114 protein-coding genes, 11 tRNA genes, 6 rRNA genes, 3 pseudogenes and 2 other annotated features (2 of these 136 cut by a window edge) are annotated in these 115,343 nt (G+C 45.3%); of the genes and pseudogenes, 123 read left to right on the top strand and 11 right to left on the bottom strand.

Features of this window, described 5'->3' with window-relative positions:
- The 95 genes from pabC to rpsI form a co-directional block, all read left to right on the top strand.
- Window positions 1–79: the 3' end of an aminodeoxychorismate lyase gene (pabC, locus tag FED51_RS00525; protein WP_053432319.1), read on the top strand. The gene continues 809 nt to the left of window position 1, outside the view; 79 of the gene's 888 nt are visible here — the last part of the coding sequence; its start codon lies off the left edge, out of view; the stop codon is at window positions 77–79.
- The gene (gene folP / locus FED51_RS00530) at window positions 57–899 is read left to right on the top strand and encodes a dihydropteroate synthase (RefSeq protein ID WP_053432318.1); all 843 of its coding nucleotides are present in this window, start codon (window positions 57–59) and stop codon (window positions 897–899) included. Before pabC ends, folP begins: the two co-directional genes overlap by 23 nt.
- Before the next feature lie 7 nt (window positions 900–906).
- Window positions 907–1,251 (top strand): dihydroneopterin aldolase, encoded by a 345-nt coding sequence (gene folB, locus FED51_RS00535; protein ID WP_407901393.1) that lies wholly within the window; start codon window positions 907–909, stop codon window positions 1,249–1,251.
- Complete coding sequence (folK, locus tag FED51_RS00540; RefSeq protein WP_010896279.1) at window positions 1,252–1,776, top strand: 2-amino-4-hydroxy-6-hydroxymethyldihydropteridine diphosphokinase; 525 nt, start codon at window positions 1,252–1,254, stop codon at window positions 1,774–1,776.
- Window positions 1,728–1,949 (top strand): helix-turn-helix domain-containing protein, encoded by a 222-nt coding sequence (locus FED51_RS00545; protein WP_010896280.1) that lies wholly within the window; start codon window positions 1,728–1,730, stop codon window positions 1,947–1,949. The genes folK and FED51_RS00545 overlap by 49 nt, the downstream gene beginning before the upstream one ends.
- A gap of 13 nt (window positions 1,950–1,962) precedes the next feature.
- A complete protein-coding gene (gene dusB, locus FED51_RS00550) occupies window positions 1,963–2,967 on the top strand; it encodes a tRNA dihydrouridine synthase DusB (RefSeq protein ID WP_053432316.1) in 1,005 nt (334 codons plus the stop codon).
- A gap of 111 nt (window positions 2,968–3,078) precedes the next feature.
- Entirely contained in the window at window positions 3,079–4,584 is a 1,506-nt protein-coding gene (gene lysS, locus FED51_RS00555; RefSeq protein WP_053432343.1) for a lysine--tRNA ligase, read from the top strand.
- Window positions 4,585–5,165: 581 nt separating this feature from the next.
- Window positions 5,166–6,422, top strand: coding sequence for a group II intron reverse transcriptase/maturase (gene ltrA / locus FED51_RS00565; protein ID WP_010896223.1), 1,257 nt, complete (start codon window positions 5,166–5,168; stop codon window positions 6,420–6,422).
- A gap of 412 nt (window positions 6,423–6,834) precedes the next feature.
- A 16S ribosomal RNA gene (locus tag FED51_RS00570) occupies window positions 6,835–8,384 on the top strand.
- Between the two features lie 299 nt (window positions 8,385–8,683).
- A tRNA-Ile gene (locus FED51_RS00575) sits at window positions 8,684–8,760 on the top strand.
- Window positions 8,761–8,771: 11 nt separating this feature from the next.
- A tRNA-Ala gene (locus tag FED51_RS00580) sits at window positions 8,772–8,847 on the top strand.
- A 380-nt stretch (window positions 8,848–9,227) separates the two neighbouring features.
- A 23S ribosomal RNA gene (locus FED51_RS00585) occupies window positions 9,228–12,166 on the top strand.
- A gap of 257 nt (window positions 12,167–12,423) precedes the next feature.
- Window positions 12,424–12,539, top strand: a 5S ribosomal RNA gene (gene rrf, locus FED51_RS00590).
- A 9-nt stretch (window positions 12,540–12,548) separates the two neighbouring features.
- Window positions 12,549–12,624 (top strand) — tRNA-Val (locus FED51_RS00595).
- A 41-nt stretch (window positions 12,625–12,665) separates the two neighbouring features.
- Window positions 12,666–12,738: transfer RNA gene (locus tag FED51_RS00600), tRNA-Thr, on the top strand.
- A gap of 7 nt (window positions 12,739–12,745) precedes the next feature.
- Window positions 12,746–12,821 (top strand) — tRNA-Lys (locus tag FED51_RS00605).
- An 8-nt stretch (window positions 12,822–12,829) separates the two neighbouring features.
- Window positions 12,830–12,915, top strand: a tRNA-Leu gene (locus FED51_RS00610).
- 6 nt (window positions 12,916–12,921) lie between these two features.
- A tRNA-Gly gene (locus tag FED51_RS00615) sits at window positions 12,922–12,996 on the top strand.
- A gap of 23 nt (window positions 12,997–13,019) precedes the next feature.
- A tRNA-Leu gene (locus FED51_RS00620) sits at window positions 13,020–13,108 on the top strand.
- 15 nt (window positions 13,109–13,123) lie between these two features.
- Window positions 13,124–13,200, top strand: a tRNA-Arg gene (locus FED51_RS00625).
- Between the two features lie 5 nt (window positions 13,201–13,205).
- A tRNA-Pro gene (locus tag FED51_RS00630) sits at window positions 13,206–13,282 on the top strand.
- Between the two features lie 3 nt (window positions 13,283–13,285).
- A tRNA-Ala gene (locus FED51_RS00635) sits at window positions 13,286–13,361 on the top strand.
- Window positions 13,362–13,547: 186 nt separating this feature from the next.
- Window positions 13,548–15,097 (top strand): 16S ribosomal RNA (locus FED51_RS00640).
- 573 nt (window positions 15,098–15,670) lie between these two features.
- Window positions 15,671–18,609, top strand: a 23S ribosomal RNA gene (locus tag FED51_RS00645).
- A 204-nt stretch (window positions 18,610–18,813) separates the two neighbouring features.
- Window positions 18,814–18,929: ribosomal RNA gene (gene rrf, locus FED51_RS00650) — 5S ribosomal RNA — on the top strand.
- Together the 16S, 23S and 5S rRNA genes with 11 tRNA genes alongside form the textbook arrangement of a ribosomal RNA operon.
- Before the next feature lie 587 nt (window positions 18,930–19,516).
- The gene (ltrA, locus tag FED51_RS00660) at window positions 19,517–20,773 is read left to right on the top strand and encodes a group II intron reverse transcriptase/maturase (RefSeq protein ID WP_010896223.1); all 1,257 of its coding nucleotides are present in this window, start codon (window positions 19,517–19,519) and stop codon (window positions 20,771–20,773) included.
- 257 nt (window positions 20,774–21,030) lie between these two features.
- The gene (locus tag FED51_RS00665) at window positions 21,031–22,248 is read left to right on the top strand and encodes an ISL3-like element IS651 family transposase (protein WP_138090128.1); all 1,218 of its coding nucleotides are present in this window, start codon (window positions 21,031–21,033) and stop codon (window positions 22,246–22,248) included.
- Between the two features lie 803 nt (window positions 22,249–23,051).
- Window positions 23,052–23,522 carry a CtsR family transcriptional regulator gene (locus FED51_RS00670; RefSeq protein WP_053432297.1) on the top strand — a complete coding sequence of 157 codons (471 nt, stop codon included), beginning with the start codon at window positions 23,052–23,054 and terminating at the stop codon, window positions 23,520–23,522.
- A 25-nt stretch (window positions 23,523–23,547) separates the two neighbouring features.
- A complete protein-coding gene (locus tag FED51_RS00675) occupies window positions 23,548–24,081 on the top strand; it encodes a protein-arginine kinase activator protein McsA (RefSeq protein WP_053432298.1) in 534 nt (177 codons plus the stop codon).
- Between the two features lie 2 nt (window positions 24,082–24,083).
- Window positions 24,084–25,154: a protein-arginine kinase McsB gene (locus FED51_RS00680; protein ID WP_053432299.1), complete on the top strand. Its 1,071-nt coding sequence runs from the start codon at window positions 24,084–24,086 to the stop codon at window positions 25,152–25,154.
- Window positions 25,155–25,172: 18 nt separating this feature from the next.
- Window positions 25,173–27,614, top strand: a complete 2,442-nt coding sequence (clpC, locus tag FED51_RS00685; RefSeq protein WP_010896286.1) for an ATP-dependent protease ATP-binding subunit ClpC — start codon at window positions 25,173–25,175, stop codon at window positions 27,612–27,614.
- Window positions 27,615–27,781: 167 nt separating this feature from the next.
- Entirely contained in the window at window positions 27,782–29,155 is a 1,374-nt protein-coding gene (gene radA / locus FED51_RS00690; RefSeq protein ID WP_053432300.1) for a DNA repair protein RadA, read from the top strand.
- 8 nt (window positions 29,156–29,163) lie between these two features.
- Window positions 29,164–30,237, top strand: coding sequence for a DNA integrity scanning diadenylate cyclase DisA (gene disA, locus FED51_RS00695; RefSeq protein WP_053432301.1), 1,074 nt, complete (start codon window positions 29,164–29,166; stop codon window positions 30,235–30,237).
- Between the two features lie 158 nt (window positions 30,238–30,395).
- Window positions 30,396–31,484 (top strand): PIN/TRAM domain-containing protein, encoded by a 1,089-nt coding sequence (locus FED51_RS00700; RefSeq protein WP_010896289.1) that lies wholly within the window; start codon window positions 30,396–30,398, stop codon window positions 31,482–31,484.
- A 239-nt stretch (window positions 31,485–31,723) separates the two neighbouring features.
- Window positions 31,724–32,410 carry a 2-C-methyl-D-erythritol 4-phosphate cytidylyltransferase gene (gene ispD, locus FED51_RS00705; RefSeq protein WP_010896290.1) on the top strand — a complete coding sequence of 229 codons (687 nt, stop codon included), beginning with the start codon at window positions 31,724–31,726 and terminating at the stop codon, window positions 32,408–32,410.
- On the top strand, window positions 32,411–32,884 hold the full coding sequence (gene ispF / locus FED51_RS00710; RefSeq protein WP_053432302.1) for a 2-C-methyl-D-erythritol 2,4-cyclodiphosphate synthase: 474 nt from the start codon (window positions 32,411–32,413) through the stop codon (window positions 32,882–32,884).
- An 82-nt stretch (window positions 32,885–32,966) separates the two neighbouring features.
- Window positions 32,967–34,424, top strand: a complete 1,458-nt coding sequence (gene gltX / locus FED51_RS00715; RefSeq protein ID WP_053432313.1) for a glutamate--tRNA ligase — start codon at window positions 32,967–32,969, stop codon at window positions 34,422–34,424.
- 2 nt (window positions 34,425–34,426) lie between these two features.
- Window positions 34,427–34,664: a binding site (T-box leader), on the top strand.
- An 84-nt stretch (window positions 34,665–34,748) separates the two neighbouring features.
- On the top strand, window positions 34,749–35,429 hold the full coding sequence (cysE, locus tag FED51_RS00720; protein WP_050769003.1) for a serine O-acetyltransferase: 681 nt from the start codon (window positions 34,749–34,751) through the stop codon (window positions 35,427–35,429).
- 37 nt (window positions 35,430–35,466) lie between these two features.
- Complete coding sequence (gene cysS / locus FED51_RS00725) at window positions 35,467–36,867, top strand: cysteine--tRNA ligase (protein WP_010896294.1); 1,401 nt, start codon at window positions 35,467–35,469, stop codon at window positions 36,865–36,867.
- Entirely contained in the window at window positions 36,867–37,286 is a 420-nt protein-coding gene (locus FED51_RS00730; RefSeq protein WP_010896295.1) for a Mini-ribonuclease 3, read from the top strand. The genes cysS and FED51_RS00730 overlap by 1 nt, the downstream gene beginning before the upstream one ends.
- A gap of 2 nt (window positions 37,287–37,288) precedes the next feature.
- On the top strand, window positions 37,289–38,038 hold the full coding sequence (gene rlmB / locus FED51_RS00735; RefSeq protein WP_083445658.1) for a 23S rRNA (guanosine(2251)-2'-O)-methyltransferase RlmB: 750 nt from the start codon (window positions 37,289–37,291) through the stop codon (window positions 38,036–38,038).
- Between the two features lies 1 nt (window position 38,039).
- Window positions 38,040–38,552: an NYN domain-containing protein gene (locus FED51_RS00740; RefSeq protein ID WP_010896297.1), complete on the top strand. Its 513-nt coding sequence runs from the start codon at window positions 38,040–38,042 to the stop codon at window positions 38,550–38,552.
- A gap of 75 nt (window positions 38,553–38,627) precedes the next feature.
- Complete coding sequence (sigH, locus tag FED51_RS00745) at window positions 38,628–39,281, top strand: RNA polymerase sporulation sigma factor SigH (protein WP_053432303.1); 654 nt, start codon at window positions 38,628–38,630, stop codon at window positions 39,279–39,281.
- 150 nt (window positions 39,282–39,431) lie between these two features.
- The gene (rpmG, locus tag FED51_RS00750; protein ID WP_010896299.1) at window positions 39,432–39,581 is read left to right on the top strand and encodes a 50S ribosomal protein L33; all 150 of its coding nucleotides are present in this window, start codon (window positions 39,432–39,434) and stop codon (window positions 39,579–39,581) included.
- A 239-nt stretch (window positions 39,582–39,820) separates the two neighbouring features.
- Entirely contained in the window at window positions 39,821–40,015 is a 195-nt protein-coding gene (secE, locus tag FED51_RS00755; protein ID WP_010896300.1) for a preprotein translocase subunit SecE, read from the top strand.
- Window positions 40,016–40,140: 125 nt separating this feature from the next.
- Window positions 40,141–40,677 (top strand): transcription termination/antitermination protein NusG, encoded by a 537-nt coding sequence (nusG, locus tag FED51_RS00760; protein WP_010896301.1) that lies wholly within the window; start codon window positions 40,141–40,143, stop codon window positions 40,675–40,677.
- A 154-nt stretch (window positions 40,678–40,831) separates the two neighbouring features.
- Entirely contained in the window at window positions 40,832–41,257 is a 426-nt protein-coding gene (rplK, locus tag FED51_RS00765) for a 50S ribosomal protein L11 (protein WP_010896302.1), read from the top strand.
- Window positions 41,258–41,377: 120 nt separating this feature from the next.
- The gene (gene rplA, locus FED51_RS00770) at window positions 41,378–42,073 is read left to right on the top strand and encodes a 50S ribosomal protein L1 (RefSeq protein WP_053432304.1); all 696 of its coding nucleotides are present in this window, start codon (window positions 41,378–41,380) and stop codon (window positions 42,071–42,073) included.
- Window positions 42,074–42,162: 89 nt separating this feature from the next.
- Window positions 42,163–42,298, top strand: a sequence feature (ribosomal protein L10 leader region).
- Window positions 42,299–42,341: 43 nt separating this feature from the next.
- Window positions 42,342–42,839, top strand: a complete 498-nt coding sequence (rplJ, locus tag FED51_RS00775; RefSeq protein ID WP_010896304.1) for a 50S ribosomal protein L10 — start codon at window positions 42,342–42,344, stop codon at window positions 42,837–42,839.
- A 58-nt stretch (window positions 42,840–42,897) separates the two neighbouring features.
- The gene (gene rplL, locus FED51_RS00780; RefSeq protein ID WP_010896305.1) at window positions 42,898–43,263 is read left to right on the top strand and encodes a 50S ribosomal protein L7/L12; all 366 of its coding nucleotides are present in this window, start codon (window positions 42,898–42,900) and stop codon (window positions 43,261–43,263) included.
- A 231-nt stretch (window positions 43,264–43,494) separates the two neighbouring features.
- Window positions 43,495–44,100 carry a class I SAM-dependent methyltransferase gene (locus FED51_RS00785; RefSeq protein ID WP_010896307.1) on the top strand — a complete coding sequence of 202 codons (606 nt, stop codon included), beginning with the start codon at window positions 43,495–43,497 and terminating at the stop codon, window positions 44,098–44,100.
- Window positions 44,101–44,527: 427 nt separating this feature from the next.
- Entirely contained in the window at window positions 44,528–48,070 is a 3,543-nt protein-coding gene (gene rpoB, locus FED51_RS00790) for a DNA-directed RNA polymerase subunit beta (RefSeq protein ID WP_053432305.1), read from the top strand.
- An 89-nt stretch (window positions 48,071–48,159) separates the two neighbouring features.
- A complete protein-coding gene (gene rpoC / locus FED51_RS00795) occupies window positions 48,160–51,780 on the top strand; it encodes a DNA-directed RNA polymerase subunit beta' (RefSeq protein ID WP_053432306.1) in 3,621 nt (1,206 codons plus the stop codon).
- Between the two features lie 106 nt (window positions 51,781–51,886).
- The gene (locus tag FED51_RS00800) at window positions 51,887–52,135 is read left to right on the top strand and encodes a 50S ribosomal protein L7ae-like protein (protein ID WP_010896311.1); all 249 of its coding nucleotides are present in this window, start codon (window positions 51,887–51,889) and stop codon (window positions 52,133–52,135) included.
- A 116-nt stretch (window positions 52,136–52,251) separates the two neighbouring features.
- Window positions 52,252–52,671, top strand: coding sequence for a 30S ribosomal protein S12 (gene rpsL / locus FED51_RS00805; RefSeq protein ID WP_010896312.1), 420 nt, complete (start codon window positions 52,252–52,254; stop codon window positions 52,669–52,671).
- A gap of 46 nt (window positions 52,672–52,717) precedes the next feature.
- The gene (rpsG, locus tag FED51_RS00810; RefSeq protein WP_010896313.1) at window positions 52,718–53,188 is read left to right on the top strand and encodes a 30S ribosomal protein S7; all 471 of its coding nucleotides are present in this window, start codon (window positions 52,718–52,720) and stop codon (window positions 53,186–53,188) included.
- A gap of 109 nt (window positions 53,189–53,297) precedes the next feature.
- Window positions 53,298–55,376 (top strand): elongation factor G, encoded by a 2,079-nt coding sequence (fusA, locus tag FED51_RS00815; protein WP_053432307.1) that lies wholly within the window; start codon window positions 53,298–53,300, stop codon window positions 55,374–55,376.
- Between the two features lie 124 nt (window positions 55,377–55,500).
- Window positions 55,501–56,691: an elongation factor Tu gene (gene tuf, locus FED51_RS00820; protein ID WP_010896315.1), complete on the top strand. Its 1,191-nt coding sequence runs from the start codon at window positions 55,501–55,503 to the stop codon at window positions 56,689–56,691.
- 922 nt (window positions 56,692–57,613) lie between these two features.
- Window positions 57,614–57,922, top strand: a complete 309-nt coding sequence (gene rpsJ, locus FED51_RS00825) for a 30S ribosomal protein S10 (protein WP_010896316.1) — start codon at window positions 57,614–57,616, stop codon at window positions 57,920–57,922.
- Window positions 57,923–57,990: 68 nt separating this feature from the next.
- Window positions 57,991–58,620 (top strand): 50S ribosomal protein L3, encoded by a 630-nt coding sequence (gene rplC, locus FED51_RS00830; protein WP_010896317.1) that lies wholly within the window; start codon window positions 57,991–57,993, stop codon window positions 58,618–58,620.
- Window positions 58,621–58,642: 22 nt separating this feature from the next.
- Window positions 58,643–59,266: a 50S ribosomal protein L4 gene (gene rplD / locus FED51_RS00835; protein WP_010896318.1), complete on the top strand. Its 624-nt coding sequence runs from the start codon at window positions 58,643–58,645 to the stop codon at window positions 59,264–59,266.
- Window positions 59,266–59,556, top strand: a complete 291-nt coding sequence (gene rplW, locus FED51_RS00840) for a 50S ribosomal protein L23 (protein WP_010896319.1) — start codon at window positions 59,266–59,268, stop codon at window positions 59,554–59,556. The genes rplD and rplW overlap by 1 nt, the downstream gene beginning before the upstream one ends.
- A 28-nt stretch (window positions 59,557–59,584) precedes the next feature.
- Window positions 59,585–60,415, top strand: a complete 831-nt coding sequence (gene rplB / locus FED51_RS00845; RefSeq protein ID WP_010896320.1) for a 50S ribosomal protein L2 — start codon at window positions 59,585–59,587, stop codon at window positions 60,413–60,415.
- A 60-nt stretch (window positions 60,416–60,475) separates the two neighbouring features.
- On the top strand, window positions 60,476–60,754 hold the full coding sequence (gene rpsS / locus FED51_RS00850; protein ID WP_010896321.1) for a 30S ribosomal protein S19: 279 nt from the start codon (window positions 60,476–60,478) through the stop codon (window positions 60,752–60,754).
- 32 nt (window positions 60,755–60,786) lie between these two features.
- Window positions 60,787–61,128, top strand: a complete 342-nt coding sequence (gene rplV / locus FED51_RS00855) for a 50S ribosomal protein L22 (protein WP_010896322.1) — start codon at window positions 60,787–60,789, stop codon at window positions 61,126–61,128.
- A 3-nt stretch (window positions 61,129–61,131) separates the two neighbouring features.
- Window positions 61,132–61,791 carry a 30S ribosomal protein S3 gene (rpsC, locus tag FED51_RS00860; protein WP_010896323.1) on the top strand — a complete coding sequence of 220 codons (660 nt, stop codon included), beginning with the start codon at window positions 61,132–61,134 and terminating at the stop codon, window positions 61,789–61,791.
- A 2-nt stretch (window positions 61,792–61,793) separates the two neighbouring features.
- Complete coding sequence (rplP, locus tag FED51_RS00865; RefSeq protein WP_010896324.1) at window positions 61,794–62,228, top strand: 50S ribosomal protein L16; 435 nt, start codon at window positions 61,794–61,796, stop codon at window positions 62,226–62,228.
- On the top strand, window positions 62,218–62,421 hold the full coding sequence (gene rpmC, locus FED51_RS00870; protein WP_010896325.1) for a 50S ribosomal protein L29: 204 nt from the start codon (window positions 62,218–62,220) through the stop codon (window positions 62,419–62,421). Before rplP ends, rpmC begins: the two co-directional genes overlap by 11 nt.
- Before the next feature lie 23 nt (window positions 62,422–62,444).
- Window positions 62,445–62,705 (top strand): 30S ribosomal protein S17, encoded by a 261-nt coding sequence (rpsQ, locus tag FED51_RS00875; protein WP_053432308.1) that lies wholly within the window; start codon window positions 62,445–62,447, stop codon window positions 62,703–62,705.
- 36 nt (window positions 62,706–62,741) lie between these two features.
- Window positions 62,742–63,110, top strand: coding sequence for a 50S ribosomal protein L14 (gene rplN / locus FED51_RS00880; protein ID WP_138090130.1), 369 nt, complete (start codon window positions 62,742–62,744; stop codon window positions 63,108–63,110).
- A gap of 46 nt (window positions 63,111–63,156) precedes the next feature.
- Window positions 63,157–63,468, top strand: coding sequence for a 50S ribosomal protein L24 (gene rplX / locus FED51_RS00885; protein WP_010896328.1), 312 nt, complete (start codon window positions 63,157–63,159; stop codon window positions 63,466–63,468).
- Window positions 63,469–63,494: 26 nt separating this feature from the next.
- Entirely contained in the window at window positions 63,495–64,034 is a 540-nt protein-coding gene (rplE, locus tag FED51_RS00890; protein WP_010896329.1) for a 50S ribosomal protein L5, read from the top strand.
- A 28-nt stretch (window positions 64,035–64,062) separates the two neighbouring features.
- Window positions 64,063–64,248: a type Z 30S ribosomal protein S14 gene (locus FED51_RS00895; protein ID WP_010896330.1), complete on the top strand. Its 186-nt coding sequence runs from the start codon at window positions 64,063–64,065 to the stop codon at window positions 64,246–64,248.
- Window positions 64,249–64,277: 29 nt separating this feature from the next.
- A complete protein-coding gene (gene rpsH / locus FED51_RS00900) occupies window positions 64,278–64,676 on the top strand; it encodes a 30S ribosomal protein S8 (protein ID WP_010896331.1) in 399 nt (132 codons plus the stop codon).
- Window positions 64,677–64,707: 31 nt separating this feature from the next.
- Window positions 64,708–65,244 (top strand): 50S ribosomal protein L6, encoded by a 537-nt coding sequence (gene rplF, locus FED51_RS00905; protein WP_010896332.1) that lies wholly within the window; start codon window positions 64,708–64,710, stop codon window positions 65,242–65,244.
- 31 nt (window positions 65,245–65,275) lie between these two features.
- Window positions 65,276–65,638, top strand: a complete 363-nt coding sequence (gene rplR / locus FED51_RS00910) for a 50S ribosomal protein L18 (protein WP_010896333.1) — start codon at window positions 65,276–65,278, stop codon at window positions 65,636–65,638.
- 19 nt (window positions 65,639–65,657) lie between these two features.
- Window positions 65,658–66,158 carry a 30S ribosomal protein S5 gene (rpsE, locus tag FED51_RS00915; protein ID WP_010896334.1) on the top strand — a complete coding sequence of 167 codons (501 nt, stop codon included), beginning with the start codon at window positions 65,658–65,660 and terminating at the stop codon, window positions 66,156–66,158.
- Between the two features lie 13 nt (window positions 66,159–66,171).
- Window positions 66,172–66,360, top strand: coding sequence for a 50S ribosomal protein L30 (gene rpmD / locus FED51_RS00920; RefSeq protein WP_010896335.1), 189 nt, complete (start codon window positions 66,172–66,174; stop codon window positions 66,358–66,360).
- Between the two features lie 31 nt (window positions 66,361–66,391).
- Window positions 66,392–66,832 carry a 50S ribosomal protein L15 gene (rplO, locus tag FED51_RS00925; protein WP_010896336.1) on the top strand — a complete coding sequence of 147 codons (441 nt, stop codon included), beginning with the start codon at window positions 66,392–66,394 and terminating at the stop codon, window positions 66,830–66,832.
- A complete protein-coding gene (gene secY / locus FED51_RS00930; RefSeq protein ID WP_053432309.1) occupies window positions 66,832–68,124 on the top strand; it encodes a preprotein translocase subunit SecY in 1,293 nt (430 codons plus the stop codon). The genes rplO and secY overlap by 1 nt, the downstream gene beginning before the upstream one ends.
- 71 nt (window positions 68,125–68,195) lie before the next feature.
- Window positions 68,196–68,849, top strand: a complete 654-nt coding sequence (locus FED51_RS00935; RefSeq protein ID WP_010896338.1) for an adenylate kinase — start codon at window positions 68,196–68,198, stop codon at window positions 68,847–68,849.
- Window positions 68,846–69,592, top strand: coding sequence for a type I methionyl aminopeptidase (gene map / locus FED51_RS00940; protein ID WP_010896339.1), 747 nt, complete (start codon window positions 68,846–68,848; stop codon window positions 69,590–69,592). Before FED51_RS00935 ends, map begins: the two co-directional genes overlap by 4 nt.
- Window positions 69,593–69,610: 18 nt before the next feature.
- A complete protein-coding gene (locus tag FED51_RS00945; protein ID WP_053432310.1) occupies window positions 69,611–69,919 on the top strand; it encodes a hypothetical protein in 309 nt (102 codons plus the stop codon).
- 4 nt (window positions 69,920–69,923) lie between these two features.
- Complete coding sequence (gene infA / locus FED51_RS00950) at window positions 69,924–70,142, top strand: translation initiation factor IF-1 (RefSeq protein WP_010896341.1); 219 nt, start codon at window positions 69,924–69,926, stop codon at window positions 70,140–70,142.
- A 67-nt stretch (window positions 70,143–70,209) separates the two neighbouring features.
- Window positions 70,210–70,323 (top strand): 50S ribosomal protein L36, encoded by a 114-nt coding sequence (gene rpmJ / locus FED51_RS00955; protein ID WP_003322638.1) that lies wholly within the window; start codon window positions 70,210–70,212, stop codon window positions 70,321–70,323.
- Window positions 70,324–70,345: 22 nt separating this feature from the next.
- On the top strand, window positions 70,346–70,711 hold the full coding sequence (gene rpsM / locus FED51_RS00960; RefSeq protein WP_010896342.1) for a 30S ribosomal protein S13: 366 nt from the start codon (window positions 70,346–70,348) through the stop codon (window positions 70,709–70,711).
- Between the two features lie 18 nt (window positions 70,712–70,729).
- Window positions 70,730–71,119, top strand: coding sequence for a 30S ribosomal protein S11 (rpsK, locus tag FED51_RS00965; RefSeq protein ID WP_010896343.1), 390 nt, complete (start codon window positions 70,730–70,732; stop codon window positions 71,117–71,119).
- 165 nt (window positions 71,120–71,284) lie between these two features.
- A complete protein-coding gene (locus tag FED51_RS00970; protein ID WP_010896344.1) occupies window positions 71,285–72,229 on the top strand; it encodes a DNA-directed RNA polymerase subunit alpha in 945 nt (314 codons plus the stop codon).
- A 109-nt stretch (window positions 72,230–72,338) separates the two neighbouring features.
- The gene (gene rplQ, locus FED51_RS00975; RefSeq protein ID WP_010896345.1) at window positions 72,339–72,701 is read left to right on the top strand and encodes a 50S ribosomal protein L17; all 363 of its coding nucleotides are present in this window, start codon (window positions 72,339–72,341) and stop codon (window positions 72,699–72,701) included.
- A 242-nt stretch (window positions 72,702–72,943) separates the two neighbouring features.
- Window positions 72,944–73,780, top strand: a complete 837-nt coding sequence (locus FED51_RS00980; RefSeq protein ID WP_053432311.1) for an energy-coupling factor transporter ATPase — start codon at window positions 72,944–72,946, stop codon at window positions 73,778–73,780.
- Window positions 73,756–74,640, top strand: a complete 885-nt coding sequence (locus FED51_RS00985) for an energy-coupling factor ABC transporter ATP-binding protein (protein WP_041820068.1) — start codon at window positions 73,756–73,758, stop codon at window positions 74,638–74,640. The genes FED51_RS00980 and FED51_RS00985 overlap by 25 nt, the downstream gene beginning before the upstream one ends.
- Complete coding sequence (locus FED51_RS00990) at window positions 74,625–75,422, top strand: energy-coupling factor transporter transmembrane component T family protein (RefSeq protein ID WP_010896348.1); 798 nt, start codon at window positions 74,625–74,627, stop codon at window positions 75,420–75,422. Before FED51_RS00985 ends, FED51_RS00990 begins: the two co-directional genes overlap by 16 nt.
- A gap of 17 nt (window positions 75,423–75,439) precedes the next feature.
- On the top strand, window positions 75,440–76,198 hold the full coding sequence (gene truA, locus FED51_RS00995; RefSeq protein ID WP_083445660.1) for a tRNA pseudouridine(38-40) synthase TruA: 759 nt from the start codon (window positions 75,440–75,442) through the stop codon (window positions 76,196–76,198).
- Window positions 76,199–76,380: 182 nt separating this feature from the next.
- Complete coding sequence (gene rplM / locus FED51_RS01000; protein WP_010896350.1) at window positions 76,381–76,818, top strand: 50S ribosomal protein L13; 438 nt, start codon at window positions 76,381–76,383, stop codon at window positions 76,816–76,818.
- A 15-nt stretch (window positions 76,819–76,833) separates the two neighbouring features.
- Window positions 76,834–77,226 (top strand): 30S ribosomal protein S9, encoded by a 393-nt coding sequence (gene rpsI / locus FED51_RS01005; RefSeq protein ID WP_010896351.1) that lies wholly within the window; start codon window positions 76,834–76,836, stop codon window positions 77,224–77,226.
- A 93-nt stretch (window positions 77,227–77,319) separates the two neighbouring features.
- On the opposite strand, the pseudogene FED51_RS01010 reads toward rpsI, so the two are convergent.
- Window positions 77,320–77,495 (bottom strand): annotated as a pseudogene (locus FED51_RS01010) (tyrosine-type recombinase/integrase); the annotation flags it as partial.
- 255 nt (window positions 77,496–77,750) lie between these two features.
- On the opposite strand from FED51_RS01010, the gene FED51_RS01015 reads away from it, so the two are divergent.
- The 4 genes from FED51_RS01015 (at window position 77,751) to istB (ending at window position 81,997) form a co-directional block, all read left to right on the top strand.
- Entirely contained in the window at window positions 77,751–78,011 is a 261-nt protein-coding gene (locus FED51_RS01015; RefSeq protein WP_053432312.1) for a hypothetical protein, read from the top strand.
- Window positions 78,012–78,094: 83 nt separating this feature from the next.
- Window positions 78,095–79,450: an IS1182-like element IS656 family transposase gene (locus tag FED51_RS01020; RefSeq protein ID WP_010896456.1), complete on the top strand. Its 1,356-nt coding sequence runs from the start codon at window positions 78,095–78,097 to the stop codon at window positions 79,448–79,450.
- A gap of 313 nt (window positions 79,451–79,763) precedes the next feature.
- A complete protein-coding gene (istA, locus tag FED51_RS01025; RefSeq protein ID WP_134230280.1) occupies window positions 79,764–81,272 on the top strand; it encodes an IS21 family transposase in 1,509 nt (502 codons plus the stop codon).
- Window positions 81,272–81,997, top strand: coding sequence for an IS21-like element helper ATPase IstB (gene istB / locus FED51_RS01030; RefSeq protein WP_134229558.1), 726 nt, complete (start codon window positions 81,272–81,274; stop codon window positions 81,995–81,997). The genes istA and istB overlap by 1 nt, the downstream gene beginning before the upstream one ends.
- Window positions 81,998–82,879: 882 nt before the next feature.
- Here istB and FED51_RS01035 read toward each other — a convergent pair.
- Window positions 82,880–83,065 (bottom strand): annotated as a pseudogene (locus tag FED51_RS01035) (T7SS effector LXG polymorphic toxin); the annotation flags it as partial.
- 358 nt (window positions 83,066–83,423) lie between these two features.
- Here FED51_RS01035 and FED51_RS01040 point away from each other — a divergent pair.
- Window positions 83,424–83,987 carry a hypothetical protein gene (locus tag FED51_RS01040; RefSeq protein ID WP_053432033.1) on the top strand — a complete coding sequence of 188 codons (564 nt, stop codon included), beginning with the start codon at window positions 83,424–83,426 and terminating at the stop codon, window positions 83,985–83,987.
- A gap of 542 nt (window positions 83,988–84,529) precedes the next feature.
- Here the strand turns inward: FED51_RS01040 and FED51_RS01045 are convergent.
- Window positions 84,530–84,823 carry a hypothetical protein gene (locus FED51_RS01045; protein ID WP_053432035.1) on the bottom strand — a complete coding sequence of 98 codons (294 nt, stop codon included), beginning with the start codon at window positions 84,821–84,823 and terminating at the stop codon, window positions 84,530–84,532.
- A gap of 478 nt (window positions 84,824–85,301) precedes the next feature.
- Here FED51_RS01045 and FED51_RS01050 point away from each other — a divergent pair, with 478 nt between their 5' ends.
- The 10 genes from FED51_RS01050 (at window position 85,302) to FED51_RS01095 (ending at window position 94,258) form a co-directional block, all read left to right on the top strand.
- Complete coding sequence (locus tag FED51_RS01050; RefSeq protein ID WP_053432036.1) at window positions 85,302–85,652, top strand: PDDEXK family nuclease; 351 nt, start codon at window positions 85,302–85,304, stop codon at window positions 85,650–85,652.
- Window positions 85,653–86,352: 700 nt separating this feature from the next.
- Window positions 86,353–87,684, top strand: a complete 1,332-nt coding sequence (locus FED51_RS01055; RefSeq protein WP_053432037.1) for an ABC transporter substrate-binding protein — start codon at window positions 86,353–86,355, stop codon at window positions 87,682–87,684.
- Window positions 87,685–87,749: 65 nt separating this feature from the next.
- A complete protein-coding gene (locus FED51_RS01060) occupies window positions 87,750–88,688 on the top strand; it encodes a carbohydrate ABC transporter permease (protein WP_053432038.1) in 939 nt (312 codons plus the stop codon).
- A gap of 1 nt (window position 88,689) precedes the next feature.
- Window positions 88,690–89,538, top strand: a complete 849-nt coding sequence (locus tag FED51_RS01065; protein ID WP_053432039.1) for a carbohydrate ABC transporter permease — start codon at window positions 88,690–88,692, stop codon at window positions 89,536–89,538.
- A gap of 39 nt (window positions 89,539–89,577) precedes the next feature.
- Complete coding sequence (locus FED51_RS01070; protein ID WP_053432040.1) at window positions 89,578–90,219, top strand: YesL family protein; 642 nt, start codon at window positions 89,578–89,580, stop codon at window positions 90,217–90,219.
- Window positions 90,220–90,319: 100 nt separating this feature from the next.
- Window positions 90,320–91,366, top strand: coding sequence for an arabinan endo-1,5-alpha-L-arabinosidase (locus FED51_RS01075; protein ID WP_233443898.1), 1,047 nt, complete (start codon window positions 90,320–90,322; stop codon window positions 91,364–91,366).
- A 260-nt stretch (window positions 91,367–91,626) separates the two neighbouring features.
- Window positions 91,627–92,454 carry an amino acid ABC transporter substrate-binding protein gene (locus tag FED51_RS01080; RefSeq protein ID WP_053432042.1) on the top strand — a complete coding sequence of 276 codons (828 nt, stop codon included), beginning with the start codon at window positions 91,627–91,629 and terminating at the stop codon, window positions 92,452–92,454.
- On the top strand, window positions 92,441–93,142 hold the full coding sequence (locus FED51_RS01085) for an amino acid ABC transporter permease (protein ID WP_010896353.1): 702 nt from the start codon (window positions 92,441–92,443) through the stop codon (window positions 93,140–93,142). Before FED51_RS01080 ends, FED51_RS01085 begins: the two co-directional genes overlap by 14 nt.
- Before the next feature lie 15 nt (window positions 93,143–93,157).
- The gene (locus FED51_RS01090; protein WP_053432043.1) at window positions 93,158–93,901 is read left to right on the top strand and encodes an amino acid ABC transporter ATP-binding protein; all 744 of its coding nucleotides are present in this window, start codon (window positions 93,158–93,160) and stop codon (window positions 93,899–93,901) included.
- Window positions 93,902–94,018: 117 nt separating this feature from the next.
- Window positions 94,019–94,258 (top strand): hypothetical protein, encoded by a 240-nt coding sequence (locus tag FED51_RS01095; RefSeq protein WP_053432044.1) that lies wholly within the window; start codon window positions 94,019–94,021, stop codon window positions 94,256–94,258.
- Between the two features lie 60 nt (window positions 94,259–94,318).
- Here the strand turns inward: FED51_RS01095 and FED51_RS21495 are convergent, their stop codons facing one another.
- Window positions 94,319–94,558: a peptidase G2 autoproteolytic cleavage domain-containing protein gene (locus tag FED51_RS21495; RefSeq protein WP_083445653.1), complete on the bottom strand. Its 240-nt coding sequence runs from the start codon at window positions 94,556–94,558 to the stop codon at window positions 94,319–94,321.
- Window positions 94,555–96,381: a YadA family autotransporter adhesin gene (locus FED51_RS21500; RefSeq protein ID WP_053432045.1), complete on the bottom strand. Its 1,827-nt coding sequence runs from the start codon at window positions 96,379–96,381 to the stop codon at window positions 94,555–94,557. Before FED51_RS21500 ends, FED51_RS21495 begins: the two co-directional genes overlap by 4 nt.
- Window positions 96,382–96,595: 214 nt before the next feature.
- Here FED51_RS21500 and FED51_RS01110 point away from each other — a divergent pair.
- Together FED51_RS01110 and FED51_RS01115 are read left to right on the top strand one after the other, a co-directional pair.
- Window positions 96,596–97,129: pseudogene (locus FED51_RS01110) on the top strand (ATP-binding cassette domain-containing protein); the annotation flags it as partial.
- Window positions 97,130–97,565: 436 nt separating this feature from the next.
- Entirely contained in the window at window positions 97,566–97,745 is a 180-nt protein-coding gene (locus tag FED51_RS01115) for an SE1832 family protein (RefSeq protein ID WP_010896362.1), read from the top strand.
- Between the two features lie 95 nt (window positions 97,746–97,840).
- On the opposite strand, the gene FED51_RS01120 is transcribed toward FED51_RS01115, so the two are convergent.
- On the bottom strand, window positions 97,841–98,566 hold the full coding sequence (locus tag FED51_RS01120; RefSeq protein ID WP_053432046.1) for a MurR/RpiR family transcriptional regulator: 726 nt from the start codon (window positions 98,564–98,566) through the stop codon (window positions 97,841–97,843).
- Window positions 98,567–98,935: 369 nt separating this feature from the next.
- Here FED51_RS01120 and FED51_RS01125 point away from each other — a divergent pair, with 369 nt between their 5' ends.
- Window positions 98,936–100,369: a glycoside hydrolase family 1 protein gene (locus FED51_RS01125; RefSeq protein WP_053432047.1), complete on the top strand. Its 1,434-nt coding sequence runs from the start codon at window positions 98,936–98,938 to the stop codon at window positions 100,367–100,369.
- 38 nt (window positions 100,370–100,407) lie between these two features.
- Window positions 100,408–101,736 (top strand): 6-phospho-beta-glucosidase, encoded by a 1,329-nt coding sequence (locus FED51_RS01130; RefSeq protein ID WP_053432048.1) that lies wholly within the window; start codon window positions 100,408–100,410, stop codon window positions 101,734–101,736.
- A 107-nt stretch (window positions 101,737–101,843) separates the two neighbouring features.
- Here the strand turns inward: FED51_RS01130 and FED51_RS01135 are convergent, their stop codons facing one another.
- The 5 genes from FED51_RS01135 to paaK all read right to left on the bottom strand — a co-directional run bounded on the left by FED51_RS01135 (window position 101,844) and on the right by paaK (window position 108,282).
- Window positions 101,844–103,031 (bottom strand): hypothetical protein, encoded by a 1,188-nt coding sequence (locus FED51_RS01135; protein ID WP_053432049.1) that lies wholly within the window; start codon window positions 103,029–103,031, stop codon window positions 101,844–101,846.
- 582 nt (window positions 103,032–103,613) lie between these two features.
- Entirely contained in the window at window positions 103,614–104,960 is a 1,347-nt protein-coding gene (locus FED51_RS01140; RefSeq protein WP_010896367.1) for an amidohydrolase family protein, read from the bottom strand.
- Window positions 104,961–105,174: 214 nt separating this feature from the next.
- On the bottom strand, window positions 105,175–105,699 hold the full coding sequence (locus FED51_RS01145; RefSeq protein ID WP_053432050.1) for a DinB family protein: 525 nt from the start codon (window positions 105,697–105,699) through the stop codon (window positions 105,175–105,177).
- Window positions 105,700–105,862: 163 nt separating this feature from the next.
- The gene (gene paaX, locus FED51_RS01150; RefSeq protein ID WP_041821065.1) at window positions 105,863–106,732 is read right to left on the bottom strand and encodes a phenylacetic acid degradation operon negative regulatory protein PaaX; all 870 of its coding nucleotides are present in this window, start codon (window positions 106,730–106,732) and stop codon (window positions 105,863–105,865) included.
- 212 nt (window positions 106,733–106,944) lie between these two features.
- Window positions 106,945–108,282, bottom strand: coding sequence for a phenylacetate--CoA ligase PaaK (gene paaK, locus FED51_RS01155; protein WP_053432051.1), 1,338 nt, complete (start codon window positions 108,280–108,282; stop codon window positions 106,945–106,947).
- Window positions 108,283–108,532: 250 nt separating this feature from the next.
- Between paaK and paaA the strand changes: the two genes are divergently transcribed.
- From paaA to FED51_RS01200, 9 genes are all read left to right on the top strand, one after another.
- Window positions 108,533–109,516, top strand: a complete 984-nt coding sequence (gene paaA, locus FED51_RS01160; protein WP_010896378.1) for a 1,2-phenylacetyl-CoA epoxidase subunit PaaA — start codon at window positions 108,533–108,535, stop codon at window positions 109,514–109,516.
- A 23-nt stretch (window positions 109,517–109,539) separates the two neighbouring features.
- A complete protein-coding gene (gene paaB / locus FED51_RS01165; RefSeq protein WP_010896379.1) occupies window positions 109,540–109,899 on the top strand; it encodes a 1,2-phenylacetyl-CoA epoxidase subunit PaaB in 360 nt (119 codons plus the stop codon).
- A gap of 8 nt (window positions 109,900–109,907) precedes the next feature.
- Window positions 109,908–110,711 carry a 1,2-phenylacetyl-CoA epoxidase subunit PaaC gene (gene paaC, locus FED51_RS01170; protein ID WP_053432231.1) on the top strand — a complete coding sequence of 268 codons (804 nt, stop codon included), beginning with the start codon at window positions 109,908–109,910 and terminating at the stop codon, window positions 110,709–110,711.
- 12 nt (window positions 110,712–110,723) lie between these two features.
- The gene (paaD, locus tag FED51_RS01175) at window positions 110,724–111,230 is read left to right on the top strand and encodes a 1,2-phenylacetyl-CoA epoxidase subunit PaaD (protein WP_010896381.1); all 507 of its coding nucleotides are present in this window, start codon (window positions 110,724–110,726) and stop codon (window positions 111,228–111,230) included.
- A 17-nt stretch (window positions 111,231–111,247) separates the two neighbouring features.
- Window positions 111,248–111,553, top strand: a complete 306-nt coding sequence (locus FED51_RS01180) for an EthD family reductase (RefSeq protein WP_041820086.1) — start codon at window positions 111,248–111,250, stop codon at window positions 111,551–111,553.
- Window positions 111,546–112,319, top strand: coding sequence for an enoyl-CoA hydratase-related protein (locus FED51_RS01185; RefSeq protein WP_053432052.1), 774 nt, complete (start codon window positions 111,546–111,548; stop codon window positions 112,317–112,319). Before FED51_RS01180 ends, FED51_RS01185 begins: the two co-directional genes overlap by 8 nt.
- A gap of 2 nt (window positions 112,320–112,321) precedes the next feature.
- A complete protein-coding gene (locus tag FED51_RS01190) occupies window positions 112,322–113,104 on the top strand; it encodes an enoyl-CoA hydratase/isomerase family protein (RefSeq protein ID WP_053432053.1) in 783 nt (260 codons plus the stop codon).
- A gap of 82 nt (window positions 113,105–113,186) precedes the next feature.
- A complete protein-coding gene (locus FED51_RS01195) occupies window positions 113,187–114,659 on the top strand; it encodes an aldehyde dehydrogenase family protein (RefSeq protein ID WP_053432232.1) in 1,473 nt (490 codons plus the stop codon).
- Window positions 114,660–114,672: 13 nt separating this feature from the next.
- Window positions 114,673–115,343: the 5' portion of a 3-hydroxyacyl-CoA dehydrogenase gene (locus FED51_RS01200; RefSeq protein WP_175414290.1), read on the top strand. Its footprint extends 181 nt past the window's final position; 671 of the gene's 852 nt are visible here — the first part of the coding sequence; its start codon is at window positions 114,673–114,675; the stop codon falls past the right edge of the window.

Raw genomic sequence — 115,343 nt, forward strand, 5'->3', positions numbered from 1 at the left:
TCAGAAATACTGCACAAAACTATGGTCCAAGAACGAGATAAAGGAGGGAAAACAGGATGTCAACAACACTTGCAAATAAAACGCGATTGAATCCGTTACAATTCTCGGATCGAACGTACATTATGGGAATTCTTAATGTAACACCTGATTCTTTTTCAGATGGAGGGAGATACGTTGATGTTGAAGCGGCTGTCCGTCACGCGAAGCAAATGATCACCGACGGCGCTGATCTAATTGACATCGGCGGCGAATCTACGCGCCCAGGGCATACGAAAGTGGAAGTGGGCGAAGAACTTAACCGTGTGATCCCTGTGATTGAAGCTGTTTCAGCGCAGGTCGATGTACCGATTTCAATCGACACGTACAAGGCAGAAGTAGCCGAGAAAGCGATCAAAGCAGGTGCTTCGATCATCAATGACGTATGGGGAGCAAAAGCCGACCCTAGTATGGCTCACGTTGCCGCTAAATACGGGGTACCGATTATTTTAATGCATAATCGAGACAATGAGGATTATACAGACTTGATGGCCGAGATGATCGCTGACCTAGAGGAAAGCATCTCTTTGTGTAAACAAGCAGGCGTGAAAGATGAGAACATTATATTAGATCCGGGAATTGGCTTTGCAAAAACATATGAGCACAATTTGGAGGCGATGCGTCGACTGGATGAGTTAACTGCGCTCCCATATCCAGTTCTGCTCGGTACGTCGCGAAAATCCCTCATCGCGAAGACGCTTCATTTACCTGTGGACGATCGGGTTGAAGGAACGGGAGCTACTGTCTGTTATGGGATTGCCAAAGGCTGCAATATTGTTCGAGTTCATGATGTAAAAGAAATGAGTCGAATGGCAAAAATGATGGATGCGATGATGGGGAAAGGGCGTGATATCGGTGGATAAGATTTATATGAATCGGATGGAGTTTTACGGGTATCATGGGGTCTATGCAGAAGAGAATAAGCTTGGCCAACGGTTCTACGTCGACTTGACGTTAGAGCTCGATTTAAAACGTGCGGGGGAATCAGACGCTCTCGTTCATACGATCAACTATGCCGATGTATACAAAATCACGAAAGAAGTTGTAGAAGGGGAGCCGTATAAACTTGTGGAGTCCGTTGCGGAAACGATTGCAGCAAAGCTCCTTGCTTCCTTTGAGCCTTTGCAATTCGTCACCGTTACAGTGACGAAGCCAGATCCACCGATCCCTGGTCACTATGACTCTGTAGCTGTTGAAATTACGAGGTCTAAATAAATGGAAAAGCAGTGTTACATTGCGCTTGGATCAAACATCGGCGATCGTTCGCGTTTTTTAGAAGAAGCGATCCAACAGTTAGCTGAACACGATAAGGTTACGGTTACATGCTGTTCCTCTATCTATGAAACGGATCCGGTTGGGTATACGGATCAAAGCCCATTCCTAAATATGGTTGTTGAAGTGTCTACGTCTCTTCCGGTGGAACAATTGCTAGAAGTAACGCAAAAGATAGAGCGTTATTGTGGGCGTGAGCGCCATATTCGATGGGGGCCTCGCACGTTAGACCTTGACATTCTCCTCTATGATCAAGAAAATAGAGAGATGGAGAACTTAATTATCCCTCACCCGCGCATGTGGGAACGGGCGTTTGTTCTCATTCCTTTAATGGAATTAAATCCATCGATTGTTGCTCCTTCTGGCAAAACGATTGAACAGGTTGTCAGAGAGTTAAAAGATAAAGAAGGTGTGACGTTATGGAAACAGGAAACTGGGGCCAGCGTATACGGGCGTTTCGAAAGCTAAAGGGCTATACGCAGGAGCGATTTGCCCAAGCGATTGGAGTCTCCGTGTCCGTGTTAGGAGAAGTAGAGAGAGGCACTCGAACACCTAATCGTCAGTTAATTGAACGAGTTGTTTCAGTTTTAAATATATCGGAAGACGAGTTGCTTCCGCAAACAGAAAAAGAAAAGAACTAGGAGGTGAATCATCATGCTTAAAATTGGTCCAATCGAAATGAAAAATCAAGTGGTCTTAGCACCGATGGCAGGGGTATGTAACCCTGCGTTTCGTTTGATTGCCAAGGAGTTTGGAGCAGGACTAGTCTGTGCAGAAATGGTGAGCGATAAAGCCATTCTTCATAAAAACGAAAAGTCATTGAGCATGCTGTATGTAGATGAGCGGGAAAAACCGTTGAGTTTGCAAATTTTTGGCGGAGAAAAGGAAACCCTTGTCGAAGCGGCCAAGTTCGTGGATAAGAACACAAATGCCGATATTATTGACATCAATATGGGGTGTCCAGTGCCGAAAATTACAAAATGTGATGCGGGTGCTCGTTGGTTACTTGATCCAAACAAAATTTATGATATGGTTTCAGCCGTTGTTGATGAGGTCGATAAACCTGTTACGGTTAAGATGCGGATCGGTTGGGATGAAGAGCATATCTATGCAGTCGAAAATGCTCAAGCAGTTGAACGTGCAGGTGGTGCAGCGGTTGCTGTCCACGGACGGACGCGTGTGCAAATGTACGAAGGAACAGCTGACTGGAATATCATTCGTGAAGTCAAACAAGCCGTAGGTATTCCCGTTATTGGAAACGGGGATGTGAAGACGCCGCAAGATGCGAAGCGCATGCTTGATGAAATTGGTGTTGATGGAGTGATGATCGGGCGTGCAGCACTAGGAAACCCTTGGATGCTTTATCGGACGATCCATTACTTGGAAACAGGGGAGTTACTCCCAGATCCTACGCCGCGTGAGAAAATTGATGTATGCATGATTCATTTGGATCGCCTGATTAAGCTTAAAGGCGAAAACGTAGCGGTTCGTGAAATGAGAAAGCATGCTGCTTGGTATTTGAAAGGCTTGCGCGGGAATGGGAAAATCCGCGATCAAATTAATCAATTTGAAACTCGGGAGGATGTATCCTCAACCCTTTATGCCTATATTGAAGAGTTAGAGGCAAAAATGGCGGAGAAAAGTGCGAGTGTGGTTTGATAGAAAGGCTTGTCTCTAGGGGAGCGTGACTCGAGTGCGCCTTCTTCTTCTAGAAGGCAGCCTTTTTACATAGAGAGTCTAAATATGAAAAGCTTAGGAGCTGATTTTGAGATGAGCGAAGAGCTCGGATTAAATGACCTCTTGGCTGTGCGCCGAGAGAAATTGCAAAATTTAGAAGCCGAAGGGGCAAATCCATTTGGTGGGAAGTTTGAGCGTACCGATACTGCCCAGTCTATGAAAGAAAAATATGACGCGAAGTCAAAAGAAGAATTAGAAGAAGAAACGCATGAGGTCGTGCTTGCAGGACGAGTGATGACGAAGCGTGGAAAAGGAAAAGCGGGCTTTGCTCATATTCAGGATTTAACAGGGCAAATACAAATTTATGTACGTAAGGATGCAGTAGGCGACAAGTCATACGATTTGTTTACGTCAATCGATATTGGCGACATCGTGGGCGTCAAAGGTGTTGCTTTTAAGACGAAAGTAGGGGAACTATCGGTTAAAGTACAAGACTTTCAACTATTGACGAAGTCATTGCGCCCTCTCCCAGATAAATATCATGGCTTAAAAGATGTGGAGCAGCGCTATCGCCAACGTTACCTTGACCTCATTGTGAACCCTGAAGTTCGTGATACGTTTGTCTTGCGTAGTAAAATTTTACAATCGATGCGTCGTTACTTAGATGACCGTGGATATTTAGAGGTGGAAACCCCGACCATGCACTCCATTCCAGGTGGGGCATCGGCTCGTCCGTTTGTTACTCACCATAATGCGCTCGATATGACATTGTATATGCGGATTGCGATTGAGCTACATTTGAAACGGCTTATTGTTGGTGGGATGGAAAAAGTCTATGAAATTGGTCGAGTGTTTCGTAATGAAGGTGTGTCAACCAGGCATAATCCGGAATTTACTATGATTGAGCTTTATGAAGCATATGCGGATTATAACGATATTATGGAATTGACAGAACAACTGATCGCTCATATCGCCAAAGATGTACTGGGGACGACGACAATTACTTATGGTGAGTATGAAGTGAACATGGAGCCGAAGTGGCGACGTGTCCACATGGTGGAGGCCATTAAGGAAGAGACAGGTGTAGACTTTTGGAACGAGATGAGTGACGAGGAAGCGCGTGCTTTGGCTAAGGAGCACAACGTTCCTGTAAAAGAGACGATGACGTATGGGCACGTCGTAAACGAGTTCTTTGAGCACTTTGTGGAAGAAAAGCTCATTCAACCAACATTCGTTTACGGACACCCTGTTGCGATCTCGCCATTGGCAAAGAAAAATCCTGATGATCCTCGCTTTACCGATCGATTTGAATTATTTATCGTAGGACGAGAGCATGCAAATGCCTTCTCTGAACTTAATGATCCGATTGATCAACGTCACCGTTTTGAACAACAATTAGTTGAGCGGGAGCAAGGGGACGATGAAGCTCATATGATGGATGAGGATTTCGTTGAATCATTAGAGTATGGGATGCCACCAACCGGTGGGTTAGGAATTGGCATCGATCGATTGGTCATGCTTTTGACAAACTCACCGTCCATACGTGATGTGCTATTGTTCCCGCAAATGCGTCATAAAGATTCACCTGCTACTGAATAAGCTGCCTAAGGGGCAGCTTATTTTCTTTAGGTGTGCCAGGCATGCGCATATTCTCTAGGGTTCAAGTCCCGAACTGTGAAGGCAGTCGTAACAGTTAGCTTAAGACAAGGGTGTCTGGGGTGACCCAGAATCTGAAGGAAGTCGGCGGCAAACCTCCGCTCCTAGGAACACGAACTTCATATAAGGCTAGGTAGACTTGGGTGAGATTGCCTAACAAATCAAAGTCCAGACTGCCAAAGGGTCTACCGAGTAAATGAAGAGGAGACATGGAGGGGAAGAATGTGTACTTACCCTGGGAGATCTGACTGATACGCGACACGCATGTCGTAACCTTGCATAAGAGTGCAAGCTGAACGGTCAGAAGTCAGCAGAAGCCATAGTACCCGCTTGGTCTAGACAAGAGGGGAAGGGCTGAATCACGTAAGGAGAATCATCCCTTCGCATACACGCATCTTGATGAAACAGAAAACGAAGAACCTCCTTCGTGGAGGAAGCGATGAATCTCGCTGGGGACACGAAGAGAGGGTGGAGAGAGCGCGTCACATAAGAAGAACCGATGATTCACGTAGGAGATTGATACGATGTTGGAACGAATTCTATCCCGTGAAAACTTAATACAAGCACTCGAACGAGTGGAAAAGAATAAAGGAAGTTACGGTGTGGATGAAATGGACGTAAAATCCCTACGCCTCCATCTTCATGAAAACTGGACTTCCATTCGAAATGAGATCATAGAAGGGTCTTATTTCCCGAAGCCTGTCCGTCGAGTCGAAATCCCGAAACCGAACGGTGGCGTAAGGAAACTAGGGATCCCCACGGTGATGGATCGTTTCCTTCAACAAGCGATCGCCCAAATCTTGACTCAACTCTATGATCCAACGTTCTCCGAACGAAGTTTTGGGTTTAGACCGCATCGGAGAGGACATAACGCCGTCAGGCAGGCGAAGCAGTGGATGAAGGAAGGATACAGATGGGTCGTAGACATTGACTTGGAGAAGTTCTTCGACAAGGTGAACCATGACCGTCTCATGAGGAAACTCTCCTCCCGAATCCAAGATCCTCGAGTGCTTCAACTGATTCGCCGATACCTCCAAACGGGTGTGATGGAAAGAGGACTGGTGAGCCCGAACACGGAAGGAACTCCGCAAGGAGGACCGCTTAGTCCACTCCTGTCCAATATTGTCCTAGATGAGTTAGACAACGAATTGGAGAAACGTGGATTGAAGTTCGTCCGCTATGCGGACGACTGTAACATCTATGTTCGATCCAAACGAGCGGGGCTCCGTATCATGGAGAGCGTAACCTCTTTCATCGAAAACAGGTTGAAACTTAAGGTCAACCGAGAGAAGAGTGCCGTTGATCGTCCTTGGAACCGTAAATTCCTAGGATTCTCCTTCACACGAGGAAAGGATCCGAAAATGAGGGTGTCTAAGGAAAGTGTCAAACGACTCAAACAACGGATTCGAGAACTGACGAGCCGAAGACACTCCATGAAGATGTCTGATCGGTTACGCAGACTGAATCGCTACCTCACAGGTTGGCTTGGGTATTATCAATTGGTGGACACACCAAGTATCCTCGCCCAAATCGATGCATGGATCAGAAGAAGATTAAGGATGATTCGATGGAAAGAGTGGAAAACCACTTCCGCTAGACAAAAGAATCTAGTCAGATTGGGGATCAAGAAGGCGAAGGCTTGGCAGTGGGCGAACAGTCGAAAAGGCTACTGGAGAGTCGCTCACAGCCCGATCATGGATTATGCCCTGAACAGTGAATACTGGAAAGGACAAGGTCTCATGAGTCTAGCCGAGAGGTATCAAACAAGACGTTGGACTTAAGTGAAACCGCCGTATACGGAACCGTACGTACGGTGGTGTGAGAGGTCGGGGGTTCGTCACCCCCTCCTACTCGATTTAACATAAGGGCTTTCTTTTTTCTTTAAAAGTAGTATAATAAATAGACGAGCTTTTTAATTTGTTTAGGTGTTTTGAAAAAACACTTGCGCATATTTAAAAAAGGTGTTATATTATTGCTTGTCGCTGAAATGAAAAAAATAACTAAGAAAATTATTGTTGACTTTCATTTCGGGTTTGTGTTATATTAGAAAAGTCGCTAAAAAACGACGCAGTTCTTTGAAAACTGAACAAAAGCCAAGCGAAATAAAGAGATACAAGGTATCTCGTCAATTTACTTCATTATATGAAGTGTCGCAGGAAACAACATCCTGTGAAACATGAGCTTTATCAAACTTTTATGGAGAGTTTGATCCTGGCTCAGGACGAACGCTGGCGGCGTGCCTAATACATGCAAGTCGAGCGGACCAAAGGGAGCTTGCTCCTGGAGGTTAGCGGCGAACGGGTGAGTAACACGTGGGCAACCTGCCTGTAAGACTGGGATAACATCGAGAAATCGGTGCTAATACCGGATAATAAAAAGAACTGCATGGTTCTTTTTTGAAAGATGGTTTCGGCTATCACTTACAGATGGGCCCGCGGCGCATTAGCTAGTTGGTGGGGTAACGGCTCACCAAGGCGACGATGCGTAGCCGACCTGAGAGGGTGATCGGCCACACTGGGACTGAGACACGGCCCAGACTCCTACGGGAGGCAGCAGTAGGGAATCTTCCGCAATGGACGAAAGTCTGACGGAGCAACGCCGCGTGAGTGATGAAGGTTTTCGGATCGTAAAACTCTGTTGTTAGGGAAGAACAAGTGCCGTTCGAAAGGGCGGCACCTTGACGGTACCTAACGAGAAAGCCACGGCTAACTACGTGCCAGCAGCCGCGGTAATACGTAGGTGGCAAGCGTTGTCCGGAATTATTGGGCGTAAAGCGCGCGCAGGCGGTCTCTTAAGTCTGATGTGAAAGCCCCCGGCTCAACCGGGGAGGGTCATTGGAAACTGGGAGACTTGAGTACAGAAGAGGAGAGTGGAATTCCACGTGTAGCGGTGAAATGCGTAGAGATGTGGAGGAACACCAGTGGCGAAGGCGACTCTCTGGTCTGTAACTGACGCTGAGGCGCGAAAGCGTGGGGAGCAAACAGGATTAGATACCCTGGTAGTCCACGCCGTAAACGATGAGTGCTAGGTGTTAGGGGTTTCGATGCCCTTAGTGCCGAAGTTAACACATTAAGCACTCCGCCTGGGGAGTACGACCGCAAGGTTGAAACTCAAAGGAATTGACGGGGGCCCGCACAAGCAGTGGAGCATGTGGTTTAATTCGAAGCAACGCGAAGAACCTTACCAGGTCTTGACATCCTTTGACCACCCTAGAGATAGGGCTTTCCCCTTCGGGGGACAAAGTGACAGGTGGTGCATGGTTGTCGTCAGCTCGTGTCGTGAGATGTTGGGTTAAGTCCCGCAACGAGCGCAACCCTTGACCTTAGTTGCCAGCATTCAGTTGGGCACTCTAAGGTGACTGCCGGTGACAAACCGGAGGAAGGTGGGGATGACGTCAAATCATCATGCCCCTTATGACCTGGGCTACACACGTGCTACAATGGATGGTACAAAGGGTTGCGAAGCCGTGAGGTGAAGCCAATCCCAGAAAGCCATTCTCAGTTCGGATTGCAGGCTGCAACTCGCCTGCATGAAGCCGGAATTGCTAGTAATCGCGGATCAGCATGCCGCGGTGAATACGTTCCCGGGCCTTGTACACACCGCCCGTCACACCACGAGAGTTTGTAACACCCGAAGTCGGTGAGGTAACCTTTTGGAGCCAGCCGCCGAAGGTGGGACAGATGATTGGGGTGAAGTCGTAACAAGGTAGCCGTATCGGAAGGTGCGGCTGGATCACCTCCTTTCTACGGAGTTTTTAACTCTAGTCGACCATTCGCAGTTTCATCTGCGGAGGGACGCTTCGGACTTTTGTTCAGTTTTGAGAGAACTCAAAACTCTCAATTAAAATGCTTTTGCTCCTGCGATTACTCGTCGCAAGGCAGCATGAAGCGCAGACTGGCAAGTGTTGCATGATGTGATTGAAGTCAGTAGCCTTGTTCAGTTTTGAGAGAACTGAACTCTCAATACATTTTAAAAAGTCATCTTGTATAGATGATCAATAAACCAACGACTGGTTTCTTTAATCAATCAGTCAATTTGTTATGGGCCTGTAGCTCAGCTGGTTAGAGCGCACGCCTGATAAGCGTGAGGTCGGTGGTTCAAGTCCACTCAGGCCCACCATAACAGCTTTCGGGGCCTTAGCTCAGCTGGGAGAGCGCCTGCTTTGCACGCAGGAGGTCAGCGGTTCGATCCCGCTAGGCTCCACCATTCATATTGCTGCAGATGTGACAACATCCTGTAGGCAAGGTTCTTTGAAAACTAGATAATGATATTGTAAGTGGAAGGTGAGCGCGATGCTCATTGGAAGCTTATATGACGCAAATCGAGTTCACCGGGTATTTAACCTACATCCTGTAGGGAGAATACTCACGAACGAGACGTCAAGAATTCCATGACGCTTTTGATGAATAACAAAGAGTCTCAAGTAGATCGAGGAAGCAAGGGTTTGAGGAATGGAGCGTATAGGAAAAGGAACCACGCTAAGGGCGTGACATCGTGTCACAACGCCTGGTACCTACATCCTGTAGGCAACATGACCGAAAATCCCGAAGCTGACAAAGAGATACGAAGAGAATCTGACGTTATTTGGTTAAGTTAGAAAGGGCGCACGGTGGATGCCTTGGCACTAGGAGCCGAAGAAGGACGCGACGAACGGCGAAACGCCTCGGGGAGCTGTAAGTAAGCTTTGATCCGGGGATATCCGAATGGGGGAACCCACCATCCGTAATGGGATGGTACCCATACCTGAATCTATAGGGTATGAGGAGGCAGACCTGGGGAACTGAAACATCTAAGTACCCAGAGGAAGAGAAAGCAAATGCGATTTCCTGAGTAGCGGCGAGCGAAACGGGAACAGCCCAAACCAAGAGGCTTGCCTCTTGGGGTTGTAGGACACTCTATACGGAGTCAGAAAGAAACGAAGTAGGTGAAGCGACCTGGAAAGGTCCGTCACAGAAGGTAACAACCCTGTAGCCGAAACTTCGTTTCCTCCAGAGTGGATCCTGAGTACGGCGGGACACGTGAAACCCCGTCGGAAGCTGGGAGGACCATCTCCCAAGGCTAAATACTCCCTAGTGACCGATAGTGAACCAGTACCGTGAGGGAAAGGTGAAAAGCACCCCGGAAGGGGAGTGAAAAAGATCCTGAAACCGTGTGCCTACAACTAGTTGGAGCCCATTAACGGGTGACAGCGTGCCTTTTGTAGAATGAACCGGCGAGTTACGATGTCGTGCAAGGTTAAGCTGAAAAAGCGGAGCCGCAGCGAAAGCGAGTCTGAATAGGGCGAAATAGTACGCCGTCGTAGACCCGAAACCGTGTGATCTACCCATGTCCAGGGTGAAGTTCAGGTAACACTGAATGGAGGCCCGAACCCACGCATGTTGAAAAATGCGGGGATGAGGTGTGGGTAGGGGTGAAATGCCAATCGAACTCGGAAATAGCTGGTTCTCCCCGAAATAGCTTTAGGGCTAGCCTCGAGGGAAGAGTCTTGGAGGTAGAGCACTGATTGGACTAGGGGTCCCCACCGGATTACCGAATTCAGTCAAACTCCGAATGCCAATGACTTATCCTCGGGAGTCAGACTGCGAGTGCTAAGATCCGTAGTCAAGAGGGAAACAGCCCAGACCATCAGCTAAGGTCCCAAAGTATACGTTAAGTGGAAAAGGATGTGGAGTTGCCCAGACAACCAGGATGTTGGCTTAGAAGCAGCCACCATTTAAAGAGTGCGTAATAGCTCACTGGTCGAGTGACTCTGCGCCGAAAATGTACCGGGGCTAAACGTATCACCGAAGCTATGGATTCGCACCGTTGGTGCGAGTGGTAGGGGAGCGTTCTACGTGCAGCGAAGTCAGACCGAGAGGACTGGTGGAGCGCGTAGAAGTGAGAATGCCGGTATGAGTAGCGAAAAGAGGGGTGAGAATCCCCTCCGTCGAAAGCCCAAGGTTTCCTGAGGAAGGCTCGTCCGCTCAGGGTTAGTCGGGACCTAAGCCGAGGCCGAAAGGCGTAGGCGATGGACAACAGGTGGAAATTCCTGTACCACCTCCTCACCGTTTGAGCAATGGGGGGACGCAGAAAGGTAGGGTAAGCGCGCTGATGGAGATGCGCGTCCAAGCAGTTAGGCTGGAAAGTAGGCAAATCCGCTTTCCGTGAAGGCTGAGCTGTGATGGCGAGGGAAATGATAGTACCGAAGTTCCTGATCCTACACTGCCAAGAAAAGCCTCTAGCGAGGTGAGAGGTGCCCGTACCGCAAACCGACACAGGTAGGCGAGAAGAGAATTCTAAGACGCTCGGGAGAACTCTCGTTAAGGAACTCGGCAAAATGACCCCGTAACTTCGGGAGAAGGGGTGCTCTGATAGGGTGCAAGCCCGAGAGAGCCGCAGTGAAAAGATCCAAGCGACTGTTTAGCAAAAACACAGGTCTCTGCGAAGCCGCAAGGCGAAGTATAGGGGCTGACACCTGCCCGGTGCTGGAAGGTTAAGAGGAGGGGTTATCCCTTCGGGAGAAGCTCTGAATTGAAGCCCCAGTAAACGGCGGCCGTAACTATAACGGTCCTAAGGTAGCGAAATTCCTTGTCGGGTAAGTTCCGACCCGCACGAATGGTGTAACGACTTGGATACTGTCTCAACGAGAGACCCGGTGAAATTATAGTACCTGTGAAGATGCAGGTTACCCGCGACAGGACGGAAAGACCCCATGGAGCTTTACTGTAGCTTGATATTGGATGTTGGTACCGTTTGTACAGGATAGGTAGGAGCCTTGGAAGCCGGAGCGCTAGCTTCGGTGGAGGCGCTGGTGGGATACTACCCTGACGGTATTGACATTCTAACCTCGAACCGTGATCCGGTTCAGGGACAGTGTCAGGTGGGCAGTTTGACTGGGGCGGTCGCCTCCTAAACAGTAACGGAGGCGCCCAAAGGTTCCCTCAGAATGGTTGGAAATCATTCGTAGAGTGCAAAGGCAAAAGGGAGCTTGACTGCGAGACCTACAAGTCGAGCAGGGACGAAAGTCGGGCTTAGTGATCCGGCGGTGCCGTATGGAAGGGCCGTCGCTCAACGGATAAAAGCTACCCTGGGGATAACAGGCTTATCTCCCCCAAGAGTTCACATCGACGGGGAGGTTTGGCACCTCGATGTCGGCTCATCGCATCCTGGGGCTGAAGTAGGTCCCAAGGGTTGGGCTGTTCGCCCATTAAAGCGGTACGCGAGCTGGGTTCAGAACGTCGTGAGACAGTTCGGTCCCTATCCGTCGCGGGCGTAGGAAATTTGAGAGGAGCTGTCCTTAGTACGAGAGGACCGGGATGGACACACCGCTGGTGTACCAGTTGTTCCGCCAGGAGCATCGCTGGGTAGCTACGTGTGGACGGGATAAGTGCTGAAAGCATCTAAGCATGAAGCCCCCCTCAAGATGAGATTTCCCATGGAGTAAATCCAGTAAGACCCCTTAGAGATGATGAGGTTGATAGGTCTGGTGTGGAAGCGTGGCGACACGTGAAGCTGACAGATACTAATCGGTCGAGGACTTATCCAAAAACAAATCAAAAGCAACGTCTCGAACTCGAGAAGCGTCCCATTATCTAGTTTTGAGAGAATCTTGTTCTCCAAAGAAGCTTCGATACAACATCGCACCATGTGCGACGTTGATCGGAAGCCGAAAATGATCTACAAAGAGGATCAAGAGATTTGCGGAAGCAAGCGAGTGACGAACTGAGCGTATATCAACATACGTGACAGGAAGGAACAAGCGTAGCTGACAAAAAAGCTCGCCGATCATCTGACGTAGAAAGGTTTGGTGGCGATAGCGAAGAGGCCACACCCGTTCCCATGCCGAACACGGTCGTTAAGCTCTTCAGCGCCGATGGTAGTTGGGGGCTTCCCCCTGCGAGAGTAGGACGCTGCCAAACTTATATTTAGGAGGGTTAGCTCAGCTGGGAGAGCACCTGCCTTACAAGCAGGGGGTCGGCGGTTCGATCCCGTCACCCTCCACCATGTTATTCTCTCTAAATAAAAATTCAATTAATTAGCACCATGCCGGTCTAGCTCAATTGGTAGAGCAACTGACTTGTAATCAGTAGGTTGGGGGTTCAAGTCCTCTGGCCGGCATTGTTTTGAGCCATTAGCTCAGTTGGTAGAGCATCTGACTTTTAATCAGAGGGTCGAAGGTTCGAGTCCTTCATGGCTCACCATTTAATATGCGGGTGTGGCGGAATTGGCAGACGCGCTAGACTTAGGATCTAGTGTCCTTGTGACGTGGGGGTTCGACTCCCTTCACCCGCACCAATTTTTGCGGAAGTAGTTCAGTGGTAGAACACCACCTTGCCAAGGTGGGGGTCGCGGGTTCGACTCCCGTCTTCCGCTCCAAATGAAAATGTTTAAGATTCTGTGCCGGGGTGGTGGAATTGGCAGACACACAGGACTTAAAATCCTGCGGTAGGTGACTACCGTGCCGGTTCAAGTCCGGCCCTCGGCACCAGTAACGATCTTTCGTGCGCCCGTAGCTCAATTGGATAGAGCGTTTGACTACGGATCAAAAGGTTAGGGGTTCGACTCCTCTCGGGCGCGCCATCTAACGGGAAGTAGCTCAGCTTGGTAGAGCACTTGGTTTGGGACCAAGGGGTCGCAGGTTCAAATCCTGTCTTCCCGACCATTTGGGGCCTTAGCTCAGCTGGGAGAGCGCCTGCTTTGCACGCAGGAGGTCAGCGGTTCGATCCCGCTAGGCTCCACCAAAAAAAGTGTTGACAAGTGATCTAATGCTTGTTATGATTGTAAAGTCGCTAAAAACGACTACAGTTCTTTGAAAACTGAACAAAAGCCAAGCGAAATAAAGAGATACAAGGTATCTCGTCAATTTACTTCATTATATGAAGTGTCGCAGGAAACAACATCCTGTGAAACATGAGCTTTATCAAACTTTTATGGAGAGTTTGATCCTGGCTCAGGACGAACGCTGGCGGCGTGCCTAATACATGCAAGTCGAGCGGACCAAAGGGAGCTTGCTCCTGGAGGTTAGCGGCGAACGGGTGAGTAACACGTGGGCAACCTGCCTGTAAGACTGGGATAACATCGAGAAATCGGTGCTAATACCGGATAATAAAAAGAACTGCATGGTTCTTTTTTGAAAGATGGTTTCGGCTATCACTTACAGATGGACCCGCGGCGCATTAGCTAGTTGGTGGGGTAACGGCTCACCAAGGCGACGATGCGTAGCCGACCTGAGAGGGTGATCGGCCACACTGGGACTGAGACACGGCCCAGACTCCTACGGGAGGCAGCAGTAGGGAATCTTCCGCAATGGACGAAAGTCTGACGGAGCAACGCCGCGTGAGTGATGAAGGTTTTCGGATCGTAAAACTCTGTTGTTAGGGAAGAACAAGTGCCGTTCGAAAGGGCGGCACCTTGACGGTACCTAACGAGAAAGCCACGGCTAACTACGTGCCAGCAGCCGCGGTAATACGTAGGTGGCAAGCGTTGTCCGGAATTATTGGGCGTAAAGCGCGCGCAGGCGGTCTCTTAAGTCTGATGTGAAAGCCCCCGGCTCAACCGGGGAGGGTCATTGGAAACTGGGAGACTTGAGTACAGAAGAGGAGAGTGGAATTCCACGTGTAGCGGTGAAATGCGTAGAGATGTGGAGGAACACCAGTGGCGAAGGCGACTCTCTGGTCTGTAACTGACGCTGAGGCGCGAAAGCGTGGGGAGCAAACAGGATTAGATACCCTGGTAGTCCACGCCGTAAACGATGAGTGCTAGGTGTTAGGGGTTTCGATGCCCTTAGTGCCGAAGTTAACACATTAAGCACTCCGCCTGGGGAGTACGACCGCAAGGTTGAAACTCAAAGGAATTGACGGGGGCCCGCACAAGCAGTGGAGCATGTGGTTTAATTCGAAGCAACGCGAAGAACCTTACCAGGTCTTGACATCCTTTGACCACCCTAGAGATAGGGCTTTCCCCTTCGGGGGACAAAGTGACAGGTGGTGCATGGTTGTCGTCAGCTCGTGTCGTGAGATGTTGGGTTAAGTCCCGCAACGAGCGCAACCCTTGACCTTAGTTGCCAGCATTCAGTTGGGCACTCTAAGGTGACTGCCGGTGACAAACCGGAGGAAGGTGGGGATGACGTCAAATCATCATGCCCCTTATGACCTGGGCTACACACGTGCTACAATGGATGGTACAAAGGGTTGCGAAGCCGCGAGGTGAAGCCAATCCCAGAAAGCCATTCTCAGTTCGGATTGCAGGCTGCAACTCGCCTGCATGAAGCCGGAATTGCTAGTAATCGCGGATCAGCATGCCGCGGTGAATACGTTCCCGGGCCTTGTACACACCGCCCGTCACACCACGAGAGTTTGTAACACCCGAAGTCGGTGAGGTAACCTTTTGGAGCCAGCCGCCGAAGGTGGGACAGATGATTGGGGTGAAGTCGTAACAAGGTAGCCGTATCGGAAGGTGCGGCTGGATCACCTCCTTTCTACGGAGTTTTTAACTCTAGTCGACCATTCGCAGATTCATCTGCGGAAGGACGCTTCGGACTTTTGTTCAGTTTTGAGAGAACTCAAAACTCTCAATTAATGGAATTGACAAAGAGCATCAAGTAGATCAAGGAAGCAAGGATTTGAGGAATGGAGCGTATGTGTATACGTGACATGACCGAGAATCTGAAGCTGACGAAGAGATGCGATGATGATCTGCCGTCAAAATGGTTCTTTGAAAACTAGATAATGATAAATTGTAAGTGAAGATGAGCGCGATGCTCATTGGAAGCTTATATGACGCAAATCGAGTTCACCGGGTATTTAACCTACATCCTGTAGGGAGAATACTCACGAACGAGACGTCAAGAATTCCATGACGCTTTTGATGAATAACAAAGAGTCTCAAGTAGATCGAGGAAGCAAGGGTTTGAGGAATGGAGCGTATAGGAAAAGGAACCACGCTAAGGGCGTGACATCGTGTCACAACGCCTGGTACCTACATCCTGTAGGCAACATGACCGAAAATCCCGAAGCTGACAAAGAGATACGAAGAGAATCTGACGTTATTTGGTTAAGTTAGAAAGGGCGCACGGTGGATGCCTTGGCACTAGGAGCCGAAGAAGGACGCGACGAACGGCGAAACGCCTCGGGGAGCTGTAAGTAAGCTTTGATCCGGGGATATCCGAATGGGGGAACCCACCATCCGTAATGGGATGGTACCCATACCTGAATCTATAGGGTATGAGGAGGCAGACCTGGGGAACTGAAACATCTAAGTACCCAGAGGAAGAGAAAGCAAATGCGATTTCCTGAGTAGCGGCGAGCGAAACGGGAACAGCCCAAACCAAGAGGCTTGCCTCTTGGGGTTGTAGGACACTCTATACGGAGTCAGAAAGAAACGAAGTAGGTGAAGCGACCTGGAAAGGTCCGTCACAGAAGGTAACAACCCTGTAGCCGAAACTTCGTTTCCTCCAGAGTGGATCCTGAGTACGGCGGGACACGTGAAACCCCGTCGGAAGCTGGGAGGACCATCTCCCAAGGCTAAATACTCCCTAGTGACCGATAGTGAACCAGTACCGTGAGGGAAAGGTGAAAAGCACCCCGGAAGGGGAGTGAAAAAGATCCTGAAACCGTGTGCCTACAACTAGTTGGAGCCCATTAACGGGTGACAGCGTGCCTTTTGTAGAATGAACCGGCGAGTTACGATGTCGTGCAAGGTTAAGCTGAAAAAGCGGAGCCGCAGCGAAAGCGAGTCTGAATAGGGCGAAATAGTACGCCGTCGTAGACCCGAAACCGTGTGATCTACCCATGTCCAGGGTGAAGTTCAGGTAACACTGAATGGAGGCCCGAACCCACGCATGTTGAAAAATGCGGGGATGAGGTGTGGGTAGGGGTGAAATGCCAATCGAACTCGGAAATAGCTGGTTCTCCCCGAAATAGCTTTAGGGCTAGCCTCGAGGGAAGAGTCTTGGAGGTAGAGCACTGATTGGACTAGGGGTCCCCACCGGATTACCGAATTCAGTCAAACTCCGAATGCCAATGACTTATCCTCGGGAGTCAGACTGCGAGTGCTAAGATCCGTAGTCAAGAGGGAAACAGCCCAGACCATCAGCTAAGGTCCCAAAGTATACGTTAAGTGGAAAAGGATGTGGAGTTGCCCAGACAACCAGGATGTTGGCTTAGAAGCAGCCACCATTTAAAGAGTGCGTAATAGCTCACTGGTCGAGTGACTCTGCGCCGAAAATGTACCGGGGCTAAACGTATCACCGAAGCTATGGATTCGCACCGTTGGTGCGAGTGGTAGGGGAGCGTTCTACGTGCAGCGAAGTCAGACCGAGAGGACTGGTGGAGCGCGTAGAAGTGAGAATGCCGGTATGAGTAGCGAAAAGAGGGGTGAGAATCCCCTCCGTCGAAAGCCCAAGGTTTCCTGAGGAAGGCTCGTCCGCTCAGGGTTAGTCGGGACCTAAGCCGAGGCCGAAAGGCGTAGGCGATGGACAACAGGTGGAAATTCCTGTACCACCTCCTCACCGTTTGAGCAATGGGGGGACGCAGAAAGGTAGGGTAAGCGCGCTGATGGAGATGCGCGTCCAAGCAGTTAGGCTGGAAAGTAGGCAAATCCGCTTTCCGTGAAGGCTGAGCTGTGATGGCGAGGGAAATGATAGTACCGAAGTTCCTGATCCTACACTGCCAAGAAAAGCCTCTAGCGAGGTGAGAGGTGCCCGTACCGCAAACCGACACAGGTAGGCGAGAAGAGAATTCTAAGACGCTCGGGAGAACTCTCGTTAAGGAACTCGGCAAAATGACCCCGTAACTTCGGGAGAAGGGGTGCTCTGATAGGGTGCAAGCCCGAGAGAGCCGCAGTGAAAAGATCCAAGCGACTGTTTAGCAAAAACACAGGTCTCTGCGAAGCCGCAAGGCGAAGTATAGGGGCTGACACCTGCCCGGTGCTGGAAGGTTAAGAGGAGGGGTTATCCCTTCGGGAGAAGCTCTGAATTGAAGCCCCAGTAAACGGCGGCCGTAACTATAACGGTCCTAAGGTAGCGAAATTCCTTGTCGGGTAAGTTCCGACCCGCACGAATGGTGTAACGACTTGGATACTGTCTCAACGAGAGACCCGGTGAAATTATAGTACCTGTGAAGATGCAGGTTACCCGCGACAGGACGGAAAGACCCCATGGAGCTTTACTGTAGCTTGATATTGGATGTTGGTACCGTTTGTACAGGATAGGTAGGAGCCTTGGAAGCCGGAGCGCTAGCTTCGGTGGAGGCGCTGGTGGGATACTACCCTGACGGTATTGACATTCTAACCTCGAACCGTGATCCGGTTCAGGGACAGTGTCAGGTGGGCAGTTTGACTGGGGCGGTCGCCTCCTAAACAGTAACGGAGGCGCCCAAAGGTTCCCTCAGAATGGTTGGAAATCATTCGTAGAGTGCAAAGGCAAAAGGGAGCTTGACTGCGAGACCTACAAGTCGAGCAGGGACGAAAGTCGGGCTTAGTGATCCGGCGGTGCCGTATGGAAGGGCCGTCGCTCAACGGATAAAAGCTACCCTGGGGATAACAGGCTTATCTCCCCCAAGAGTTCACATCGACGGGGAGGTTTGGCACCTCGATGTCGGCTCATCGCATCCTGGGGCTGAAGTAGGTCCCAAGGGTTGGGCTGTTCGCCCATTAAAGCGGTACGCGAGCTGGGTTCAGAACGTCGTGAGACAGTTCGGTCCCTATCCGTCGCGGGCGTAGGAAATTTGAGAGGAGCTGTCCTTAGTACGAGAGGACCGGGATGGACACACCGCTGGTGTACCAGTTGTTCCGCCAGGAGCATCGCTGGGTAGCTACGTGTGGACGGGATAAGTGCTGAAAGCATCTAAGCATGAAGCCCCCCTCAAGATGAGATTTCCCATGGAGTAAATCCAGTAAGACCCCTTAGAGATGATGAGGTTGATAGGTCTGGTGTGGAAGCGTGGCGACACGTGAAGCTGACAGATACTAATCGGTCGAGGACTTATCCAAAAACAAATCAAAAGCAACGTCTCGAACTCGAGAAGCGTCCCATTATCTAGTTTTGAGAGAATCTTGTTCTCCAAAGAAAAGGGTTTCGAGAAACGAGCAGGAATCGAGCGACGACAGACCGGAGCGTACACACGGTACGTGAGGATCTGGAGGAGTGAAGATGACACCAAAATGCGACGTTGATCGGAAGCCGTAACTAAATGGTTTGGTGGCGATAGCGAAGAGGCCACACCCGTTCCCATGCCGAACACGGTCGTTAAGCTCTTCAGCGCCGATGGTAGTTGGGGGCTTCCCCCTGCGAGAGTAGGACGCTGCCAAGCGATAAAGCACAATCCAATCGGGTTGTGCTTTTTTAGGTGTGCCAGGCATGCGCATATTCTCTAGGGTTCAAGTCCCGAACTGTGAAGGCAGTCGTAACAGTTAGCTTAAGACAAGGGTGTCTGGGGTGACCCAGAATCTGAAGGAAGTCGGCGGCAAACCTCCGCTCCTAGGAACACGAACTTCATATAAGGCTAGGTAGACTTGGGTGAGATTGCCTAACAAATCAAAGTCCAGACTGCCAAAGGGTCTACCGAGTAAATGAAGAGGAGACATGGAGGGGAAGAATGTGTACTTACCCTGGGAGATCTGACTGATACGCGACACGCATGTCGTAACCTTGCATAAGAGTGCAAGCTGAACGGTCAGAAGTCAGCAGAAGCCATAGTACCCGCTTGGTCTAGACAAGAGGGGAAGGGCTGAATCACGTAAGGAGAATCATCCCTTCGCATACACGCATCTTGATGAAACAGAAAACGAAGAACCTCCTTCGTGGAGGAAGCGATGAATCTCGCTGGGGACACGAAGAGAGGGTGGAGAGAGCGCGTCACATAAGAAGAACCGATGATTCACGTAGGAGATTGATACGATGTTGGAACGAATTCTATCCCGTGAAAACTTAATACAAGCACTCGAACGAGTGGAAAAGAATAAAGGAAGTTACGGTGTGGATGAAATGGACGTAAAATCCCTACGCCTCCATCTTCATGAAAACTGGACTTCCATTCGAAATGAGATCATAGAAGGGTCTTATTTCCCGAAGCCTGTCCGTCGAGTCGAAATCCCGAAACCGAACGGTGGCGTAAGGAAACTAGGGATCCCCACGGTGATGGATCGTTTCCTTCAACAAGCGATCGCCCAAATCTTGACTCAACTCTATGATCCAACGTTCTCCGAACGAAGTTTTGGGTTTAGACCGCATCGGAGAGGACATAACGCCGTCAGGCAGGCGAAGCAGTGGATGAAGGAAGGATACAGATGGGTCGTAGACATTGACTTGGAGAAGTTCTTCGACAAGGTGAACCATGACCGTCTCATGAGGAAACTCTCCTCCCGAATCCAAGATCCTCGAGTGCTTCAACTGATTCGCCGATACCTCCAAACGGGTGTGATGGAAAGAGGACTGGTGAGCCCGAACACGGAAGGAACTCCGCAAGGAGGACCGCTTAGTCCACTCCTGTCCAATATTGTCCTAGATGAGTTAGACAACGAATTGGAGAAACGTGGATTGAAGTTCGTCCGCTATGCGGACGACTGTAACATCTATGTTCGATCCAAACGAGCGGGGCTCCGTATCATGGAGAGCGTAACCTCTTTCATCGAAAACAGGTTGAAACTTAAGGTCAACCGAGAGAAGAGTGCCGTTGATCGTCCTTGGAACCGTAAATTCCTAGGATTCTCCTTCACACGAGGAAAGGATCCGAAAATGAGGGTGTCTAAGGAAAGTGTCAAACGACTCAAACAACGGATTCGAGAACTGACGAGCCGAAGACACTCCATGAAGATGTCTGATCGGTTACGCAGACTGAATCGCTACCTCACAGGTTGGCTTGGGTATTATCAATTGGTGGACACACCAAGTATCCTCGCCCAAATCGATGCATGGATCAGAAGAAGATTAAGGATGATTCGATGGAAAGAGTGGAAAACCACTTCCGCTAGACAAAAGAATCTAGTCAGATTGGGGATCAAGAAGGCGAAGGCTTGGCAGTGGGCGAACAGTCGAAAAGGCTACTGGAGAGTCGCTCACAGCCCGATCATGGATTATGCCCTGAACAGTGAATACTGGAAAGGACAAGGTCTCATGAGTCTAGCCGAGAGGTATCAAACAAGACGTTGGACTTAAGTGAAACCGCCGTATACGGAACCGTACGTACGGTGGTGTGAGAGGTCGGGGGTTCGTCACCCCCTCCTACTCGATTGTCAAAAAGTGGCTCTACAATAAATGTTGGGGTTTTTGCACAAAAGAGGGCAAAAAAAATGGCTCTACAATAAATGTTGGGGTTTTTGCACAAAAGAGGGCAAAAAAAATGCACGCAGGCTCCTTTATCCATTATCCTTGAATTGTTGAGAAACAAAGAAAGGATAGGAGCTGCGTGTACGATGAATTTTACCATGGATTTGCCCGGATTAAAAGGTGTGAAGGTCACAAAGATGGAGGAACGAGAGGACTTTATCGCGCTCCATGTAGAAATGCCGCGAACGCCTCATCGTTGCCCATCCTGCGGGAAGAGAACCGAGAGAATCCATGATTACCGCATCCAAAAAGTTCAACATCTCAAGCTCTTTGAACGGTGGGTGTATCTATTCTATCGAAAGCGCCGGTACGCGTGCAGATGCGGGAAGCGGTTTGCGGAGAAAGCCTCTTTTGTAGAGCGATATCAGCGTCAGACAGTGGAATGGAATCAAGCGTTTCGCTTACGGCTCATTCAAGGGAAGAACTTTACGGACACAGCGAATCAATTCCAAACGTCCGTGACAACTGCCATGCGCCGGTTTGATCAATTGGCGGCCCCCCTCGTGAAGAAGGTGGATCACCTTCCTCCTCGGATTGCGATTGATGATTACAAAGGGGATACGAATGCGGGGAAATATCAAGTAATCATTGCGGATGCAGATACACGGAAGCCACTGGATATCTTACCGGATCGTAAAGCCGATACGCTTAAACGATATCTTCAAGAGAAGGGTCATCATGTAAAAACGGTCGTGATGGATCTTAGTTATACCTTCAAGTCGGCTGTTCAAAAGGCCTTAGGCCACCCGCTCATCATTGGGGATCCGTTCCATTTCTGTCGTTACATCTACTGGGCTCTGGAAGGGGTTCGCCGCCGAGTGCAAAAAGCGTTCCATCCGTATCATCGAAAACGATGTAAACGGATCAAACATCTGTTTCAGAAAGAGAGAGAAGGACTGGATGATAAGCAAAAGAAGAAGGTGGAGCGGTACTTAGAGCTATCCCCTGATTTAAGGGAAGCGTATGAGCTAAAAGAACATTTTCGTCAGTGGTATCAAGAAGCGAAGATGCAAGGAAGGGAAGGACGAATGAGCGAGGTGAAACAAGGGCTCTACGCCTTTTACCGAAGAGTGGAGGCGAGCCCGTTAAAGGAGTTCCACCGAGCCATTCAGACGCTGAAGAACTGGCAGACCGAGATCTTGAATAGCCTCGCGTTTGGCTTAAACAATGGTTTTATTGAAGGACTGAATAATCAAACGAAGGTGATTAAGAGAAATGCCTTTGGTTTTCGGCGTTATGATCGCTTGCGAAACCGTATTCTCTTGCATCATCAATTCAAACATCAGACATTCGGGGTAGGATAAGAGGGGCTCGCCCTCCTATGCCACCCCAACATTTGACTAAGAACCCAAAAAGTAAAATTGTTTCTACAAGGAGGACCAAGAGATTTGCGGAAGCAAGGGAGAGACGGACTGAGCGTATACCAACATACGTGACAGGAGGGAACGAGCGTAGCTGACAAAAAAGCGCGCCGGTCATCTGAAGTAGAAAAGGCGCTGAAGAGCGTTGGTCCGAAGGAGCAGAGTCATCGAAGGAAAGCCGATGGTCACACCATGAAAAAGGCGACAAAGAAAAGCGTCATGTCCCCCCTGCGAGACGACCCCATTCTCTTCGTAAACATCGTGAGAAACGACAGAGCGAAACGGTGTGGTAGAAGACCCCCGTAGGAGAGAAAGGGGGAGCCCAAGGACGCTGCCAAGCAGAAAGCACAATCCAGTCGGGTTATGCTTTTTTAGTATGTGAACAACCATACTAAAACTAAGAACTCCAATGGAAGCAAAGTCCCCCAAACGTCAACAGGGGACCTTTTAATGCTACGCTAAATGGATGAAATGAAGTGTTAACAATACATTAGATAGAAAGGAAGCTACAAACTCAGGGAATCTTGTAATATAAGCGAATGGAGTCGAATCATAGATGACGATTGTTCTGCATTAGGAGAATGAAGCGGTGAAAAAAAGGGCAATACTAGCTGATGTGAATTCATTGACACTGAGACAATATGGATTATAATAAAATTAGGTCAAAGATAGTCAAAGTCAATCCAATTGAACAAATTATTTGGAAAAACGTAACATAAGAAAGGGGAGAAGGGGGGCTTTTATGGATGAGGAATATCTCAGATATCATTGAGCAGTACTTAAAAAACATTATATTGCAAAGTGAAAAAGAGCTAATCGAAATTAAGCGAAGTGAACTAGCTGAACAGTTTCAATGTGTCCCTTCACAAATAAATTATGTAATCAGCACCCGATTTACCATTGAAAAAGGATATCTTGTTGAGAGCAAAAGAGGTGGAGGGGGATACATCCGAATCATGAAAGTAAAACCCCATGAAAACTTGTCGCTCTTTGATCAATTAGCCCAGTTAATAGGGAAGGGTATTAGTCAACAAGGGGCAGAAGGTATCATCTCCCGACTGTTTGAAGAAGGGGTAATCTCCAAACGAGAGACACGGCTGATGCTAAGTGTCATGGATCGGGCTCATTATCATACGACGGTGAATCATCGTGATGAAATACGGGCCAATCTGTTGAAAGCGATGATCGAAACATTGAAATATAAAGATGAGCGATAAAACCAACATGAGAGGGGTGGTTTGATTGAAATGTCAAGAATGTCAACAGCGCCCGGCCACACTTCATTTTACCAAAATCATTAATGGTGAAAAGACAGAGTTTCACATTTGTGAGCAATGCGCTAAGGAAAAAGGCGAGCATTTCCCGGGCTCCAATAGCTTTTCCATTCATCAGCTTCTATCTGGACTACTCGACTTTGAACAACCTAAACCGCAAGATCCACAAGCACAACAAACAATTAAACGTTCTCTTACATGCGAAAAGTGTGGGATGACGTACGAGCAATTTGCAAGAGTAGGACGCTTTGGTTGTGCTTCCTGCTATCAAACCTTTAGCCCTAAGCTTGACCCTGTGTTTAAGCGGGTGCATAGCGGGAATGTAGCTCATAGAGGAAAAGTACCGAAGCGAATCGGTGGAGGAATAGAGATTAGACGACAAATTCGTGCACTAAAAGAAACATTGAAACAGCACATTGAACGAGAAGAGTTTGAAGAAGCTGCCCTTGTGCGCGATCAAATCCGTTCACTTGAACGAAAAGTCAGTGGGGGGGAAGGGTAGTTATGTCTTTACAGCGTTTTATAAGTGAGGCCATTAGCCCGTGGATGAAAAAAGATGGCCCCGATTCCGATATTGTGTTAAGCAGTCGAATTCGTTTAGCTCGGAATCTCCAGTCATTCCGCTTTCCGCTCTTAGCCACAATCGAAGAGTCCAAGCAGCTTGTAGAGCATGTTAAAAACCATTTAGCTGAAAGCTCTTATCATACGAACCGATTTGAGCTTTTATGCATGGATGATATGAAGCCCAATGTAAAAAGGGTGCTCGTTGAAAAACATTTAATTAGCCCTCACCTAGCAGAAGAGTCAAAGCACGGTGCGGTGATGCTAAGTGAAGACGAGTCCATCAGCATTATGATAAATGAAGAGGATCATTTACGCATCCAATGTCTATTTCCCGGATTTCAATTAAGCGAAGCTCTCGTGTTGGCAAGCGGTATTGATGATTGGATCGAAGGGAAAGTGGATTATGCCTTTGATGAAAAACGTGGTTATCTTACAAGCTGCCCAACAAATGTTGGAACTGGACTTCGGGCTTCCGTCATGATGCACTTACCGGCCCTTGTCATGACCCAGCAAATTAATCGGATTTTACCTGCAATTAATCAACTGGGATTGGTTGTTAGAGGAATTTACGGGGAAGGTAGCGAAGCATTAGGTAACCTATTTCAAATTTCAAACCAAATGACGTTAGGAAAATCAGAAGAAGACATCGTTGAGGATTTACGAGGGGTCGTTATGCAGCTGATCCAACAAGAGCGGGCGGCACGGAAGCGGCTACTTGAAAGCTCAAGACTGCAGCTTGAAGACCGAGTCTACCGTTCCTATGGGATCTTGGCTCATAGCCGGATCATTGAATCAAAGGAAGCTACGCAAAAGCTTTCCGATGTTCGGTTAGGAATTGATTTAGGTTTACTTAAAGGGGTTTCCGGCAACATCCTGAATGAACTTATGATTTTAACTCAACCAGGGTTTTTGCAGCAATATGCGGGCACTGTGCTTACGGCAGATCAACGTGATGAAAGGCGGGCCGCATTGATTCGGGCAAGACTCAAACTAGAAGACGAATCCAATTAACTTCGGAGGTGGATAGATATGATGTTTGGTCGTTTTACAGAACGTGCGCAAAAGGTGTTAGCACTCGCGCAAGAAGAAGCCATTCGGCTAGGCCATAACAACATTGGCACAGAACATATTTTGCTTGGATTAATTCGTGAAGGCGAAGGAATTGCCGCCAAAGCTCTACAAGCGTTAGGGCTTGGACCGGAAAAAATACAAAAAGAAGTAGAGACGCTAATTGGGAAAGGCCAGGATGGTGCGAAAACCATTCATTATACGCCACGTGCCAAGAAAGTCATTGAACTATCTATGGATGAAGCGAGAAAGCTCGGTCATTCCTATGTTGGAACTGAACATATTTTACTTGGTTTAATTCGTGAAGGCGAAGGTGTTGCTGCCCGGGTATTAAACAACTTAGGGGTGAGCTTGAACAAAGCGCGTCAACAAGTATTACAGTTGCTCGGAAGCAACGAAACAAGTAGCTCTTCTCAGCAAGGAGGCGGAGCAGCGAACGCCAATACGCCAACACTTGATAGTTTAGCAAGAGACTTGACAGCCATTGCTCGGGAGGAAGGGCTTGATCCAGTCATCGGCCGCTCGAAAGAAATCGAGCGCGTAATCCAAGTGTTGAGTCGCCGAACAAAAAATAATCCAGTTCTCATTGGGGAGCCTGGCGTCGGGAAGACCGCTATTGCCGAAGGATTAGCTCAAGCGATCATTCATAATGAAGTACCGGAAACACTCCGAAATAAACGGGTGATGACGCTCGATATGGGGACGGTTGTCGCAGGAACGAAATACCGCGGAGAATTTGAAGATCGTTTAAAAAAGGTAATGGATGAAATTCGCCAAGCGGGGAATGTGATTCTGTTTATTGATGAGCTGCATACATTAATCGGTGCAGGTGGAGCGGAAGGTGCCATTGATGCTTCCAACATTTTAAAGCCTTCATTAGCCCGCGGTGAGTTACAGTGCATCGGCGCCACTACACTAGATGAGTACCGAAAATACATTGAAAAAGACGCAGCGCTTGAGCGGCGCTTTCAGCCGATTCAAGTAAATGAGCCGTCTCTCGATGAGTCAATTCAAATTTTAAAAGGCTTGCGGGATCGTTATGAAGCGCACCATCGTGTAACGATTACCGATGAGGCGATTGAGGAAGCTGTCAAGTTATCAGATCGTTACATTCAAGACCGTTTCTTGCCAGATAAGGCGATTGATTTGATAGACGAGGCAGCATCAAAAGTGAGACTTCGCTCTTATACAGCCCCTCCTAACTTAAAGGAATTGGAACAGAAACTAGAGGAAACACGAAAAGAAAAAGACGCTGCTGTTCAAAGTCAAGAATTCGAGAAGGCTGCTTCTTTACGTGATTCTGAGCAGCGAATTCGCGAAGAACTCGACCAAATGAAAAACGACTGGAAGCAAAAGCAAGGACAAGAGAACACACAAGTGGTTGTTGATGACATTGCCCAAGTCGTGGCGAGCTGGACAGGAATTCCAGTATCTAAATTGGCAGAAGAGGAAACGGAACGTCTGTTAAAAATGGAGGAGATTTTGCATAAGCGTGTAATTGGGCAAGAAGAGGCGGTTAAAGCCATTTCTAAAGCTGTACGTCGCGCCCGCGCAGGGTTAAAAGATCCGAAACGACCAATTGGATCGTTTATTTTCCTCGGACCAACAGGGGTCGGGAAAACGGAGCTTGCTCGTGCCGTCGCTGAAACATTGTTTGGCGATGAGGATGCCTTTATCCGGATCGACATGTCAGAATACATGGAAAAGCATGCGACTAGCCGACTCGTTGGGTCACCTCCAGGATATGTGGGCCACGATGAAGGGGGGCAACTGACAGAAAAGGTCCGTCGTAAGCCTTACTCTGTCATCCTTCTTGATGAGATTGAAAAAGCACATCCGGAAGTCTTTAACATTCTGCTACAAGTGCTTGAAGACGGGCGTTTGACAGACTCTAAGGGACGGACAGTAGATTTCCGCAATACGGCTGTGATTATGACGTCCAATGTTGGTGCAAGCACCCTCCGCAAAAATAAATTCTTAGGGTTTACGACGGATTCAGAAGGATCAGAATACAAGGATATGAAAGACAAAGTCATGACCGAATTAAAAAACAGCTTCCGTCCAGAGTTTTTAAACCGGATTGACGAAATTATTGTCTTCCATTCTTTGGAGAAAAAACATGTGCGTGAAATCATCACGCTCATGGCTGACCAGTTGAAGAAACGATTAGAGGAACAAGGGGTTTCCTTCGAACTAACAGAGGCTGCTAAAGATAAAATTACAGACCTCGGCTACGATCCTGAGTATGGGGCTCGTCCTTTACGTCGGGCATTGCAGCGGGAAGTGGAAGATCGCTTGTCCGAGGAACTTCTCAAAGGAACAATTCAAAAAGGACAGCGGGCCATTATCGATGTAGAAAACGGCGAATTGGTCGTACATTCGAAAGAAGGGGCCACACTGTAAGGATGAACCATGGGGATAGCATATCCCCATGGTTTTTTGCCAAATGGCAGGGATCATATTTTAGAATCGGCTTAAATAGGATGTAAAGTGTAGCGAAAGCATCGGCCAACCCACTAAAAGCATGACAGTGGTACAATAAAGGTAACAGGTTTGAAGGTGGGTTGAAAGTGGCGAAAAAGAAAACAAAGTTTATGTGTCAAGAGTGTGGGTATGAGTCAGCCAAATGGATGGGGAAATGTCCTGGCTGTCAAAGCTGGAACTCCATGGTCGAGGAATTTACAGAAGTTAAGGCAAAATCCTCTCGGAGTTATGTGACATCTGGAGCGGGTATTGCTAAGCCACAGCCGATTACGAAAGTTGAACGGGAGCAGGAGCCGCGAATCGATACATCGATGAAGGAGCTTAACCGAGTACTTGGTGGAGGGATCGTTCCAGGCTCACTCGTTCTTGTCGGAGGGGATCCTGGGATCGGTAAGTCAACGTTATTGTTACAACTATCCGCCCGTCTTGCTGATTTGAAGCAACGAGTGCTCTATATTTCAGGAGAGGAATCGGTCAAGCAAACAAAAATCCGTTCCGACCGACTAGGAGTCTTGTCTGACCACTTGTATGTATTAGCAGAAACAGATATGGAAAAGATTGAACAAGCGATTGGAGAGGTTAATCCCACTCTTGTTATCATTGATTCCATTCAGACGGTCTACCAAGACGAGATTACATCTGCTCCAGGAAGTGTCGCCCAAGTACGAGAGTGTACCGCTTCCTTTATGAGAATGGCGAAAACAACGGGGATCGCGATTTTTATCGTCGGTCACGTGACAAAGCAAGGGGCGATTGCTGGGCCGAAATTACTTGAGCACATGGTAGACTCTGTTCTTTACTTTGAAGGGGAGCGGCACCATACGTATCGAATTTTACGAGCGGTCAAGAATCGATTTGGCTCTACTAATGAGATGGGGATTTTTGAAATGAAAGAGTCAGGGCTAGAGGAAGTGGCCAACCCTTCGGAAATCTTTTTAGAAGATCGCTCCAGTGGTGTGGCAGGTTCAACGGTCGTTGCCTCGATGGAAGGCACGAGGCCCGTTTTAGTAGAGCTGCAAGCGCTCATTTCACCGACCAGCTTCGGAAATCCAAGGCGCATGGCGACAGGGGTGGATCACAATCGAATTGCGTTGTTAATGGCAGTGCTTGAAAAGCGGGTCGGCATGCTATTACAAAATCAAGATGCCTACGTGAACGTGGCTGGTGGTGTGCGATTGGATGAGCCAGCGATTGATCTGGGAATTGCTGTGAGCATTGCGTCCAGTTTTCGAAATCAACATACAAATCCCCACGAAGTTGTTATCGGTGAAATCGGGTTAACGGGGGAGGTTCGTAGGGTATCGCGAATCGATCAACGAGTGAATGAGGCCGCGAAGTTGGGGTTTACGCGGGTCATCATTCCAGATAAGAATCTTGGAGGGTGGACCATTCCTTCTACGATTGAAGTAATAGGTGTATCGACTGTTCAAGATGCGTTAGAGGTTACGTTAGGGAGGTAAGTCGCAGGATGGATAGTGAAGTGAAGGAAAGGTTTGCGAGGAACATTTTAAAAATGGTGGCGCCAGGGACTGCTCTTCGTACAGGAATCGATAACGTATTGCGGGCAAAAACTGGTGGATTGATCGTTCTTGGGTATAACGAAAACATGAAAGGGATCGTCGATGGTGGCTTTTATCTCGACTGTCCCTTCTCCCCTGCTTCCCTCTATGAGCTTGCGAAAATGGATGGGGCGATCATTTTAAACGAAGATGGAACGAAAATTTTGTACGCCAATACACAGTTGAACCCTGATAATGCGATCCCTTCAAATGAGACAGGGATTCGTCACCGCACCGCAGAACGAGTAGCGAAACAAACAGGAAATCTAGTCATTTCAATTTCACAACGAAGAAACGTCATCACGTTGTATCACGGACATCTTCGTTATGCTCTCCGAGATATTGGAGTCATATTGACAAAAGCGAACCAAGCGATTCAAACATTAGATAAATATAAATCAGTTCTTGATCAAGATATTACCGATTTAGGGGCGCTTGAGTTTGAGGAGCTCGTCACGTTCCACGAAGTAAGCCAAGTGATGCAGCGTATCCATATGGTATTAAACATTAAAGGGGAAATTTTGAATTACGTCAATGAGCTAGGGAGCGAAGGGCGGCTTATCACGATGCAGTTAAATGAACTTGTGTCTAATTTAGAAAAAGAAGTGCTGCTCTTGATTCAAGATTACGCAAAAGAGGATGACGTGGATCCTGAAGACGTGCTAGAGCAGATGATGAAATGCTCCAATGAAGAGTTACTTGATGATTCAAACATTCTGAAACTTCTCGGTTATCATAAAGCGTTTAATGTACAGGAGCAACAAGCAACGCCTCGGGGCTATCGGATTCTTCACAAAATTCCGCGCCTTCCAGCTATGATCGTCCGAAACCTCGTCCACTCGTTCGAAAACATTAACGATATGCTACGAGCAGATCTGAAAGAACTTGATGAAGTGGAAGGAATTGGAGAAGCTAGGGCGAAATTAATAAAGGATGGACTTAGCCGGATTCAAGAACAGCTTTTTATGGATCGGAATATTTAATTCGCGGTAGAATTCTGTCATTTCCTGTTGTTTAATTTGAAAATTTCCATTGCTTTCTATAAAAGAATATTATATAATTTTGGGATTTTATGTGAAATACAGTTTGCTAGGTTTTAATTCTGAACTTTTGTCTATAATAATAGAAGGAGGTGATGTGGATGTTAAGATGGATAGTCCAATTGTTTTTTATTTTAGTTGGTGGTACACTCGGTTTTATTTTTATTCCTGACCTTATGGCATGGATGAGCATTCAAGATCCCACATGGCTTACCAATCCGTATGTAGGGACGGTCATGGGTGCAATCATTTTATTTTTGCTAACCTTTTGGCTATGTGATTATATTGTTCATTTAATGCGAGTTACGGAAGAAATGATTGTGAAAGCGCCTGTCACCGATGTGCTTTTTGGAACGATGGGATTGATTATTGGCCTTATTGTTGCCTTCTTAGTAGGGATTCCTTTAGGTAATTTCTCCATTCCTGTCGTGAGCACGGTTTTACCTATATTTATTACCTTCTTTCTCGGGTATTTTGGCTTTCAGATCGGATTTAAAAAGCGGGATGAGCTAATCCACTTAATGTCGATTACACGAGGCTTTGGCAAAAAGAAGGATGAGGAAGAGAGCGAAGCCAGAGGTAGCAAGTTAAAAATTCTTGATACGAGCGTTATTATTGATGGACGTATTGCAGATATATGCAAGACCGGGTTTCTCGAAGGAACTTTGGTCATCCCTGGTTTTGTCCTAGAAGAGTTACAGCATATTGCCGACTCGTCTGATGTCCTTAAAAGAAACCGTGGCAGACGAGGACTCGATATTTTAAATAAGATTCAGAAAGAACTTCCGATAAATGTTGAAATATATGAAGGTGACTTTGAGGATATTCAAGAAGTAGACAGCAAGCTCGTGAAGCTAGCGAAAGTGACAGAAGGTATGGTCGTCACAAATGACTTTAACCTAAACAAAGTCTGTGAGTTGCAGGGAGTGCAAGTGTTAAACATTAATGATTTAGCGAATGCCGTTAAACCAGTCGTCCTCCCTGGAGAAGAGCTCAATGTCCAAGTGATTAAAGATGGGAAAGAGCAGAATCAAGGTGTTGCCTACTTAGATGACGGCACAATGATCGTGGTAGAAGGTGGCCGTGATTATATCGGGAAGCACGTAGAAGTCGTCGTGACGAGCGTGCTGCAAACGAGTGCGGGACGGATGATTTTTGCCAAACCCAAGCTGTTAGAAAAGGCTTTATAGTAAGATGGCGCTTCTCCTTAAATGAAAGGAGAGGCGTTTCTTTCGTTTTCCTCTTTATCCCTTGCCCTTATCCATTTCAGCCTCAGCTGGTGACTCCGTCATGAAGGAAGCTCGGACATTTTCCCGTTCCATGCAGCTCGCTCTATAGAACATTTTATGCAGAAACAGATCGGTTCATGATACAATAGAGCGGATGATTTTGTGCGCGTTGCAAGAGTGTGTGTGATGGAGGAGAACGTATGGAGTATTCCGTTGTAATCCCCGCTGCTGGTCAAGGAAAGCGGATGAGGGCAGGACATAATAAACAATTTATCGAGTTAGGCGGCAAGCCGATTCTCGCTCATACATTGGCTGTTTTCGAGCAAGATGATTGGTGTACAAATGTAGTTATTGTTGCCAATGAACAAGAGATCGAGGAGATGGGGGAGCTAGCAAATCGTTACCAGATCTCGAAGGCAAAAAAAATTGTGGCTGGAGGGCGAGAGCGACAAGAGAGCGTCTTTGCTGGTTTAAAAGCACTGTCACAGGATGGGCTCGTCTTAATACATGACGGAGCGCGACCATTTGTTACAGAAAAAGAAATCCATTCGCTAGTGGAGACAGCAGCTAAGACCCATGCAGCGGTTTTAGCTGTTCCGGTAAAAGACACGATCAAGCGTGTGGAAGGGGAAGCCGTTTTAGAAACGATGCCGCGGGAAGAGCTATGGGCTGTGCAAACCCCTCAGGCGTTTGACTTAGCATTGATTAAACAAGCACATCAAAAGGCGGAAAACGAACAAATGCTTGGGACAGATGATGCTAGCTTGATGGAATGGCTCGGGTATTCGGTCGCTGTCGTTCAAGGAAGCTACTTTAATTTTAAGCTAACTACACCGGAAGATTTATTGTTTGCTGAAGCCATTTTAGCGGAAAAGGAGAGACGATAGATGATACGAGTAGGACAAGGATTCGACGTACATCAGTTTGCAGAGGGACGCCCTCTTATTATTGGCGGGGTGGAGATTCCATATGAAAAAGGACTGCTCGGCCACTCAGATGCTGATGTATTGCTTCATACGATTGCTGACGCAGCATTAGGTGCAATTGGTGAGGGAGATATTGGTAAGCATTTTCCTGACACGGACCCACATTTTAAGGATGCAGATTCAGCCAAACTCTTATCTGCTGTATGGGAGCTTGTAAAAGAGAAAGGCTATACACTAGGGAATGTGGACTGTACGATTATTGCGCAAAAGCCAAAAATGGCTCCTCACATTCCAGCAATGCGGGCGCGAATTGCCGAGCTTTTAGAGGCAGAGGAAGCTCAGGTTAATGTGAAAGCGACCACGACTGAAACGTTAGGGTTTACTGGGCGTGGGGAAGGGATTGCCTCACAGGCTGTGATCCTGTTAGTTAAGTGAGACTTGACCGTTGTGGTGGGTTAGGTACAATAGTCGTAGAATAAAGACCTTGTAACGAAAGAGAAACGGAGCGTGTATAATGATGGCAAGTGAAGTGAGAGTTCGTTTTGCCCCAAGTCCGACGGGTCATTTACATATAGGTGGTGCTCGCTCGGCTTTATTTAATTATTTATTTGCAAAAAATCAAGGGGGCAAGTTTGTCCTGCGCATTGAAGATACCGATCAAGCAAGAAACGTTGGGCAAGCGAAGGAAAAGCTACTTGATAGTTTAAAATGGCTTGGTGTCGAGTGGGATGAAAGCATCGACGTTGGCGGTGAGTACGGCCCATATAGCAGCATGGAACGTTTGGATATTTATAAGAAACATATTGAGCAATTGTTAAATGAAGGAAAAGCGTATTATTGTTACATGACCGAAGAAGAGCTAGAGGCTGAGCGTGAAGCGCAAATTGCAAGAGGCGAGATGCCGAAGTACAGCGGTCGGGATCGTGATTTAACGGAGGAGCAGCGCCGCGCCTATGAAGCGAAAGGGATCAAGCCGGTTGTTCGTTTCCGAGTACCAGAAGGTCAAGTGATTAAAATCCAAGATGCGGTTCGCGGGGAGGTTTCCTTCGAATCTGACGGAATTGGCGACTTTGTCATCGCACGTAAAGATGGCGTACCGATGTATAACTTCGCGGTCGTGGTCGATGACCATCTAATGAAAATTTCCCATGTGATTCGCGGGGAGGAGCACCTTTCCAATACGCCTAGACAGGTTATGCTTTATGAAGCATTCGGTTGGGATGTGCCAACCTTCGCACATGCTTCTCTCATATTAAATCCGAACCGGCAAAAAATGAGTAAGCGGGATGAATCCATCATTCAGTTTGTTGAACAATATAAAGAGTTAGGTTATATGCCGGAAGCGATTGTGAACTTTCTCGCATTGCTCGGTTGGTCTCCGGTCGGTGAGGAAGAGATTTTCTCCCTTGAAGAGCTAGCAGCTCAATTTTCGTTAGAGCGAGTATCGAAGGCTCCAGCCGTCTTTGACACAGATAAGCTCGCATGGATGAACAATCAGTACATTAAAAATGCTGATCTTGACGATGTAGTGGCGCTCGCCTTACCTCATTTACAGAAAGCAGGTAAGCTTCCAGAGAGCCTTTCTGAAGAACAGGCTGAATGGGCAAAAGCGGTTATTTCTCTTTATCAAGAGCAGCTTCATTACGGAGCAGAAATCGTTGAGCTTACAGAGTTGTTTTTCAAGACTGAAATTCAGTATAATGATGAAGCACAGGAAGTTTTAAATGAAGAGCAAGTGCCAGGTGTCCTAAGCGGATTCCTTCAAGAGTTGGAAGGTTTAGACACATGGGATGCTGTTAGCATTAAAGGTGCGATCAAAGCGACACAGAAAGCAACAGGTCAAAAAGGGAAAAAACTATTTATGCCGATTCGCGTGGCAACGACAGGGCAAACACACGGACCGGAACTTCCGAGTGCCATTGAACTAATCGGAAAAGAAATTGTCACACATAGACTTCGATCGTTACTAAACTAAATAAAAGCGCGTTGAAGAGGAAAAGTAGGATGAACGGTAACGGACAGAGAGAGCTGTCTCGGCTGAAAGCAGCTTACGTTCACCCCATCTGAACATGCACCTCTGAGCCCTTGATTGAACGGAAGGTATACTTCATTAGTAGGTCAAGGCGGCTTGCACCGTTATTGCAGAATTGAGAGGGGAAATGGCAAATCGACTATTTCTCAAGCAGAGTGGGACCACGTGAAGAGCGTCTCTGTGCAAGTAGCACAGGGACGCTCTTTTTCATGTCGTTCGTTGCAGATAGATGGATGAGTCTGAGGGGAGGAGAGAGTTATGAAAAGAATCTTCAAAACGCTTTTAAATGATATTGATGTCGTGTTTGAGCAAGACCCTGCGGCCCGGAGCCGGCTTGAGGTGATCTTCACGTATTCTGGAGTTCATGCCATTTGGGCTCATCGGTTGGCCCATTGGCTTTGGAGGAAAAAGCTATACTTTGTGGCCCGCTTTCTCTCACAGGTGAGTCGCCTCATAACAGGAATTGAAATTCATCCGGGGGCAAAGATTGGTCAACGGTTATTCATTGACCACGGAATGGGTGTTGTTATTGGTGAAACCTGTGAGATTGGCGACAATGTGACGATCTATCAAGGGGTCACCTTAGGAGGGACGGGAAAAGAGAAAGGAAAGCGTCATCCAACGGTAGAGGATCATGTATTAATTGCTTCAGGTGCAAAGGTTCTCGGTTCCTTTACGATCGGGAAAAATTCACGAATTGGGGCTGGCTCTGTCGTTCTCAATGAAGTTCCGCCTAACTCTACCGTCGTCGGAATACCAGGCAAGGTAGTTATTCGAGACGGCATCAAGGTCAATCGAGATTTGGACCATCACCTCCTTCCCGACCCTGTGTCCGATAAATTTCGTGAGCTAGAGAAGCAATTGGAAGCATTACAAAAGGAAATTGAGGAGTTGCGAAAAAACAACTTGCCGAAAAGCGCAAGTAATCATAGCGTGAAAGAAGGATAACCCTTTGAACAGCTGTAATCAAAAAGGAGATGGGACGATGGCGATTCAAGTGTTCAATAGTTTAACGAGAAAAAAGGAACCGTTCGTTCCTCTAGAAGAGGGAAAAGTGAAGATGTATGTCTGTGGGCCGACGGTTTACAATTACATTCATATTGGGAACGCCCGCCCGCCGATCGTGTATGATATGATACGCCGATACTTAAAGTATCGCGGGTATGAAGTACTTTTCGTCTCTAACTTTACAGATGTAGACGATAAAATTATTCGCGTTGCCAATGAGCTAGGGGAAGATGTTTTTGCTGTGGCTAATCGCTTTATTGAGGCGTACAAACAAGACACTTCAGCTTTGGGAGTTCTTGAGGCTGATCACCATCCTCGCGTGACGGAAACGATGTCGGAAATTATTTCGTTTATTCGAGTGTTAGAAGAGAAAGGCTACGCCTACGAACAGGGTGGGGATGTCTATTTTCGCACACGGAAATTTAAGGAATACGGGAAGTTATCGGCACAATCGATTGATGATCTGCTTTCAGGTGCTCGAATCGAAGTCGATGAGCGAAAAGAAGACCCTTTGGATTTTGTTTTATGGAAAGCAGCAAAAGAAGGGGAGGTTTCCTGGGACAGTCCGTGGGGGAAGGGGCGACCAGGATGGCATATAGAATGCTCAGCGATGGTGAAAAAATATTTAGGGGATACGATCGACATTCATGCAGGTGGTCAGGACTTAAAATTTCCTCACCATGAAAATGAAATTGCTCAATCAGAATGCATGACAGGAAAACCAATGGCAAACTATTGGCTCCATAATGGATTTATTAACCTTGATAACGAAAAAATGTCGAAATCGCTCGGAAATGTCGTATTGGCCAACGAAATGATTCGACAACATTCGGCAGAAGTCTTGCGATTTTTCATGTTGTCAGCCCATTACCGAAGCCCAATTAATTTTAGCGATGAATTGCTTGAAGGGGCTAAAAGAGGGTTGGAACGGTTGCAAACAGCAGTTAGTAGCCTAGTGCATCGCCTTCAAGAATCTGCCGACTTTGGTGGGACAGAGCCATGGTTAGAGCGGATTGATGAGTTTCGTGGTCGATTTATAGAAGAGATGGATGATGACTTCAATAGTGCAAATGGGATAGCCGTTCTTTTTGATTTAGCGAAGGAAGCGAATCGTTATTTGCGAGAAGAGCAAACCTCCAAGGCAGTTTTGCAGTCGTTCATTGACTTGTTTAATGAATTAGGGGGCGTGTTAGGGGTAACCCTTAATAGGCAAGAGGAACTATTGGACGAAGAGATTGAGCGGTTAATTGAGGAACGAAACGAGGCGCGTAAGGCGAAAAACTTCCAGCGTGCTGATGACATTCGTGACCAGCTAAAAGCAGAAGGCATTATTCTTGAGGACACTCCTCAAGGCGTCCGCTGGAAAAGAGGGTCTTAATGAAAGTAACCGAAGCAAGCATTGATTTTCGTCAGCTTAATGCCCTCGCCCTCGCCTATATGGGTGATTCTGTTCTTGACATGTATGTACGTTTTCATTTGTTAGCAAAAGGGACGGTTCGGCCTCACCGACTGCACGGTGAGGCAACCCGTTATGTCTCGGCTAAAGCACAAGCGGCGATCATGCACGAATGGCTGGAGACGAACAAGTTAACAGAGCAAGAAGAAAGCATTGCCAAACGAGGGCGCAATGCGAAGTCAGGAACGATCCCTAAAAATACCGATGTGAATACGTACCGCTATGCTACGGGCTTAGAGGCGTTGCTCGGCTATCTATATTTAACGAACCAACCTGATCGATTAGATGAATTAATGAGTGACTATTTAACGAAAATAGATATGCGAAAGGAGGGAGAATAATCGTGGATCGTGAATTCATTACCGGGAAAAACCCGATCATTGAAGCGCTTCGTTCAGGCCGGCCGATGAATAAAATTTGGATTGGTGAAGGGTCACAAAAAGGACAAATGCAAAAGGTTCTTGAACTGGCCAAAGAACAGGGTGTGCTTGTCCAGCATGTTCCAAAGCGTAAGCTCGACCAGTTAATCGGGCGTGAAAACCATCAAGGAGCCGTCGCTTCTGTCGCTGCGTATGAATATGCAGAAATGGATGACCTATTTCAACGAGCAGCAGAAAAAGGAGAAGAGCCATTTTTTATTGTCCTGGATGAAGTGGAGGACCCTCATAACCTTGGGTCGATCCTTCGAACAGCCGATGCTGCAGGTGTCCATGGTGTCATCATTCCGAAAAGACGAGCCGTTGGCTTAACACAGACGGTTGCGAAAGCGTCTACGGGAGCTATTGAGTATGTGCCTGTTGTGCGGGTGACGAACTTGGCACGGACGATGGAAGATTTAAAAAAGCGCGGCCTTTGGTTTATCGGAACCGATGCAAAAGGAAGTGAAGATTATAGAGGCGCAGCCTATGACATGCCAATCGCACTTGTCATTGGCAGTGAAGGTAAAGGGTTAAGTCGTCTCGTTCGCGAAAAGTGTGATTTTCTTGTGCGAATTCCGATGGTTGGTCAGGTAACGTCGCTGAATGCGTCTGTTGCTACTAGCCTTCTTATGTATGAGGCTTATCGTAAGCGACATCCGTTAGGTAGGGAGTAGCATGAGGGAGATTTTAATCGTTGACGGCTACAACATGATTGGTGCATGGCCTGAATTAAAGGAATTAAAGGATCGCGATTTGGCTCTCGCACGGGACAAGCTCATCGATCGGTTAGCCGAGTATCAAGCTTATACAGGTTGTAAGGTTATCCTTGTTTTTGATGCCCATATGGTTCCTGGCGTTGGGCGAACGTATAACAATCACCGTATCGAAGTAATTTATACGAGAAAAAACGAGACGGCAGATGAGCGAATTGAAAGGCTCGTTCGGGAATTGAAACGGATTGATACCCAAATCTATGTAGCCACTTCTGACCTCGCAGAACAATCCCATATTTTTGGGAGTGGAGCCCTGCGAAAGTCAGCAAGAGAGCTTTACAATGAAATGGAAGTAACAGGAAAGGGGATTGAGAAAACTGTCGAAAAAAGCAATAAAGAACATAATTCGACAAAAATTGCCCTTACCGAAGAATTAGCCGAAATTTTTGAAAAATGGCGTCGAGGCGACAGATGAGCGGTTGACGGACTGGAAAATCGTGCTATATAATGTTCGTATAATTTAGACAACAGCTTGTCCGGAGGGATTTCCATGAGCGTGGACCTAAATGCAACTGCTTCCAACCTTGAGTTTAATCAGATTGAAGATGAAGGCTTAGTAAACCGAGTTCGTAATGGAGATGGTGCTGCACTGGAGTATTTGATTCATAAGTATAAGAACTTTGTCCGTGCAAAAGCTCGCTCTTACTTTTTGATTGGTGCTGATCATGAAGATATTGTTCAGGAAGGCATGATTGGCTTATACAAAGCAATTCGTGACTTTAAAGGGGACAAGCTATCTTCGTTTAAGGCATTTGCTGAGCTGTGCATTACCCGCCAGATTATCACAGCTATCAAAACGGCAACTCGTCAAAAGCACATACCTCTTAACTCCTATGTTTCTCTCGATAAGCCTCTCTACGATGAAGAATCTGATCGTACGTTGCTTGATGTCGTTTGTGGCTCGCGCGTAACGGACCCAGAAGAGCTTCTAATCAATCAGGAAGAGTTTGATGACATAGAAGTGAAAATGGGCGAGTTATTGAGTGATTTAGAGCGTAAGGTGCTAATGCTTTATCTTGATGGTAGGTCGTATCAAGAAATCTCTGCGGAACTGAATCGTCATGTAAAGTCGATTGATAATGCGCTCCAACGTGTGAAGCGCAAGTTAGAGCGGTATATGGAATTGAAGGGTGTTAGCTTGTAATCTAGTAAATACAGTTCGTCAAGTCGAACTGCCTAATGGCTGAGCACATAGAGTCCCGCCTTTTCAAACCAATAAGAGAACATTGACACTCAAACGCTTGTATGCTACATTGAGATAGTCTGTACACTGAACCAAGTGGGAGGGTTTTCATTGGGAGTGAAGCGAATTCTTGCGTGCGTCGAATGTAGGTCACGCAACTACTCAACGAAAACCAATCAGCAGTCTCATACCGACCGCTTGGAAATGAAAAAGTTTTGTAGGACGTGTAACCGACACACGCTTCACCGAGAAACGAAATAATGTTTTACCGTTATTAATTTTCGATTGCTTTATTTATGAATCGATGAAACTGCAAGAAAAGAAGCTTTAACTATTTTAGACTTGGTGACGAACCAAGTCCAAAATGGTTTTCGGGGTTGCTGTTTATATAAAGTGTACCCCTGCATTTTTGGCTTATGCAATTCTCGGTTGCTTTAAGCGAGTTTTTGAATAGAAGAGGTGCCCTTTGTCTATATTGATTGGTGCTGGAGGTGTCTGTCGTGGCTGGCGGCGTAAAAGGTATTGGTAAGTTTTTTGGTGATGTAGTAGCGGAGATGAAGCGAGTCTCTTGGCCGACTCGTAAGGAGCTTACTCGCTATACACTTGTTGTATTAGGGACTGTAGCGTTCATTACGGTATTCTTTGCCGTTGTTGATTATGGAATTTCCGCCCTCGTACGTGGATTGATTGAATAATGGCCGATGACTAGCGGAACTGCGTAAGTTCGTAAGTGCGAGGTTCCTGAACTTTTGCCCATTCACACCTAGTTGGTTGTGAATGAACCGAAGAGGAGGGAAGGACATAAACCGTCCTACTGTTTATGGAGAAAAATTGGTATGTGGTCCACACGTATTCGGGCTATGAAAACAAAGTGAAGACGAATTTGGAAAAGCGTGTAGAGTCAATGGACATGACCGACAAAATCTTTCGCGTGATGGTTCCGGTTGAAGAGGAAACGGAAGTGAAGAACGGAAAGAGTAAACAAGTTTCCCGTAAAGTCTTTCCGGGATATGTGCTTGTAGAAATGGTCATGACCGATGATTCTTGGTACGTGGTCCGAAATACACCTGGGGTGACTGGTTTTGTCGGTTCCGCAGGTGCGGGATCAAAGCCAACCCCGCTTCTTCCAGAAGAAGTAGACGCGATTTTGCGCCAGATGGGCATGCAAGAGGAGCGACAAGTAGAGATTGATTTCCAATTAAAGGAATCTGTAAAAGTGAAAGAAGGTCCTTTTGCCAACTTCATTGGAACGATTGAAGAAATTCAACTGGACAAGCGTAAGCTAAAAGTGCATGTGAACATGTTTGGAAGAGAAACCCCAGTTGAGCTTGAATTCACCCAGATTGAAAAGATTTAAGAAAGTCTTGATATCTTGATCTGGAAGTGATAAAATTTTTGTGTTTGATCCTGGTTTGTTTTCATGAACCATCGGGTGCGTACAAGCATCCGTTTTTTGAGTGGGAGGGCAAAATGCCCGGTTAACCACATCACGGACTAAGGAGGTGTGTCACGTGGCTAAAAAGGTTATTAAAATGGTAAAGCTACAAATTCCAGCAGGTAAAGCGAACCCAGCTCCACCGGTTGGTCCTGCACTAGGTCAAGCAGGTGTGAACATTATGGGTTTTTGTAAGGAATTTAACGCTCGTACTTCAGACCAAGCAGGTCTTATCATTCCGGTTGAAATCACGGTGTTTGAAGACCGTTCGTTTACATTTGTCACAAAAACTCCGCCTGCTGCTGTTCTTTTGAAAAAAGCAGCTGGAATCGAGTCAGGCTCTGGTGAGCCAAACCGTAACAAAGTTGCAACGGTTAAACGAGACAAGGTGCGCGAAATTGCTGAGACGAAAATGCCTGATTTGAACGCTGCCGATGTTGAAGCAGCTATGCGTATGGTTGAAGGTACGGCTCGAAGCATGGGTATTGTGATTGAGGACTAATGGCTAAGGTTTGAGTGAAGGTTGCGATCGAGGAGAAACTCCTTTTGCCTGTTGGGGCTCGCAACCTTTCATAGTGGGAGGTATAACCGCTAAAACCACATACGAGGAGGAAAAATAGCAATGGCTAAACGTGGAAAAAAATATTTAGAAGCGGTCAAGTTAATCGACCGTGATCAAGCGTATCAAGTAGAAGAAGCATTAGAGTTAGTGAAAAAGGCTTCTGTTGCAAAATTTGATGAAACGGTGGAAGTTGCTGTACGTTTAGGAGTAGATCCTAAGAAAGCGGATCAACAAATTCGCGGTGCTGTTGTTCTTCCAAACGGTACGGGTAAAACGCAACGCGTGCTTGTATTCGCAAAGGGAGAAAAAGCAAAGGAAGCAGAAGCGGCTGGAGCAGACTATGTTGGTGATGAAGATTACATTAACAAAATCAGCCAAGGTTGGTTCGAATTTGATGTGATCGTTGCGACACCTGACATGATGGCTCAAGTTGGTAAACTTGGTCGTGTTCTTGGACCAAAAGGCTTAATGCCAAACCCGAAAACAGGTACAGTTACATTCGAAGTTGAAAAAGCGGTAAATGATATCAAAGCAGGTAAAGTGGAATACCGTGTAGACAAAGCTGGTAACATCCACGTTCCGATTGGTAAAGTATCGTTTGACACAGCGAAACTTGCTGAGAACTTCGAAACAATCATCGATACGCTTGTGAAAGCAAAGCCAGCTGCGGCGAAAGGAACTTACTTGAAGAACATCGCTGTTTCTTCAACAATGGGTCCTGGTGTGAAAGTTAGCACAGCTAGCTTTGGGAAATAAATTAAAAGTTGACAATGCGATCACTCTTGCGTATACTAACGGAGTGTTCTGTTAAAAATCAATAGAGCTTGTTCAGAAAGAACTTTTTGAACAGGCGTTGAAACATACCGTAGACAGTAGGTGCGTGATTCGCTTAATTTCCTACCGAGGTAAGCAAATAGATGAAAGTCTTTTGACTGGACTCGTATGCCCTCATGTCTGCATGGGGGCATTTTCGTTGGCCTCTTGACTGAAACGGTATGGAACGATCCTACAGGAGGTGTGAAAGATGAGTGTCCTAGAACAAAAAAAGCAAATCGTTACTGAAATCGCAACGAAGTTAAAGGAAAGCCAATCGACAGTTGTGGTTGACTATCGTGGATTAAACGTAGCTGAAGTAACTGAGCTTCGTAAGCAACTTCGCGAAGCGGGCTGTGAGTTCAAAGTATATAAAAATACGATGACTCGCCGTGCAGCGGAAGTAGCGGAGTTAACCGAACTTAATGACGTGCTTGTAGGCCCAACTGCGATTGCATTCCACAATGAAGATGCGATTGCACCAGCGAAGATCATTAACAGCTTCGCAAAGGAACATGAAGCGCTTGAAATCAAAGCGGGTGTCATTGAAGGAAACGTAGCGTCTGTTGAAGAAGTGAAAGCACTTGCGGAACTTCCATCACGCGAAGGTCTTCTTTCTATGTTGCTTAGCGTGCTTCAAGCACCTGTGCGCAACTTTGCGTTGGCGACAAAAGCTGTGGCTGACCAAAAAGAAGAGCAAGGCGCCTAATGACGTGTGTTTTATCCATTGATCGGATGATTAATATGAAAATAGGGAGGATTTATCAATGAGCAAAGATCAAATCATTGAAGCGATTAAAGAAATGACAGTTTTAGAACTTAACGACCTTGTAAAAGCAATTGAAGAAGAGTTTGGTGTAACAGCAGCAGCTCCTGTAGCAGTAGCTGGTGGCGCAGCTGCAGAAGGTGGCGCGGCAGAAAAAACAGAATTTGATGTTGTCCTTGAATCAGCTGGTGGTTCTAAGATCAACGTTATCAAAGTTGTTCGTGAAATCACTGGTCTTGGCCTTAAAGAAGCAAAAGCACTTGTTGACGGTGCTCCAGCTCCAATTAAAGAAGGCGTAGCGAAAGAAGAAGCTGAAGAAATGAAAGCGAAGCTTGAAGAAGCAGGTGCTTCTGTAGAGCTTAAGTAGTCATAATTAGCAAAAAGAGGCTCGCGATATCGCGGGTCTTTTTTTCCACTTCTTTTAAAAACGTTACGTCTTTGCTTGATAAGTATAAATGATCGCTTCCGCTAGTAAATAGTGGCGGCAAGTCGAGTTTTTTTAAGACTATCATGAAACTTAATCTGATGAACGGACCTGATAGGCTTCGGTGCATGGATTGACTTATAGGTGGGAATAGGAATAGGAGGGGGTGGCGTAATGACAGACCATTATTATAGTGCAAATCCGATCGTTGGAAGTGATGAGCGAAGCTGGTCCTATACCCTTCGAGGTCATTCTTTTCAATTTACGACAGACCGTGGTGTTTTTTCGAAACAAGAGGTGGACTTTGGTAGTCGTTTATTAATTGAGACATTTCAATTCCCTGAAATTGAAGGAGATGTGCTAGATGTCGGTTGCGGCTACGGGCCAATCGGGATTTCCCTTGCAAGGGATGGAGGAGAGCGCTCGGTTCATATGGTGGATGTAAATGAACGAGCCATCGACCTTGCGAAACGAAATGCAACGGCGAATCACGTAAAAAATGTTGTCGTTTATCGAAGTGACTTGTTCCAACAAGTGCAAGATCGACAATTTGCGGCCATCGTTACAAACCCACCGATACGTGCTGGCAAAAGAGTCGTTCATCAACTTTTTGAGGATGCGCGCGATTACCTTTTATCAAACGGTGAGTTATGGATCGTCATTCAAAAGAAGCAAGGTGCTCCATCGACGCTTGATAAGCTGCATAACTTGTACGAAGAAGTAGAGGTCGTCACGAAGAAAAAAGGGTATTTTATTATTCGTGCAAAAAGAATTGACTGACGATTGCTTTTGTGTTATTGTTATTTAATGCGTATGAATGCCTTTTTATAAATCAAAAAAGGAGTCGTTTGTCAAGTGGATCAACGAGTATATTTAAGGAAGGATTTGGCTATCCTTATATAATCGAATGGTGTAGAGGATTATGGTTTGTGGATAAAACCATTTTTTCTTTTTGTTCCTCTTTCATAGGTTCAAGGGAAGCCAGTGATCTGACAAATGGCAAAAGCATGTTTTTATAGCTCCTGTACTTTTTTAAAAAGAAGACTACTGATTCAGTGAGTCTGATTTTTAGGAGGAAAGTACCTGCGCTTTTCTTAGTATTTGTTCAAAAAAACGTAACGCGAGGCGGTAAAGTTTTAACCGTTTTCGGGTTGTTTCTTTTGAACATCCTCTATTACTATAACGCGAGATTTGAGGGGTGAATCAGTTGACAGGTCAACTCATTCAGTATGGACGCCACCGCCAACGTAGAAGCTATGCACGAATCAATGAAGTTTTGGAGCTACCAAACTTAATCGAGATTCAAACAGCTTCTTATCAATGGTTTCTTGATGAGGGGTTACGTGAAATGTTTCAGGACATTTCACCCATTCAAGACTTCACCGGAAATTTAGTTTTAGAGTTTATTGATTATAGTCTCGGAGAACCAAAATATCCGGTGGATGAGTCAAAAGAACGTGATGTGACCTATGCGGCGCCTTTACGTGTGAAAGTTCGCTTAATTAACAAAGAAACTGGTGAAGTAAAAGAGCAAGAAGTGTTTATGGGGGACTTCCCGCTCATGACAGACACGGGAACGTTCATCATTAACGGAGCGGAGCGAGTGATCGTTTCTCAGCTTGTTCGTTCACCTAGTGTTTACTATAGCGAGAAGATTGATAAAAACGGAAAAAAAGGTTACACCGCAACGGTGATTCCAAATCGTGGTGCATGGTTAGAGTTAGAGACCGATGCAAAGGATATTGTCTATGTGAGAATCGATCGTACACGGAAGATTCCTGTAACGGTTCTTTTGCGTGCCCTTGGGTTTGGTTCTGATCAAGAAATCATTGATTTACTAGGAGAAGACGAGTATCTACGCAACACGCTAGAAAAAGATAACACAGACAGTGCCGAAAAAGCATTGCTGGAAATCTACGAGCGTCTTCGCCCAGGTGAACCACCTACTGTCGAAAATGCGAAAAGCTTACTCGACTCTCGTTTCTTTGACCCAAAACGCTATGACTTAGCGAATGTAGGTCGCTATAAAGTCAATAAAAAATTACACATAAAAAACCGCCTATTCAATCAGCGCTTAGCAGAAACGCTTATTGATCCAGAAACCGGAGAAGTGATTGCGGAAGAAGGGTCCATTATTGATCGTCGTACGTTGGATCGCATTCTCCCATATTTAGAAAACAATGTTGGTTTCCGGACTGTTCGCATGTCTGGTGGTGTTGTGGAAGAAGATGAAGTTCGTCTTCAATCGGTGAAAATCTATGCACCAGATGATCAAGATGGAGAACATGTCATTCGTGTCATCGGCAACGGACTTGTTGAAAAGGAAATTAAGCATATTACACCGGCGGACATCATCGCTTCGATTAACTACTTCTTTAACTTGTTGCATGGTGTCGGTGGAACCGATGACATTGATCATTTAGGAAACCGTCGCCTCCGTTCTGTCGGTGAGTTGTTGCAAAACCAATTCCGTATCGGATTATCGCGTATGGAGCGGGTTGTTCGTGAGCGTATGTCTATTCAAGACCCGAACAGCATTACGCCGCAAGCACTTATTAACATTCGCCCAGTGATTGCATCGATTAAAGAGTTCTTTGGTAGCTCACAGCTATCTCAATTCATGGATCAGACGAACCCGTTAGCGGAGTTAACGCATAAGCGTCGTCTTTCTGCGTTAGGGCCTGGAGGATTAACACGTGAGCGCGCAGGGTTTGAGGTTCGTGACGTCCACTACTCCCACTATGGACGGATGTGTCCGATTGAGACACCGGAGGGTCCAAACATCGGTTTGATCAACTCGTTATCCACTTATGCTAAAGTCAACGAGTTCGGCTTTATGGAGACACCTTATCGCCGCGTAGACCCTGAAACTGGGAAGGTTACGGCGCAAATTGATTACTTAACGGCAGATGAAGAAGATAACTACGTTGTGGCCCAGGCGAACATGAAGCTTGCCGAGGACGGATCGTTTATCGATGAAAACATTATCGCCCGCTTCCGTGGTGAGAATATCGTTGTATCTAGAGATCGTGTGGACTACATGGACGTATCGCCGAAGCAAGTCGTTTCAGCTGCGACATCATGTATCCCGTTCTTAGAAAACGATGACTCTAACCGGGCGCTTATGGGTGCGAACATGCAACGTCAGGCGGTACCGCTTCTTGTACCGGAAGCTCCAATTGTCGGAACAGGGATGGAGCACGTATCGGCGAAAGATTCGGGTGCTGCGATCGTCTCTAAACACCGCGGAATTGTCGAGCGAGTAACGGCGAAAGAAATTTGGGTTCGTCGTCTAGAAGAAGTGGACGGAAAAGAGATCAAAGGGGATCTTGATAAATATCGCCTACAGAAGTTTATTCGCTCGAACCAAGGAACGAGCTACAACCAACGTCCAATCGTAAAAGAAGGAGACGTGGTGGAGAAGCGTGAAATCCTTGCTGATGGACCTTCGATGGAAAAAGGTGAGATGGCGCTCGGACGCAACGTTCTCGTCGGCTTCATGACTTGGGAAGGGTACAACTATGAGGATGCGATTATTTTAAGTGAGCGTCTCGTAAAAGACGATGTGTACACATCGATTCACATTGAGGAGTACGAGTCAGAAGCTCGTGACACGAAGCTTGGGCCAGAAGAAATTACGCGGGATATTCCAAACGTCGGGGAAGATGCATTGCGCAACTTGGATGAGCGAGGAATCATTCGCGTTGGGGCAGAAGTAAAAGATGGCGATATTCTCGTCGGTAAAGTAACGCCTAAAGGTGTGACGGAGCTGACAGCGGAAGAGCGTTTACTTCATGCCATCTTCGGTGAGAAAGCTCGTGAAGTACGTGATACGTCCTTACGTGCGCCGCATGGCGGAGACGGAATCGTCCTTGACGTGAAAATCTTCAACCGTGAAGACGGTGATGAACTGCCTCCTGGTGTAAACCAGCTCGTCCGTGTGTACATTGTTCAGAAGCGTAAAATTCATGAAGGGGATAAAATGGCCGGTCGTCACGGTAACAAAGGGGTTATCTCTCGGATTCTTCCAGAAGAGGATATGCCGTATTTACCTGATGGCACGCCGATTGACATTATGTTAAACCCACTAGGGGTACCTTCACGAATGAATATCGGACAAGTGCTTGAACTTCATTTAGGAATGGCGGCTAGACGTCTTGGCCTTCATGTGGCATCACCAGTATTTGACGGTGCTAGTGAAGAGGACGTCTGGGCGACGCTTGAAGAAGCAGGAATGGCGCGAGACGGAAAAACGATCTTGTATGATGGACGTACAGGTGAACCGTTTGATAATCGTGTCTCCGTCGGCATTATGTACATGATCAAGCTTGCTCACATGGTTGACGATAAGTTGCACGCACGTTCGACAGGTCCTTACTCCCTTGTAACGCAACAACCATTGGGAGGTAAAGCGCAGTTCGGTGGTCAGCGTTTTGGTGAGATGGAGGTATGGGCATTAGAAGCTTATGGTGCTGCCTACACCCTTCAAGAAATCCTTACCGTCAAATCGGATGACGTCGTAGGTCGTGTGAAAACGTACGAAGCCATCGTAAAGGGAGAAAACGTCCCTGAGCCTGGTGTTCCAGAATCATTTAAAGTTCTTATAAAAGAGCTACAGTCTCTCGGTATGGACGTCAAGATGCTATCAAGTACTGAGGAAGAGATTGAAATGAAAGAGCTTGATGATGAGGATGAACAAGCAAGCGACAAATTGAACTTGAATATTGATTCAACAGAATCAAATGTTTAATCAGCTGAAAGGGGAGCAGTCCCCTTTCACTTGCTCTTTAAATTCGTTACCTGCTTTTGGACATGGAAATCATAAGGGAGGTTGGCCCCTTGATAGACGTAAACAATTTTGAGTACATGAAAATTGGTCTTGCTTCACCAAATAAAATTCGTTCTTGGTCTCGCGGCGAAGTGAAAAAGCCGGAAACCATTAACTACCGTACCCTCAAACCAGAAAAAGACGGGCTTTTCTGCGAGCGTATTTTCGGTCCGCAAAAGGACTGGGAGTGTCACTGTGGAAAATATAAGCGCGTTCGCTACAAAGGGGTCGTTTGTGACCGTTGTGGTGTTGAAGTCACGCGGGCGAAGGTTCGCCGTGAGCGGATGGGTCATATTGAGCTAGCAGCACCTGTCTCTCATATTTGGTACTTTAAAGGAATCCCAAGCCGAATGGGGCTTGTTTTGGATATGTCTCCACGATCACTTGAAGAAGTCATCTACTTTGCTTCTTATGTAGTGACAGATCCAGGGGATACACCACTTGAAAAGAAACAATTACTTTCTGAAAAAGAATTTCGCGCGTACTTAGATAAATATGGCCGCTCATTTACAGCGCAAATGGGGGCGGAAGCGATTCGTAAGCTGCTTATGGATATCGACCTCGATAAAGAAGTCGATGGGCTAAAAGAAGAGCTTCAAACAGCGCAAGGCCAACGCCGGACACGTGCAATTAAACGACTGGAGGTGCTTGAAGCATTTCGTAACTCTGGAAATGAACCTTCTTGGATGATCCTTGATGTTCTTCCGGTCATTCCACCAGAATTACGTCCAATGGTTCAGCTTGATGGGGGGCGCTTTGCAACCTCTGACCTCAACGACTTATATCGTCGCGTGATTAACCGGAACAACCGGTTAAAGCGTCTCTTAGATCTAGGCGCACCAAGCATTATTGTGCAAAACGAGAAGCGTATGCTGCAAGAAGCGGTTGACGCTCTCATCGATAACGGTCGCCGTGGTCGCCCTGTGACAGGTCCTGGTAACCGCCCACTTAAATCTCTTTCTCATATGTTGAAAGGGAAGCAAGGGCGCTTCCGTCAAAACCTTCTCGGGAAGCGTGTAGACTACTCGGGTCGTTCCGTTATCGTCGTAGGTCCGAACTTAAAAATGTATCAGTGCGGCCTGCCAAAGGAAATGGCGCTTGAGCTGTTCAAGCCATTTGTCATGAAAGAGCTTGTTAGCAAAGGGTTAGCACATAACATTAAAAGCGCGAAACGAAAAGTGGAACGGGTACAACCAGAGGTATGGGACGTTCTTGAAGAAGTTATCAAAGAGCATCCGGTTCTTCTTAACCGTGCACCGACCCTTCACCGTTTAGGAATCCAAGCGTTTGAGCCGACACTCGTGGAAGGTCGTGCGATCAAGCTGCATCCGCTTGTATGTACAGCGTATAATGCCGACTTTGACGGGGACCAAATGGCGGTTCACGTCCCGCTATCAGCAGAAGCTCAAGCTGAGGCGCGGATTTTAATGTTGGCTGCGCAAAACATCTTAAACCCGAAAGATGGAAAGCCGGTTGTTACGCCGTCACAAGATATGGTTCTTGGGAACTACTATTTGACGATGGAGCGTGAAGGTGCAAAAGGCGAAGGTTCTGTATTTAAAGATACGAACGAAGCTTTAATCGCGTACCAAAACGGCTATGTTCATTTGCATACGCGGATTGCGATTCCTGTTGCTTCTTTAGGGAAAACGACATTTAAAGAAGAGCAAAACTCTCAGTTGTTGTTAACAACGGTTGGAAAGCTTATTTTTAATGAGATTTTACCTGAATCGTTCCCTTATGTGAATGAGCCAACTGCTCATAACTTAGAGGTGGAAACACCGAGCAAGTATATGGTTCCGACTTCAACCAATGTGAAGGAACTTTTCCAAGAGCGTGATGTAGTCGCTCCATTTAAGAAAGGATTCCTTGGAAACATCATTGCTGAAGTGTTTAAGAAGTTTAAGATTACCGAAACGTCTAAAATGCTTGACCGTATGAAAGACCTCGGGTTTAAATACTCAACGAAAGCTGGTATTACGGTCGGTGTTGCCGATATCGTAGTCCTGCCAGAGAAGAAGGAAATTCTTGCTGAAGCTGAGAAAAAGGTTGATCGTGTGCTTAAGCAATTCCGCCGTGGTTTAATTACGGAAGAAGAGCGTTATGACCGTGTCATCTCCATCTGGAGTGAAGCGAAGGATGTCATTCAAGATAAGTTGATGGGCTCCTTAGATAAACGCAACCCGATCTTTATGATGAGTGACTCTGGTGCCCGTGGTAACGCCTCTAACTTTACACAGTTAGCAGGTATGCGTGGGTTAATGGCGAACCCGTCCGGTCGAATTATCGAACTTCCAATTAAATCAAGCTTCCGTGAAGGGTTAACCGTCCTCGAGTACTTTATTTCGACTCACGGTGCCCGTAAAGGTCTTGCCGATACAGCCCTTAAGACAGCTGACTCTGGTTACTTAACACGACGTCTTGTTGACGTTGCCCAGGATGTCATCGTTCGCGAGGATGATTGTGGTACGGATCGTGGCTTAGAAGTGGAAGCCATTAAGGAAGGGAACGAAATCATTGAAGGTCTTTACGACCGACTTGTTGGCCGCGTAGCCTTTAAGACGGTTCGTCACCCTGAAACCGGTGAGCCGATTGTAAAGAAAAACGAGCTAATTCACGAAGATCTCGCAAAGGAAATTGTTGAAGCTGGAGTTGAACAAGTAACGATTCGCTCTGTCTTCACATGCGATACACGTCACGGTGTATGTAAAAAATGCTACGGCCGCAACCTTGCAACAGGTAGCGATGTAGAAGTTGGCGAAGCGGTAGGTATCATCGCAGCTCAATCGATCGGTGAACCAGGAACGCAGTTAACGATGCGTACGTTCCACACCGGTGGGGTTGCGGGAGACGATATTACTCAAGGTCTTCCGCGGATTCAGGAGCTATTCGAAGCTCGTAATCCAAAAGGGCAAGCGGTTATCACCGAGATTGAAGGGGAAGTTACCAACATTAATGATGCAGATAAGCGCGAAATTACGGTCAAAGGTGAAATGGAGACGAAAACTTACTCCATTCCTTACGGCGCTCGTATTAAAGTAGAGCTTGGTGAGCAAGTCGTTCCGGGACAGAGCTTAACTGAAGGGTCTATTGATCCGAAAGAGTTGCTGAAAGTTCAAGGGATGACAGGTGTTCAAGAATACTTGCTTCGTGAAGTACAAAAAGTATACCGTATGCAAGGGGTAGAAATTGGCGACAAGCACGTAGAAGTGATGGTTCGTCAAATGCTACGTAAGATTCGCGTTATTGATGCAGGGGACACAGAAGTGTTGCCAGGCTCTCTAATTGAGATCCAACACTTTAATGATGAGAACAAAAAAGTTCTCCTTTCAGGAAAACGCCCTGCAACCGGTCGCCCAGTCTTACTTGGAATTACGAAAGCATCCCTTGAAACAGACTCGTTCCTATCAGCCGCATCGTTCCAGGAAACGACGCGTGTTCTTACCGATGCAGCCATTAAAGGGAAAAGAGATGAGCTTGTTGGCCTAAAAGAAAATGTCATCATCGGGAAGCTCGTGCCAGCAGGTACAGGTATGAACCGTTACCGTAACTTAGACATTGTGTCCGATTATGACCAACAAGCCGTTGGTACCGAAGAAGCAGTGATGGAAGAAGCGGTAACGACAGAATAAAAGTTTTTCATAACCTTTACAAAGAAGTGGTTGACACGTAAAATACACGATGATATGATATCTGAGTGTGCCTAGGAGAATACCTGTAACTTTGGAGGATCGATCCATGTCTTATGAAAAAGTTTCGCAGGCTACGGACTTAGTCATAGGTACGAAGCAAACTCTTAAAGCGCTTGAGCAAGAAGAGGTGCTTGAGGTCGTCATTGCAAAAGATGCGGAGCCCCGCGTTGTCAATAAAGTAGAAGCAATGGCAAGTGTTAAGCAGATCCCTATCATCTATGTCGATTCGATGAAAAAGCTTGGGAAAGCTTGTGGGATCGATGTTGGTGCAGCCACTGTAGCATTGAAAAAGTAATAATGTTTTTGCCTTGCGGAGCACTCCGCTAGGCAAAAACTTTACTTTTACTTAAAAATGAACCACCAGGATCAGTGGTCTTGAAAAACACTGTTAAGGAAGGGAGGAAAACATAGATGCCTACAATTAATCAGCTAATCCGTAAAGGACGTAAGGCTAAGGTGAAAAAGTCCGACTCACCTGCGCTTAATAAAGGCTACAACAGCTTCAAAAAAGTGCAAACAGACTTGTCTTCTCCGCAAAAACGCGGTGTTTGTACGCGTGTCGGTACGATGACACCGAAGAAGCCGAACTCAGCGCTTCGTAAATATGCTCGTGTGCGTCTATCGAACCAAATCGAGGTAACAGCGTACATCCCAGGAATCGGACACAACCTCCAAGAGCACAGCGTTGTGCTTATTCGCGGAGGCCGTGTAAAAGACTTACCAGGGGTACGTTACCATATCGTTCGTGGAGCTCTTGATACGGCTGGTGTTCAAGATCGTATGCAAGGTCGCTCAAAATACGGTACGAAACGTCCAAAAGACAAGAAGTAATGGTTGGATAAAACAATTTGTTTAAATGTTGAAAGGAGGGGAAACAATGCCTCGTAAAGGACCTGTCGCACGTCGCGATGTATTACCAGATCCAATTTACAATTCTAAGCTTGTTACTCGCCTCATTAACCGCATCATGGTTGATGGAAAGCGCGGGATTGCACAAAAGATTTTATACAATGCGTTTGAACTTGTTAGAGAACGTAGCGGAAAAGATCCTATGGAAGTGTTCGATCAAGCGTTAAAGAACATCATGCCTGTTCTTGAAGTTAAAGCACGCCGTGTAGGTGGTGCCAACTATCAAGTACCAGTGGAAGTGAAGCCTGAGCGCCGCACGACATTAGGACTTCGTTGGTTAGTGAACTACTCTCGCCTTCGTGGTGAAAAAACGATGGAAGAGCGTTTAGCTAACGAAATTCTAGATGCTGCAAACAACACAGGTGCCGCTGTGAAGAAGCGTGAGGATACTCACAAAATGGCGGAAGCGAACAAAGCGTTTGCACACTATCGTTGGTAGGATCAAGTTAAGATATTTGTTCAAAAAGAACGGCTTCAAGCCGGCCTTTTTGAACAATTCTACATTTCAATAAATCTAATCTTATGAACGCAGGAAGGAGAAATAACAGATGGCAAGAGAGTTCTCCTTAGAAAATACGCGTAATATCGGGATCATGGCTCACATCGATGCCGGTAAGACAACAACAACAGAGCGGATTTTGTTCTACACAGGACGTATCCATAAAATTGGTGAGACTCACGAAGGTGCTTCTCAAATGGACTGGATGGAGCAGGAGCAAGAGCGTGGAATCACGATCACATCTGCTGCAACAACAGCTCAATGGAAGAACAATCGTATCAACATCATCGATACTCCTGGACACGTAGACTTTACCGTTGAGGTTGAACGTTCTTTACGTGTATTAGATGGAGCTGTTGCGGTACTTGATGCTCAATCAGGTGTTGAGCCGCAAACAGAGACAGTTTGGCGTCAAGCAACAACTTACGGTGTTCCTCGTGTCGTGTTCGTTAACAAAATGGACAAAACAGGAGCAGACTTCTTATATTCCGTAAGCACTCTTCGTGACCGCCTTCAAGCAAATGCGCATCCGATCCAACTACCAATTGGTGCGGAAGACAATTTTGAAGGAATTATCGACTTAGTTGATATGGTCGCTTATTTCTATGAAGATGATCTCGGAACAAGAACGGAAGCGAAGGAAATTCCTGACGAGTATAAAGAGCAAGCGCAAGAGTATCATGAGAAACTAGTGGAAGCTGCTGCTGAACTAGATGAAGAACTCATGATGAAATACTTAGAAGGAGAAGAACTTACAAAGGAAGAATTAAAAGCTGCGATCCGTAAAGGAACGTGTAATGTAGAATTCTACCCAGTCCTTTGTGGTTCGGCATTTAAGAACAAAGGTGTTCAGCTTATGCTAGACGCTGTTCTTGATTACCTCCCTTCTCCACTTGATGTACCTGCAATTAAAGGCCATGTTCCAGATACAGAAGAAGAAGCTGTTCGTAAACCTGGTGACGATCAGCCGTTTGCGGCGCTTGCGTTTAAGGTTATGACAGACCCTTATGTTGGTAAGCTTACGTTCTTCCGTGTATATTCTGGAACGCTAGATTCAGGATCATACGTTAAGAACTCGACAAAAGATAAGCGTGAGCGCGTCGGTCGTATCCTACAAATGCACGCGAACCACCGTGAGGAAATTTCGACAGTTTACTCTGGTGACATTGCAGCAGCCGTAGGTTTAAAAGATACGTCTACAGGCGATACACTTTGTGACGAAAAGAATCTTGTTATTCTTGAGTCTATGGAGTTCCCAGAGCCTGTTATCCACTTGTCCGTTGAGCCTAAGTCAAAAGCCGACCAAGATAAAATGGGCTTAGCGCTTGCGAAGCTTGCTGAAGAGGATCCAACATTCAAAACACACACAGATGAAGAAACTGGGCAAACGATCATTGCTGGAATGGGTGAGCTTCACCTAGACATTATCGTTGACCGTCTTCGCCGTGAGTTTAAAGTGGAAGCGAATGTTGGTGCACCTCAAGTTTCTTACCGTGAAACGATTCGTCAAGCAGCTCAAGTCGAAGGTAAATTCGTACGTCAATCTGGTGGTCGTGGTCAATACGGTCACGTGTGGATTGAATTCTCTCCTAACGAAGAAGGTGCCGGTTTCGAATTTGAAAATGGTATCGTCGGAGGGGTAGTACCAAGAGAATACATCCCATCTGTTCAAGCTGGTCTTGAAGAAGCACTTGAAAATGGTCTTCTTGCAGGTTACCCAGTGATTGACATTAAGGCGAAGCTTTTTGATGGTTCTTACCATGATGTCGACTCAAGTGAGATGGCGTTTAAGATTGCTGCTTCTATGGCACTTAAGAACGCAAAATCAAAATGTAACCCAGTTCTTCTTGAACCAATGATGAAAGTGGAAGTCGTTGTACCTGAGGAGTACATGGGTGACGTTATGGGTGACATCACTTCACGCCGTGGTCGCGTAGAAGGTATGGAAGCTCGCGGTAATGCTCAAGTGGTTAAAGCATTTGTTCCTCTTGCTGAAATGTTCGGTTACGCAACCTCTTTGCGTTCTCGTACACAAGGACGTGGAACTTACACAATGTTCTTCGATCACTACGAGGAAGTACCTAAGAGCATTTCTGAAGAAATTATTAAGAAAAACTCTGGTGAATAATTTTTGCTAGAGATTGTTTCAACAATGGTTTTGTTGTAAGCTAAGAAAGGTGATATTCTGAGGGTATCCGCCTTTCTTACCCATAAAATTTTCTATTTTGTTTATCTAAGGGAGGAAAAGATTCATGGCTAAGGAAAAATTCGACCGTTCCAAAACACATGCCAACATTGGTACAATTGGACACGTTGACCATGGTAAAACAACGTTAACTGCTGCAATTACAACTGTTCTTGCTAAGCGTAGCGGAAAAGGTGTAGCGATGGCATATGACGCTATCGATGGTGCACCAGAAGAGCGCGAGCGCGGTATCACAATCTCAACTGCACACGTTGAGTATGAAACTGACAACCGTCACTACGCGCACGTAGACTGCCCAGGACACGCTGACTACGTTAAGAACATGATCACTGGTGCTGCACAAATGGACGGCGGGATCCTTGTTGTATCCGCTGCTGATGGTCCAATGCCACAAACTCGTGAGCACATTCTTCTTTCTCGCCAAGTAGGTGTACCATACCTTGTAGTATTCCTTAACAAGTGTGACATGGTAGACGATGAAGAACTACTTGAGCTTGTAGAAATGGAAGTGCGCGATCTTCTTTCTGAGTATGACTTCCCTGGTGATGACGTACCAGTTATCCGTGGATCTGCTCTTAAAGCACTTGAAGGAGATGCTGAGTGGGAAGAAAAAATCATCGAGCTTATGGCTGCTGTTGATGATTACATCCCAACTCCAGAGCGTGACACTGAAAAACCATTCATGATGCCAGTTGAGGATGTATTCTCTATCACTGGTCGTGGTACAGTTGCTACTGGTCGTGTAGAGCGTGGTCAATTAAACGTTGGTGACGAAGTTGAAATCATCGGTCTTGAAGAAGAAGCGAAGAAAACAACTGTTACTGGTGTTGAAATGTTCCGTAAGCTTCTTGATTATGCAGAAGCTGGTGACAACATTGGTGCCCTTCTTCGTGGTGTAAGCCGTGAAGAAGTACAACGTGGCCAAGTACTTGCTAAGCCTGGTACAATTACTCCACACACAAACTTCAAAGCTGAAGTTTACGTTCTTTCTAAAGAAGAAGGTGGACGTCACACTCCATTCTTCTCTAACTATCGTCCGCAGTTCTACTTCCGTACAACTGACGTAACAGGTATCATTCAACTTCCAGACGGCGTTGAAATGGTTATGCCTGGAGACAACGTTGAAATGACAGTAGAACTAATCGCACCAATCGCGATCGAAGAAGGTACTAAGTTCTCTATCCGTGAGGGTGGACGTACTGTAGGTGCTGGCGTTGTAGCTTCTATCCAGAAGTAATGGCGATATAGATAAACACCTTGGTCTTAAAGGCCAAGGTGTTTTTTTGGCTTCGTTTGGAACGGTCGTGCGTGAAATTACATTAAACCTGGACCAGTGAGGATGTGTGGTTTTGAAGCGGCTAGTTTCCTTATTGACAACCTTTCGACTGAATGATCTTCCGTATTGGAGAATACTCGACTTTTACGAAGGTGGAATTTCTATTAAAAACGCTATCGAATACCATTACGCAGAGGACTAAGGCTAATGCAATAAGAAATTGATTCTGCAGGAAAATATGGAGACAAGCTGACTCATATTTTTGTAGAGACTGAGTTTGAGACTGTAAAGAAGCTTTATACGTGTTGCCGGTCGATCGCTCTTACTTTGAAGGGGGGTGCTACTCCGTTTTTATGAAGGGAGAGGCAACAGGATCTTAAGCCTTCCGGATTACGAAATGGAGCCCATAGTAAATACCCGTTACTACTATCTATTTAGAATTATGAAGTAGTAGGCGTTGAAGTTAAGGAGTCTTTTGCCGTCATGGGGAATTCAACTAAATGAACCAGAGATTCGAGCAATGGCACACGAAGGGAATAGCCGATTTGACCGATGAGTAGAAAATGGAAAGATAAACATAGCACCCACTATTTTCTCTTTAATTTAATATGAAAACCTTAAAAACCGTATGGTAATCAATAATAAGATAGAACTGGAAGGGCTTGCACTCTTAAGTTTCAGCATTTATAATAGAAAAAGTGTGACCAACGCATATTTACACTTGCTTTGGTTTTTTTCGTTGTGTATAATATTGAATGTTGGTCATTGACAGCGATGATGTGGAAGGTTGCTGACACACCCGGCCCCTTTGCCATGGCAGGGTGTGGGGAAATTTTCACGGAGTATGTCTATTTTCAAAATGGACGATAAAGGAGGGGCAATAATGGCAAAACAAAAAATTCGCATTCGTTTAAAAGCGTATGACCACAGAGTTCTTGATCAATCTGCAGAGAAGATTGTTGAAACAGCAAAGCGCTCTGGAGCTAATGTTTCTGGACCGATTCCACTTCCAACGGAAAAGTCGGTTTACACAATTCTTCGTGCGGTGCACAAATACAAGGATTCTCGTGAGCAGTTTGAAATGCGCACACACAAGCGTCTGATTGACATTGTGAACCCAACACCACAAACGGTTGATGCGCTTATGCGTTTAGATTTACCGTCTGGTGTCGATATTGAAATCAAACTTTAATGGAAGCTCAATTATAAATAATGGCAAAACTCATTAAAAATTTTCTTATTTATTAGGAGGTGTGACGGATGTCCAAAGGAATCTTAGGAAAAAAAGTAGGTATGACTCAAGTGTTTGCTGAAAACGGTGATGTCATTCCTGTAACTGTCATTGAAGCTGCGCCAAACGTTGTTCTTCAAAAGAAAACGGTTGATTCAGACGGATATGAAGCAGTTCAACTTGGTTTTGATGATCAGAAACAAAACAATGCAAACAAGCCGGAAAAAGGCCATGCAGCAAAGGCTGAAACGGCACCTAAGCGCTTCATCAAGGAAATCCGTGGAGTGAATCTTGACGAGTTTGAAGTAGGTCAAGAGATCAAAGTAGATGCATTTGCAGAAGGAGACATTGTTGACGTGACAGGCACGTCAAAAGGGAAAGGTTTTGCTGGTGCGATCAAGCGCCACAACCAAGCTCGTGGTCCTATGTCTCACGGTTCTCGTTACCATCGTCGTCCTGGTTCAATGGGTCCTGTTGATCCGAACCGCGTATTCAAAGGTAAAGCATTACCTGGGCGCATGGGTGGAGAACAAGTTACGGTACAAAACTTAGAAATTATCAAGGTGGACGCGGAGCGCAACCTTCTTTTAGTCAAAGGGAACGTCCCTGGTGCGAAGAAGAGTTACGTTACGGTACGCAGTGCGATTAAATCTAAATAATTAAGGGAAAGGAGGGCACATCATGCCGAAAGTTGCTTTATACAACCAAGCAGGTTCTCAAGTTGGAGACATCGAATTATCTGATGCGGTGTTTGGTATTGAGCCAAACGAAAATGTATTACATGATGCTGTTGTGATGCAGCAAGCTTCTTTACGTCAAGGTACTCACAAAACCAAAACTCGTTCAGAAGTACGTGGTGGAGGCCGTAAGCCATGGCGTCAAAAAGGAACTGGTCGTGCGCGCCAAGGTTCGATCCGTTCACCACAATGGGTTGGTGGTGGTACTGTATTTGGACCAACACCACGTAGCTACAGCTACAAGCTTCCTAAAAAAGTACGTCGCTTAGCGATTAAATCTGCGCTTTCTAGCAAAGTGAAAGCAGAAGAAATCGTAGTATTGGAAAGCTTAGCGCTTGAAGCTCCAAAAACAAAAGAAATGGCTAGCATTCTTTCAGGTCTTTCTGTTGACAGAAAAGCCCTTGTTGTTACAGCTGACTACAACGATAACGTTGCTTTGTCTGCTCGCAACATCCCTGGCGTAACCTTCGTTACAGCTGAAGGTGTCAACGTACTTGACGTGATCAAGCATGATAAGCTCATCATCACAAAGGATGCGGTCGAAAAGGTAGAGGAGGTGCTCGCATAATGTCAAACGCTCGCGATGTCATTAAGCGCCCCGTCATTACGGAACGTTCTACCGAAGTCATGGGAGATAAAAAGTACACGTTTGAAGTAGACGTTCGTGCGAACAAGACGCAAATCAAAGATGCGATTGAAGAAATCTTTGATGTAAAAGTTGCTAAAGTAAACACGATGAACTATAAAGGTAAGCCTAAGCGTTTCGGACGTTACACAGGGTTTACAGCTCGTCGTAAAAAAGCCATTGTGACACTTACACCTGATAGCAAAGAACTCGACTTCTTTGAAGGTGTGTAAAGATTAAAAGAGAAGGAGGGAACTGAAGATGGCGATTAAGAAGTATAAACCGACCAGTGCTGGTCGTCGTGGCATGTCTACATTAGATTTCGCTGAAATCACCACGGACAAACCGGAAAAGTCGTTGCTTGCTCCATTGCATAAAAAAGGTGGACGCAACAACCAAGGAAAAATGACGGTTCGTCACCAAGGTGGCGGTCATAAACGTCAATATCGTATCATCGATTTCAAACGCAACAAAGATGGAATTCCAGGACGCGTTGCTACGATCGAATATGATCCAAACCGTTCTGCAAACATTGCACTTATCAACTATGTGGACGGAGAGAAGCGTTACATTTTAGCTCCAAAAGGGTTAAAAGTTGGCATGACCATTGAGTCTGGTCCAGAAGCGGACATCAAAGTAGGTAACGCACTTCCGCTTAAAAACATCCCTGTTGGTACAGTTATCCACAACATCGAGTTGAAGCCTGGAAAAGGTGGACAGCTCGTACGTTCTGCAGGTGCAGAAGCTCAACTTCTTGGTAAAGAAGGAGACTACGTTCTCGTACGTCTTAACTCTGGTGAGACTCGTTACATCCTAGCGACTTGCCGTGCGACTATTGGTCAAGTTGGAAACCTTGAGCATGAGCTTGTGAACATTGGTAAAGCTGGACGTTCTCGCTGGTTAGGCAAGCGCCCAACCGTTCGTGGATCTGCGATGAACCCTAACGATCACCCACACGGTGGTGGTGAAGGTCGTGCACCAATCGGACGTAAGTCACCAATGTCTCCATGGGGCAAGCCGACACTTGGTTACAAAACTCGTAAGAAAAACAAAGCATCTGATAAGTACATTGTACGTCGTCGTAAAAAATAACGGGGTTGTGCTGCGGTTCTTAGAAAAGAACCGTGGGCAATCACGAAGGGAGGTACACACATGGGTCGTAGTTTAAAAAAGGGACCTTTTGTCGATGACCACTTAATGAAAAAGATTGAAACATTAAATGAAAGCAATGACAAGAAAGTCGTGAAGACTTGGTCTCGTCGTTCAACGATTTTCCCAGAATTCGTCGGACATACAATTGCCGTATACGATGGTCGCAAGCATGTACCGGTTTATATCTCTGAAGACATGGTCGGACACAAGCTTGGAGAATTCGCACCAACTCGTACGTACAAAGGGCATGCTGCTGACGATAAGAAAACAAGACGTTAATTGTTAATTGATGAAGAGGGGAGGTCCTGACTATGCAAGCGAAAGCTGTAGCGAAACAAGTGCGCATTGCTCCTCGTAAGGCTCGCCTTGTGATTGATCTTATCCGTGGAAAGCAAGTAGGAGAAGCGATTGCCATTTTAAAACATACGCCTAAAGCAGCTTCACCAATTATCGAAAAGGTTTTAAATTCCGCAATTGCGAACGCAGAGCACAACTATGAAATGGAACCAAATAACCTAGTAATTAGTGAAGCATTTGTGGATGAGGGTGTAACACTCAAACGTTTCCGTCCACGTGCAATGGGACGTGCAAGCCGTATTAACAAGCGCACTAGCCATATTACGATTGTTGTAACAGAAAAGAAGGAGGGATAAAGCGTGGGTCAAAAAGTCAATCCAGTTGGACTTCGAGTAGGCGTCATTCGTGACTGGGAGTCAAAATGGTATGCAGAAAAAGATTATGCGGATCTACTACACGAAGACATTAAAATTCGTGAGTACATCGAAAACCGTTTAAAAGATGCATCTGTCTCTAAAATCGAAATTGAACGTGCGGCTAACCGCGTAAATATTACTATTTCTACTGCCAAGCCAGGTATGGTGATCGGAAAAGGCGGTTCAGAAGTTGAAGCATTGCGTAAAGCATTGAACGAACTTACTGGCAAGCGCGTGCACATCAACATCTTTGAAGTGAAACAGGCGGATCTTGATGCGAAGCTTGTTGCAGAAAATATTGCTCGTCAATTAGAAAACCGTATTTCATTCCGTCGTGCGATGAAGCAAGCGATCCAACGCACAATGCGTGCTGGCGCTCAAGGAATTAAAACACAGGTTTCTGGTCGTCTTGGCGGTGCAGATATTGCTCGTGCAGAACATTACAGTGAAGGAACGGTTCCACTACACACATTGCGTGCCGATATCGATTACGGAACAGCTGAAGCTGATACAACGTACGGTAAGCTTGGTGTGAAGATTTGGATTTACCGTGGTGAAGTCCTTCCAACGAAAGGTAAGAATAAAAAGGAAGGAGGCAATTAATCATGTTGATGCCTAAACGTGTGAAGTTTCGTCGTGAACATCGCGGAAAAATGCGTGGGCGCGCGAAAGGCGGTACGGAAGTACATTTCGGTGAATACGGCCTTCAAGCGCTAGAAGCGTCTTGGATTACAAACCGCCAAATTGAAGCAGCTCGTATTGCTATGACTCGTTACATGAAACGTGGCGGTAAAGTTTGGATTAAAATTTTCCCTTCTAAGCCATACACAGCAAAACCTTTAGAAGTTCGTATGGGTTCCGGTAAAGGTGCTCCTGAGGGCTGGGTTGCCGTTGTAAAACCAGGGAAGGTCATGTTTGAAATTTCTGGTGTATCTGAGGAAGTAGCTCGTGAAGCATTGCGTCTTGCTTCCCATAAGCTTCCTGTAAAATGTAAGTTTGTAAAACGCGAAGAAGTGGGTGGTGACGCAAATGAAAACTAATGAACTTCGCAACTTAACCACTGCTGAAATCGAACAAAAAACCAAATCGTTAAAGGAAGAGTTGTTCAACCTTCGCTTCCAATTAGCGACTGGGCAACTTGATAACCCTACACGAATTCGTGAAGTTCGTAAAAACATTGCTCGTGCTAAAACCGTTTTACGTGAAAGAGAGCTCGGGATTAATAACGGATAACGGATAAAAAGGAGGTTTGCTGAATGGAGCGCAACCAACGTAAGGTTTACACTGGTCGTGTCGTATCCGACAAAATGGATAAGACCATTACCGTCCTTGTAGAAACTTACAAAAAAGACCGTTTATACGGAAAGCGTGTAAAGTACTCTAAAAAATTCAAAGCGCATGATGAGAACAACTCTGCGAAAATGGGAGATATCGTTCGCATCCAAGAAACTCGCCCGCTTTCAAAAGATAAACATTTCCGCTTAGTTGAAATTGTAGAAGAAGCAGTTATTATCTAATTGCCATCGTCTTGATCCGAAGGGAGGTAAGATCGAATGATCCAACAAGAAAGCCGTTTAAAAGTAGCTGATAACTCTGGTGCTCGTGAATTGCTTTGCATTAAAGTGCTAGGTGGTTCTGGACGCAAGACTGCGAACATTGGTGACGTTATCGCTTGCTCTGTCAAGCAAGCAACACCAGGGGGCGTTGTCAAGAAGGGTGACGTTGTAAAAGCGGTTATCGTCCGTTCTAAGAGCGGTGTTCGTCGTAACGATGGTTCGTACATTAAGTTTGACGAGAACGCTGCTGTGATCGTTCGTGACGATAAGAGCCCGCGTGGGACTCGTATTTTCGGACCGGTTGCACGTGAACTTCGTGACAATCAATTCATGAAAATCGTTTCTTTAGCTCCGGAAGTTCTTTAATCATAGTGAGAATAATTGAAAGGCCTTGTCAAGGAGGTGCGACAGAATGCATGTCAAAAAAGGTGATACGGTAAAGGTCATCTCTGGTAAAGACAAAGGGAAACAAGGTGTGATTTTAGAAGCATATCCGAAAAAGGATCGTGTACTTGTGGAAGGTGTCAACATCGTGAAGAAACACGCGAAGCCTTCTCAAGAAAATCCACAGGGCGGTATTTTAAATATGGAAGCCCCAATTCATGTTTCTAATGTTTTACCAATTGACCCGAAAACAGGTGAACCAACTCGTGTTGGCTATAAAGTAGAGAACGGAAAAAAGGTGCGAATTGCTAAGAAGTCTGGCGAAGTGCTTGACAAGTAGTCACTGGTTGAAAGGAGGTTTATCGCATGAATCGTTTAAAAGAGAAGTATCAAAAAGAGATCGTTCCTTCTCTCACAGAGAAGTTTAACTATTCTTCTGTTATGGCTGTGCCAAAACTAGAAAAAATCGTTGTGAACATGGGTGTCGGTGATGCTGTTCAAAACGCAAAAGCGTTGGATAAAGCTGTAGAAGAGCTCACAGAGATTACAGGTCAAAAACCGATTATTACAAAAGCGAAAAAGTCAATCGCGGGCTTTAAGCTTCGTGAAGGTATGCCAATCGGCGCGAAAGTAACACTTCGTGGTGAGCGCATGTATGAGTTCTTAGATAAACTCATCTCTGTTTCCCTTCCACGTGTTCGTGATTTCCGCGGTATTTCGAAAAAGGCGTTCGACGGTCGCGGTAACTACACTCTTGGTGTAAAAGAACAATTAATCTTTCCAGAGATTGATTACGATAAAGTCGATAAAGTACGCGGAATGGACGTTGTTATCGTCACAACGGCGTCTACGGATGAAGAAGCGCGCGAGCTTCTATCACAAATGGGAATGCCATTTCAAAAATAAGTACGACTTTTAAAGAGGAGGTAAAACGTTGGCAAAGAAATCAATGATTGCGAAGCAAAAGCGTACACAGAAGTATAAAGTACGTGAGTATACACGCTGTGAACGTTGTGGTCGTCCTCATTCAGTCATGCGCAAGTTTAAACTTTGCCGGATTTGCTTTAGAGAGCTTGCTTACAAAGGGCAAATTCCGGGCGTGAAAAAAGCTAGCTGGTAAGCCCAAGAACGGGAAGGAGGTAAATATACATGGTGATGACAGATCCAATTTCTGATATGCTAACTCGCATTCGTAATGCGAATACCGTTCGTCACGAGAAGCTTGAACTTCCTGCTTCTAAAATCAAGAAGGAAATCGCTGAAATTTTAAAGCGTGAAGGTTTCATTCGTGACTACGAATATATTGAAGATAGCAAGCAAGGGGTCATTCGTATTTTCCTTAAATACGGTTCCTCTAACGAGCGTGTAATTACTGGTCTTAAGCGGATTAGTAAGCCAGGACTTCGCGTATATGCAAAAGCTGGCGAACTACCACGCGTTTTAGGTGGTCTCGGTATTGCGATCGTTTCTACGTCAAAAGGCGTAATGACGGATAAAGAAGCTCGTCAACAACAAGTAGGCGGAGAAGTATTAGCTTACGTTTGGTAATTGATCTTGAAGTGAATGGAGGTGTCTAAGCATGTCTCGTATCGGTAATAAGCCGGTTGAAATCCCAAGTGGAGTTACAGTTACTGTGAACGGAGCAGATGTAACAGTAAAAGGTCCAAAAGGGGAGTTAAAACGTACGTTCAACCCTGAGATTGTCGTGAAAGTTGAGGATAATACGGTCGTTGTTGAGCGCCCTTCTGATAAGAAGGAGCACCGTGCTTTACACGGAACAACTCGTAGCCTAATTAGCAACATGGTTGAAGGAGTATCAAAAGGTTTTGAAAAGTCTCTTGAGCTTGTCGGGGTCGGTTACCGTGCTCAAAAGTCTGGTCAGAAGCTCGTACTTAACGTCGGATACTCACACCCAGTCGAAATCGTTCCTGAGAAAGGAATCGAAATTGAAGTTCCTTCAAACACAAAAGTAACGGTCAAAGGAATTGACAAAGAGCGCGTTGGAGCAGTTGCTTCTAACATCCGTTCTGTCCGTCTTCCTGAGCCTTACAAAGGCAAAGGGATTCGTTACGAAGGTGAATATGTACGTCGTAAAGAAGGTAAGACTGGTAAATAATCATTAAGATAGCGGAAAGGAATGACGTTCAATGATTACGAAGCCAATTAAAAATGTGGCCCGTAAGAAAAGACACGCTCATGTTCGTCGTACGATCACAGGTACTCCTGAACGTCCACGCCTAAATGTTTTCCGTTCTTCAAAGCACATTTACGCACAACTCATCGATGATGTGAACGGCGTAACGGTTGCAGCAGCTTCTAGCCTTGATAAAGAGCTTAAGCTCGAGAACGGTGGCAATGTCGAAGCGGCGAAAAAAGTAGGGGAACTTGTGGCAAAGCGTGCCTTAGAAAAAGGGTATAAAACTATCGTATTCGACCGTGGTGGATACGTTTATCACGGACGTGTAGCATCATTAGCAGACGCAGCGCGTGAAGCTGGCCTGCAATTCTAATTACAAAGGAGGGAAAAGAATGCGTCGTATTGACCCAAATACGTTGGAACTTGAAGAAAAAGTAGTTGCGATCAACCGCGTAGCGAAGGTTGTAAAAGGTGGACGCCGTTTCCGCTTTGCTGCCCTGGTTGTAGTTGGCGATAAAAACGGACGTGTCGGCTTCGGTATGGGGAAAGCACAGGAAGTTCCTGAAGCGATCCGCAAAGCCGTAGAAGACGCCAAGAAAAACTTAATCGAAGTACCGATCGTTGGTACGACTATTCCTCATGAAATCGTCGGCCGCTTTGGCGCTGGACGTGTACTATTAAAACCTGCATCTGAGGGTACTGGGGTTATCGCTGGTGGACCAGTTCGTGCGGTGCTTGACTTAGCTGGTGTCGGCGATATTCTATCTAAGTCCTTAGGATCCAACAATCCGATCAACATGGTACGTGCTACTGTGAAAGGATTACAGGAACTTAAGCGTGCCGAAGATGTAGCGAAACTTCGCGGTAAAACAGTAGAAGAGCTGTTAGGATAAGGAGGGAAATTACGTGGCTAAAAAGTTAGAAATTACCCTCACTCGTAGTCTCATTGGTCGTCCGCAAGATCAACGTGTGACTGTGAATACTTTGGGCTTACGCAAAATGCACCAAACAGTTGTCCAAGAAGACAACGCAGCGATTCGCGGCATGGTGAACAAAGTATCTCACTTAGTGACAGTGAAAGAAATCGAAGCGTAAATCTACATCTTATACATGAGGAGGTGTCAACATGAAACTTCATGAGTTGAAACCTGCAGAAGGATCTCGGAAAGTCCGTAACCGTGTAGGACGTGGTATCGGCTCCGGTAACGGGAAAACCGCTGGTAAAGGTCATAAAGGACAAAACGCTCGCTCTGGTGGTGGCGTACGTCCAGGTTTCGAAGGTGGTCAGAATCCACTCTATCGTCGTTTGCCTAAACGCGGATTTACGAACCCAACTAGAAAAGAATTTGCAGTTGTTAACCTTGAAAAGCTTAATCGTTTTGAAGATGGAACAGAGGTTTCACCAGAACTTTTGCTTGAAACAGGTGTTGTTAGCAACGCAAAGGACGGCATTAAGATCCTCGGTAATGGTAAGCTAGAGAAGAAGTTAACAGTGAAAGCCAACAAATTCTCTGCTTCTGCAGTGGAAGCTATTGAAGCTGCCGGCGGGAAAACTGAGGTGATCTAATGTTCCGAACGATCTCCAACATTTTTCGAGTGGGTGATTTGCGCCGTAAGGTCATTTTCACCCTGCTCATGCTCATCGTTTTTCGGATCGGAAGTTTTATCCCCGTTCCAGGTACAAACCGAGAAGTGCTAGATTTTGTCGATCAGGCAAATGCATTCGGTTTTTTAAATACGTTTGGCGGAGGAGCACTTGGGAATTTCTCCATCTTTGCGATGGGGATCATGCCATACATTACAGCATCCATTGTCATGCAATTATTGCAGATGGATGTCGTTCCGAAATTTGCTGAGTGGGCGAAAGAGGGCGAAGCAGGGCGTCGTAAGCTAGCTCAATTTACCCGCTATGGAACGATTGTTTTAGGGTTTATTCAGGCACTCGGGATGTCGGTTGGTTTTAACAACTTCTTCCCAGGATTAATTCCTAATCCAAGCGTGGCGGTGTATCTCTTTATCGCACTTGTCCTTACTGCAGGAACGGCTTTCTTAATGTGGCTCGGGGAGCAGATTACAGCTAAGGGAGTCGGAAACGGAATCTCCATTATCATCTTTGCAGGGATTGCTGCTGGAATTCCAAATGGGTTAAATCTCATTTACTCAACACGGATCCAAGACGCAGGGGAGCAATTGTTCTTGAACATTGTGGTGATCTTGCTGCTTGCTCTTGCGATTCTTGCTATCATTGTGGGCGTTATTTTCGTCCAACAAGCGTTGCGTAAAATTCCTGTTCAGTATGCCAAGCGTCTAGTAGGGAGAAACCCTGTTGGAGGTCAGTCGACCCATCTTCCGTTAAAAGTGAATGCAGCAGGCGTTATTCCGGTCATTTTCGCGTTATCGTTATTCATTTTTCCACCAACAGTTGCTGGGCTGTTTGGCAGTGATCATCCGGTCGCTGCATGGGTGATTGAGACATTTGACTATACCCACCCGATTGGGATGGCCGTATATGCCTTGCTTATCATCGGATTTACGTATTTCTATACGTTTATCCAAGTCAACCCAGAGCGAATGGCGGAGAACTTGAAAAAACAAGGTGGCTATATTCCTGGAATTCGTCCAGGGAAAGCAACGCAGACGTACATCACGCGTATCTTGTATCGTTTAACGTTTGTCGGATCACTTTTCCTCGCAGTGGTGGCGATCTTGCCGGTATTCTTTATTAAGTTTGCCGACTTGCCACAGGCGATTCAAATTGGTGGTACGGGCTTGCTCATCGTCGTCGGGGTTGCCCTTGATACGATGAAGCAAATTGAAGCACAGTTGATCAAACGTTCTTATAAAGGGTTTATTAAGTAGGGGGAGCAGGGAAGCGTGGTGTCTTCCCGTTCGCCTTCTGTTCTTAAATTAGAACGATGGAGGGGATAGACTTGAATCTGATCCTTATGGGACTTCCTGGTGCTGGTAAAGGTACTCAGGCAGAAAAGATCATTGAGAAGTACGGCATCCCACACATTTCAACAGGTGACATGTTTCGTGCTGCGATGAAGAACGAGACCGAGCTTGGATTAAAAGCAAAATCGTACATGGATGCAGGGGAACTTGTTCCTGACGAAGTAACGATTGGTATCGTTCGGGATCGTCTCAGTCAAGACGATTGCCAAAATGGCTTTTTGCTTGACGGGTTTCCACGAACTGTCGCTCAAGCAGAGGCGTTAGAAGATATTTTGGCGTCACTTGATAAAAAGCTTGATTATGTCATTAACATTGATGTGCCTGAACAGTTGCTGATGGACCGTCTAACGGGTCGTCGTGTTTCGCCTACATCAGGAAGAACGTATCATGTCATTTTCAACCCTCCTAAGGTTGAAGGCATTTGCGATGTGGACGGCAGCGAGTTGATTCAACGTGATGATGATAAGCCGGAAACGGTGAAAAAGCGCCTTGAAGTCAACCAGAAGCAAGCTCAGCCACTTATTGATTTTTATTCTGAAAAAGGCTACCTTCAAAACATTAACGGAGATCAAGACATCTCCCGAGTGTTTGAAGATATCAACGAACTTCTGAAAGGACTCTCTTCATGATTATTTGTAAGACTGAGCGTGAGCTTGAAATCATGAGGGAAGCTGGGAGAATTGTGGCGCTTACTCATCAAGAGATTAAACTTCACATTCAGCCCGGAATCACTACGAAGAAGTTAGATGAAATTGCAGAAACATTTATTCGCTCGCACGGAGCAACGCCTTCCTTTAAAGGGTATAATGGATTTACAGGTAGCATTTGTGCTTCAGTAAATGAAGAGCTGGTTCATGGGATCCCTGGAAATCGGGTGCTAAAAGAAGGGGACATCATCAGTGTTGATATTGGTGCCAAGTACAATGGATATCATGGCGATTCCGCTTGGACATATGCGGTGGGCAACATATCCGATGAGGATCAAGATTTGTTGGATGTGACAGAGACTTCCCTTTACAAAGGGCTAGAGCAAGCGAAAGCTGGTGCGCGTCTCTCTGACATCTCACATGCGATTCAATCGTACGCTGAACCTCGAGGGTATGCCATTGTCCGTGAGTATGTCGGCCATGGTGTTGGGCAAAACTTACATGAGGACCCGCAAATTCCACACTATGGGCCACCTGGAAAAGGGCCCCGCTTAAAGCCGGGGATGGTTCTGGCGATTGAGCCGATGGTAAATGCAGGGTCACGCTATGTACGGACATTGTCCGACAATTGGACCGTTGTCACCGTAGATGGGAAAAAATGTGCCCACTTTGAGCATACGATTGCCATTACTGAAACAGGGTATGAAATTTTAACAAAAGCTTAAATGTAGGTGATGAAAACAATGAGTGACTCTGGTCCGAGTCCTGAGATCGGTCAAATTGTTCAAATTGTAAAAGGTCGAGATCGAGACCAGTTTAGTGTTATCATAAAACGTGTTGATGATCGCTTTGTTTATATCGCTGACGGTGATAAGCGGAAGGTCGATCGAGCGAAGCGAAAAAACATGAATCACCTTAAGCTGATAGATCACATTTCACCAGAGGTTCGTCATAGTTTTGAGGAAACGGGAAAAGTGACCAATGGAAAATTGCGCTTTGCCTTAAAAAAGTTTCTTGAAGAACATGCTGATTTACTGAAGGAAGGAGAGTAAATTCATGGCCAAGGAAGATGTTATTGAAGTGGAAGGTACGGTAATTGAGCCCCTTCCAAACGCAATGTTCCGTGTTGAACTAGAAAACGGTCATAAAATTCTAGCTCACGTTTCTGGTAAGATTCGCATGCACTTCATTCGAATCCTTCCAGGAGATAAAGTAACAGTAGAGCTTTCACCTTATGATTTAACACGTGGACGTATCACGTATCGATATAAGTAAAGATTCCTCGAGGTTTGATTATCGAGAACGATAACGAGGCACTCCGGATATAAGGAGGTAAAAGGATATGAAGGTAAGACCATCCGTCAAGCCGATTTGTGAAAAATGTAAAGTGATCCGCCGTAAAGGCACGGTCATGGTCATTTGTGAAAATCCGAAGCACAAACAAAAACAAGGATAATTACTAAGGAGGTGCTCATTGCATGGCACGTATTGCAGGTGTCGATATCCCTCGTGACAAACGAGTGGTCATTTCTTTAACGTACATTTATGGAGTAGGTCGCTCCACGGCACAAGAAATTCTAGCGAAAGCGAATGTGTCTGAGAATACTCGTGTTCGTGATCTAACAGAAGAAGAGCTTGGTCGCATTCGTAGTGCAGTCGAAGAATTCAAGGTAGAAGGTGACCTTCGCCGTGAAGTCTCATTAAACATCAAGCGCTTGATTGAAATTGGCGCATACCGTGGCATCCGCCACCGTCGTGGTTTACCAGTTCGTGGTCAAAATACGAAAAACAACTCTCGTACGCGTAAAGGTCCTCGTCGTACGGTAGCGAATAAGAAAAAGTAGAAAGGGAGGTAGCATAGAATGGCTAAGAAAACGAACACTCGTAAACGTCGCCAACGTAAAAATGTGGAGACTGGCGTAGCGCACATTCGTTCTACGTTCAACAACACAATCGTGACGATTACAGACCCTCATGGAAACGCCATTTCTTGGGCGTCTGCTGGGGCTCTTGGTTTCAAAGGTTCTCGTAAATCCACACCATTCGCAGCACAGATGGCTGCTGAAACTGCTGCAAAAGCAGCAATGGAGCATGGCATGAAGTCAATTGAAGTGTCAGTTAAAGGTCCTGGTGCTGGTCGTGAAGCAGCGATCCGTTCATTACAAGCCGTTGGATTAGAAGTTAACATGATCAAAGATGTGACTCCTGTTCCACATAACGGTTGCCGTCCGCCAAAACGTCGTCGTGTGTAATTGTGAAAGTCTTGGTATAGATTTCCTTGATGTGTCAATAATGGGTAAGACGAGTTTACTCAGATTGGCAAGGTGAAACGGTTAGGAACTGCCTAATGGGGATTCCGGTTAGGCCTTTCCTGGCAGTCTGCCGGAGTTCGACGTTTTGAAGGAGGGTTTGTTTGAATGATTGAAATCGAGAAGCCAGTGATTGAAACGATTGAAATTAGCGAAGATGCTAAGTACGGAAAATTTGTCGTAGAGCCACTAGAGCGTGGGTATGGGACAACACTAGGAAACTCCTTACGTCGTATCCTCCTCTCTTCACTTCCTGGAGCTGCGGTTACGTCTGTACAAATCGATGGCGTCCTGCACGAGTTCTCAACCATTGAAGGAGTCGTGGAAGACGTAACAACCATCGTCTTAAACTTAAAGCAACTCGCGTTAAAGATTTACTCAGACGAAGATAAAACACTTGAAATCGACACACAGGGTGAAGGTGTAGTAACGGCTGGTGACTTAACCCACGATAGTGATGTAGACGTATTGAATCCAGATCTACACATTGCCACGTTAACAACAGGTGCTCATCTACGGATGCGTATTACGGCGAAACGGGGGCGCGGGTATGTTCCAGCAGAAGGGAACAAATCGGATGAACTAGCAATTGGTGTGATTCCAATTGATTCGATCTACACTCCTGTCTCGCGTGTAAACTACCAAGTGGAGAATACACGTGTCGGCCAAGTTACAAACTATGATAAACTAACCCTTGATGTTTGGACTGACGGAAGCATTCGCCCGGAAGAAGCAGTTTCACTTGGGGCCAAAATTTTAACGGAACACCTGAACATTTTTGTCGGGTTAACCGATCAAGCGCAAAATGCGGAGATTATGGTCGAAAAAGAAGAAGATCAGAAAGAAAAAGTTCTTGAGATGACAATTGAAGAGCTTGATCTTTCCGTTCGTTCGTATAACTGTTTAAAGCGGGCTGGTATCAATACGGTACAAGAGCTGACGCAAAAAACAGAAGAAGACATGATGAAAGTGCGTAACCTTGGACGTAAATCATTAGAAGAAGTTCAAGAGAAACTGGGTGAGCTTGGACTAGGTCTTCGTAAAGAAGAATAGGGTAAGCTCTCTTGCTACGTCTACGTCCTTCTGCTTCATGTGGATGGACTTCATGTCTTTTATGTAACGTCACTCAATGTTGAGTGTTAAAAAAGGAGGGAAAATCAGCATGGCATACGCAAAATTAGGTCGTGACAGTGCAGCGCGTAAAGCGTTATTGCGTGATCTTGCGACAGACCTTATCATCAACGAGAGAATTGAAACAACTGAAGCAAAAGCGAAAGAGCTTCGTTCCGTTGTAGAGAAAATGATCACTCTTGGAAAGCGCGGCGATCTTCACGCTCGTCGTCAAGCAGCTGCGTTCATTCGTCGCGAAGTGGCTGACGAAGAAACAGGCCAAGATGCGATTCAAAAGCTTTTCTCTGATATTGCACCTCGTTATGAAGACCGTCAAGGTGGATACACACGCGTGTTGAAAGTAGGACCACGTCGTGGAGACGGTGCACCAATGGCGATCATCGAACTTGTGTAATCCAAAGGAATAGCGGTAGTAAAGGGCCATCCTGATCTGAGCGGTACGTAAGCTCTGACTCGGAAGCCCTTTTTTCGCTTTAAGGAAGTTTAACTATCGAGCAAGGATGAAAGGCTAAGCAAAACGATTGGGTCCGCCATTATAACTTGGCGGTAATCCACGTCTTCGTGGGCAGATAGAAGAAACGAAAGCTATTAGCGACAGGACTTGCCATCTATAGGCGGAAAAAAGAAGGTGACGGGATGGAGAAGGGACTTTTACTAGAATCAGTTAGCTATCAATATGACACGAGCACAGCTCCTGTTCTAAAGGAAATTGATCTACATGTTCCTCTAGGGGAATGGGTGGCGGTCATCGGTCCGAACGGTTCCGGTAAATCCACGCTGGCGAAATTGCTAAATGGATTGCTTCTCCCTACTTCGGGGCGTGTCACCTTTAACGGCATGTCCACAATGGACGAAGGGACTCACTGGGAGATTCGGCAGCAGGTTGGACTTGTGTTTCAAAATCCCGAGCATCAGTTTGTGGCGACAACGGTACGCGATGACCTTGCATTCGGTATGGAAAATCGCGGATTTCCTCGAGAGAAGATGATTCAGCGCATCGAAGAGGTTTCCATCCAAGTCGGAATTGATCACCTACTAGATGAGGAGCCGCATCGCCTGTCGGGGGGCCAGAAGCAGCGGGTGGCGATTGCCGGGATTCTAGCAGTTGAGCCTAGTGTAATTGTCTTTGATGAGGCGACGTCCATGCTCGATCCACAAGGACGGAAAGATGTGCTTGAGACGATGAAACAGCTTCATGAAAGCGGGATGACGATCATCTCCATTACTCATGACGTAAACGAAGCGAGTCAAGCAGGTCGCGTCTTGTTATTAGAAAAGGGAGAAGTAATGTTAGACGGATCACCCGCCGTTGTGTTTCATGAGCAGGATAAGCTAGAGGCCGCAGGAATTGACCGACCGTTTGCCTATCAATTGCAGCTAGCGCTACAAAGCCGAGGAATTCAGCTTGAAGGAGCGCTCTTAAAAAAAGAAGAATTGGTGGAAGCGCTATGGAAATACAAGTCAAGCAACTAGAGCATCGCTATATGAAAGGCTCTCCGTTTGAGAAGGTGGCCTTATCGGACGTATCGTTTACGATTCCTTCAGGCTCCTTTACTGCGATTATCGGCCATACAGGTTCTGGTAAGTCCACATTGGCTCAGCATTTCAATGGATTGCTTCGCCCGTCAAAAGGGACGGTCCGCCTCGGGGAACTGGAAATCACGGCTGATCAGAAGCCGCCCTCGCTTAAAGAGATTCGGCGTAAGGTCGGCCTCGTCTTTCAGTACCCAGAGCATCAATTGTTTGAGGAAACCGTGGAGAAGGACATCTGCTTTGGACCGATGAATTACGGTGTAAGTGAAGCGCGGGCGAAAAAGCGAGCCAAGGAACTGCTCCATCTCGTCGGCCTGCCGGACACTTACTTGCAAGCTTCTCCATTCTCCTTAAGCGGGGGGCAAATGCGACGGGTAGCCATTGCTGGAGTGCTGGCGATGGAACCGGACGTCCTCGTTCTCGACGAGCCAACCGCCGGGTTAGACCCAGAAGGTCAGCGGCTCATCATGGACATGTTTTATCGCCTGCACCAGGAGAAAGAGCTGACGACGGTGCTCGTCACTCATAATATGAGCGATGCTGCCAAGTTTGCCGATCAAATTATCGTCATGAGTCAAGGGAATGTCGCCATGACAGGTGACCGCCAGACGGTGTTTGCACGGGCGGACGAGCTGGTAGCCCTTGGCCTTGATGTTCCAGAGACGCTGCAACTGCTACTACAGGTGAAGGAGCGATTCGGCTTGCACGACGTACCGCCGTTATTTTCCCTAGAGGAACTAGCCGATTTTCTCGCCAAAGAGCTCCAGCAGAAAGAGGGACAGCCATGTTCCAAAATATAATTATCGGTCAATACGTTCCAGGGAACTCGGTGCTTCACCGGCTGGACCCGCGAGCAAAGCTTGTGGCGGTGTTTCTGCTCGTCCTGTTCGTCTTTTTCGCCAACGATTGGATTAGTTACGGTGTGTTAGTCACCTTCACACTCACCGTGATCCTCCTTTCGCGTGTGCCCCTCTCGTTCATTTATCGAGGGTTGAGGCCGATTTTATGGCTCGTTCTTTTAACCGTGCTTCTCCATCTTTTGATGACAAAAGAAGGGGCGGTCGTCTTCACCATTGGCGGTTTTACGGTTCACGAGCAAGGGATCATAAACGGCGTATTTCTATCCATTCGCTTGCTAACGCTTGTGATTCTAACGTCGCTGCTTACTTTAACGACGACGCCGATTCAAGTAACGGATGGGCTGGAGACGCTATTATCCCCTCTTAAGCGGATCGGCGTACCAGCTCATGAAATAGCGTTAATGATTTCAATCGCGCTCCGATTCATTCCGACGTTTATGCAAGAAACGGAAAAGATTATGAAGGCGCAAATGGCCCGGGGAGTCGATTTGACGACAGGCCCGATCAAGGAACGATTGAATGCGCTCCTCCCGCTCCTCATTCCATTGTTTATGAGTGCATTTAAGCGAGCCGAGGATCTTGCTCTTGCGATGGAAGCGAGAGGGTATCGCGGGGGAGAAGGGCGGACCAAATTGCGCGCCCTTACGTGGAAAAGCCGCGATACGTGGCTGCTCATTGTCGTATGCGCCTTTGGTGTAGGACTATTTCTGTTGCGTGCTTAAAGGAAGGAGAAGGGATCATGAAGCGAATCGGTCTCAAGGTCGCTTACGATGGAACAGACTTTGCCGGCTATCAAATTCAACCGAATGAGCGAACCGTACAAGGGGAACTGGAGTCCGTTTTAAAGAACATTCATAAAGGGATGTCCATCCGCGTTACGGCCTCAGGACGGACTGATACAGGCGTCCATGCAAGGGGTCAAATCGTTCATTTTGATACTTCTCTCTCCTTTCCGGTGGATAGGTGGCCAATCGCTTTAAACAGCCAGCTACCGGCCGATATTTGCGTGCTAGAGGCTGCGGACGTGCCTGCTGACTTTCATGCCCGATATTCGGCGAAAACGAAAGAGTACCGCTATCGCGTCCTGACGAGTGCTCAAGCGGATGTTTTCCGCAGAAACTATACGTATCATGTCCGCTATCCGCTCGATGTGGAGGCGATGCAAAGGGCAGCCGTTCAGCTACTCGGGACTCACGATTTCTCTTCCTTCTGCGCAGCAAAAGCCGAGGTGGAGGACAAGGTGCGAACGATCGAGGATGTGGCTCTTTGGCGAGAAGGGGATGAGCTGATTTTTTCAATTAGAGGAAACGGCTTTTTGTACAACATGGTACGAATCATTGTCGGCACATTGCTGGAAATCGGTGCAGGCAAACGAAGCGCGGAAGAAGTAGCTAAAATATTGGCAGCACGGAGCCGAGAAGCAGCTGGGAAAACAGCACCAGGCCACGGATTGATCCTCTGGTCGGTCGAATATGACGAATGGCAAGCTGGAAAATAATAAAACAACGAATCCGTGTGTAACAAAATATTGACTTTGTGTGTTCATTCATATATGATGGTAGATGGTAATTCTGAAACCCCACTAGCCCCGGGTGTGTCGGAATGGTACTAGGACGTGTGTTTATTTGAACATATGAACAAAGGAAAAAAGTGATTGTTTTTAATTTAGGAGGGACATTCATGCGTACAACATATATGGCAAAGCCAAACGAAGTTGAGCGTAAGTGGTACGTGGTTGACGCAGAAGGTCAAACGCTTGGTCGTTTAGCTTCTGAAGTGGCTTCCATCTTACGTGGAAAGCACAAGCCAACTTACACTCCACATGTAGATACAGGTGACCATGTCATCATTATCAATGCGGAGAAAATTCATTTAACTGGAAACAAGCTTCAAGACAAGATCTACTATCGTCACAGCGGTCATCCAGGCGGTCTTAAAGAAACACGCGCGGCAGATATGCGTGCAAACAAGCCTGAAAAAATGCTTGAGCTTGCCATCAAAGGCATGCTTCCAAAGAACACGCTTGGACGTAAGCAAGGCATGAAACTTCATGTTTATGCAGGTAGCGAACATAAGCACCAAGCACAAAAACCAGAAGTGTACGAACTTCGCGGATAATAGGAGGGTATTATTTTGGCACAAGTACAATACTACGGTACAGGTCGCCGCAAGCATTCAGTCGCTCGTGTTCGTCTCGTACCTGGCGACGGAAACATTGTGATCAACGGCCGTTCTTTAGATGAATATTTCGGACTTGAAACATTAAAATTGATCGTTAAGCAACCTCTAGTGGAAACAGGCACAGAAGGACAATACGATGTGCGTGTAAACGTAGATGGTGGTGGCTTCACAGGTCAAGCGGGTGCAATCCGTCACGGAATCGCTCGTGCGCTTCTTCAAGTGGACCCTGAATATCGTCCATCGCTTAAGAGCGCAGGCTTCTTAACGCGTGACGCGCGTATGAAAGAACGTAAGAAATACGGTCTTAAAGCCGCTCGTCGTGCACCTCAGTTCTCAAAGCGTTAATATCAATGGTTTACAGAACCCTCTGCTTTCCAACCCGGCAGAGGGTTTTTTACTGCTCAATAATGAAATTGAATACCCTTTGAATACCCCTTCTCAGAAGTTCAAGTACTTCTGGAACATATCAGCCGTTTTTCCTTCGCTTAATCAGTCACATGAGTGTAAATATCCATTGTCGTTTGAATATCGGCATGGCCGAGCCGGGCTTGTACATCCTTGATGGAAGCACCAGCTGCAAATAATAAACTATCATGTGTATGCCTAAAGGCGTGAACATTAAATTGCAGCAGCTCTGGGTTCTTTTGAGATTCGCTCCAGCTTTTCATTCAATTAAGCCATCCGGCAATAATCCATATTATGTTTAAACTGATTATAGACCGTAAAGGCGGGCTGTTTATCATCAGATTGAAAAGGAGCAGCCGTTTCTAACGTCAGATAGTGCTGTATTTGTTTGCTACGCCATTTCTTTAAGATAGCCAGAAGTTTCATCGTCTACGCTAACCACACGTGAACTTGAGGGTTTAGGGATGAATGTAGAAGATGGCTATGATGAAATTAATGAAGAAATATTTAATGATGGTTTTGATTTTGAAGCAGCAGTTGAAGAATTAGATATAGCGAAAATGGATGAAAAAGAAAAATTTCTTGAAATTATTAATGAAGTAGCAGCTCTTTCAAGTACTGAAGAAGAAGAATTATTAGTCGAAGCACTTACAGGTTTTTTTGACAGTAATTCAGAAGTGAGTAAATTTCATAAATCTCAGACCTTTTGTTTCAAGGGTTCCTAGGCACAAAAAAGGAAGTACCTCCCCAAATCCAGTATAATGGTAGTCGACGAAAACATCCCAAAAAGACTGGAGGAGTACTTCCTATGACCATTATACGACAAATGAGTTTATTTAGCATGCAAGAATTATATGAGATGGAACCTACCCAACGTTATGACGCGATTTTTTCCGCTATTGATCTGTCTTCCATTGTCCACGAGGTGACGAAAAAATCTCACCTTGGGGCACCAGAAGCATTGAATTATCCAGCGATGGTTATTTCTATATTGATCCGTCTTGTCGAAGGAATTCCAACGATGAAGCACCTAATTAAGCGTTTGAACGAAGACCTAGCCTTTAAGAGAAATTGTGGTTTTCTTGTATCCGATTCAGTTCCATCTGAAGCATCCTATTCTCGACTTTTAACGAAGCTTGAGAACTCTAACATTTTAGCTGAAGTTCAGGAAAAAGTGATCCTCCAAGCGATCGCTGAAGGGTTTATTACCGATGACACGGTAGCGATTGATGCCACACATTTTGAAGCGCGTGATCAGGCTCCACCAAAGGAAGAAAAACCAAAAGAAGAACCTCAAAAACGTGGTCGTAAAACAAAGAAAGAACGTGAACAATGGCTCATCGAACAGGCAGAAAAAGAAGCGAATCTCCCGTTATTCGAAAAGAAAATCGAAGCACAATTAGAAGTCTCATTAGCCCAATTACGTCGGGAGATCCCGCAAGATCCTAAATGGGGTATAAAAAAGAACAGCGAAGGAAAGAACGTCTTCTGGTATGGCTACAAGGGCCATTTAGCCGTTGGAACCTCGAGCCAATATATTCTCCAATCGCTTTTTTCATCGGGAAACTTAAACGATGGCAAAGCCGCGATTCCTCTATTAAAAGGAATCCATGAACGACTACCTTTGAACTCTCTTCGTTATCAAACGATGGATGCTGGTTATGATTTTGAACCCATTTATGAACAGGTCTATCGTATGGGACAACAGTCCGTCATTGCCTACAATAAGCGTAATGAGAGAGAAAGAGTTGGTTTTGACGAGCATTTCGCGCCGACCTGTGTCAGGGAACATTCTTATCGGTACGATAGCTTTGACCCCAAGTACGAAACGTTAAAATATACACGACCGAAAGAGTGTCACGACTGTCCTTTAGCCAATGATGGACTCTGTCAAAAGGTATATAAAGTCAAAATCACGACCGACCTTCGCAAATACACAGCACCTGCGAGAGGTTCAAATGTTTGGAAATCCATCTTTAAACAACGCACCGCAGTTGAACGAGTTAATGCTTATTTAAAAGAGCTTTTTCAACTGAACAATGTTCGACATCGCTCAGGGAAACGAGCCAAAGTTCACTTTGATCTCGTCACCTTAGTTTACAATGCTTCTAAACTCGCTGTTGATCGTATTCGTACTAGCCATCAGCAACAACAAGCTGCTTAAATTTTTAAAAATGAAATTTTATAAATTCTGCCCGTCTCAAAATTTATAAATTAAGCAATTATGAAATTGATTCAAGTGTATAATGATTTAGATGCTACTGAAACTCAAATGATAGAAAATTATATGGAGAAGATAGAATCTCAAGAGAATATTTTTATCTTGTTTATGGCAGAATAAAAATGTAGGTTATGGCATTCCTTTTATGCAGGCCCCCCGCGGGGGGCCTGCATAAAAAAAGCCACTTGCTAACACCCCAAAAATTCAATACACTTCCTGTTGGACCCAATAATCTGGCAGGAGGTAGTTTTAGGAGATGTTACAAGTGGACGAAATTAAGTATATCAGAAATGAAGTTAACTCAAAAGGGTATTCGTACTCAGATGTTGCGAGAAGAACAAACACGGATTTCCGCACAGTCAAAAAGTATGCCGATATGGACAATTTCCAACCGGAAAAGAAGAAGAAGAAAGCTCAGCCGGCTCCAGTAATGGATCCAGTCAAAGACATAGTTGATCAATGGTTGAGAGAGGATATGAAGAAGAAAAAGAAGTATCGAAGGACTGCCAAACGTATTTGGCAATTACTTAAAGATGAAGTAAGTTTCAAAGGTTCAGAGCGAACTGTACGCGGGTATGTCTCCAAACGGAAAAAGGAGTTATTGGAAGAAAGCGATGACGCTGCTCTTCCGTTGGAATCCAAGCCAGGAGACGCTCAAGTAGATTTTGGGGAAGCCCCTTTTAAAGTAAAGGGAAAGGTTATAGACCTGCCGTATTTGGTGCTTTCTTTTCCATACAGTAACGCATTCTTAGTTCAGGTGTTTGAAGCTGAAAATCAGGAATGTTTCCTGGAGGGCTTAAAACGGTTCTTCCATCATCTGCAAGGAGTGCCAAAAAGGATTCGTTTTGATAATTTATCCCCCGCAGTAAAAAAGGTTTTACCACAAGGAAAACGCGAGCTTACTGAGGGTTTCAAGCGCTTCGCTTTGCACTACGGGTTTGAGTATGAATTTTGTAATCCGGGTGCCGGCAATGAAAAAGGACATGTAGAAGCGATGGTTAAATATGCGAGGAATAATTTCTTCCTTCCGGAACGAACGGTATATCAGCTGGATAATTTGAATGATCGGTTATGGGAGGAGGCAGAAAAGGATCGAAACCGTCCTCATTATGAAAAGAAACAAGAAATTGCCAGGCTGTTTGAAGAGGACAAAGAAGCGTTAATGTATTTACCGCCGGAAGAATACTCTTGTGTACGCTATGAAACTCTCAAAGCAGACAAGTACGGCTATATCTTAGTAGATACGAAAAGGTATTCTACTTCCCCGCGCTTTGCCAATCAAAAGGTATTGGCTGGCATCACTTATAACAGGATAGATATCCTTTCGGACAACTATGAAGTGATTGTGAGCCATGAACGACTGTATGGAGAAGAATCAAAGTCGATGAAATGGCAGCCTTATCTGTACCTAATGGCTAAAAGGCCGACGGCGCTAAAATATACAACTTTCTATGATCAACTGCCCTTTAAATGGCAAACTTATCTGGAGGAATGTACTCTGGAAGAAAAGAAAAAGGCGCTTCAGTTACTCTCAGACCTTCTTAAAGACCATAGTCTGGAGACAGCTACAGAGGCCCTGGAAATTGCATCCGAGCGATGTCATCCATCCACAGAAACAATAAAGCAAGTCTTTCATCAGCTCATTCATGGCAGAGGCTCCAGAGAGACAGTAAGGCTAAAAAGTACAGTTCCAGTAATGCCAATAGCTGAACGAGGTATGAATCAATACGATGTCTTCTTCCAGCAGGAAAGGAGGAAGGCCTAATGCAGGAACAGATCCAAGAATATGCCAAGCGCTTAAAGCTAAGCTGGATTCGAGAGAACTACCGAGAGGTAGAAGCGGCGAACACAGAAGAATATTTACTGAAGCTCTTTGAAAAAGAAATAGAACAGCGTGAAGAACGAAAAATTAATCTTTTGTTCAAGGCGGCAACCCTGCCGAACGTATCCGGCAAACCTTTTGACTGGAAGGATATTCAGCTGGGGCAGGGGTTAAGTCAACAATCTCTCCTGGACGGTGAATTTATTGAATCAAAAGAAAACATGGTGTTTTATGGCGGCGTTGGTGCAGGAAAAACCTACCTTTCCACCCTCATTGGCATGAATGCGATACAAAAATATGGGAAACGAGTAAAGTTTTATACCATTGCTTCTCTAGCCAATGAGTTATTAGAGGCGAATGACAAAGGAAATCTCAATAAGCTGTTTAAGAAAATCGAGAAGCTTGATCTTTTAATTCTGGATGAGCTGGGATATATACCGCTTCACAAACATGGGGCCGAGCTACTCTTCCAGGTCATCTCCTTGTGTTATGAAAAGCGGAGTATTATCATCACTACAAATCTGCAGTTTGGGCAATGGAATCATGTATTTGGCGACCCTATTTTAACGGAAGCCGTGGTAGATCGCCTGATTCACCACTCTCATTTAGTGATTTTCGGAGGAGATAGTAACCGAATGAAAGAGTCATTCCTTTTGAACAATATGTAAGGAATAAGTGTTATTAAGTGGCTGCAAAAAGGCTTGCCGTTTTATGCATTTTTCTCTTGCCAAATACATATCTCGAACATAAAAAAACACTATTTGGAGAAGAAGCTTACGCAGCAAAGAAAAAGGTAAAATAGCAATAGGAGTTAACCTTCTAGGTTCAATATTCAATGTTGCTATTGCTGGAGTAGTAGGCGGTGGTGTTAGTGCTGTTAAAAATTTAATTAAAAAGAAGGGTAAAAAAGTAGTTGCTTAACAATTATCAAGAGTAGCTACAGCTCAAGCAAAAAAAGCGGGGATAAAAACTGTAAAAGGCGTTGCCATAGCAACAGTTATAGCTAATGTGATTTATATTGCCTTAGATTATGAAGATGTTGGCGGAGCTCTAGCCAAATTAATAGATAGAGTAGATTGGTATCCTAGAAATGGGTGGGTGGATGTAACAATATGATGAAATTTTTGAGATATTTCGTTTATCTTATAATACTTAGTACCGCGGGCTATTATGTTACTAAATATGTAACTTATGATAAAAAATTATTAAGTATGGTATTAGGTTTTATATTAATGTTTATCATTTCTTTTCCTTTACTATGCTTGGAATTTCTGAAATTCAGAAAAAAAATTAATTTTAAGCAACGCCACTACGATTTAATGAGGGCCTTATATTATCATTATCAGCAATGATATATTTTAAATTAAGTTACTAATTAAATCAATTTCATAATCGCTTGATTTAAAAATTCAGAGACAGACAGAATTTTTAAAATTCTTTTTTCACACTTTAAGCAGCTTGTTGTTGCTTTAGCTAGCACGAATAAGATCAACAGCGAGTTTAGAAGCATTGTAAACTAAGGTAACGAGATCAAATTCTGGTAGCTGGTTTTTCCAAAAATCCTCTGACACAGAACCATTGGATGTTGGTTCATACTCATTAATCTGCGCTTTCATCTTTTCGAGTGTGTCACTGAAAGAAATCAAAAAGGTGCGAATCGAGTGGATCGTTGGCAGCTGCATATGGGCATGATTATAGATGACTCCCTTTGCGCCCTCTCCTTTAAAGGGCCCCATCCATATTGATGACACGTGTAATTCAAGCTTCTACTGCTTCCTTGACCATTGAATGATGTAATCAGATCAGTAGGTTATAGGAAGGAATAAAGGGTGTTCCTGTTAACATCCTCATTGGTCTTATTCAGGTGCCTACACAAGACGAATTGATTTCTCTCCTAATTAGACTACTATTTATTTCATGATTTTACATAGAATATTGTACATTTTGGAATTCATAAATGAAGATATTGTTAACTTACTAGGTTATGTAAAAAAATAAATATTTGTCTATTTTTGTCGAAATTATTGACAATAAAATTTTGACAATTAATATAGAATTATTGTGAAAAACACCTATGATATGGAGGAAAAGAAAGTGAAAAAAGTAGTTATCATAATGATTTTATTTTTGATATCTAGTCTAGGTTTAGGGTCTATTGCATCGGCAAATGACAATATTATTGATCCATTGGATGACGAAGAGAGTGAAGTATATATTCTTGAAGGAGACAAACTTGTTGAGGATCCACTATTTAGCGAAGTTTCGGATTCAGACATGGGAACACAGTCTATAATTAGAGGGATAAAATATACAAAAGAAAATGTTAAAACTACAAATGAATGGTCAAGCTATAGAAGGGTTTCAGACAATATATGGGGGCCTGGTTCAATTACTGCTGACAGATCTGTTACTTTTGGCACTCAAGCTAGTGGTTCATATGCTAATTTAGGTTTCTCATTGAACACGTCCGTTAGTAGTAAAGTAGGTTATACTTTAAATGCTGGTAAAAAGTCTAGAGTTTATATGGGGTATCGGGTAAGATATAAGGTAGAAAGAGGAGAGAGAGTCGGTAGGTTGGGTTCTAGAGAAATTAGTCGACAATCTTATACAGTAAAAACTCCTATGTATGGTGAATATAAACTTATAAATTATAAGTAAGGTAGTGTGGCTCATGAATAAAAACTATCAAAAATCCTTAGGTTTCTTTTTCATCATTGCATCGATCATATGCTTGATTATTATATACATGGCACCCGTTCCTGGAATTTTATTGCCAGAAGCTTACGAATTAGCTATTGATGGGTATGTTATATCAAGAAACATATTACTATTTATAATTTTTGTATTGATAGCCCAATTAGGCTATACTTTAATAAAGGAATAAAAGTTTGTTGTGCAATAGTAGCGATGGCATTAAGCGGAAAAAGAGCTCGAACATCTTCGTAAAAAATACCGCCCTTATGATGAATAGGGGCGGCCTTTATTTTATTTACACTCCTCATCTCATCACCTTCAAGCGCCCATTTTCGAGCGCTAACCATCCTCTATTGAGTAATCGTCCACCATCTTACGGATCTCGCCTTCATTTCTTCCAGTACGCAGACTGATGATAGGAAGGGTAAGCCCCTTGCCTGCATTAATCAGCAGATGGTTTTTATAGTTAGAGCTTTTGACTCGAAATTGAAAGGTAATAATCCGGTTTACAGCTTTTTGTATAAGCCATAGAACTCCATCAAGATTTTTGTAAGATCGCTAGTATAATCCCACGAATCGTTCAGCGTCCTAGGATACCGAGGACTAAATTCTTTATCCGATCTAATTTTAACCATCTGTTCAACTTCTCTATAAATTTCTTCAAGTTTCTCAATTGAACTGTCTCTACCTTCTCCTTTTTTATGCGCGTTTATTTCATTAGTTATTTCTAACTTTACTTTTTCCGCAAATCCAGAAAATCCTACGGCGTTCTGAGATCGATCGGGTTGTTTAGATACCATTGATTGCCTCCTCCTCTAGAACTCTTTGTTCTAACTCATCTACTATACCATCATTTCTGACAGGGATTTACCGCCTATGATGTGTTTCTATGTTTCGAACTTTTTTGATCGACTTTTCTTCCTTTTCATAGTGGCAGCAAGTTTGATCTTTGGCTTTTTTAGTCCTCAAGAGTTGAATCATAACAGTAGTGCAGGAGATGGATTTACGATCCAACAAAAGCAACGTACTGGAAACTGATTTTAGAAAGGAGGGGGCCCTGTAAGATTTACAGGGTCTCCCAACAATACAAAAAAGAAAATACTTCGCTTAGTAAACCTTTTATTTAAGCACATTCCTTAATAGTTTTAGTTTACCACCTTCTATATTGAGCCATCCCCATTTACATAAATCGTCTACCATCTTTCGGATCTCCTTTTCACTCCTCCCTGTACGCCGACTGATGACCGGAAGGGAATGTGGCTTCCCTGCATTAATCATATGAAAAAGGACAATCAGCAATTTCTGCTCCGAGTCTGTAACGGTCAATATTTTGGTGTGGAATGGGAAGCAGGATATATTTCGTCAAGTCATAGGGCTATTAACAGACTAAAAAAGGGTATGTTGGAGGGAGATTTAGCTGGAGGTATATTGGTGTTGCCTTCTCGGAAAATGTATTACTACCTTACTGATAGAATAGGTAATTACCAAGAACTCGAACCGTGTTTTGATGTAATGGGTGATACTACTGAGATAAAAGGCCTGTTAGGAGTAATAGAAATTGAACATGATGGTGTTGGACAGGATATAGCAGGTATTAAAAAAGGTACAGATGGTAGAGCACTTATCTAATTACATTCACACTAACAGTAATATATTACCAAGTTAAATTAAAATTCTTTGACCACCAGGTGAATGCAATTAGATTAATGGTAAAAGTAAGGAGTGAACTAATGGCTGTAAACAGTTAAGGGGGAAGCCATGACTATCGTCACTCACTTCATTGCTTTTCATTGTATTTACGTTTATTAATCTCCATTTTATTTACCTTGTGAGTGTTCTAATAGCCAATATTTTTGTCTTTGTTACGATAGTCTCTTGGAAGCCCCACTAAAAAATGTATTGGAACTAAAAACAATACATAGCCAATGTTCCCATCCCACCATCTTGATTCGACATTTCACCAATGAGTCTCTCTGCTGGTAAGCGGAGAGATTTTTTTATTTGCTATAACACGAAGTTGTCCATACATATTTTGCTCCAATTCATAAAAAGTTTCCCTAGCCGATCTCGTTAGTATAGCTAGTTAAAGCGACTATTTATAAAAAATTAAATGAAAGGAGAAAGAATTATCATGAAAGTGTTGCGTACAAGTTAGTAATATTATATAATTTTAAACAAATTCGTACGTACGAGTTTTAAGAGAATCAATGATTGTAGTATGAAAGCGCTTTGATTTTGAGGTGCAGGATATGGTGTCTTCAAGTCTTTGAGGGATAGCTGAATGAAAAGATAGTGTGAGTCATGTATTAAAAAAATGGGGGAGAAGGTCATGAAATTAAAAAACCTATGGTTAGCAGTCTTAATGATCCCAATTTTCTTAGTTGGCTGCGGTAGTGACAGTAGTGGGGGAGATTTAGAAGAACAGGTCATTATTGGAGAAGATGTTGAAGGAGCTACTGAATTAACGTTTTGGAATTTTCAGGAGCTGCACACCGCATTTTTTGAGGATGCTGTAGAACGATGGAATGAAGAGAACCCTGATCGGCCGATTCGATTAGTGGCGGAAACGTATCCGTACGATCAAGTGCATAACAATTTGCTGCTCGCTCTTCAATCGGGTAGTGGAGCCCCGGATTTAGCTGACATTGAAATCAGCCAATTTGCCAACTTCCTAAAAGGGGAAGTACAACTAGAGCCTCTCAATGATATTGTCAAACCTGAATTGGACAAGATGGTCGAATCCAGGTTTGATATTTACGCTAAAGACGGGAGTTATTACGGAATCGATTACCACGTCGGTGCAACGGTGATGTTCTATAATGAGGAAATCATGGAACAAGCGGGCGTCGATATTGATTCGATCGAAACGTGGGATGATTATATCGAGGCTGGAAAACAAGTCGTTGCTAGTACAGATGCAGTTATGACGACGGTGGAATCGGACGAGCATTTTACGTTCTGGCCGTTGATTAGCCAGCGCGGCTCTGATTATTTCGATACAGACGGTAACGTGATTTTGGATAATGAATTGAACGTAGACACGCTTCAATTTATTCATGATCTTGTTTATGAGCATGAAATCGCGGAATTGGCACCTGGCGGCTTTCATCATGCAGAGGAATATTACGGTTATATGAATGACGGTGGTGCTGCATCCTTGATGATGCCGATGTGGTATATGGGACGATTCCTTGATTACATGGAGGACTTAGAAGGAAAAATTCAAATCCGACCGCTTCCAATGTGGGAGGAGGGCGGAAACCGCTCAGCCGGTATGGGTGGTACAGGTACGGTCGTTACAAATCAGTCGGGGCATCCAGAACTGGCGAAAGAATTTTTAGCCTTTGCAAAATTATCAGAAGAAGGAAATATTAAATTGTGGGAAATTTTAGGGTTTGACCCTCCGCGCCATGATGTTTGGGACTCTGAGGCGATGAGAGCTAGTAACCGCTTCTACGACTATTTCCATGATGACATTTTCGATATTTTATTAGAAATTCGAGATGAAATAAATGAAATCAATATTACCGAACAGACACCAGATGCACAACAAGAAATTCATTCACATGTCATGCACGCGGTGTTACGAGAACAAAGTCAAACACCGCAAGAAGCCTTGGAACAAGCGGCCGAAGCTGTGCGAAGCAGAATGACCCACTAGTCCAATACACAGGGAGAGGCGTTTTTAACATCTCTCCCGAACATTTTTATGAATGAAAGGGAGGGATGGGATTGGAACCGTCTATTGCGGGAGATAAAAAGTTTTCTACAAAAAAGAAACAAAAATCAGCTTGGCTCTATTCACAAAACGCAGCCCCTTATATATTCGTTGCACCATTTATTTTATCGTTTTTGTTTCTTTATCTCTATCCGTTTTTTAGTGCGGTGAACATGAGCTTTCAACGCGTATTACCGGGGCAAACAACGTATATTGGATTGTCTAATTATGAAAGGGTATTCAACCCAACGTTTTTTACTGCTTTTCAAAACACGACGGTTTATGTGATCGTAACGGTGCTCGTTCTAACCTTTATACCAATGATTTTTGCCATCTTTTTGAACAGCCGATTGATGAAGTTTTCGAATGCTTTTCGAGCGGGCCTTTTCATCCCCGCTCTCACATCAGTCATTGTCGCAGGTACTATTTTTCGGATGATTTTCGGAGATTCCGATCAGGCTATAGCAAATCAATTTCTCTCTTTTATCGGCTTGTCACCTATTGAATGGCGGTACGGAGCGGCTTCCGGCATGTTTTTAATGGTCATTTTAGCGTCGTGGCGTTGGATAGGGGTTAACGTACTCTACTATTTAGCAGCCTTGCAGAACGTTAATCACGACTTGTACGAAGCTGCAGATATAGATGGAGCGAATACTTGGCAAAAATTTAGACATGTGACCTTTCCAGCCATAAAGCCAATTATGATTTTTTTATCAACCATTACGATCATCAATGGCTTTCGGATGTTTGAAGAAAGTTTTGTGTTCTGGGGAACAAGCTCGCCTGGAAACATTGGATTAACCATGGTCGGTTATATTTATCAGGAAGGGATTGAACGAAATGACATGGGTTTTGGTGCAGCGGTAGGTGTGGTACTACTATTCATCATTTTTGTTGTCAGTATCGTTCAACTATATCTCACCGGAGCATTTAAGAAGGATGATTAATATGAAAAAAAAGAAAAATACAGACAAGTTACTCAGTTTTCTTCTGTTGGTTCTATTTGGGGTCGTTGTATGTATAGCTCTTTTCCCGATTTTCTCACTTATTGTAGCGTCCTTTAGCCCAGCTTCCGATCTCATGAGATATGGTCTAACCGCTGAATTGTTTTTATCTCCTATTAATGTAGAGAACTATCTGTCTGTTTTCGGTTCAGAGGGGGGACAATATTGGAAGTGGTACATTAATAGCTTGATTATTTCAGCTGTGTTAATTGTTCTATCTTTGTTTTTCTCCTCCATGGTCGGGTACGCCCTTGCCCTCTATGAGTTTAAGGGAAAAAGGTTGATATTCGTTATCGTGCTTTTGGTTTTGATGATTCCTTTTGAAATTTTAATGCTTCCTCTTTTTCGCTTGGTCGTGACCACCCAACTCGTCGATACGTACTTTGCCGTCATTCTACCATTGATTGTTGCCCCGGTTGCTGTGTTTTTCTTCAGACAGTATGCGGTGGGGTTGCCGAAGGAGCTAATGGACTCCGGTCGGATCGATGGTTGTACTGAATTCGGTATCTTCTTTAAGATTATGGCACCATTGATGTTACCATCCTTTGCGGCCATGGCTATTTTGCAAGGATTGTCGAGCTGGAATAACTTTCTATGGCCGTTGCTTGTATTACGATCCAACGATATGTTCACATTGCCGGTCGGTTTGGCTACATTATTGACTCCTTACGGAAATAACTACAGCTTGCTGTTTTCAGGCTCTGTTTTAAGTGTCATCCCGATTATTATTCTTTTCTTGTTTTTCCAACGGTTCTTTATTGCTGGACTAACGGCAGGAGGAGTAAAAGGGTAAAAGTAGTGATCACAAATAGGTGATAAGGGGGCATGGACCATGAGCAGGGGTTTTGTAGATAAGGTGGATAACGTTTCTCGTTTGATCGCATCTTTTGCTTATTTGAATATCGTATGGCTCGCGTTTTCAGCTGTTGGCTTATTTGTTTTCAGCTTTTTTCCTGCTACCGCCGCCTTATTTACAATCGCAAGGAAATGGGTTTTAGGAGAACGGCATTTTCCGGTTGCCCGAACGTATTACGAGAGTTTCAAATCGTATTTTTTTCGGGCCAACTTGTACGGCTGGATGATGGCTGTCATCGGAGGCGTGCTGTATTTAAATTATCAAGTCATGACGGTTAGTGGAATGGACGTGGGACCAGTTATTGTGTTCGCCTATCTAACGGTCGTTGTGATCTATCTGTTGGCGCTCATTTCACTCCCAGTGGTTTTCGTCCATTTTCAAGGTGCTTTCTTGGAAACTTTCAAAAAGACGCTACTGTTTGTCATCGGGAGAATTCACCTATCGCTCTTATTTCTTGTCATTGCCGGTTCAGTCGTCTATTTATCCTTGACGATTCCAACATTAATTTTGTTCTTTTCCGGAAGTGTATTGGCTTATGTGCTCATGTGGTTTTTCGTTCGCTCAATGGAGAGCTTGGAAAAGAGAAGAATGATGATGGGAGTGCATGTTCGCAGTTAAGACTTTATGCTGTTCATTGTTCGCTCCTCTATGACAAGTAAGGCTAATTTGTAGTAGGTAGGAAATAGTAAGAGGAAAGGGGAAGGTAATTTTGAAAAAAGTGAAATGGGTCTCATGGAGTATACCGGTTCTTTTAATGGCTTTATGTTTAGTCATCTTCTCTCAGAATTCAACATTTTCTTTAGCAAACGGAAATGGGCTGGCTAAGGGCAAACCACCAGAAGGGAAGTTAACTATGATAGGAAATGTTGGAGATTTTATTCCTGGAGAGGTAGATGATCCTGTGCATGACCCTGCGCTGATTAAAGACAAGAATACGTACTATGTGTTTTCAACAGGAATTCTTAGCGAAGAGAATCCAGGCGGAATATACGTTAGAAAGTCAGAAGGTAGTCTAGAAGGTCCGTGGCAGGCGATCGGGGAAATTCCTCTTCCGCAATGGACGCTTGAGTATAACGTTCATCACCTTTGGGCGCCTCAAGTGGTTAAGCACGCCGATACTTTTTATTTATACTATGCCGCTTCGTCCTTTGGCACGAATCGGTCTGCCATCGGTGTCGCACGGACAAAAACACCAGGAGACTTGAATAGCTGGGAGGATCTAGGCCCTGTTCTAACATCTGAACCAGGGGACATGTATAATGCTATCGACCCGCATGTTTTCAAAGACGGTGAGAAGTGGTGGATTGCTTTTGGATCTCACTGGGGCGGGATTCAATTACAGGAGCTGAAAAATATGACAGAACCTATAGGAGATATTTATACGATTGCAAGCCGTCCTGGAGTCCCTCACAATCCAATTGAAGCGCCTACAATCTTTAAAAAAGGAGACTATTACTACTTGCTCACATCCTGGGATTCCTGTTGCAGGGGGATTGATAGCACGTATAAGATTGCGGTCGGGCGCTCAGAAAATGTTACAGGTCCTTATGTGGATCAAGAAGGGAGACGACTGGCCGAGGGTGGAGGAACGATCCTGCTTGAAAGCCGTGGAAATCAAATTGGTCCAGGAGGCCAAGATGTCCTTAAAGACTTTGGACGATATTATATGATTCATCATTATTATGATGGAGATGCGGATGGTGTAATCCGGATGCAGATCAGAAGCATGGAATGGGAAAACGGATGGCCGTATGTTTCTGAATAAGTTTTAACAAAAATGAGATAAACGTACTAAGAAATCCTTTGTTATGGGTGGGTAGGTATAAACTTGCCCAACCATTATGAAGGATTTTTTATGTTATTTTAAATCGTTTGTTTTATTAGCCTTCTTCATGACATTAATATCCTATGAATGGGATAGAATAACGACGGAAACAAACCCTTTGACAAGCGGCAAAACATTTTATACGATACATGTTGTTACGTAGAAAATAATTCTGATAAGAATACTGGGGGTTTATGACAATGAAGAAAATATTATCAATGGTTGCCCTGCTTTTTGCTTTCACGACTGTGTTAGCAGCTTGCGGAGCAGCAGATCAAAATAATGAAGAGACGGCAGGGGAAGAGGAAGCTGCTGAGGCATCAGATAGTTTGTTAGCGAAAGTCCAAGCGGAAGGGAAGTTGTTAATCGGTACGGAAGGCACTTACCCTCCATTCACTTTTCACGATGAGTCAGGTGAATTAACAGGGTTTGATGTTGAGCTTGCTCGTGAAGTAGCGGATCGCCTTGGGGTGGAAGCGGAGTTTATGGAGACACAATGGGATGCGATGTTCGCGGGTCTAGATGCAGAACGGTTTGATATGATCGCAAACCAAGTCGGGATTAGAGAAGATCGTCTTGAGAAATATGACTTTTCCGATCATTACATTACATCCACTGCTGTCGTGGTGACCCATGAAGATAATGAAGAAATCAATAGCTTTGAAGACATCGAAGGAAAGAAATCGGCTCAATCACTGACAAGTAACTATGCCGACTTAGCAAGAGAGTACAACGCAGAAATCGTCGGTGTCGATGGCTTTAACCAAGCGATCGAACTACTCAATTCCAAGCGGGTTGATGTAACGATCAATGATAATTTATCTGTTCTCGATTTTCTAAACAACCGACCAAATGCTCCGATTAAAATGGTAGCAGAGCACGAAGACGCGGCACAAAGCGGGTTTATGTTCCGTAAAGGAAACGAAGAGCTTGTGGAAGCTGTGAATGAGGCTCTTGCCGAAATCATCGAAGACGGAACGTACGAAGACATTTCAAAGAAATGGTTTGGTGAAGATGTACTTAACTAACATCATGCTCGATCCAGAACGGCTTGAGCGCTGGATCACGATTGCCCAGAGTTCCCTTCTTCCTTTGCTGAAGGGAGCTCTCTATTATACGATTCCTCTTACATTGATTTCGTTTACTATTGGCCTATTCATTGCTGTGTTGACAGCATTGGCGCGAATTTCAGGTGTGGCGCCGTTGAAAATGGTGGCGAGAGTCTATGTGTCAATCATTCGGGGAACGCCATTATTGGTTCAGTTGTTTATCATTTTCTACGGATTGCCATCCATTGGGGTGACGATTGATCCGTTTCCGGCAGCGGTGATTGGCTTTTCGTTAAATGTTGGGGCGTATGCGTCTGAAATTATTCGGGCCGCGATTTTGTCAATTCCAAAAGGGCAATGGGAGGCGGCGTATTCGATCGGTATGAGCTATCCACAGGCATTAAAGCGTATCGTGTTGCCGCAAGCCTCTCGTGTCTCGATTCCGCCCTTGTCCAATTCTTTTATTAGCCTTGTGAAAGATACGTCATTGGCGTCGTTGATCCTGGTGGCAGAAATGTTCCGGAGAGCCCAGGAAATCGCAGCAACGAACTATGAATTTTTACTATTGTATGCGCAAGCGGGCGCCATTTACTGGATCATCTGCTTTGGTCTCTCGTTAGTACAGGGACGAATCGAAAACCGTTTAGATCGCTATGTCGCGAAATAAGAAGGAGCTCATAACATGATTGTCGTACAGAGCTTATATAAAAAATTTGGAGAAGTCGAAGTACTCAAAGGCCTTGACTTAACCGTTGAACGTGGAAAAGTAGTTGTCGTCATTGGTCCTTCAGGATCTGGGAAAACGACCCTCCTGCGCTGTTTAAATATTTTAGAGACACCGACTTCAGGATCGGTCCAGATTGAAAATCAAACGTTGGATTTTAGCGGAAAAGTATCTTCCAAAGAGATCGCTAATTTTCGCAGATTGACAGGGATGGTGTTTCAAAGCTATAACCTTTTTCCCCATATGACGGTACTTCAAAACGTCATGGAAGGTCCGATGACCGTAAAGAAAGAGGCGAAAGCACAGGTCGAGGAGAAGTCGAAGCAGCTGCTTGCAAAGGTGGGTCTTGCCGATAAGGAAACTGTATACCCATTTCAACTGTCAGGGGGCCAGCAGCAACGAGTAGGAATCGCTCGGGCGCTCGCCATGGAGCCGAAAGTGATGCTGTTTGATGAGCCAACGTCTGCCCTTGACCCAGAGCTTGTTGGCGAGGTTTTGCGAGTCATGAAGGAGTTGGCCGAAGAAGGAATGACCATGATCGTTGTCACCCATGAAATGAGGTTTGCTCAAGAAGTGGCGGACGAAGTCATTTTTATGGACGACGGCAAAATTGTGGAGCGAGGCACCCCAGACGACATCTTCAAGACACCAAAAGTAGAGCGGACGAAGCAGTTTCTTCGTCTCATTCATAGTAGAGTGTAACGAAATAAGGCGAAGAAGGACCCCTGCTGCAGAACGAGTGTCGCAGGGGTTTTTGATCGTTTTCATGATAAAATGAAACCACTGTTTAAAATGACAGCATAGAGGAGTGGCGAACGAATGAAGCAAATGACGTTTAACCATATGAAAATCAATTACAATCCGGCAATGCATGTTTTTACGAATGATGATACTAAGGGAATCGTGTTTGTCTCGAAGGACTTTGATGAAATTCACGCTGTAGTAGAAGTGAGTGAAAATAATAAATTCAAAATACATCCAAGGTGGAATGTGAACTTTTTCGTAAGTGATAGTGAAATCACCGTTGATTTAAATTACTGTGAAGAAGAGGACGAATAATTGTCAAACATGAGAGAGCCCGGCTGTAGATGAGTACAGCAGAGGAATGATGCAGCGAAATTAAAGACGTAGGGCAGAGTCTACTAATACTAATAGTTGATTCTTTCCTGTACGTTTCATGACACGGTAGCCAATAGGGGAAGCGGTTGCGATTCCCTCATGATTAGGTTTGCAGTACCCACCAACTTTACATGTACCGTCATCCCGAACGAGAAGCTTTCCGACAAGGCCGACGGGTACCCATTCAGGTTGACCTTTACGAGAACAACTGTTTTCGGATGGGTCCCAGTCTGGGTTTATTTTTTTCTTATCTCTGTACGTTTTTCCGCTATGACATTTCCTTGAGGGTCTTTCACTTCATGCAGTTTGACTTCCTCGTAAATAGGCCGATTCCATTCATCTACTAAATATTTGCTGCAAGCAGGGTTCTCCGCGTCCGCTAGAACACCGGGATTAGAGCTAGTGATTCCAATAATAAATGTATCCGTCTCATTGGCTTTTCGAATTTTTTCACTTTCTCCGTCAAACGTTACAAAGTATCCAACATCAATGGTCTCTCCATTCGATGATTCAAACATTTCAGCAAAATCACATGCACCCGCAGCTGTGATCAATCCAGCCGTTGTGACGGTACTATCAAAGCAGGCAGAACCATCTACTAAAATTTTTGCTACAACCCCGTTTGGGTCACATTGACTTATACCATTGACAAGGTACCATGAATAATTTGGATCAGCAGGTGCTGGTCCACCGAAAAGTCCCATTACATGGACACCTTCTTTGTTATTAGCACATGTTCCTAGACCTTCTGTGTGAGATCGAAGTCCATTGGCTATGGTCACCTGACCTTGCGCATGGGAAGCTGCGCCACTAGCAGTAGTTAAAATACCTTCCGCATGAGAGGCTAAATTGTTAGCAGTAGTAATCAATCCTTCGGCATGAGAGTTTTCTCCTGTTGCTCTTGTGTTAAACCCTTCGGCATGGGCATTAGCACCAGTAGCGATTGAGAATTCCCCTTCCGCGTGGGAAGCAATTCCGTTCGCTGTAGTATTGATTCCTTCCGCGTGTGCAGCTATAGCCCCTGCGCCTGTTGTCGTGTTTCTTCCTTCTGTATGTGAGGCTGTTCCATTAGCGATTGTCGCTTGACCTTCTGCGTGAGCCGCTCGGCCAATTGCTTGCGTTCTAATAAAATCCAACATTTCTCCTTCGGTATGGGAGGCGACTCCGCTTGCGGTCGTTCGGTTGCCTTCCGCATGGGAAGCGACTCCACTGGCAATCGTTAAAATTCCTTCGGCGTGGGCATGTGAACTGCTAGCCGTTGTATTAGTACCCTCTGAATGAGCGGCCATTCCACTAGCCGTTGTAAATAATCCTTCCGCATGCGAGAAATCTCCTATGGCTTGTGGGCCTGGGCTTGTGTTGACATCCAAAGTGCCTCCTTCTGCGTGAGAGGCAAACCCGCTGGCAATGGTTCCAACGCCTTCCGCATGAGCGCTGTCACCATCAGCTGTCGTAGGGGCAGGATTGCCTTGTGGATCAACAGCACCTCCCTCGGCATGAGCGGCTCTCCCGCTTGCTGTATTGCCTTCTCCTTCAACATGAGATGCCTCCCCACTTGCGGTGGTTTCACGTCCTTCCGCATGGGCACTATGGGCACTGGCATTTGTGCCAAACCCTTCGGCATGAGCCGCGGTTGCGGCAGCTGTTGTGGTTGAGTTTTGCCCTTCGGCGTGAGAGCTGGCTCCATGGGCAGCTGTGTTATTCCCCTCGGCGTGAGAGTTCACACCGTTTGCGATCGTATCAGCTCCCTCCGCATGAGACCTTAACCCTCGAGCCCTTGTATCTTTTCCCTCGGCATGAGAATTTCTGCCAATGGACACTGTATCCTTTCCCTCGGCGTGAGAATTGAATCCTCTTGATCTTGCTCGCCGCCCTTCGGCATGAGCACTTCTTCCCCTCGATACAGTCTCTTTTCCTTCTGTATGAGAAGCACGATTTAACGCTCTTGTTCCGATTCCCTCCGCGTGAGAAGCTACCCGGCGTGCAACAGTATCTTTCCCCTCGGCTTCTGAGCACCGTCCGATTTCTCGCCTATTGCATTGTTGATCCTCATGATTGGACATAGAACTTGACACTTCCTTTCAGTTAATCTGTACTAAGTTATTCGTGCAAGAGAGGACTTGTAAAGGTCAAATTCCTAATCATCTCAACTCAAGAACCTATTTTAAAAAGGCGACCATTGAGCCAAACTTTTTTACGGGTTTATAAAGATAAAACTCTTTAGATTGGGGAAAGGATGGGGGAGCAGTCGAGTTACATAAGGTTGGACCGGGAAAGAGTGTTTTTTTTAAGACGATTGCAGGTCTACTTGTTCCCACGGAAGGGACTGTAAAAGTATTTGGCGAGGACATTGGGAAGGGGAAGTTTCCAAAAAATTTTGGGGCTTTGTTAGACACTCCTGGCTTTCTAGGGCAATACTCAGGCTTCCGTAACTTAAAATTGCTAAGCTCTATTAAAAATCAAGTGACAGATGAAGAGCTAAAAGAGGTCATTTCCTTCGTCGGGTTAAACCCTGATGACCCTAGGCCCGTCCGTAAATATTCACTAGGAATGAAACAACGGCTCGGTATTGCACAAGCGATCATGGAAAAACCGAAACTATTGATTTTGGACGAACCAATGAACGGGTTGGATGAATCGGGGGTCCATGATATGAGGCAAATGATTTTAGATTTTAAAAATCAAGGAATGACGATTTTGTTGGCAAGCCATAACTCGGAAGACATCTCGATCCTATGTGATGTCGTTTATCAAATGGATAACGGACAACTAACATTGAAAGAGGAGCACGTTGCTGTTTCAAGAGGATAAGCAGAGGATATAATAGATTTATTTGAATCAATCGTTGGGATTTTATTTTGGCTACTAATCATTTATATGATTTCCAGAGTCTTTGTCCATTTTGATCATCAAAAGAAAGAAATGAAATCCCTTCATGAGAAGGTGGATCAGTTGCTTGAAGAGAGGAAAGATCAGTAAATGATAGCGGCTTTCAGGTGTTTAGCATTATATCAATTAAGACTTCAATACACTGGTTGAATGTTTGGTATTGCTTCATCAAGTTTGACGTTCATGTCGATTCTAGGTACTTTTCTTGTTAAACCGATAGAATCTCAACAGCACCCCAGCCATCGCTTCAAATGGTATGGATTCTGTGTTACCCATGGAAAAGACCAAGTGTTTGCAGGCTGATAGGAACCCGTGGTACCGTTAGAAGTGAATGGATAGGGGAAGGGGCGATACAGCCATGAGTACAGCAAATTTGGAGGAGCGTCTTGCTACGTTAAAAGCGGATTATATCAAGTATCAGGGCGATTTGGAGAAGGTTGAATCCACTGGTGGCGATGGGGGGCCCATTGAGCGCCAACTTTGTCAGCTTGAAGAAGAAATCCAGAAAATTCGCGAAGAAATCCGCAGCAACGGATAAGGGAAGGCATGGCCCTTAAAGTGAAAACTCCTTACGAACGGCACCTCATTGACAATTAAACCAATGGAGGTGCTTTTTTTGTTAGAAAAAACATGCTACCCCTGCAATTTATACAATTCACGGGCCATCGCTTCAAGAATGTACACGACGGGCACTTGGGTCGTGATGTTTGCTTTCTCAAAAAACTCTTCCGAGACATAATACGAAAGATTGACATCTGCTACTTTTGCTATTGTGGAAAATTTATTGTTGGTGATGCTAATGATTTTGCTACCTTCTTGTTTTAGCTGATTCACTTGGGTGATGGTAAAGTGGGTTTCCCCTGAGACAGATAGGGCGATGGTGACGCTGTTCTGCCGGAGCTTGGAGTGAATCGGGTAAGAAAAGTCTTTAATGTACATCGATAATTTCCCTAAGGCGGAAAAATACCTTGCGCCATATTCAGCTAAGATTCCAGAACTGCCGATTCCGATGAAGATGACGTTTTCCGCATCGGCCACAAGGGCAGCGGCCTCGGAAATTCTTTCTTCCAAGTCCCCTTTAAACGCCCGTTCGAAAAATTCCGCAATCGCATGCTGGGAGCTTTTAATCGGAGCTTTCTTCTCTTTTTCTAGGTGCATTTTTAGCTTCACTTTAAATTCGGAAAACCCGTCGCAATCCACTTTTCGGCAAAAACGCAAAATCGTCGCTGTCGATACGTGGGTTTCGTCAGCAAGCTCACGAATCCGCATGTACGCTACTTTTTCTGCGTGTTGGCAAATGTAGTTGTAGATCGACATTTCTAACTCATTAAAGGACGCAATGACCTCACTTGAAAACATCGTATACCCCTTCTCTGTCCATGATTTCCTTACTAGATGTTCTATACTGCTACATATCCCATCGTTGCATTGCTTTGCTACTATTTCACCGCTATTGTATCTTCCGTTTGAATAACACTATTATAGCACTAAGTAACATACTGTTACAAAAATGTAACACGCGACTTTCGGTGTGATAACAAACCAGATGGTCTCCGCTTGTTTACGATCACCACCCTTCCATTTACGATGGTGGTAGAGGTTAACTAAACGTTTGTTTAAAAGAGGCGAAGGCCCGTATCGGTAAGCTCTTCGATTATCAAAAACGGATCAGTTTTTGGTCTTTTGTGAAACGGGAAGACAAGAAGATTTCAATAGGAGGAATGGCAGATGACACGATTTCCAGAAGGTTTTCTATGGGGCGGGGCAACCGCCGCTAATCAAATGGAAGGTGGCTTTCATGAGGGGAACAAAGGGCTAAACATTGCCGATGTTCTTCCCGGAGGCAAAGAGCGGCTAACGATTTTAAAGCAACCAGGCTTTACCTTTGAAATCGATAAAGAGAAGTACTCGTACCCGAACCATGAAGCGATCGACTTCTACCATCGCTATCAAGAGGATATTGCGTTATTTGCTGAGATGGGTTTTAAAGTGTTTCGGATGTCGATTGCGTGGACGCGGATTTTTCCGAATGGAACTGAGCTAGAGCCGAACGAAGAAGGTCTTGCTTTCTATGATCGAGTGTTTGATGAATTGCATAAGCACGGAATCGAGCCTGTTGTGACGATTTCTCACTATGAAATGCCGCTCAACCTCGTGAAGCAATATGGCGGGTGGAGAAGCCGCAAATTGGTTACGTTTTTTGAGCGATATGCGCAGGTCATTTTTAACCGCTACCAAAAGAAAGTGAAGTATTGGATGACGTTCAATGAGATTAACGGGGCCCTCCACTTCCCCATTATGAGCATGGGCTTCTCTATTGAAAACGAAGAAACAAAGCATCAGGACATTTTTCAAGCGTTCCACCATCAATTTGTAGCGAGCGCTCTGGCGGTAAAAGCGTGCCGCGAAATCATTCCAGATGCGCAAATTGGCTGCATGATCTTATTTGCGCCTGTGTATTCGTACGATTGCCATCCTGACAATGTGATGTATGCCCTTGAGGAAGAGCGGCTGTTTAATTTCTTCTGCGGTGATGTGCAAGTGCGTGGGGAGTACCCAGCTTTCATTCGGCGCTATTTCAAAAAGCACAACATCACGCTTGAGATTGAGGAGGGCGATCTCGACATCATCAAGGAGCATACCGTCGATTACATCGGACTAAGCTACTACATGTCACAGACGCAAATGCTTGATAAAACAGGTGCTGATGTTGCTCCAGGAAACTTATTAGAAGGAGTAAAAAACCCATTTCTGAAAGCGAGCGATTGGGGCTGGGAAATCGATCCGACCGGCTTGCGAATCTCGTTAAACAAGCTCTATGATCGTTATCAAGTACCACTGTTTATCGTAGAAAATGGCTTAGGGGCTTACGATACGGTAGAGGAAGATGGTTCGATTCATGACGATTATCGGATTGACTATTTACGCAGTCATATCGAAGCGATGGCCGAAGCGGTTGAAGATGGGGTCGAGCTGATGGGCTACACGAGCTGGGGCTGCATTGATTTAGTAAGTGCTTCTACCGGCGAATTTTCGAAGCGCTACGGCTTTATCTACGTCGATAAGCATGATGATGGTAGCGGCACACTCGAACGGAAGAAGAAGGATAGCTTTTTCTGGTATAAAAAAGTAATCGAATCGAATGGGATCGATTTAGGGTAACGGTATAAAAACATTTAAGCTCTCGGAGGTGTAAGGCAATGACAGAAGGTATTAAGATTGCGACGATTGGTGGGGGTTCAAGCTACACGCCTGAACTTGTTGAAGGATTTATTAAACGCTATGATGAGCTGCCGGTTCGTGAACTATGGCTCGTCGATATTGAGGAAGGCAAAGAAAAAATGGAGATCGTCGGGAACCTTGCGAAGCGCATGGTTCAAAAAGCGGGTCTACCGATTGACATTCATCTAACCCTTGATCGAAGAGAAGCGTTAAAAGGAGCCGATTTCGTTACGACGCAATTTCGAGTGGGCTTGCTGGATGCGCGGGCAAAGGATGAGCGAATTCCATTAAAGTATGGCGTGCTCGGTCAAGAGACGAACGGGCCAGGCGGCTTGTTTAAAGGGCTGCGCACGATTCCGGTTATTCTTGACATTTGCCGTGACATGGAGGAGCTGTGTCCGGATGCATGGCTTATCAACTTTACGAATCCAGCGGGTATGGTGACAGAAGCAGTCTTACGTTATGCCAATATTAAAAAAGTCGTCGGGCTATGCAATGTTCCCATCGGGATCGAAATGGGTGTCGCCAAACTGCTTGATGTGGATCACTCGCGCATTCGCATTGACTTTGCCGGCTTGAACCATATGGTGTACGGACTCGATGTTTATTTAGACGGTGTCAGTGTAAAAGACAAAGTGATTGAGATGATCACAGATCCGAACAATAGTAGTTTCGTCAAAAACATCGACGGGCTCGGCTGGGAGCCATCCTTTATCAAAGCGCTCGGCGTCCTCACATGCCCATACCATATGTATTATTACAAGTCACGGGAAATGGTCGAAAAGGATTTGAAAAAAGCTGAAGAGGAAGGCACACGGGCTGAAGTCGTCCAACGCTTAGAAAAAGAACTGTTTGAGCTGTATAAGGACCCGAATCTGGACATCAAGCCACCGCAGCTCGAAGAACGAGGCGGAGCCTATTACTCTGATGCCGCCGTCCGCTTAATCCATTCGATTTATACAGATCGACGAGATATTCAACCCGTGAATACGATGAATCGTGGGGCAATCGCAAGCATCCCGAGCGACTCAGCGGTGGAAGTGAGTTGTGTCATCACAAAGGATGGACCGAAGCCGATCGCGATGGGAGATTTGCCAGTCCCGGTCCGCGGACTCGTTCAGCAAATTAAGTCGTTTGAACGGGTAGCAGCAGAAGCGGCCGTTACTGGCGATTATGATCTTACGGTTCTGGCGATGACGATCAATCCATTAAGTCCATCGGACACGATCGCGAAACAAATCGTTGATGACATGCTTGAGGCACACAAGGAGCACTTGCCGCAATTTTTCAACGAAGTTCAAGCGTAATAAAGGAGAGGGGCTGTTCATGTTGAGCAGCCCCTGTTTCTCGTATGAAAGAGATGTCCAGCTCCAAGAGCTCTCCGTAATTCTTTTAACTCCGTGGCCTTCCCCCCTTATTCATTTCGCTCTACTTTTAGGACAAAATCGAGCAAATGATGATCCTCGATCGGAATTTTCGCCTTTACATCGAACGTCCCATTGTCAATGATCAGCAAATGAGCGTCGGCTCCTTTCTCGCGTAAATAAATCTCATTTACGACATGGTCATAATAAAGGATCTCGTAGATAGCGTCCTTTTGAATATAGTCTTTTTCCAAGGCTTGAAACGTAGGGTTTTCGCCAAATGTAAGCAGACCGAGGGTAACCCCGTCCTCCTCACTCTGGACAAGATATAAGGCTTTGTTTTCTTCGAGAAAAACAGTTCCTTCGCCCTCAAAGTAATACATATCTTGATGTGGGAGGTGGTGAAACGGATAGGTGGCGTGATACCGGAACTCACGATCGTAAACAAACAACGTTCCCTCCTCACTTAAAATATAAGCATAATCATCATCCGCATAAAGGGGGTAGAGATCTTGTCCCCCTAGTTGAAAATCTTCGTAGGTGACGTTCTCCTTCGCCATATCGACAATCCCAATCCCTGCGTTCTCATAGTGCCCTTCTTGATTGAAACGACCGCTAAGGCCGTATATGATCCTTTCCTGAAACCCTAACAGTGGTGCACTTTTGGGTACAAAATCTGGCTCTGTTTCAAAGCTTTGTTCCGTTGTTGCATTGGAAAGAGAAACACTAAACGTGTCAGAATCGATATTTTGCTCACTCGTTTTGTGGGAGACGGCTGTATCAAATAACACCTCTTCCCCGTAGTGCTCAAGGTTTTGCACGCCAACGTTAGATGAAAAATAATCGAGCTCAACTTTTTCAAAGGAAAGGCGCTGTAAGTCAAACGTATAATAGTAATTATCAGACGTGGCCTCCCCAAATAACGAAACGTACAGGGTATCCATATCGGTTGGCTTTTGGTGGATAAGCATACGACGAAACTCGTCATCAACAATTTCGAACTCCTCAACGACTTCCCCATTCTCGTTTATAGCTTTCACAATAGTGGCGTCTTGATTGACTCGGATGTCAGCCGGATAGAATAGTAAATAGTCGCTCTCCTCATTTGTTAAAAGATCGAGATGAAACTGCTCGATTCCTTCGACTTGAACTCTTTCCAGTTGGACTTTCGTCTTTGCCACCGCAATGATCACGATAAGTAAAAGCGTGCTTATTAATAGTAATCGATACCACTTCATGCGATTGGTTCTCCCTGACTTGGGCTTACATTACAAAATGGATGGACATGGTTCACAACATTCTCTCCTAGTATTGTTTTTAATTTATATTACTATAAAACGAAGGGGAATGGGAAAAAGTTCTAGAATACTAGAAAGTAGCCTTAAAAGGAGGAAAAATCGTGATGATCCCAAACAATGCATCGAAGCTTTATCGGAAAGATAGGATCGTGAAGGACCCCAAAAGGAGATCAATATGGAATTATTATTGCAACTAAGCCTATTTGTCCTCTTGATCATCATCATAAATTTTGTCATGAAACAATTTGGTAAAAGGGGTTTCCTGTTCGTTTTGGTTATACTTTTTGCTAGTTTAATCACTTTAATAATAGGGGTCAATGGTGTTGCGGATCGTTCTTTTTGGTTGATCATTTTGTTCGCTTCAATTCCTCTATCTATAGGAATTACACAACTCATAAAGAAGCAGAAGGACTAAAAAATCTCTATTGTTTTACATTTCTTTTTGTTGATGAAAGCTAATAGAGTAAATAAAATAAACAACAGCCCTCATCACCTCCTCACAGGCAATGAGGGCTTTTCTCGTTAATTCTTGGCTGCCTGTCTGTGAAAGACTGCTTCACTTGCAGCTAGGACTTTGTTTCGTAAGCCGTCCAGGTCATCGAATAACAGCTTGCCGTGTCGTTTAACGGGTCGGCCGGCGATGAAGACTGAATCAACGTTTTCAGGCCTCGCGCTTTGGACAACCGCACCAACGGGCTCATGATTGAGCGGGAACAGGTTGAACGACGATGGGTTGATCAAGAGAAGGTCTGCCTCTTTCCCTACGTCAAGGGTTCCGATTTTATCGTCTAGCTTGAGGGCTTTTGCACCGTTCAGTGTGGCGAACGTTAACACGTCGTTCGTTGTCATCTTCAGCTGCTCCGGCATTTCTCCGCGGTCGAGTCGTTGTTCATTTTGCCACGCTCGTTCGGCTTGAAGGGCGAACTTCATCTGAGCGAACATATCACCTGCGGTAGCAACGACAACATCGACGCCGAGGGTGACTAGGCCACGGTGCTTATGGAGGTAACCGGTGGCTGGATAGCCGTGCCCCATCATCATTTCTACTTCAGGGGTGACGGATAGGGAGGCGCCGCTTTCCGCAATGTATTCATACTCATGTGGTTGGATTCGGTTCACATGGACGAGGTTTAAGTCCGAATCGAGCAAGCCGGCTTCACGCATACGGGTGATGGAACGGTCATGAGGGCCCCACGTACCGAATCCGATGTGCATCGACGCAATGGCATCAAGTTCTCTCGCTAGCTGGATATCATCAAGGGTGACCTCCCATGAGCTGAATTCCGGTCCGCGAATCGCTAATGCCATGGTCAGCAGCTGATCGTCCGACTGAAAATATTCTTTTTTTACCCGCTTTGCGTCTTTCGGGTGTCTCACTTCACTGTCACGGGACCAATACGTCTCATACCCAGGGGTGCCATGGGCGAAGACGGCACGAATTCCAGCTGCTTGAAGTCCTTTGATCGACGCGTCGGCGTGCTCAGGGGTCTCGAGCATGGACCAATCGAGCACCGTGGTCACCCCTGCATCAATCGCTTCGAGAGCGCCCCAAAGGTTGGCAATATAGGAGTCTTCAGGGGTTAGCATTGATCCTAGATTACCGTAATATAAATTGTCTAAATAGGTGAGCAAGGTCCAGTCTGTACCGATGTGACGGAGTAGTGACTCCCATACGTGCCGATGCGTATCGACAAAGCCTGGCATGACGATTTTACCCTCGGCGTCGATGATTTCTGTATCGACTTCTGGTTCGATGTTTGGGCGGATGTCCCGAATCCACTTGCCTTCGATCAGGATGTCTTTTGCTTGTGGTTTGTGGTTTCCTTTCATGTCTAACACAAGTCCGTTTTTAATTAATTGCTGTTTCATAAAGAAATCCTCCCCTTGAATCAATTGCTTCGTTCGCCTCGATTCCGCCAGTTGGCGATGACTGATCCCCCTTTCCTAATCATTTCAACTAAAACGAGACGCGCATCGTGTACTCTATACCCGTTTTTGACTTCTTTATCCCATTTATTTTGTAAAAATGGTAGAAAGATAGAAAACCCTTGATCAAATCAATCGATCAAGGGCTCTGAATTGTTTAATCGTTTAAGATGCCTAAGTATTCCTTCCATGGGCCAACATCTGTATCATAGCGCTTCGCCATGCTTCTTACGATTTGCGCGATGTGGGTCAGGTCATGGACAACCCATGCCGAGAGGAGTTCCCTTACTTTGACGACACCAAATGCAGGGTGGGCGCCTGTTCGTTCAAGGTCGGCTTCCGATTGAACAAGACTTCGGAGAGTGTTTAGGTTCTCTTTTCGCAGTTGCTGAAACTCCTTAAACCTCTCGGTAATTGGAACCGCGTTGCTTTGGTTTAAGTGTGAGAAGCGATCGAATGCTGGAAATGGCTTATGTTCCCCTTCTTGTAAAATAAAGCGCAGACGTGGAATCCAATTCGTTTTTTCCGCTTCAATCAAATGAACAACGACCTCATATACCGTCCACGTCTCATATCCTTCATTGCATTGATGCCACGAATCAGATAAACCCTCAAGAAAAACCTCCAGTGTCTTTGGGGTGCGCTCCAGCAATTGAATGGCTTCGTTCATTTGAAAATTCATCCTAAACCCCTCCCAGTGTTATATGAAATGTCTACGTAAAGTATAAACGATCACACAGCTTTGCGGGTACAATAGAGGCGCTGATTAACATAAACATACAATGGAGCAAACAAAAACCGTAACCCTACTTTAGGCTACGGCATAAAAAATGAGTGCACCTTGGCTATGATTGGCTTTCGGACATAAACGGATGGTCAAGGAAATTGTATTCCTTATCCTTTTTTACTAGAGAGTTGCCCTCTGCAAAGACAGATTCAAAAAAGCGTCTCGCCGGTTCGGCAAGGGTGCGATAATAATCGGCAAACAGATGGGCAGCTGAATCACCTAACCATTTTTCAGGTAAGAGCTCTTGCGGAAGGCCCGGATCAATAAAAAGGAATTTACGATATTCGTGGACGAGCAATGTCCGCTCAACAAAGCAGGCCCCATCACTCATTTCTCCTTTTTCAATTTTGTTCTTATCAATCACATATTTCTGGCTGTACTTTTGGATAAAAGCTAAATACTTTTCATTAATTTCATCTAGATCCCAACACTTTTCGATCAACGTTTTTGGTTCACCCATGCCTCTGTAGTCCGCGCAGAAAAAATGGACGTAGGGGGAAATCTCATATTTTTCGATCAGTGTTTCAACTTGTTCTTCCAATGGGTTCGGGGTAATCCAGCAACTATTCGCTAAAAGTCCAAAACCACTCCAAACGAGCTCTTTCCGCAGTTCATCCCGTAAGCTTCGTTTTTCCTCCGGGATTGAGTAAATCAACAAACGCCACTTTTCGTCCCAAGAGGGGGCTTCTAGTTTGTAAATCCGCTGTGCGGCTTCAGCCATTCGTTTTCGGCCCTGATCGGTGAGGGAGTAGTAACTTTTGTTCCCTTTTTTTTCCGACTGAATCCAACCTTGCTTGCTCATTCGTGAAACCGCTGCACGAACGGATTGCTCGTTATGGCCGAACTCCTGCAAAAAACGAATTAAGCTACCAATCCATATCACATTTCCATAGTGACGAATGTAATCTCCGTATAACGTAAAAATCATTGAACGAGTATTTGGTTGATTCTCCAAGATTCATCCCACCCTGTTTTAACATTTGCCATGTGTAAAAAGCTATAATGTTTATTTTACTATAAATTAAAAAAACGTCATAATACCTCCAGCGAAAATGAAAAAGAAGGGGGCCTTCAAAAAGGAGGCACACCCTTTCATAATGCAGAGCGGGAGAGTGGCTTATAAAAGCTAGACGAAAAAGATTAACTAGAAATTCTTTCGTTCGACTTCCGCTTATCAACAATTCGCTTGGCTTTACCTTCAAATCGAGGGAGAGTGCCCGGTACCTTTAAGTGAACATCCATTGAAACGAGCATTTCCTGCTTCAATGTTTGCTGAATTTTCCCCTTTAGTAATGATGCATGAGGATGGTTTAAATCGCCATGGAGATCGAGCGTATAATATTCGTCCTTGAGTTCTACATGTAACGCCACTTCATCGAGAGCCCCATTCTTAACTAAATGGAGCTGATAGTGGCAGTCGAGCTCGTCCATTTTTAAGATGCATTGTTCAATTTCTGACGGGAACACATTAACCCCGCGAATGATTAACATGTCATCTACCCGGCCTTTTACCCGGCTCATGCGAGCAGTCGTTCTTCCGCACTCACATGGTTCTCTAGTGAGGGATGCAATGTCGCCTGTGCGGTAGCGAATGACAGGCAATGCCTCTTTTTGTAGCGTTGTAAAGACAAGTTCCCCTTCTTCACCGTCAGGAAGACACTCAAGAGTAATAGGGTCAATAATTTCGGGATAAAAGTGATCGTCAGCAATATGGAGTCCATTTTGACATTCGACACACTCCATTCCAACTCCTGGTCCAATGACCTCACTGAGTCCGTAAATATCCATCGCTTTCATGTTGAACATCGTCTCCAAGTTCTTTCTCATCTCTTCCGACCATGGTTCGGAACCGAGGATTGCATATTGAATCGACGTTGAGGCCGGGTCAATGCCCATTTTTTTCATCGTTTCACCTATGTTCATGATGTAGGAAGGAGTTCCGCAAATAACTCGAGGCTTGAAGTCTTGGATGAGGGTGATTTGTCGTTGGGTATTCCCGCCGGAGATCGGAACGGTGACACAGCCGAGTTTTTCAGATCCGCCATGAAGACCTAATCCTCCGGTGAACAATCCATACCCATACGCATTATGCAAAAGGTCTCCCTTACGTCCTCCAGCCATGAAAATGGACCGTGCGATAATAGACGACCAATGTTCAAGATCTTTTTGCGTGTAGGCGACAACCGTAGGTTTCCCGCTTGTTCCAGAGGAGCCATGTAAGCGAACGACTTCATTCAGAGGAACAGCCAATAAGTGGAATGGGTAGTTTTCCCGTAAGTGATGCTTTTGTGTAAACGGGAGTTTCTGTACATCATTTAACGACTGGATATCTTCAGGCTTAACGTCTCCTTCTTGAAACGCTTTTCGGTAAAAGGGGACGTTTTCATAAACAAGCTTTACCGTGCTTTTTAAATGGTAGGTCTGAAGTTTTTCCTTTTCTTCTAAAGATAACGTTTCAACCTGATCGTAAAAAGCCATCAATTGCACCCTCCTACATAATAAAAATAAAACGGTTGATAATATATCGTCATATTTATTTTTAAACTACTCGTTTATGAAAGCGTTGTCAATAATAAATAGAATTTTATGAAAAATTAATTACCTAAAGACATAGAAATTAAGGGATTTTTCTGTTTAAGATAATTTCTTTGCAAAGAAAGGATATTGTCAAATATATAACGTAATTATATAATGTCGTTAAATAAACGTTACAAAAGGAGTTGTCGATATGTACAATTTTGTTGAGCACGGTGGTGTGATCAACGGACAGGAGGAGGATCAAGAGAAATATGCTGCTTTTATGGAGAAGATTGACAGTGGTAAAAAGATTGAAGCAGATGACTGGATGCCAAAGGATTATAGAGAAACACTGATCAAGCTTATTTCGATGCACGGGATCAGTGAAATTATGGGGGCGCTCCCAGAGAAAGAATGGGTTCCAAAGGCACCGACACTCTATCGCAAGCTGGGAATCATGGCGAAAGTTCAAGACGAAATGGGACATGGTCAGCTTTTGCTCAGGGTAGCTGAAGATTTACTCGCACCGTATGGAAAAGGTCGAGAAGATTTAATGATTGATTTACTAAACGGTGATTTGAAATTCCATAACGTATTCCACATGGAAACAAAAACGTGGGCGGATGCTGGAGTGATCGGGTGGCTGGTGGATGGAGCAGCCATTATTTCGCAGACGAATATGCTTGATGCTTCCTATGGTCCTTATCAGCGGGCATTGCAGCGGATTTGTGCGGAGGAAGTTTTCCACGCCCAACATGGTGAAGCGATCATCATGGCTCTTGCGGAAGGAACAGAAACACAGCGCCAAATGCTGCAGGAGGCATTGAACCGGTGGTGGCCTGCGCTTCTCATGTTCTTTGGACCAGAGTCTGCTGAAACGACAGGTTCATCAAAACAGGAAGTGACAACGAAATACAAAATAAGAAAAAACTCCAATGAGGAGTTGCGTCAGGCGTTTCTTGATAAATATTTGCCACGTGTGTTTTCCCTTGGGCTAACGGTACCAGATGAAACACTTTACTATAACGAAGATGAAAAGCGTTGGGTCTACCAACAGCCGAATTGGAATGAATTTAAACAAATCATTCGTAACAATGGACCAAGATCAAAAGAGCGGTTGCGTTTGCGAAAATTGGCACATGAAAAAAATAAATGGGTGCGTGAGGCTTTAGCTGCACAACCAGTTACGAATTAGGTATGTCAGAAAGGAGAAGGATGATGGCAGAAAAGAAGGGACCTGGGTTTTATCAAGAATATGAAGTGTTCAGTCGGAAAAGCAGCAGTGCTCCTTTTCAACTGCAATTTAGTCTCTTAGCACCGAATGAAGAAATGGCTCTCATGATGGCCCAAGAGAACTTTATGCGACGGGAACCAGTTGATGACATTTGGGTTGTAAAGCGCAGCCATATTCGCTCAATGACGAGCAGTGAACGGGAGCAATGGACGAAACGCCTCGATAATAAACACTATCGAACAACGAAAGGCTACGGTTATTTAAGACGAAAATGGCGAGAAAAGGAGCAAGTGATGCTAGATGAAAAAGAAATTTTATCTTGGAAAGAGGTGAAAAAATCGTGAATTTTGTAATGACACCTGAAGAGGCTAAGACGAATGAGGCATACTGCAGAGCCCTTATCGAACTGCTCTATCAATTGGCGGACGATGATTATATTGTCGCCTATCGTGGCTCAGAGTGGTTGGGACTGGCGCCGCACATTGAAGAAGATGTCGCTTTTTCCTCTATTACGCAAAATACAATGGGCCACGCTGTCATGTTTTACGAATTGCTTGAGCAGTTAGGAGAGGGAGATGCAGATACGTTGGCACATGAACGTGATCCAGCACTGCGAAAAAACGCGGTTTATCTCGAAAAAAAGAACGGGTCGGGCACTTATCTTGAGGAACCTCATTACGATTGGGCTTTAACTGTTATTCGTCACTTTTTCTATGAAACATTTAAAAAGATAAGGTTGGAGGCTTTGACGCAAAGCTCATATGTGCCACTTGCCAGGGCGGCAGAGAAAGTGTTAATGGAGCAGCCATATCATCTAGCCCATTGGAAAACGTGGCTCTGTCAGCTTCAACAATCGACAGAGGAAGCAAAAAATCGCTTAATGGAGCGAATCGATGAAGCTTGGTTAGAAATCCTTGACATGTTAGAGCTAGGTCTGAAGGGAGGTGAGATGGTTGAGTATCAGCTAATCACCGATGAAGCAACGATTCAGCAACAGTGGGTAAAGGAAATGAATAAAAGCTTGTTTTATGTACCATCACAACCGTTACAAAAACAGAAAGGCAATGGGCGTGACGGCGAGCACACAGACGACTTACAACAAGCGCTTAGCACATGTAGTGAAGTTTATAACAGTGACCGGCATGCCGTTTGGTAAGGGGGAGTGAATGTGGAGCAACAGAGACGTGAAGAAATTATCGCTACGTTAAAAACGGTCGATGATCCTGAACTCCCTTCTGTAAGTGTGTTTGATCTTGGCATGGTTCATTCTGTGGACGTAGAGCAAGGGCTTGTCACCGTGAAGATGATTCCCACATTTATCGGGTGCCCAGCTCTTGACATGATTAAGAAAGATGTCAAACGAGCAGTAGAGGTGCTTCCGTGGGTTGAGGTATGCGAAGTGTCCTTCTCCATGCAAGAATTATGGTCAACGGCTGCGATTACAGAAGAGGGGAAGACATGTTTAAAGAAACACGGCATCGCGCCTCCTCCAGAACATTATGTGGTCGGTGAAGAATGGAGCGTTCAATGTCCATACTGTGAGTCAGCCTATACATCGATTGAAAATATATTTGGTCCAACGGCCTGTAGAAGTATCTTATACTGCCGCGCCTGCAAAAATCCTTTTGAAGCGATGAAGCCGATCATTGCTCAGCCAGCAAATGACAAAAAGTGATGAAAGGGGAAAACATGATGGTGAAGTTAATTGCACTTTATGAACAACCGGAGGATAAACAAGCGTTTGATGAGCATTATTTTAACACTCATGCACCATTAACACGAAAAATTCCAGGTTTACGCGACATGAAAGTCACACGGATTGTCGGATCTCCGATGGGAGAAAGCAAATTTTACTTAATGTGCGAAATGTACTACGACGACCACGAATCTCTTCAACAAGCCATGAGAACGGACGAAGGAAAAGCATCGGGTAAAGACGCAATGAAGTTTGCAGGCAAGCTCTTAACACTAATGATAGGTGAGGAGATGGATGAGTAGCGATTTCATTCAGTCGTGGACCGAAGGAGCAGTGGGCGTGATTCAGCTCAACCGTCCAAAAGTCGCGAATGCTTTAAATCGTCAGATGGTTCAGGAAATAGTAGAGCAAGCGGAACGCTACGATCGTGATCAAGAGATTCGCGTCATTTTAGTCAAGGGGAGCGAGCGGGCATTTGCTGCAGGAGCTGATATCCGAGAGATGGAAGGTGAAACTCCTATTCGTTTTGAGCTAGCCGACCCTTTTGCTGACTGGGATCGATTTACGAGAATTCATAAACCGATGGTAGCTGCGGTGAATGGCTTTGCCTTAGGGGGCGGCTTTGAATTGGCCCTTCATTGCGATCTAATTGTGGCAGCGACCAATGCTCGTTTTGGCTTTCCAGAAGTGTCGTTAGGTGTTTTACCAGGGGCAGGGGGGACTCAGTTGCTCACTCGCGCGGTAGGACGAAAGAAAGCGCTCGAATGGATTTGGACGGGTAAGCACATATCAGCTCAAGAGGCGTTGCAGATTGGGATTATCAATAAAATCGTTGAGCCAGAGCTAGTAGAAGAGGAGGCTTTTCGATTGGCTCGAACCATTGTCAAGCAAGCACCAATTGCCGTTCGTCTTATTAAGGAAGCTGTTCATCAGGCAGAGGACGTAACGTTAGCAGATGGCATGATGCTCGAAAGGAAAAATTTTTATCTCGCGTTTGCTACAAAGGATCAAAAAGAAGGAATGAAAGCCTTTCTTGAAAAACGTCCACCGATTTTTAAAGGAGAGTAAAGATGTGCGAAGAGTTTAAAGACATTATCTATGAGGAGAAGGGACAAGTGGCTTGGGTCACATTAAATCGGCCGGCAACCTACAATGCATTTACACCTGTTATGAATCGAGAAGTGACCGTTGCATTAAAAAAGGCCAATCAATCGGATGCAATTCGAGCGATTGTGTTGACGGGGACTGGAAGAGCGTTTTGTTCTGGTGAGGATTTAGATGGGGTAACGGTAGACACAGATCACGGAGCGATTTTGCGAGCTCGATACCATCCGATGATGCAAGCGATGAAGCAAGTCGAGAAACCAATAATAGCCGCCGTCAATGGGACAGCCGCAGGAGCGGGCATGAGTTTAGCGTTGGCAGCAGACTTCCGACTCGTACATGAGAATGCAAAATTTGTTAGCGCTTTCTTAGGGGTTGGGTTGATCCCAGACTCCGGGTTTTTGTACCAACTTCCGCGGATGATTGGGTATGCGAAGGCGCTAGAGCTAGCCGTGCTTGGCAAGCCGCTCTCAGCTGAGGACGCACAGAGGTATGGGCTCGTCACTGAAATCTTTGCAGCGGATGAGTGGGAAGATGGTATTGCTAATTTTTCGATGAAAATAGCCGCTCTTCCGACGAAGGGGATCGGTTTAATAAAACGACTCATGATCGACGGCATGAACGAAGACTTTCTAGATGTGTTGGAAAAAGAAGCGCAAGCCCAGCGGATCGCAGGACAATCTGCTGATCATAGGGAAGGGCTTGAAGCATTTAAACAAAGCCGTCCCCCTGTGTTTACAGGCCTGTAGGCAGTGCTGAAATTTTAATAGAAAAGGAGCGATTTCATTGGCACATACAGTAAGCGAACAACGAATTCATGAGGTAGGCTCGATGAAACGGGACCACTATCGGATGGTCATTAACGGAGAACGGGTCGATAGCGACGAAACGTTTGAGACGTTTAACCCTGCCAAAGGTGAGGTTTTAGCAACAGTTGCAAAAGCAAGTCGTGAGCATGCAGAAAAGGCAGTTCAGGCGGCTCGCCATGCTTTCGATCACGGCAAATGGCGAAAGTACCCTGTTGGAAAACGTGCTCGTGTGCTTAATCAAATTGCCGCCATTATGAGGGAGCGGTTTCAAGAGCTTGTGGAAATCGAAGTGCTCAATAGTGGCAAAGCGATCAGTGCTGCTCAAGCACAAATCAATCAAGCAATCGAAGACTTTGAGTTTTATGCTGGGGCGATTGTAGGCCATCGTGGAACCGTAAACAACGTCCCTAATGGATTTCTGAACTACACACAGAAGGAGCCGGTCGGTGTTTGTGCACAGATCATTCCGTGGAACTACCCGTTGATGATGGCAGCATGGAAAGTCGCTCCGGCACTAGCTGCGGGTTGTTCTGTTGTTGTTAAGCCGGCAAGCTTAACCCCGATTACAGCGATTCTTTTAAATGAAATTTGCCATGAAGCTGGTGTGCCAGAAGGTGTGGTCAATACGGTTGCAGGGGCTGGAAGCGTTGTTGGAGATTATCTAGTTGGGCATGAAGACGTAAATAAAGTCGCATTTACAGGCTCTACTCCAATCGGAAAAGACATCATGGAAAAGGCGTCACACACATTGAAGCGTGTCACGTTAGAGCTCGGCGGTAAATCACCTAATCTAGTTTTTGCAGATGCCGATATGGAAGCAGCCGTTGCAGGTTCTTTATTTGGGATTTACTTTAATACTGGTCAGTCTTGTGAAGCGAGATCGCGCCTGTTTGTTCATGAAGAAATTTACGATGAGTTTATAGAGGAGTTTATCACTCGCGCAAAAAAGTTACAGCTAGGAGATCCATTTGATAAAGGTACACATGTCGGTTCGATCATTAGTAGAGACCAGCTTGAAATCATTGATAGCTATGTTCGTTCAGCTGAGGAAGAAGGGGCAACGATTGCCTTAGGTGGAAAAGAGAGGCGGGTGGAAGGCTTTGAGAACGGTCATTGGTATGAGCCAACAGTCATTACCAATGTAACACCAGATATGAAGGCGGTACAGGAAGAAATCTTTGGACCTGTTGTGGTTGTCGAAACGTTTCAGGATGAGAGAGAGGTCATTAAGCGGGCCAATGATACGAAATTCGGCTTAGGTTCAGCTATTTGGACGAAAGATCAAGGTCGTGCTACGCGCGTGGCTCATCAGCTGGAAGCAGGGATTGTCATGGTGAACTGTCCATTTTCGGCTTTTCCTGGTACCCCTTTTGGCGGCTACAAAGAATCAGGATTTGGTCGTGAGCTTTGCGTAGAGACTCTCGATCTCTATATGGAGGATAAGAGTATCTTATCCTATTATGGACCAAAGCCTATTAATCCATTCGGAGTTTAAGAGGAAGGTTGCTATGGTGGTTAAACAGGTGACGGTGGTCGGCGCCGGCGTGATGGGGAGAGGCATTGCTTATGTCTTTGCCCTCGCCGGCTTTCAGACCACTTTAACAGATATATCGGAAGAGCAATTGAATCGTGCACAACAATACGTCGAGGAAACAGCGGAAAAAGGGGTAGCCAAAGGGAAAGTTACTGAGGAGCAAAAAGCAGCGATCGTACATGGCTTGAACGTCACAACTCATTTAAAAGACGCTGTGAAGCAGGCGGATCTTATTGTTGAAGCCGTCCCTGAAAAACGAGAGTTGAAACAGGCGGTGCTTGAAGTAGCCGACGAGTATTCTCCCCCTCATGCGGTGATTGCTTCCAACACATCGACCATAAGTCCAACTGAACTTGGCTCTTATACGAAGCGATCCAATCAAACGGCGGTGATGCACTTCTTTAACCCAGTTCCGCGCATGCCGCTAGTTGAGATTGTCAAAGGTCTAGAAACGAGTCAACAAACGGTGGACACGATCCGGGAAGTTTCTGAGCAAATAGGGAAAGAAACGGTGGAAGTCAATGAGTTTCCGGGATTCGTTACGAGTCGAATAAGCGCTTTAATCGGGAACGAAGCGCTTCATATGCTTCAGGAAGGGGTCGCTTCTGCTGAAGACATCGATAAGGCTGTGAGATTAGGGTTGAA

It is taken from the genome of Halalkalibacterium halodurans (assembly GCF_005671335.1).
GTDB classification, from domain to species: domain Bacteria; phylum Bacillota; class Bacilli; order Bacillales; family Bacillaceae_D; genus Halalkalibacterium; species Halalkalibacterium halodurans.

Coding starts and splice junctions, on each gene's coding strand:
- folP (WP_053432318.1), top strand. CDS start 57: ATGTCAACAACACTTGCAAATAAAACGCGATTGAATCCGTTACAATTC.
- folB (WP_407901393.1), top strand. CDS start 907: ATGAATCGGATGGAGTTTTACGGGTATCATGGGGTCTATGCAGAAGAG.
- folK (WP_010896279.1), top strand. CDS start 1,252: ATGGAAAAGCAGTGTTACATTGCGCTTGGATCAAACATCGGCGATCGT.
- FED51_RS00545 (WP_010896280.1), top strand. CDS start 1,728: ATGGAAACAGGAAACTGGGGCCAGCGTATACGGGCGTTTCGAAAGCTA.
- dusB (WP_053432316.1), top strand. CDS start 1,963: ATGCTTAAAATTGGTCCAATCGAAATGAAAAATCAAGTGGTCTTAGCA.
- lysS (WP_053432343.1), top strand. CDS start 3,079: ATGAGCGAAGAGCTCGGATTAAATGACCTCTTGGCTGTGCGCCGAGAG.
- ltrA (WP_010896223.1), top strand. CDS start 5,166: ATGTTGGAACGAATTCTATCCCGTGAAAACTTAATACAAGCACTCGAA.
- ltrA (WP_010896223.1), top strand. CDS start 19,517: ATGTTGGAACGAATTCTATCCCGTGAAAACTTAATACAAGCACTCGAA.
- FED51_RS00665 (WP_138090128.1), top strand. CDS start 21,031: ATGAATTTTACCATGGATTTGCCCGGATTAAAAGGTGTGAAGGTCACA.
- FED51_RS00670 (WP_053432297.1), top strand. CDS start 23,052: ATGAGGAATATCTCAGATATCATTGAGCAGTACTTAAAAAACATTATA.
- FED51_RS00680 (WP_053432299.1), top strand. CDS start 24,084: ATGTCTTTACAGCGTTTTATAAGTGAGGCCATTAGCCCGTGGATGAAA.
- clpC (WP_010896286.1), top strand. CDS start 25,173: ATGATGTTTGGTCGTTTTACAGAACGTGCGCAAAAGGTGTTAGCACTC.
- disA (WP_053432301.1), top strand. CDS start 29,164: ATGGATAGTGAAGTGAAGGAAAGGTTTGCGAGGAACATTTTAAAAATG.
- FED51_RS00700 (WP_010896289.1), top strand. CDS start 30,396: ATGTTAAGATGGATAGTCCAATTGTTTTTTATTTTAGTTGGTGGTACA.
- ispD (WP_010896290.1), top strand. CDS start 31,724: ATGGAGTATTCCGTTGTAATCCCCGCTGCTGGTCAAGGAAAGCGGATG.
- ispF (WP_053432302.1), top strand. CDS start 32,411: ATGATACGAGTAGGACAAGGATTCGACGTACATCAGTTTGCAGAGGGA.
- gltX (WP_053432313.1), top strand. CDS start 32,967: ATGGCAAGTGAAGTGAGAGTTCGTTTTGCCCCAAGTCCGACGGGTCAT.
- cysS (WP_010896294.1), top strand. CDS start 35,467: ATGGCGATTCAAGTGTTCAATAGTTTAACGAGAAAAAAGGAACCGTTC.
- FED51_RS00730 (WP_010896295.1), top strand. CDS start 36,867: ATGAAAGTAACCGAAGCAAGCATTGATTTTCGTCAGCTTAATGCCCTC.
- FED51_RS00740 (WP_010896297.1), top strand. CDS start 38,040: ATGAGGGAGATTTTAATCGTTGACGGCTACAACATGATTGGTGCATGG.
- sigH (WP_053432303.1), top strand. CDS start 38,628: ATGAGCGTGGACCTAAATGCAACTGCTTCCAACCTTGAGTTTAATCAG.
- nusG (WP_010896301.1), top strand. CDS start 40,141: ATGGAGAAAAATTGGTATGTGGTCCACACGTATTCGGGCTATGAAAAC.
- rplA (WP_053432304.1), top strand. CDS start 41,378: ATGGCTAAACGTGGAAAAAAATATTTAGAAGCGGTCAAGTTAATCGAC.
- rplJ (WP_010896304.1), top strand. CDS start 42,342: ATGAGTGTCCTAGAACAAAAAAAGCAAATCGTTACTGAAATCGCAACG.
- rplL (WP_010896305.1), top strand. CDS start 42,898: ATGAGCAAAGATCAAATCATTGAAGCGATTAAAGAAATGACAGTTTTA.
- FED51_RS00785 (WP_010896307.1), top strand. CDS start 43,495: ATGACAGACCATTATTATAGTGCAAATCCGATCGTTGGAAGTGATGAG.
- FED51_RS00800 (WP_010896311.1), top strand. CDS start 51,887: ATGTCTTATGAAAAAGTTTCGCAGGCTACGGACTTAGTCATAGGTACG.
- rpsL (WP_010896312.1), top strand. CDS start 52,252: ATGCCTACAATTAATCAGCTAATCCGTAAAGGACGTAAGGCTAAGGTG.
- rpsG (WP_010896313.1), top strand. CDS start 52,718: ATGCCTCGTAAAGGACCTGTCGCACGTCGCGATGTATTACCAGATCCA.
- fusA (WP_053432307.1), top strand. CDS start 53,298: ATGGCAAGAGAGTTCTCCTTAGAAAATACGCGTAATATCGGGATCATG.
- tuf (WP_010896315.1), top strand. CDS start 55,501: ATGGCTAAGGAAAAATTCGACCGTTCCAAAACACATGCCAACATTGGT.
- rpsJ (WP_010896316.1), top strand. CDS start 57,614: ATGGCAAAACAAAAAATTCGCATTCGTTTAAAAGCGTATGACCACAGA.
- rplC (WP_010896317.1), top strand. CDS start 57,991: ATGTCCAAAGGAATCTTAGGAAAAAAAGTAGGTATGACTCAAGTGTTT.
- rplD (WP_010896318.1), top strand. CDS start 58,643: ATGCCGAAAGTTGCTTTATACAACCAAGCAGGTTCTCAAGTTGGAGAC.
- rplW (WP_010896319.1), top strand. CDS start 59,266: ATGTCAAACGCTCGCGATGTCATTAAGCGCCCCGTCATTACGGAACGT.
- rplB (WP_010896320.1), top strand. CDS start 59,585: ATGGCGATTAAGAAGTATAAACCGACCAGTGCTGGTCGTCGTGGCATG.
- rpsS (WP_010896321.1), top strand. CDS start 60,476: ATGGGTCGTAGTTTAAAAAAGGGACCTTTTGTCGATGACCACTTAATG.
- rplV (WP_010896322.1), top strand. CDS start 60,787: ATGCAAGCGAAAGCTGTAGCGAAACAAGTGCGCATTGCTCCTCGTAAG.
- rplP (WP_010896324.1), top strand. CDS start 61,794: ATGTTGATGCCTAAACGTGTGAAGTTTCGTCGTGAACATCGCGGAAAA.
- rpmC (WP_010896325.1), top strand. CDS start 62,218: ATGAAAACTAATGAACTTCGCAACTTAACCACTGCTGAAATCGAACAA.
- rpsQ (WP_053432308.1), top strand. CDS start 62,445: ATGGAGCGCAACCAACGTAAGGTTTACACTGGTCGTGTCGTATCCGAC.
- rplN (WP_138090130.1), top strand. CDS start 62,742: ATGATCCAACAAGAAAGCCGTTTAAAAGTAGCTGATAACTCTGGTGCT.
- rplX (WP_010896328.1), top strand. CDS start 63,157: ATGCATGTCAAAAAAGGTGATACGGTAAAGGTCATCTCTGGTAAAGAC.
- rplE (WP_010896329.1), top strand. CDS start 63,495: ATGAATCGTTTAAAAGAGAAGTATCAAAAAGAGATCGTTCCTTCTCTC.
- rpsH (WP_010896331.1), top strand. CDS start 64,278: ATGGTGATGACAGATCCAATTTCTGATATGCTAACTCGCATTCGTAAT.
- rplF (WP_010896332.1), top strand. CDS start 64,708: ATGTCTCGTATCGGTAATAAGCCGGTTGAAATCCCAAGTGGAGTTACA.
- rplR (WP_010896333.1), top strand. CDS start 65,276: ATGATTACGAAGCCAATTAAAAATGTGGCCCGTAAGAAAAGACACGCT.
- rpsE (WP_010896334.1), top strand. CDS start 65,658: ATGCGTCGTATTGACCCAAATACGTTGGAACTTGAAGAAAAAGTAGTT.
- rplO (WP_010896336.1), top strand. CDS start 66,392: ATGAAACTTCATGAGTTGAAACCTGCAGAAGGATCTCGGAAAGTCCGT.
- secY (WP_053432309.1), top strand. CDS start 66,832: ATGTTCCGAACGATCTCCAACATTTTTCGAGTGGGTGATTTGCGCCGT.
- map (WP_010896339.1), top strand. CDS start 68,846: ATGATTATTTGTAAGACTGAGCGTGAGCTTGAAATCATGAGGGAAGCT.
- FED51_RS00945 (WP_053432310.1), top strand. CDS start 69,611: ATGAGTGACTCTGGTCCGAGTCCTGAGATCGGTCAAATTGTTCAAATT.
- infA (WP_010896341.1), top strand. CDS start 69,924: ATGGCCAAGGAAGATGTTATTGAAGTGGAAGGTACGGTAATTGAGCCC.
- rpmJ (WP_003322638.1), top strand. CDS start 70,210: ATGAAGGTAAGACCATCCGTCAAGCCGATTTGTGAAAAATGTAAAGTG.
- rpsM (WP_010896342.1), top strand. CDS start 70,346: ATGGCACGTATTGCAGGTGTCGATATCCCTCGTGACAAACGAGTGGTC.
- rpsK (WP_010896343.1), top strand. CDS start 70,730: ATGGCTAAGAAAACGAACACTCGTAAACGTCGCCAACGTAAAAATGTG.
- FED51_RS00970 (WP_010896344.1), top strand. CDS start 71,285: ATGATTGAAATCGAGAAGCCAGTGATTGAAACGATTGAAATTAGCGAA.
- rplQ (WP_010896345.1), top strand. CDS start 72,339: ATGGCATACGCAAAATTAGGTCGTGACAGTGCAGCGCGTAAAGCGTTA.
- FED51_RS00980 (WP_053432311.1), top strand. CDS start 72,944: ATGGAGAAGGGACTTTTACTAGAATCAGTTAGCTATCAATATGACACG.
- FED51_RS00985 (WP_041820068.1), top strand. CDS start 73,756: ATGGAAATACAAGTCAAGCAACTAGAGCATCGCTATATGAAAGGCTCT.
- FED51_RS00990 (WP_010896348.1), top strand. CDS start 74,625: ATGTTCCAAAATATAATTATCGGTCAATACGTTCCAGGGAACTCGGTG.
- truA (WP_083445660.1), top strand. CDS start 75,440: ATGAAGCGAATCGGTCTCAAGGTCGCTTACGATGGAACAGACTTTGCC.
- rplM (WP_010896350.1), top strand. CDS start 76,381: ATGCGTACAACATATATGGCAAAGCCAAACGAAGTTGAGCGTAAGTGG.
- FED51_RS01015 (WP_053432312.1), top strand. CDS start 77,751: ATGAATGTAGAAGATGGCTATGATGAAATTAATGAAGAAATATTTAAT.
- FED51_RS01020 (WP_010896456.1), top strand. CDS start 78,095: ATGACCATTATACGACAAATGAGTTTATTTAGCATGCAAGAATTATAT.
- istA (WP_134230280.1), top strand. CDS start 79,764: ATGTTACAAGTGGACGAAATTAAGTATATCAGAAATGAAGTTAACTCA.
- istB (WP_134229558.1), top strand. CDS start 81,272: ATGCAGGAACAGATCCAAGAATATGCCAAGCGCTTAAAGCTAAGCTGG.
- FED51_RS01045 (WP_053432035.1), bottom strand. CDS start 84,823: ATGGTATCTAAACAACCCGATCGATCTCAGAACGCCGTAGGATTTTCT.
- FED51_RS01050 (WP_053432036.1), top strand. CDS start 85,302: ATGAAAAAGGACAATCAGCAATTTCTGCTCCGAGTCTGTAACGGTCAA.
- FED51_RS01055 (WP_053432037.1), top strand. CDS start 86,353: ATGAAATTAAAAAACCTATGGTTAGCAGTCTTAATGATCCCAATTTTC.
- FED51_RS01060 (WP_053432038.1), top strand. CDS start 87,750: ATGGGATTGGAACCGTCTATTGCGGGAGATAAAAAGTTTTCTACAAAA.
- FED51_RS01065 (WP_053432039.1), top strand. CDS start 88,690: ATGAAAAAAAAGAAAAATACAGACAAGTTACTCAGTTTTCTTCTGTTG.
- FED51_RS01070 (WP_053432040.1), top strand. CDS start 89,578: ATGAGCAGGGGTTTTGTAGATAAGGTGGATAACGTTTCTCGTTTGATC.
- FED51_RS01080 (WP_053432042.1), top strand. CDS start 91,627: ATGAAGAAAATATTATCAATGGTTGCCCTGCTTTTTGCTTTCACGACT.
- FED51_RS01085 (WP_010896353.1), top strand. CDS start 92,441: ATGTACTTAACTAACATCATGCTCGATCCAGAACGGCTTGAGCGCTGG.
- FED51_RS01090 (WP_053432043.1), top strand. CDS start 93,158: ATGATTGTCGTACAGAGCTTATATAAAAAATTTGGAGAAGTCGAAGTA.
- FED51_RS01095 (WP_053432044.1), top strand. CDS start 94,019: ATGAAGCAAATGACGTTTAACCATATGAAAATCAATTACAATCCGGCA.
- FED51_RS21500 (WP_053432045.1), bottom strand. CDS start 96,381: ATGTCCAATCATGAGGATCAACAATGCAATAGGCGAGAAATCGGACGG.
- FED51_RS01115 (WP_010896362.1), top strand. CDS start 97,566: ATGAGTACAGCAAATTTGGAGGAGCGTCTTGCTACGTTAAAAGCGGAT.
- FED51_RS01120 (WP_053432046.1), bottom strand. CDS start 98,566: ATGTTTTCAAGTGAGGTCATTGCGTCCTTTAATGAGTTAGAAATGTCG.
- FED51_RS01125 (WP_053432047.1), top strand. CDS start 98,936: ATGACACGATTTCCAGAAGGTTTTCTATGGGGCGGGGCAACCGCCGCT.
- FED51_RS01130 (WP_053432048.1), top strand. CDS start 100,408: ATGACAGAAGGTATTAAGATTGCGACGATTGGTGGGGGTTCAAGCTAC.
- FED51_RS01135 (WP_053432049.1), bottom strand. CDS start 103,031: ATGAAGTGGTATCGATTACTATTAATAAGCACGCTTTTACTTATCGTG.
- FED51_RS01140 (WP_010896367.1), bottom strand. CDS start 104,960: ATGAAACAGCAATTAATTAAAAACGGACTTGTGTTAGACATGAAAGGA.
- FED51_RS01145 (WP_053432050.1), bottom strand. CDS start 105,699: ATGAATTTTCAAATGAACGAAGCCATTCAATTGCTGGAGCGCACCCCA.
- paaX (WP_041821065.1), bottom strand. CDS start 106,732: ATGATTTTTACGTTATACGGAGATTACATTCGTCACTATGGAAATGTG.
- paaK (WP_053432051.1), bottom strand. CDS start 108,282: ATGGCTTTTTACGATCAGGTTGAAACGTTATCTTTAGAAGAAAAGGAA.
- paaA (WP_010896378.1), top strand. CDS start 108,533: ATGTACAATTTTGTTGAGCACGGTGGTGTGATCAACGGACAGGAGGAG.
- paaB (WP_010896379.1), top strand. CDS start 109,540: ATGGCAGAAAAGAAGGGACCTGGGTTTTATCAAGAATATGAAGTGTTC.
- paaC (WP_053432231.1), top strand. CDS start 109,908: ATGACACCTGAAGAGGCTAAGACGAATGAGGCATACTGCAGAGCCCTT.
- FED51_RS01180 (WP_041820086.1), top strand. CDS start 111,248: ATGGTGAAGTTAATTGCACTTTATGAACAACCGGAGGATAAACAAGCG.
- FED51_RS01185 (WP_053432052.1), top strand. CDS start 111,546: ATGAGTAGCGATTTCATTCAGTCGTGGACCGAAGGAGCAGTGGGCGTG.
- FED51_RS01190 (WP_053432053.1), top strand. CDS start 112,322: ATGTGCGAAGAGTTTAAAGACATTATCTATGAGGAGAAGGGACAAGTG.
- FED51_RS01195 (WP_053432232.1), top strand. CDS start 113,187: ATGAAACGGGACCACTATCGGATGGTCATTAACGGAGAACGGGTCGAT.